Source organism: Bifidobacterium sp. LH_389 (assembly GCF_056357235.1).
In genome coordinates this window covers 287,635-402,083 of record NZ_JBKEVR010000001.1, presented here as the reverse complement: position 1 = coordinate 402,083, position 114,449 = coordinate 287,635, and the positions used below count along the sequence as shown (strand labels likewise).

General features: G+C 66.2%; 102 protein-coding genes, 6 tRNA genes, 3 pseudogenes and 1 riboswitch (2 of these 112 only partly in view). Of the genes and pseudogenes, 36 read left to right on the top strand and 75 right to left on the bottom strand.

The genetic code is table 11. The features are described 5' to 3' along the window. The 3 genes from der to AC1AZA_RS01740 form a co-directional block, all read left to right on the top strand. Positions 1 to 700: the 3' portion of a bifunctional cytidylate kinase/GTPase Der gene (der, locus tag AC1AZA_RS01750; protein ID WP_476513019.1), read on the top strand. It extends 1,439 nt beyond the left edge of the window; 700 of the gene's 2,139 nt are visible here — the last part of the coding sequence; the start codon falls outside the window, past its left edge; the stop codon is at positions 698 to 700. Positions 701 to 908: 208 nt separating this feature from the next. After that, positions 909 to 1,961, top strand: coding sequence for an inorganic phosphate transporter (locus AC1AZA_RS01745; RefSeq protein ID WP_476513018.1), 1,053 nt, complete (start codon positions 909 to 911; stop codon positions 1,959 to 1,961). A 50-nt stretch (positions 1,962 to 2,011) separates the two neighbouring features. Beyond that, positions 2,012 to 2,635, top strand: a complete 624-nt coding sequence (locus AC1AZA_RS01740) for a DUF47 domain-containing protein (protein ID WP_476513017.1) — start codon at positions 2,012 to 2,014, stop codon at positions 2,633 to 2,635. Here AC1AZA_RS01740 and AC1AZA_RS01735 read toward each other — a convergent pair whose 3' ends face one another. Both AC1AZA_RS01735 and AC1AZA_RS01730 read right to left on the bottom strand, forming a co-directional pair. Next, positions 2,636 to 3,274: a response regulator gene (locus AC1AZA_RS01735; RefSeq protein ID WP_476513016.1), complete on the bottom strand. Its 639-nt coding sequence runs from the start codon at positions 3,272 to 3,274 to the stop codon at positions 2,636 to 2,638. A 24-nt stretch (positions 3,275 to 3,298) separates the two neighbouring features. Beyond that, a complete protein-coding gene (locus tag AC1AZA_RS01730) occupies positions 3,299 to 4,699 on the bottom strand; it encodes a sensor histidine kinase (protein ID WP_476513015.1) in 1,401 nt (466 codons plus the stop codon). A gap of 653 nt (positions 4,700 to 5,352) precedes the next feature. On the opposite strand from AC1AZA_RS01730, the gene AC1AZA_RS01725 reads away from it, so the two are divergent. The 7 genes and pseudogenes from AC1AZA_RS01725 (at position 5,353) to AC1AZA_RS01695 (ending at position 13,803) form a co-directional block, all read left to right on the top strand. Next, a complete protein-coding gene (locus tag AC1AZA_RS01725) occupies positions 5,353 to 6,408 on the top strand; it encodes an ABC transporter ATP-binding protein (protein WP_476513014.1) in 1,056 nt (351 codons plus the stop codon). Between the two features lie 13 nt (positions 6,409 to 6,421). Beyond that, positions 6,422 to 7,654: an ABC transporter permease gene (locus AC1AZA_RS01720; RefSeq protein WP_476513013.1), complete on the top strand. Its 1,233-nt coding sequence runs from the start codon at positions 6,422 to 6,424 to the stop codon at positions 7,652 to 7,654. Further along, the gene (locus AC1AZA_RS01715; RefSeq protein WP_476513012.1) at positions 7,641 to 9,134 is read left to right on the top strand and encodes an ABC transporter permease; all 1,494 of its coding nucleotides are present in this window, start codon (positions 7,641 to 7,643) and stop codon (positions 9,132 to 9,134) included. Before AC1AZA_RS01720 ends, AC1AZA_RS01715 begins: the two co-directional genes overlap by 14 nt. A gap of 87 nt (positions 9,135 to 9,221) precedes the next feature. After that, positions 9,222 to 9,773 (top strand): Panacea domain-containing protein, encoded by a 552-nt coding sequence (locus tag AC1AZA_RS01710; protein WP_476513011.1) that lies wholly within the window; start codon positions 9,222 to 9,224, stop codon positions 9,771 to 9,773. Then, a complete protein-coding gene (locus tag AC1AZA_RS01705) occupies positions 9,766 to 10,095 on the top strand; it encodes a hypothetical protein (RefSeq protein ID WP_476513010.1) in 330 nt (109 codons plus the stop codon). The genes AC1AZA_RS01710 and AC1AZA_RS01705 overlap by 8 nt, the downstream gene beginning before the upstream one ends. Positions 10,096 to 10,161: 66 nt before the next feature. Next, positions 10,162 to 10,590, top strand: a pseudogene (locus AC1AZA_RS01700) ((deoxy)nucleoside triphosphate pyrophosphohydrolase). Positions 10,591 to 10,698: 108 nt separating this feature from the next. Continuing rightward, complete coding sequence (locus tag AC1AZA_RS01695) at positions 10,699 to 13,803, top strand: DUF3427 domain-containing protein (protein ID WP_476513158.1); 3,105 nt, start codon at positions 10,699 to 10,701, stop codon at positions 13,801 to 13,803. Between the two features lie 13 nt (positions 13,804 to 13,816). On the opposite strand, the gene AC1AZA_RS01690 is transcribed toward AC1AZA_RS01695, so the two are convergent. From AC1AZA_RS01690 to AC1AZA_RS01680, 3 genes are all read right to left on the bottom strand, one after another. Beyond that, the gene (locus AC1AZA_RS01690) at positions 13,817 to 14,134 is read right to left on the bottom strand and encodes a hypothetical protein (protein WP_476513009.1); all 318 of its coding nucleotides are present in this window, start codon (positions 14,132 to 14,134) and stop codon (positions 13,817 to 13,819) included. Between the two features lie 187 nt (positions 14,135 to 14,321). Beyond that, positions 14,322 to 14,660, bottom strand: a complete 339-nt coding sequence (locus tag AC1AZA_RS01685; RefSeq protein WP_476513008.1) for a DMT family transporter — start codon at positions 14,658 to 14,660, stop codon at positions 14,322 to 14,324. 170 nt (positions 14,661 to 14,830) lie between these two features. Next, positions 14,831 to 17,737, bottom strand: coding sequence for a CAP domain-containing protein (locus AC1AZA_RS01680; protein WP_476513007.1), 2,907 nt, complete (start codon positions 17,735 to 17,737; stop codon positions 14,831 to 14,833). 258 nt (positions 17,738 to 17,995) lie between these two features. Here AC1AZA_RS01680 and AC1AZA_RS01675 point away from each other — a divergent pair. The 3 genes from AC1AZA_RS01675 to AC1AZA_RS01665 all read left to right on the top strand — a co-directional run bounded on the left by AC1AZA_RS01675 (position 17,996) and on the right by AC1AZA_RS01665 (position 18,747). Further along, positions 17,996 to 18,069 (top strand) — tRNA-Pro (locus AC1AZA_RS01675). Between the two features lie 144 nt (positions 18,070 to 18,213). After that, the gene (locus AC1AZA_RS01670) at positions 18,214 to 18,483 is read left to right on the top strand and encodes a type II toxin-antitoxin system RelB/DinJ family antitoxin (RefSeq protein ID WP_476513006.1); all 270 of its coding nucleotides are present in this window, start codon (positions 18,214 to 18,216) and stop codon (positions 18,481 to 18,483) included. A gap of 3 nt (positions 18,484 to 18,486) precedes the next feature. Beyond that, positions 18,487 to 18,747 (top strand): type II toxin-antitoxin system RelE/ParE family toxin, encoded by a 261-nt coding sequence (locus AC1AZA_RS01665; protein ID WP_476513005.1) that lies wholly within the window; start codon positions 18,487 to 18,489, stop codon positions 18,745 to 18,747. A 427-nt stretch (positions 18,748 to 19,174) separates the two neighbouring features. Here the strand turns inward: AC1AZA_RS01665 and AC1AZA_RS01660 are convergent, their stop codons facing one another. Then, positions 19,175 to 19,735, bottom strand: coding sequence for a PIN domain-containing protein (locus AC1AZA_RS01660; RefSeq protein WP_476513004.1), 561 nt, complete (start codon positions 19,733 to 19,735; stop codon positions 19,175 to 19,177). Positions 19,736 to 19,749: 14 nt separating this feature from the next. Beyond that, positions 19,750 to 20,166, bottom strand: coding sequence for a helix-turn-helix domain-containing protein (locus AC1AZA_RS01655; RefSeq protein ID WP_476513003.1), 417 nt, complete (start codon positions 20,164 to 20,166; stop codon positions 19,750 to 19,752). 408 nt (positions 20,167 to 20,574) lie between these two features. Then, positions 20,575 to 20,634: riboswitch (guanidine-III (ykkC-III) riboswitch) on the top strand. 21 nt (positions 20,635 to 20,655) lie between these two features. Here AC1AZA_RS01655 and AC1AZA_RS01650 point away from each other — a divergent pair. After that, positions 20,656 to 20,970, top strand: coding sequence for a DMT family transporter (locus AC1AZA_RS01650; RefSeq protein WP_476513002.1), 315 nt, complete (start codon positions 20,656 to 20,658; stop codon positions 20,968 to 20,970). Positions 20,971 to 21,041: 71 nt separating this feature from the next. On the opposite strand, the gene AC1AZA_RS01645 is transcribed toward AC1AZA_RS01650, so the two are convergent. Continuing rightward, the gene (locus tag AC1AZA_RS01645; protein ID WP_476513001.1) at positions 21,042 to 21,326 is read right to left on the bottom strand and encodes a helix-turn-helix transcriptional regulator; all 285 of its coding nucleotides are present in this window, start codon (positions 21,324 to 21,326) and stop codon (positions 21,042 to 21,044) included. A 174-nt stretch (positions 21,327 to 21,500) separates the two neighbouring features. On the opposite strand from AC1AZA_RS01645, the gene AC1AZA_RS01640 reads away from it, so the two are divergent. From AC1AZA_RS01640 to AC1AZA_RS01595, 10 genes and pseudogenes are all read left to right on the top strand, one after another. After that, positions 21,501 to 23,018, top strand: a complete 1,518-nt coding sequence (locus AC1AZA_RS01640) for an amino acid permease (RefSeq protein ID WP_476513157.1) — start codon at positions 21,501 to 21,503, stop codon at positions 23,016 to 23,018. Positions 23,019 to 23,231: 213 nt separating this feature from the next. Next, the gene (locus AC1AZA_RS01635) at positions 23,232 to 24,668 is read left to right on the top strand and encodes a UTP--glucose-1-phosphate uridylyltransferase (protein WP_476513000.1); all 1,437 of its coding nucleotides are present in this window, start codon (positions 23,232 to 23,234) and stop codon (positions 24,666 to 24,668) included. A gap of 170 nt (positions 24,669 to 24,838) precedes the next feature. Further along, a pseudogene (locus AC1AZA_RS01630) lies at positions 24,839 to 26,293 on the top strand (WYL domain-containing transcriptional factor); the annotation flags it as partial. A 60-nt stretch (positions 26,294 to 26,353) separates the two neighbouring features. Then, positions 26,354 to 26,716, top strand: a pseudogene (locus AC1AZA_RS01625) (WYL domain-containing protein); the annotation flags it as partial. Between the two features lie 9 nt (positions 26,717 to 26,725). Then, positions 26,726 to 27,037: a hypothetical protein gene (locus AC1AZA_RS01620; protein WP_476512999.1), complete on the top strand. Its 312-nt coding sequence runs from the start codon at positions 26,726 to 26,728 to the stop codon at positions 27,035 to 27,037. Positions 27,038 to 27,045: 8 nt separating this feature from the next. Continuing rightward, positions 27,046 to 29,649 carry a DEAD/DEAH box helicase gene (locus tag AC1AZA_RS01615; RefSeq protein ID WP_476512998.1) on the top strand — a complete coding sequence of 868 codons (2,604 nt, stop codon included), beginning with the start codon at positions 27,046 to 27,048 and terminating at the stop codon, positions 29,647 to 29,649. 90 nt (positions 29,650 to 29,739) lie between these two features. Beyond that, positions 29,740 to 30,087 carry an RNA polymerase-binding protein RbpA gene (locus AC1AZA_RS01610; RefSeq protein ID WP_476512997.1) on the top strand — a complete coding sequence of 116 codons (348 nt, stop codon included), beginning with the start codon at positions 29,740 to 29,742 and terminating at the stop codon, positions 30,085 to 30,087. 123 nt (positions 30,088 to 30,210) lie between these two features. After that, positions 30,211 to 30,927, top strand: coding sequence for an HAD hydrolase-like protein (locus AC1AZA_RS01605; RefSeq protein WP_476512996.1), 717 nt, complete (start codon positions 30,211 to 30,213; stop codon positions 30,925 to 30,927). A gap of 108 nt (positions 30,928 to 31,035) precedes the next feature. Beyond that, positions 31,036 to 31,485 carry a DUF3592 domain-containing protein gene (locus AC1AZA_RS01600; protein ID WP_476512995.1) on the top strand — a complete coding sequence of 150 codons (450 nt, stop codon included), beginning with the start codon at positions 31,036 to 31,038 and terminating at the stop codon, positions 31,483 to 31,485. After that, positions 31,482 to 31,670, top strand: a complete 189-nt coding sequence (locus AC1AZA_RS01595) for a hypothetical protein (RefSeq protein ID WP_476512994.1) — start codon at positions 31,482 to 31,484, stop codon at positions 31,668 to 31,670. The genes AC1AZA_RS01600 and AC1AZA_RS01595 overlap by 4 nt, the downstream gene beginning before the upstream one ends. A 62-nt stretch (positions 31,671 to 31,732) precedes the next feature. Here AC1AZA_RS01595 and AC1AZA_RS01590 read toward each other — a convergent pair whose 3' ends face one another. The 25 genes from AC1AZA_RS01590 to AC1AZA_RS01470 form a co-directional block, all read right to left on the bottom strand. After that, a complete protein-coding gene (locus AC1AZA_RS01590; RefSeq protein WP_476512993.1) occupies positions 31,733 to 32,362 on the bottom strand; it encodes a MerR family transcriptional regulator in 630 nt (209 codons plus the stop codon). Between the two features lie 31 nt (positions 32,363 to 32,393). After that, entirely contained in the window at positions 32,394 to 32,843 is a 450-nt protein-coding gene (locus AC1AZA_RS01585) for an FHA domain-containing protein (RefSeq protein ID WP_476512992.1), read from the bottom strand. A 5-nt stretch (positions 32,844 to 32,848) separates the two neighbouring features. Then, positions 32,849 to 33,676 carry a DUF881 domain-containing protein gene (locus tag AC1AZA_RS01580; RefSeq protein ID WP_476513156.1) on the bottom strand — a complete coding sequence of 276 codons (828 nt, stop codon included), beginning with the start codon at positions 33,674 to 33,676 and terminating at the stop codon, positions 32,849 to 32,851. A 15-nt stretch (positions 33,677 to 33,691) separates the two neighbouring features. Next, positions 33,692 to 34,024 carry a small basic family protein gene (locus tag AC1AZA_RS01575; protein ID WP_152349406.1) on the bottom strand — a complete coding sequence of 111 codons (333 nt, stop codon included), beginning with the start codon at positions 34,022 to 34,024 and terminating at the stop codon, positions 33,692 to 33,694. Then, positions 34,025 to 34,975: a DUF881 domain-containing protein gene (locus tag AC1AZA_RS01570; protein WP_476512991.1), complete on the bottom strand. Its 951-nt coding sequence runs from the start codon at positions 34,973 to 34,975 to the stop codon at positions 34,025 to 34,027. Beyond that, the gene (locus AC1AZA_RS01565; RefSeq protein WP_476513155.1) at positions 34,972 to 35,580 is read right to left on the bottom strand and encodes a CDP-alcohol phosphatidyltransferase family protein; all 609 of its coding nucleotides are present in this window, start codon (positions 35,578 to 35,580) and stop codon (positions 34,972 to 34,974) included. Before AC1AZA_RS01565 ends, AC1AZA_RS01570 begins: the two co-directional genes overlap by 4 nt. A 64-nt stretch (positions 35,581 to 35,644) precedes the next feature. Then, a complete protein-coding gene (gene hisG, locus AC1AZA_RS01560) occupies positions 35,645 to 36,496 on the bottom strand; it encodes an ATP phosphoribosyltransferase (protein WP_476512990.1) in 852 nt (283 codons plus the stop codon). 28 nt (positions 36,497 to 36,524) lie between these two features. Continuing rightward, complete coding sequence (locus AC1AZA_RS01555; RefSeq protein WP_476512989.1) at positions 36,525 to 36,788, bottom strand: phosphoribosyl-ATP diphosphatase; 264 nt, start codon at positions 36,786 to 36,788, stop codon at positions 36,525 to 36,527. 54 nt (positions 36,789 to 36,842) lie between these two features. Then, positions 36,843 to 37,508: a ribulose-phosphate 3-epimerase gene (gene rpe / locus AC1AZA_RS01550; RefSeq protein WP_476512988.1), complete on the bottom strand. Its 666-nt coding sequence runs from the start codon at positions 37,506 to 37,508 to the stop codon at positions 36,843 to 36,845. Between the two features lie 96 nt (positions 37,509 to 37,604). Beyond that, positions 37,605 to 38,552, bottom strand: coding sequence for a prolipoprotein diacylglyceryl transferase (lgt, locus tag AC1AZA_RS01545; RefSeq protein WP_476512987.1), 948 nt, complete (start codon positions 38,550 to 38,552; stop codon positions 37,605 to 37,607). Positions 38,553 to 38,562: 10 nt separating this feature from the next. Then, positions 38,563 to 39,447, bottom strand: a complete 885-nt coding sequence (trpA, locus tag AC1AZA_RS01540) for a tryptophan synthase subunit alpha (RefSeq protein WP_476512986.1) — start codon at positions 39,445 to 39,447, stop codon at positions 38,563 to 38,565. A gap of 79 nt (positions 39,448 to 39,526) precedes the next feature. Then, entirely contained in the window at positions 39,527 to 41,614 is a 2,088-nt protein-coding gene (locus AC1AZA_RS01535) for a bifunctional indole-3-glycerol phosphate synthase/tryptophan synthase subunit beta (protein WP_476512985.1), read from the bottom strand. Positions 41,615 to 41,763: 149 nt separating this feature from the next. Continuing rightward, the gene (locus AC1AZA_RS01530) at positions 41,764 to 43,335 is read right to left on the bottom strand and encodes an anthranilate synthase component I (RefSeq protein WP_476512984.1); all 1,572 of its coding nucleotides are present in this window, start codon (positions 43,333 to 43,335) and stop codon (positions 41,764 to 41,766) included. Then, positions 43,332 to 43,781 carry a phosphoribosyl-AMP cyclohydrolase gene (gene hisI / locus AC1AZA_RS01525; protein WP_476512983.1) on the bottom strand — a complete coding sequence of 150 codons (450 nt, stop codon included), beginning with the start codon at positions 43,779 to 43,781 and terminating at the stop codon, positions 43,332 to 43,334. The genes AC1AZA_RS01530 and hisI overlap by 4 nt, the downstream gene beginning before the upstream one ends. Before the next feature lie 78 nt (positions 43,782 to 43,859). After that, a complete protein-coding gene (gene hisF / locus AC1AZA_RS01520; protein ID WP_476512982.1) occupies positions 43,860 to 44,630 on the bottom strand; it encodes an imidazole glycerol phosphate synthase subunit HisF in 771 nt (256 codons plus the stop codon). A 104-nt stretch (positions 44,631 to 44,734) separates the two neighbouring features. Next, on the bottom strand, positions 44,735 to 45,946 hold the full coding sequence (rlmN, locus tag AC1AZA_RS01515; RefSeq protein WP_476512981.1) for a dual-specificity RNA methyltransferase RlmN: 1,212 nt from the start codon (positions 45,944 to 45,946) through the stop codon (positions 44,735 to 44,737). Between the two features lie 91 nt (positions 45,947 to 46,037). Then, a complete protein-coding gene (locus tag AC1AZA_RS01510; protein WP_476512980.1) occupies positions 46,038 to 47,000 on the bottom strand; it encodes a phosphatidate cytidylyltransferase in 963 nt (320 codons plus the stop codon). 39 nt (positions 47,001 to 47,039) lie between these two features. After that, complete coding sequence (frr, locus tag AC1AZA_RS01505) at positions 47,040 to 47,594, bottom strand: ribosome recycling factor (RefSeq protein ID WP_476512979.1); 555 nt, start codon at positions 47,592 to 47,594, stop codon at positions 47,040 to 47,042. A 69-nt stretch (positions 47,595 to 47,663) separates the two neighbouring features. Further along, positions 47,664 to 48,401, bottom strand: coding sequence for a UMP kinase (gene pyrH / locus AC1AZA_RS01500; RefSeq protein ID WP_476512978.1), 738 nt, complete (start codon positions 48,399 to 48,401; stop codon positions 47,664 to 47,666). A 233-nt stretch (positions 48,402 to 48,634) separates the two neighbouring features. Next, on the bottom strand, positions 48,635 to 49,492 hold the full coding sequence (gene tsf, locus AC1AZA_RS01495; RefSeq protein ID WP_476512977.1) for a translation elongation factor Ts: 858 nt from the start codon (positions 49,490 to 49,492) through the stop codon (positions 48,635 to 48,637). 103 nt (positions 49,493 to 49,595) lie between these two features. After that, positions 49,596 to 50,432, bottom strand: a complete 837-nt coding sequence (gene rpsB / locus AC1AZA_RS01490) for a 30S ribosomal protein S2 (RefSeq protein ID WP_476512976.1) — start codon at positions 50,430 to 50,432, stop codon at positions 49,596 to 49,598. 215 nt (positions 50,433 to 50,647) lie between these two features. Continuing rightward, positions 50,648 to 51,133 (bottom strand): peptide deformylase, encoded by a 486-nt coding sequence (locus AC1AZA_RS01485; protein ID WP_476512975.1) that lies wholly within the window; start codon positions 51,131 to 51,133, stop codon positions 50,648 to 50,650. Between the two features lie 7 nt (positions 51,134 to 51,140). After that, entirely contained in the window at positions 51,141 to 53,261 is a 2,121-nt protein-coding gene (locus AC1AZA_RS01480; protein ID WP_476512974.1) for an AMP-dependent synthetase/ligase, read from the bottom strand. A gap of 15 nt (positions 53,262 to 53,276) precedes the next feature. Further along, entirely contained in the window at positions 53,277 to 53,735 is a 459-nt protein-coding gene (locus AC1AZA_RS01475) for a hypothetical protein (protein ID WP_476512973.1), read from the bottom strand. Positions 53,736 to 53,896: 161 nt separating this feature from the next. After that, positions 53,897 to 55,021, bottom strand: a complete 1,125-nt coding sequence (locus AC1AZA_RS01470; RefSeq protein WP_476512972.1) for a GuaB3 family IMP dehydrogenase-related protein — start codon at positions 55,019 to 55,021, stop codon at positions 53,897 to 53,899. Between the two features lie 117 nt (positions 55,022 to 55,138). On the opposite strand from AC1AZA_RS01470, the gene AC1AZA_RS01465 reads away from it, so the two are divergent. From AC1AZA_RS01465 to AC1AZA_RS01455, 3 genes are all read left to right on the top strand, one after another. Then, a complete protein-coding gene (locus AC1AZA_RS01465) occupies positions 55,139 to 56,359 on the top strand; it encodes an NADP-dependent isocitrate dehydrogenase (protein WP_476512971.1) in 1,221 nt (406 codons plus the stop codon). 235 nt (positions 56,360 to 56,594) lie between these two features. Next, positions 56,595 to 58,217, top strand: a complete 1,623-nt coding sequence (locus AC1AZA_RS01460; RefSeq protein ID WP_476512970.1) for a type 1 periplasmic-binding domain-containing protein — start codon at positions 56,595 to 56,597, stop codon at positions 58,215 to 58,217. Between the two features lie 346 nt (positions 58,218 to 58,563). After that, positions 58,564 to 59,490 carry a MerR family transcriptional regulator gene (locus AC1AZA_RS01455; RefSeq protein WP_476512969.1) on the top strand — a complete coding sequence of 309 codons (927 nt, stop codon included), beginning with the start codon at positions 58,564 to 58,566 and terminating at the stop codon, positions 59,488 to 59,490. 71 nt (positions 59,491 to 59,561) lie between these two features. Here AC1AZA_RS01455 and AC1AZA_RS01450 read toward each other — a convergent pair. After that, positions 59,562 to 59,634, bottom strand: a tRNA-Asn gene (locus tag AC1AZA_RS01450). A gap of 37 nt (positions 59,635 to 59,671) precedes the next feature. Beyond that, positions 59,672 to 59,744: transfer RNA gene (locus AC1AZA_RS01445), tRNA-Asn, on the bottom strand. Between AC1AZA_RS01445 and AC1AZA_RS01440 the strand changes: the two genes are divergently transcribed. The 4 genes from AC1AZA_RS01440 (at position 59,745) to AC1AZA_RS01425 (ending at position 65,708) form a co-directional block, all read left to right on the top strand. Beyond that, positions 59,745 to 59,933, top strand: coding sequence for a hypothetical protein (locus AC1AZA_RS01440; protein ID WP_476512968.1), 189 nt, complete (start codon positions 59,745 to 59,747; stop codon positions 59,931 to 59,933). A gap of 312 nt (positions 59,934 to 60,245) precedes the next feature. Beyond that, positions 60,246 to 60,830 carry a M23 family metallopeptidase gene (locus tag AC1AZA_RS01435; protein WP_476512967.1) on the top strand — a complete coding sequence of 195 codons (585 nt, stop codon included), beginning with the start codon at positions 60,246 to 60,248 and terminating at the stop codon, positions 60,828 to 60,830. A 38-nt stretch (positions 60,831 to 60,868) separates the two neighbouring features. Then, entirely contained in the window at positions 60,869 to 62,680 is a 1,812-nt protein-coding gene (locus tag AC1AZA_RS01430) for an AMP-dependent synthetase/ligase (RefSeq protein ID WP_476512966.1), read from the top strand. A gap of 838 nt (positions 62,681 to 63,518) precedes the next feature. Continuing rightward, positions 63,519 to 65,708 carry a KUP/HAK/KT family potassium transporter gene (locus AC1AZA_RS01425; protein WP_476512965.1) on the top strand — a complete coding sequence of 730 codons (2,190 nt, stop codon included), beginning with the start codon at positions 63,519 to 63,521 and terminating at the stop codon, positions 65,706 to 65,708. Positions 65,709 to 65,765: 57 nt separating this feature from the next. Here the strand turns inward: AC1AZA_RS01425 and AC1AZA_RS01420 are convergent, their stop codons facing one another. Then, entirely contained in the window at positions 65,766 to 66,776 is a 1,011-nt protein-coding gene (locus AC1AZA_RS01420) for an aldo/keto reductase (RefSeq protein ID WP_476512964.1), read from the bottom strand. Positions 66,777 to 66,891: 115 nt separating this feature from the next. Here AC1AZA_RS01420 and AC1AZA_RS01415 point away from each other — a divergent pair, with 115 nt between their 5' ends. Beyond that, positions 66,892 to 67,359 (top strand): MerR family transcriptional regulator, encoded by a 468-nt coding sequence (locus tag AC1AZA_RS01415; RefSeq protein ID WP_476512963.1) that lies wholly within the window; start codon positions 66,892 to 66,894, stop codon positions 67,357 to 67,359. Between the two features lie 24 nt (positions 67,360 to 67,383). Here AC1AZA_RS01415 and AC1AZA_RS01410 read toward each other — a convergent pair whose 3' ends face one another. The 17 genes from AC1AZA_RS01410 to AC1AZA_RS01330 all read right to left on the bottom strand — a co-directional run bounded on the left by AC1AZA_RS01410 (position 67,384) and on the right by AC1AZA_RS01330 (position 88,207). After that, positions 67,384 to 68,418, bottom strand: coding sequence for a uroporphyrinogen decarboxylase family protein (locus AC1AZA_RS01410; protein WP_476512962.1), 1,035 nt, complete (start codon positions 68,416 to 68,418; stop codon positions 67,384 to 67,386). A 124-nt stretch (positions 68,419 to 68,542) separates the two neighbouring features. Beyond that, positions 68,543 to 69,850, bottom strand: coding sequence for a MalY/PatB family protein (locus AC1AZA_RS01405; protein WP_476512961.1), 1,308 nt, complete (start codon positions 69,848 to 69,850; stop codon positions 68,543 to 68,545). 459 nt (positions 69,851 to 70,309) lie between these two features. Next, on the bottom strand, positions 70,310 to 71,239 hold the full coding sequence (locus tag AC1AZA_RS01400) for a LysR family transcriptional regulator (RefSeq protein ID WP_476512960.1): 930 nt from the start codon (positions 71,237 to 71,239) through the stop codon (positions 70,310 to 70,312). Between the two features lie 111 nt (positions 71,240 to 71,350). Beyond that, positions 71,351 to 72,394: a tRNA (adenosine(37)-N6)-threonylcarbamoyltransferase complex transferase subunit TsaD gene (tsaD, locus tag AC1AZA_RS01395; RefSeq protein WP_476512959.1), complete on the bottom strand. Its 1,044-nt coding sequence runs from the start codon at positions 72,392 to 72,394 to the stop codon at positions 71,351 to 71,353. Continuing rightward, positions 72,391 to 72,987 (bottom strand): ribosomal protein S18-alanine N-acetyltransferase, encoded by a 597-nt coding sequence (gene rimI / locus AC1AZA_RS01390; protein ID WP_476512958.1) that lies wholly within the window; start codon positions 72,985 to 72,987, stop codon positions 72,391 to 72,393. The genes tsaD and rimI overlap by 4 nt, the downstream gene beginning before the upstream one ends. A 3-nt stretch (positions 72,988 to 72,990) precedes the next feature. After that, complete coding sequence (gene tsaB / locus AC1AZA_RS01385) at positions 72,991 to 73,827, bottom strand: tRNA (adenosine(37)-N6)-threonylcarbamoyltransferase complex dimerization subunit type 1 TsaB (protein WP_476512957.1); 837 nt, start codon at positions 73,825 to 73,827, stop codon at positions 72,991 to 72,993. A gap of 41 nt (positions 73,828 to 73,868) precedes the next feature. Beyond that, a complete protein-coding gene (tsaE, locus tag AC1AZA_RS01380) occupies positions 73,869 to 74,465 on the bottom strand; it encodes a tRNA (adenosine(37)-N6)-threonylcarbamoyltransferase complex ATPase subunit type 1 TsaE (protein WP_476512956.1) in 597 nt (198 codons plus the stop codon). Next, positions 74,462 to 75,454: a DNA polymerase III subunit delta gene (gene holA, locus AC1AZA_RS01375; protein WP_476512955.1), complete on the bottom strand. Its 993-nt coding sequence runs from the start codon at positions 75,452 to 75,454 to the stop codon at positions 74,462 to 74,464. Before holA ends, tsaE begins: the two co-directional genes overlap by 4 nt. A 75-nt stretch (positions 75,455 to 75,529) precedes the next feature. Then, positions 75,530 to 77,326 (bottom strand): ComEC/Rec2 family competence protein, encoded by a 1,797-nt coding sequence (locus tag AC1AZA_RS01370; protein WP_476512954.1) that lies wholly within the window; start codon positions 77,324 to 77,326, stop codon positions 75,530 to 75,532. 80 nt (positions 77,327 to 77,406) lie between these two features. Next, positions 77,407 to 77,922 carry a ComEA family DNA-binding protein gene (locus tag AC1AZA_RS01365; RefSeq protein ID WP_476512953.1) on the bottom strand — a complete coding sequence of 172 codons (516 nt, stop codon included), beginning with the start codon at positions 77,920 to 77,922 and terminating at the stop codon, positions 77,407 to 77,409. A gap of 316 nt (positions 77,923 to 78,238) precedes the next feature. Further along, entirely contained in the window at positions 78,239 to 81,205 is a 2,967-nt protein-coding gene (gene leuS / locus AC1AZA_RS01360) for a leucine--tRNA ligase (RefSeq protein ID WP_476512952.1), read from the bottom strand. Positions 81,206 to 81,383: 178 nt separating this feature from the next. Next, entirely contained in the window at positions 81,384 to 82,442 is a 1,059-nt protein-coding gene (locus AC1AZA_RS01355) for an amino acid ABC transporter permease (protein WP_476512951.1), read from the bottom strand. A 13-nt stretch (positions 82,443 to 82,455) separates the two neighbouring features. Further along, positions 82,456 to 83,133 carry an amino acid ABC transporter permease gene (locus tag AC1AZA_RS01350; RefSeq protein ID WP_476512950.1) on the bottom strand — a complete coding sequence of 226 codons (678 nt, stop codon included), beginning with the start codon at positions 83,131 to 83,133 and terminating at the stop codon, positions 82,456 to 82,458. A gap of 116 nt (positions 83,134 to 83,249) precedes the next feature. Beyond that, entirely contained in the window at positions 83,250 to 84,095 is an 846-nt protein-coding gene (locus AC1AZA_RS01345) for a glutamate ABC transporter substrate-binding protein (protein WP_476512949.1), read from the bottom strand. A gap of 168 nt (positions 84,096 to 84,263) precedes the next feature. Further along, positions 84,264 to 85,049: an amino acid ABC transporter ATP-binding protein gene (locus AC1AZA_RS01340; RefSeq protein ID WP_476512948.1), complete on the bottom strand. Its 786-nt coding sequence runs from the start codon at positions 85,047 to 85,049 to the stop codon at positions 84,264 to 84,266. Positions 85,050 to 85,187: 138 nt separating this feature from the next. Further along, positions 85,188 to 86,138 (bottom strand): magnesium transporter CorA family protein, encoded by a 951-nt coding sequence (locus AC1AZA_RS01335; protein WP_476512947.1) that lies wholly within the window; start codon positions 86,136 to 86,138, stop codon positions 85,188 to 85,190. A 128-nt stretch (positions 86,139 to 86,266) separates the two neighbouring features. Further along, positions 86,267 to 88,207 (bottom strand): DUF5696 domain-containing protein, encoded by a 1,941-nt coding sequence (locus tag AC1AZA_RS01330; protein ID WP_476512946.1) that lies wholly within the window; start codon positions 88,205 to 88,207, stop codon positions 86,267 to 86,269. A gap of 58 nt (positions 88,208 to 88,265) precedes the next feature. Between AC1AZA_RS01330 and AC1AZA_RS01325 the strand changes: the two genes are divergently transcribed. Next, positions 88,266 to 89,618, top strand: a complete 1,353-nt coding sequence (locus AC1AZA_RS01325) for a THUMP-like domain-containing protein (protein WP_476512945.1) — start codon at positions 88,266 to 88,268, stop codon at positions 89,616 to 89,618. Positions 89,619 to 89,656: 38 nt separating this feature from the next. On the opposite strand, the gene AC1AZA_RS01320 is transcribed toward AC1AZA_RS01325, so the two are convergent. Beyond that, positions 89,657 to 91,237 (bottom strand): S10 family peptidase, encoded by a 1,581-nt coding sequence (locus AC1AZA_RS01320; protein ID WP_476512944.1) that lies wholly within the window; start codon positions 91,235 to 91,237, stop codon positions 89,657 to 89,659. Between the two features lie 134 nt (positions 91,238 to 91,371). Continuing rightward, a complete protein-coding gene (locus AC1AZA_RS01315) occupies positions 91,372 to 91,776 on the bottom strand; it encodes a pyridoxamine 5'-phosphate oxidase family protein (RefSeq protein ID WP_476512943.1) in 405 nt (134 codons plus the stop codon). 228 nt (positions 91,777 to 92,004) lie between these two features. On the opposite strand from AC1AZA_RS01315, the gene AC1AZA_RS01310 reads away from it, so the two are divergent. Further along, on the top strand, positions 92,005 to 92,925 hold the full coding sequence (locus AC1AZA_RS01310) for a DMT family transporter (protein ID WP_476512942.1): 921 nt from the start codon (positions 92,005 to 92,007) through the stop codon (positions 92,923 to 92,925). 35 nt (positions 92,926 to 92,960) lie between these two features. Here the strand turns inward: AC1AZA_RS01310 and AC1AZA_RS01305 are convergent, their stop codons facing one another. From AC1AZA_RS01305 to AC1AZA_RS01245, 13 genes are all read right to left on the bottom strand, one after another. Next, entirely contained in the window at positions 92,961 to 93,830 is an 870-nt protein-coding gene (locus AC1AZA_RS01305; RefSeq protein WP_476512941.1) for a DUF1287 domain-containing protein, read from the bottom strand. 965 nt (positions 93,831 to 94,795) lie between these two features. Continuing rightward, positions 94,796 to 94,868 (bottom strand) — tRNA-Ala (locus AC1AZA_RS01300). A gap of 98 nt (positions 94,869 to 94,966) precedes the next feature. Next, positions 94,967 to 95,039, bottom strand: a tRNA-Ala gene (locus tag AC1AZA_RS01295). A gap of 120 nt (positions 95,040 to 95,159) precedes the next feature. Next, positions 95,160 to 95,876: a nitroreductase family protein gene (locus AC1AZA_RS01290; protein WP_476512940.1), complete on the bottom strand. Its 717-nt coding sequence runs from the start codon at positions 95,874 to 95,876 to the stop codon at positions 95,160 to 95,162. A 70-nt stretch (positions 95,877 to 95,946) separates the two neighbouring features. Further along, positions 95,947 to 97,230, bottom strand: coding sequence for a hypothetical protein (locus tag AC1AZA_RS01285; protein WP_476512939.1), 1,284 nt, complete (start codon positions 97,228 to 97,230; stop codon positions 95,947 to 95,949). 210 nt (positions 97,231 to 97,440) lie between these two features. Then, the gene (locus AC1AZA_RS01280) at positions 97,441 to 98,178 is read right to left on the bottom strand and encodes a histidine phosphatase family protein (RefSeq protein ID WP_476512938.1); all 738 of its coding nucleotides are present in this window, start codon (positions 98,176 to 98,178) and stop codon (positions 97,441 to 97,443) included. 57 nt (positions 98,179 to 98,235) lie between these two features. Then, positions 98,236 to 98,670, bottom strand: coding sequence for a ribosome silencing factor (gene rsfS, locus AC1AZA_RS01275; RefSeq protein ID WP_476512937.1), 435 nt, complete (start codon positions 98,668 to 98,670; stop codon positions 98,236 to 98,238). A 4-nt stretch (positions 98,671 to 98,674) separates the two neighbouring features. Then, positions 98,675 to 100,069 carry a bifunctional UDP-N-acetylglucosamine diphosphorylase/glucosamine-1-phosphate N-acetyltransferase GlmU gene (glmU, locus tag AC1AZA_RS01270; RefSeq protein ID WP_476512936.1) on the bottom strand — a complete coding sequence of 465 codons (1,395 nt, stop codon included), beginning with the start codon at positions 100,067 to 100,069 and terminating at the stop codon, positions 98,675 to 98,677. Between the two features lie 76 nt (positions 100,070 to 100,145). Next, positions 100,146 to 100,216: transfer RNA gene (locus AC1AZA_RS01265), tRNA-Gln, on the bottom strand. A gap of 107 nt (positions 100,217 to 100,323) precedes the next feature. Continuing rightward, on the bottom strand, positions 100,324 to 101,346 hold the full coding sequence (locus AC1AZA_RS01260) for a ribose-phosphate diphosphokinase (RefSeq protein WP_476512935.1): 1,023 nt from the start codon (positions 101,344 to 101,346) through the stop codon (positions 100,324 to 100,326). A 150-nt stretch (positions 101,347 to 101,496) separates the two neighbouring features. Next, positions 101,497 to 102,219: a nicotinate-nucleotide adenylyltransferase gene (nadD, locus tag AC1AZA_RS01255; protein ID WP_476512934.1), complete on the bottom strand. Its 723-nt coding sequence runs from the start codon at positions 102,217 to 102,219 to the stop codon at positions 101,497 to 101,499. Next, positions 102,216 to 102,779, bottom strand: a complete 564-nt coding sequence (locus tag AC1AZA_RS01250; RefSeq protein WP_476512933.1) for a phosphoribosylglycinamide synthetase — start codon at positions 102,777 to 102,779, stop codon at positions 102,216 to 102,218. The genes nadD and AC1AZA_RS01250 overlap by 4 nt, the downstream gene beginning before the upstream one ends. Further along, positions 102,776 to 104,080 (bottom strand): glutamate-5-semialdehyde dehydrogenase, encoded by a 1,305-nt coding sequence (locus AC1AZA_RS01245; RefSeq protein ID WP_476512932.1) that lies wholly within the window; start codon positions 104,078 to 104,080, stop codon positions 102,776 to 102,778. The genes AC1AZA_RS01250 and AC1AZA_RS01245 overlap by 4 nt, the downstream gene beginning before the upstream one ends. 193 nt (positions 104,081 to 104,273) lie before the next feature. Here AC1AZA_RS01245 and AC1AZA_RS01240 point away from each other — a divergent pair, with 193 nt between their 5' ends. Further along, the gene (locus AC1AZA_RS01240) at positions 104,274 to 105,140 is read left to right on the top strand and encodes a formate/nitrite transporter family protein (protein WP_476512931.1); all 867 of its coding nucleotides are present in this window, start codon (positions 104,274 to 104,276) and stop codon (positions 105,138 to 105,140) included. A 189-nt stretch (positions 105,141 to 105,329) separates the two neighbouring features. Then, complete coding sequence (thrC, locus tag AC1AZA_RS01235; RefSeq protein ID WP_476512930.1) at positions 105,330 to 106,817, top strand: threonine synthase; 1,488 nt, start codon at positions 105,330 to 105,332, stop codon at positions 106,815 to 106,817. A gap of 204 nt (positions 106,818 to 107,021) precedes the next feature. Here thrC and AC1AZA_RS01230 read toward each other — a convergent pair whose 3' ends face one another. The 7 genes from AC1AZA_RS01230 to recN all read right to left on the bottom strand — a co-directional run. Further along, positions 107,022 to 108,017: a D-isomer specific 2-hydroxyacid dehydrogenase family protein gene (locus tag AC1AZA_RS01230; RefSeq protein WP_476512929.1), complete on the bottom strand. Its 996-nt coding sequence runs from the start codon at positions 108,015 to 108,017 to the stop codon at positions 107,022 to 107,024. Positions 108,018 to 108,055: 38 nt separating this feature from the next. After that, positions 108,056 to 108,763, bottom strand: coding sequence for a hypothetical protein (locus AC1AZA_RS01225; protein WP_476512928.1), 708 nt, complete (start codon positions 108,761 to 108,763; stop codon positions 108,056 to 108,058). A gap of 8 nt (positions 108,764 to 108,771) precedes the next feature. Continuing rightward, positions 108,772 to 109,701 (bottom strand): ABC transporter ATP-binding protein, encoded by a 930-nt coding sequence (locus AC1AZA_RS01220; RefSeq protein WP_476512927.1) that lies wholly within the window; start codon positions 109,699 to 109,701, stop codon positions 108,772 to 108,774. Further along, the gene (locus AC1AZA_RS01215) at positions 109,698 to 110,093 is read right to left on the bottom strand and encodes a GntR family transcriptional regulator (protein WP_476512926.1); all 396 of its coding nucleotides are present in this window, start codon (positions 110,091 to 110,093) and stop codon (positions 109,698 to 109,700) included. Before AC1AZA_RS01215 ends, AC1AZA_RS01220 begins: the two co-directional genes overlap by 4 nt. A 253-nt stretch (positions 110,094 to 110,346) precedes the next feature. After that, a complete protein-coding gene (locus tag AC1AZA_RS01210; RefSeq protein WP_476512925.1) occupies positions 110,347 to 112,422 on the bottom strand; it encodes a cation:proton antiporter in 2,076 nt (691 codons plus the stop codon). 207 nt (positions 112,423 to 112,629) lie between these two features. Next, on the bottom strand, positions 112,630 to 113,307 hold the full coding sequence (locus AC1AZA_RS01205) for an HAD family hydrolase (protein ID WP_476512924.1): 678 nt from the start codon (positions 113,305 to 113,307) through the stop codon (positions 112,630 to 112,632). Between the two features lie 11 nt (positions 113,308 to 113,318). Beyond that, positions 113,319 to 114,449, bottom strand: partial view of a DNA repair protein RecN gene (gene recN / locus AC1AZA_RS01200; RefSeq protein ID WP_476512923.1) — the 3' portion only. It continues 693 nt past the right edge of the window; only the last 1,131 of its 1,824 coding nucleotides appear in the window; its start codon lies off the right edge, out of view; the stop codon is at positions 113,319 to 113,321.

The following is a 114,449-nucleotide window of genomic DNA, read 5'->3' as shown; positions in this document are numbered from 1 at the left end:
TCTGGCCGGCACCACGCGCGACCCGGTGGACGAGATCGTTGAGATTGACGGCGAGGACTGGCTGTTCATCGACACGGCCGGCATCAAGCGCCGCCTGCACAAGCTGTCCGGTGCGGAATACTATTCGTCGCTGCGCACCACCGCGGCGATCGAGCGTGCCGAGCTGGCCCTTGTGCTCTTCGATGCCTCGCAGCCCATTTCCGATCAGGACCTTAAGGTCATGAGTCAGGCCGTGGACGCGGGCCGTGCCATCGTGCTGGTGTTCAACAAGTGGGACGCCATGGACGAGTTCGACAAGCAGCGCCTCGAGCGCCTGTGGAAGACCGAATTCGACCGGGTCACCTGGGCGCAGCGCGTGAACCTGTCCGCCAAGACTGGCTGGCACACCAATCGTCTGGCCTCCGCCATGCGTCAGGCACTTGACTCGTGGGACAAGCGCATTCCCACGGGCAAGCTCAACGCGTTCCTGGGTCGCATTCAGGGCGAGCACCCGCACCCGTTGAGGGGCGGCAAGCAGCCGCGCATCCTGTTCGCCACACAGGCTTCGAGCCGGCCGCCGCGCTTCGTGATCTTCGCCACCGGCTTCCTTGAGCACGGTTACCGCCGCTTCCTGGAACGCTCGCTGCGCGAGGAGTTCGGATTCGAGGGTTCGCCCATCCAGATCTCCGTGAACGTGCGCGAGAAGAAGAAGCGCAAGTAGCGTAAGCAACGTAATCAACGCGATTCGCGGCGTCATCGGACCCTTCCGACGACGCCGCGATTTCATTTTTGGCGTGACGCCACGACACACCATAGCACGCAGCGCATCGTCAATCGATAAAACTACGTAGTTACATGGGCTACAATCATCCTGACGGTTTCCTAACAACATAAGCGAAACCCCCTCAACGAAGAAGGAGAGCAGCCCCGTGGACGTGACGTTTCAGTATTTCCTCCAACAGGTGCTCTCGAACCCCGCATTGGCGGTAACCACGCTGCTCACGCTGGGCGTCATCTTCGTCAACGGCTGGACCGACGCGCCGAACGCCATCGCCACCTGCGTGACCACCCGGTGCATGCGCGTGCGATCGGCGGTCATCATGGCCGCGGTGTTCAACTTCCTCGGCGTGCTGCTCATGACCCATTTCAATGCCTCCGTGGCATCCACGATCAGCAACATGGTCGACTTCGGCACGGACACGCACGCGGCGCTCATCGCCCTGTGCGCTGCGCTGTTCTCCATCGTGGTCTATTCCGTGGGCGCCTCGATGCTGGGCATCCCCACTTCGGAGAGCCACAGCCTCATCGCCGGCCTGTCCGGCGCGGCCATCGCCATTCAGGGCGGCATGAGCGGCATCAACATGGGCGAGTGGGCCAAGGTGCTCTACGGTCTTGCCGCAAGCCTCGTCATCGGCTTCGGCATGGGATGGATCGTGTGCAAGGCCGTCACGCTGGCGTGCGCCGGAATGGACCGCCGCCGCACCAACGGGTTCTTCACCTACGCGCAGATCGTGGGGGCCGCGGCCATGAGCTTCATGCACGGCGCGCAGGACGGCCAGAAGTTCATCGGCGTCCTGTTCCTCGGCATGGCGTTCTGCAGCGGCCAGCCGAGCGTGGCCGGCGTGGTCATCCCCGTGTGGCTCATGCTCCTGTGCAGCGTCATCATGGGCGTCGGCACGTCCGTGGGCGGCGAACGCATCATCAAGTCCGTCGGTCAGGACATGGTCAGGCTGGAGAAATACCAAGGCTTTTCCGCGGATCTGTCCAGTGCGCTGTGTCTGCTCGGCATGACGCTCCTCGGCATTCCCGTGTCCACCACGCACACCAAGACGAGCGCCATCATGGGCGTCGGCTCGGTGCGTCGACTGTCGGCCATCAACCTGCGCGTGGTGCGGGACATGATGCTCACCTGGGTGTTCACGTTCCCCGGCTGCGGCATCATCAGCTACGCGGTGGCCCGCCTGTTCATGGTGGTGTTCTAGGCCGCACCCACCGAGTTTTCGTGATTTCTCAACGGAAAGGAGCCAGACGCATGGCAAGAAAAAACGATTCCTTCTACTTCGACGGCTTCCGCGACAGCGCCGGGCACGCCCTGTCCGCCGCGCGCCTGCTCGCCGAGGTAATGCACGACTACGATCCGACGCGCCTGCATGAGCGGATGGATGAAATGCACCGCATCGAGCAGGCGGCGGACGAGATCCGCCACGGCATGATGGACGAGCTGGTGACGGCGTTCATCACCCCGTTCGAACGCGAGGACATCGCCGGCCTGTCCAGCGCGCTCGACGATGTGACCGACCGCATCGAGGGCGTGCTGCTGCGCCTGTACTACGACAACGTGACCTCCATGCGTCCTGACGGCCTGCAACTGGTGGACATGATGGTCCGCTCCTGCGAGGCCATGGTGCAGCTCATCGAGGAGCTGCCGAAGTTCAAGCGCTCCAAGACATTGCGCGAGCATGTGTTCGCCATCAATCAGGTGGAGGAGGGCGCCGACCGCGTGTTCGTCGAGGCGATGCGCGCGCTGCACACGTCCGACAGCGATCCGCTGCAGGTCTTCGCCTGGCATGAGATCTACGCGCATCTGGAGCGCTGCACGGACGACTGCGAGCATGTGGCGGACGTGGTCGACGGCGTCGTGATGAAGAACAGCTGATCACCGCCTCTTGAGCCAGCGGACGGCGAGCTGCGTGCGGTTCGCCAGACCCGTCCGCTCGAGGATCGCGCTGATGCGGTTGCGCACGGTTCCCTCGCTGAGGAACGAGCGCGCGGCGATCTGGCGGTTGTCGAGCCCCTCGGCCACCAATGCGACGATTTCGCGGTCGCGGTCGTTGAGATCCGCGAAGTCGTCGCCGGCATCCTCCGCGCCTCCGCTCTCGCCGCCGGCTCCGGAGAGCTTGCCGGCCACGTCGGACCCCAGCACCACCTGCCCGGCCATCACCGCCTGCAACGCGGGAGCCACCGCAGCCACGTCCTGCTTGATGAGGTATCCCTTGGCGCCGAGTTCCATGGCCTGCGCAATGTACGAGAGGTCCGCGAACGTGGTGAGAAACAGGACCCGGGCGGCCGGATCGCGTCGCAGGATCTCGCGCGCGGCGCTGATGCCGTCACGCGCCGGCATCTGGATGTCGATGAGCAGGACGTCCGGCCGGGTCGCCGGCTCACGGAAATAGGAGGACAGCGCCGCATCCCCGTCGTTGGCGGTCCACAGCACGTCGGCCGCACCGGTGGCCGTGAGGATGGTGTCCAGCGACTGGCAGACGATCGGATCGTCGTCCACGATGGCGATTCTCATGGCAAAGCTCCCTTCCTCATCCCATTATCGTCCGGCGGGAGAAGACTGGACTTCCGACCGCCGCTCCTTGGACTCCGACCACCGCTCCTTGGGCACGGAAACGAACACGCGCCAGCCGCCTGCGTATGGACCGCACACCGCGGTGCCGCCGAGCGAACGCACGCGCGCCTCGATGTCCGCCAAGCCCATGCCGCGCGGCAGCCCGTCTGCCGTCGTGCCCGTGCCCGTTCCCGCCGCATTCATTCCCGCCGCGGTCTCCCCGGTCTTTCCAGTCTCCTCGGCCTTCGCCGGCCCGTCGTCGCGGATCACGAGCTGCCAGAACGCCGGGAAGTCGCGCAACGTCACGCTTGCTCCGGGCGCATCGCTGTGATGCACCACGTTGGACAACGCCTCGCGGATGACCGTGGCGAAGCAGCGTGCCACGGGCGCGGGCGCGGCGGTCACGTCGTTGGCGAGCATCACCGTGAATCCGGGGGAGACGCCGTCGAACGAACGGGCCGCGTCGCAGATGCGTCCCGCGAAATCGGTGCCTTCGTCCTCAAGATCGTGCACGGACCGACGCACCATGGTCATCGCGTCGTCGAGCGTGGCCGCCACGTCCGTGAATCCCCGGGCCGCCACGGCGTCTCCGGTCGCGTCCGCCACCGCCTTTCCCGCCCCGGTCTGCATGATCGCGCGCGTGAGCAGATGGCCTACGTTGTCGTGGATCTCCCGGGCGATGCGCGTGCGTTCGGCGAGCGTGGCCGTGCGCGCGGACCGGTCGCGCTCCTCGGTCAGATCGGCGAGGCGGACCCGGCTCGAGCGCACGGATGCACGCACGCGGTCCTCGAAGGCGCGCAGTTCCCCGCGCACACGGCTTGCCGCGGCGGCACGGGTGCCGAATGCGAAGCCGACGCAGACCGCGATCGCCGCCACCAGATTCAGCGCAGTCAAGCCGCCCGGTCTCGCCAGCACAGCGCAAACCGGAACGGCCCATGCCCACGCCGGCAGACCGGAGAGCATGCGACGCACGATGGAGCCAGCCGACGGCGTTGCAGACGGAGCTCCCGGCTGCATTGCCGAAGCCGCCGCCGGCGTTCCCGTCGTCACCGGCGTGCGGGCGCGGGCCGCATCGTAGGCGACGGACGGCAGGAACACGGTCCATACGGGTACGATCAGCGCGGCAGCCGCGTACAGGACGGAGGGAATCCATCCGCGGCGCGATCCCATGAGCCATTCGCCGAGCCCCGCCACGCACACGGCCGCCAGCAGACCGGCGAGAAGCAGCGCGTCCGTCGGAGTGATCCACGGACCGCCCTCCGCAGCGACGCCACCGCCCGCTGCGAGGCCTGCCATCGCAAGACCGCCCGCACCGAATCCGCGCATCGCCGCAGCCAGCATCGCCCCAAGTGCGATCAGCAGTGCCTTGTCGATCATCGTGCGCATGTCCGCTCCCGTTTCGTCCTTTCGTCCAGCCTAGTCCATGCGGCGTCTCATCCCCACGTGTCAGGCGTAAGCGTCAATCGGTCCAGACTGCGTCCAAGATTGTCTCCCAGCTGCGCGACCCCGCGTCGTATCTGAATAGTGTGCAGCAGATTCCGACGGTTGCGAACGTCTATCTGCGTTCTGTGCAGCAGTCACCGGAGCGAAGACGGCCGAAAATGCCTCCCAAACCCGCCTGTAAGTCTCCTTTGGGCCGGAAAATACCGCCGTGACCGGGAAAGGAGTGCTGCACAGAACGCAGATAGACCTCTGCACGGTGGCGAATCTGCTGCACACTCCGCAGATAGACGGCAGATAGTCGGTCCGGAGGTGTGCCCGGCATCCGGCCCGGCGTCCAGACCGACAAACTTTGCGGGGTATTTCCCGCGCGAAGGTTGGAATTCCAACCTTCCGACAGATAATATGCCCGAAAGTTTGTCAAGATAAATGAGTGACAAATGTCATGGGCCTGCGGGCACGTCGTGACATTTGCCGGTGGCGCCAGCGGCCATGAGGGAAGCATGATGGAGTCATCGGACATTCCGCCGGAGCATCGCCGCAACGCAAAAGGCAGCCGGCGGACGCACGGGATACCGCAACGAAAGGAAGGAGCGGTCATGACGGACGAAGCAACACGCAACGCGCCGCGCCAAGGCACGCCGCAACCGCAGCACAGCGCGCCGGATAGCGCAACGCAACCGCCGGCTGCACAGTCCCCGGCCACGCAATCGGCACCGCAGGAGGCCGTCAAGGTCAGCGGACTCGTCAAGCGCTACGGCGACATGGTGGCGCTGGACTACTTCGACCTCGACGTCCGCGAGGGCGAGATCTTCGGTCTGCTCGGCCCCAACGGCTCGGGCAAGACCACGGCGATCAACTGCATTCTCGCACTGCTCACCTATGATGCGGGCACGATCCGCGTGTTCGGCGAGCCCATGACGCCCACGAGCTACGATCTCAAGCGGCGTATCGGCATCGTGCCGCAGAACGTGGCCGTGTTCAACGAGCTGACCGTCACGGAGAACATCGACTACTTCTGCTCGCTGTACGTGCCGCGCAAGGCCGATCGCGAGCCGCTCGTGAACGAGGCGATCGACTTCGCGGGACTGGGCGAGTTCCGCGGCTACCTGCCCGGCAAGCTGTCCGGCGGTCTGCTGCGGCGGCTCAACATCGCCTGCGGCATTGCGCACAAGCCGGACCTGATCTTCTTCGACGAGCCTACGGTGGCCGTGGACCCGCAGAGCCGCAACGCGATTCTGGAGGGCATCCAGCGGCTCAACGAGAACGGCGCCACGGTAATCTACACGAGCCACTACATGGAGGAGGTCGAGCAGATCTGCGACCGGATCCTCATCATGGACCACGGCCGGCATCTGGCGCTCGGCACGGCGGACGAGCTCAAGAACATGATCGACGCGGGGGAGCAGATCAGCGCCGAGACGCTGGACCTGACCGACGGGACGCTGGAGCGCCTGCGCGCGCTGCCGTTCGTCATCGAGGCCTCGTACGACGGCCGCGAGCTGGACGTGCGTTGCCGGCGCGGCGAGCACAACCTCATGGACCTGCTCGCCGTGCTGCGCGAGGGGCACGTCAACGTGGGGCATCTGACGAGCCGCCCGCCCACCCTCAACGACGTGTTCCTCGAGCTCACCGGCAAGGCTCTCAGGGACTGATCGGGGGAGTGCCATGTGGACTACATTCCTGACCGTGCTCAAGGTCAATCTGCGCAACAAGGCCGCGCTGTTCTGGATGGTGCTGTTCCCGATCGTGCTGGCCACCCTGTTCACCGGCGTGTTCGGCAACCTCGAGAAGGGCTACTCCGTCACGCCGGTGCCCATGGCCGTGGTGCAGGATGCGAACTGGAAAAAGGCGGCCGCGACGCAGATGTTCGTCGACGCGCTGGCGGGCAACAGTAGCGCAGCCAACGCGGACGATGACGGCACCGCCCGCGTGCAGCTCCTGACCGTCACCGCCACGGATTCCGTGGACGGCGCGAAGCGACTGCTCGCGGACGGCACCGCGAAGGGCTACCTGACCGCGGACAACGCCGGTCGCATCGGGATCACGCTGGGCCGCGACACCGCCTTCTCGGCCGGGGATTCCGTCAACGGCTCGGCCCTGAGCATCACGCTGGCCGCACTGGACACGGTGATCGACCGGTACAACCGCACCGACGCCGTCACCCGCCAGACCCTCGTGAACAACCCGCAAGCCCTGATGAGCCAGACGTTCTGGAACGCCGTCGGGTCCGGCTCCATGACCCGCGAGGTGACGCTCACGAACTTCAAGCCGGATGCGATGGCAAGGTACTACTACGCGCTGCTGGGCATGGCCTGCCTGAATGCCCTGGGCTACGCGGCCGACTCGGTGAACATGGCGCAGGCGAACCTGTCCGCGCTGGGCATCCGCCGTTCGGTTTCGCCGCTGCACCGCTCGAGCCAGCTGCTGGCGGGCTTCCTGGCCTGCTGGCTGTGCTCGTTCGTCGCGCTGGCCGTCGCGCTGGCCTACACCCGCTACGTGTGCGGCGTGGAGATAGGCGGGCGCGAACCGGCGGCCGTGCTCGCCGTCGCGGTGGCCTCGTTCATGGCGAGTTCGGCCGGCAGCCTGCTCGGCGCCATCCCGGGGCTCTCCGCTTCCGTGAAGTCCGGACTCGTGAGTGCGATCAGCTGCTCGCTCTCCCTGTTCACCGGTCTGTACGGCGGGTTCGCGATGGAGCTGAGCGACTGGATCGCCCGTCACGCGCCCGTGCTCGCCGCCATCAATCCCGCACAGCAGGTCGTGAACCTGTTCTACTCGCTCATGTACTACGACGGTTACGGTCCCTTCCTTCGCACCTGCGGCACGCTGCTCGCCATGAGCGCGGTCTTCCTCGCCGCCGGGACCGTTATGCTGAGGAGGCAACGCTATGAACACCTGTAAGGCCACCCTGCGCATTCTGGCCGCGCACAAGCTGTATCTCATCATCTATCTGGTGCTGATGAGCGTCATGATGTTCTCGCTGAGTTGGTCCTTGCTGTCCTCCAACGCTTCGTCCGCGAGCGCCGACGCCGACCCGACCTACGAGCCGGGCAGGCCGGTGGTGGCCGTGGTGGACCGCGACTCCAACCGCGGCGGCATCGCGCAGGGCTTGCGTGCCTACCTGTCCGAGTCCAGCACGCTCACGGATCTGCCGGACGATCCCGAATCGCTGCAGCAGGCGGTCGCCTCGCATTGGGCGGATCTCATCGTGATCATCCCCGACGGGTTCGCACAGGGGCTGCTTGATTCGGCGGCTGCGGGGGAGCAGACGGGCGAACAGGCGCGTGTGGAGACGGTGACGAGCTACACGTCCGGCGCAGGTTCCATGGCCGGCATGAGCGTCGACGGATTCCTTTCGCTCACGCGCACCGCGCTGGTCGGCTCGCTCGTTCAGGTGGATGTGCCCGAGTCCGTGCTCGATGGGATCCGCGCCGGTCTGGAGGCCCAGCAAAACGGTTCCGGCACCACGGGCAGCACGGGAACCACGGAACCCGGCATGCCGTCGGGCGGTACGCCGGCCACCATGCCCGAAGATTCGCTGCGCACGCCCACGCTCGACGACCTTTCCAAGGCCACGGACCGCGCGGTCGCCTCCTCGCGCGACGGCGACGTGAACCGTCCGATCGCCGTCACGGACGTGACTGCCGCCGCCGGCACCGACGGAAATGGCGAGCGCACGGCGACCGCTGCCGAGGCCGCGGCGAGTGGGTTCGGCAACACCATGAAGACCGCCCTGTACCCGCTGTTCCTGGCCATGAGCGTGTGCTCGTCGGTCATTCTGGGCGCGTTCACCGCCGGCGAGGTGCGCAGGCGCCTGATCGCCTCGCCCGGGCGCATGTCGGCCATGGCCCTGCAGCGCACCGCCGCCCTGTGCGGGTTCGCGCTCGTGGTGTGCGCGGGCTATCTGGCCGTCACGTTCGCGCTCATGCTGGCGGCCGGGCTCGCTCCCTCCGCGCTGTCCGCGGGAGGCGTGGCGATGACGTTCTGCGCCACCTGCGTGTTCGCGCTCATGACCGTGGCCTGCGGGTTCATGCTCAGCGAGTGCGGCGCCTCCGAGGTGGCGGCCAACGGGTTCGCGAACATCTTCGGCCTGGCCGTCATGTTCACCTCGGGCATCGCCATTCCGCTGGACATGGCCCCCGCGGCCATGCTCACACTCGCCAAGCTGCTGCCCGGCTGGTGGTACTGCGAGGCGATCAACAACGCACTCGGCATCGGCTCCGCCTCCGGGACCGGCACGTCCGTGGGCGGATGGCTGATCGGGCTCGCGCTGGTCGCCCTGTACGCCGCCGCGTTCGTGTGCATCGGCCTCGCCGCCGGCCGCATCCGCCGCACACGCCCCGTACACGCGGCCGTTTCGACCCCGGAGGCGGGACGGTAGACGATCCCCCCGTTTGTCCCTATGCCATGGATAGAATCCCTTTCCCAAGTACAATCCAAGTACAATCGAACCGTAAGGAGGTGCGCAATGGACGCAATGGACGTGGCCGATTTCTTCATAGCAACGGCCAACGAGGGAAATCCGGAGGAGGACGACGGCATGACCAACATGAAGCTCAACAAGCTCATGTTCTTCGCCCAGGCCGCGTGCCTCCAACGATTCGGCCGGCCGCTGTTCGACGCCCCCATAGAGGCATGGGACTATGGTCCCGTCGTCAAGGACGTGTACCGCACGTTCAAGGGATATCAACGTGACGCGATCAGCAAGGTCGCACAGCCGTTCGACTGGAAGACCATCAACCCGGACACGTTGGAACTCCTGTGCGACGTGTACCGGACGTACGCGCGCGACTATTCCGCCATCGGTCTCATGCGCATGACTCATAAGCCCGGCACCCCATGGTCGCTAACCTACGAAAAAGGACGCAGCAACGTCATTACCCAGCAGACCATCAGACAATGGGTGGAAGCCAACCCTCTGCCCATCGACGAAGCGAAACTGCCGGCCGCCAGCGTTCCCGACGTACGGCTCACCGAGGACGGCAACATGATACTGCCCGAAGGGTGGGAGGATGACTGACCCCGTCCGCCCATGGCAGGTACGCCGCGTATGGTTTGTCTACGCGGAGGACCATACGCAAGGCAAGTCGCGGCGCGTTATCGTCAAGGAAGTGGACGATGCCGGATGCGCCGTCATCTACGTGACCAGCAAGGTGGACAAGTACGCGGACCGCAGTGACTTCTATGTACTTCGCAACTGGGAGGACGAGGGCTTCGACCGGGCGTCGATAGTCGGATGGAAACGCGTCATTCGCGTCCCCGTCGAACAGTTGGGGGAGTGCCTGGGTGAGCTGTCCCCGTACGACCGTCTTGAATTGCAGATGCGCTACCAGCTGCACTGACGGCGATCGGAGTCGCCTCCATTCCGTTGTATCCTGGTGCAAGTGCGTGAGGAAAGGCGGAGAGGCATGCAGGAGATGCATCGGATCATCAACGTGGTGGGGGCGGCGATCGTGCGCGACGGCAAGGTGCTGTGCGCGCGCCGCGGACCGGGCAAGGCTCTCGCGGGGTTCTGGGAGTTCCCCGGCGGCAAGATCGAGCCGCACGAGACGGCCCGCGAGGCCCTTCACCGGGAGATCGAGGAGGAGCTGATCTGCGAGGTCGAGGTGGCCGATCAGGTGTGCACCAGCCAGTACGACTACCCGTTCGGCACCGTCCGCCTCACCACGTTCATCTGCCATCTGACGGGCGGGCTCCCGCGCCTGACCGAGCACACGGAGATCTGCTGACTGCTCCCTGCGGACATGCCGTCCCTCGAATGGGCGCCCGTGGACCGCGAGGCCGTGCGGCTGCTTTCCGCCATGCATTTCGCCCCGGCTTCCGCGGCGGCCAAGTGAAAAGCGAGTGAGAAACGAGTGAGAAGGCGGGACGGCGGCGTGCGGGGAAGTGAAGCCGATACGGGGGAACGCGCGGGCGGAGTAGTAGCGGGCGAAGACGCGCAATCGGTGCTCGATGACGTCATCGCGGGTCTGATCGGGCCGAAGCCGGAATCGTCCGGCATGTACCGGCCCATGCTGATCGTCAACCGTCCGGAGGGCCTGACGATGGGGGAGGCGCTCAGCGAGGAGATCGCCTCCTGCGATGCGTTCGACATGTCCGTGGCGTTCGTCTCGGCCGGCGCAGTGCTGACCCTGTTCGAGGATTTCCGTTCGCACGGCAGACGGACCTCGTCGGAGCACGGCACGGGCGCGCCAAGCCGCCTGATTACGTCGACGAAGAACTTCTTCAACGATCCGAAGGCGTTCTGGGAGCTGCTGCATCTGCGCGACGTGGCCGGCGTGGACGTGCGTGTGTGGAACGGCGGTGCCTCGGAAGGCGCCGACGCCGACGAATCGATCCGCGAACAGCCGTTCCATCCGAAGGGGTATGTCTTCGCCCGCCGGATGCGCGACGGAAGACCGTACTACAACCTCTACGTGGGCAGTTCCAACCTCACCTCCACGGCGCTGGGCGTGCAGCGGGAATGGAACCTGCGCGTCTCCTCGCTGGACGAAGGCGATCTCGTGGAGCAGTTCCGCGAGGAGCTGGATTCCCAGCTTTCCGATTCCGAGCCGCTGACCGAGGAATGGATCCGGCGGTACGAGGAGGATTTCAGGCACTATGCGCCGCCTCGCCGGGAGCTTCTGCGCGAGCGGGAATCCCGCACGATCGAACCCAACGCCATGCAGCGCGAGGCCTTGCGCAGCCTTGCGGATCTGCGGCGGCAGGGCGAACACCGGGCGATCATCATCTCGGCCACGGGCACCGGCAAGACGTATCTGTCGGCCTTCGACGTGAGGGCGGCGAAACCCCGGCGAATGCTGTACATCGCACAGCAGCAGCAGATCCTCACCAAGGCCATGGAATCCTTCCGCAGGGTGCTCGGCTGCGACGAATCCGAGACCGGACTGTTTTCCGGCAACAGCAAGCAGCATGACCGCCGCTACGTGTTCGCCACCGTGCAGACGATGCGCAACCCGGAAGTGCTCGCACAGTTCGCGTCGGACGAGTTCGACTACGTACTGATCGACGAGGCCCACCATGCCGGCGCCGAAGGCTACCGGAAGGTGATCGACCATTTCCGTGACGCGGACTTCATGCTCGGCATGACCGCCACCCCGGAACGAACCGACGGATTCAACGTCTTCGAACTGTTCGGGCACAACGTCGCATACGAGATCCGGCTGCAGAAGGCGCTGGACGAGGGCATGCTCTGTCCGTTCCATTACTACGGCGTGGCGGAATACATCGGCTCCGAGGACGGCGGTACGATCGGCGTCGCATCGGGCCCATCGGCCGAGGAGAGGCATCAGCTCACATACGAGATCAGCCAGCTCGCCACCCCTGAGCGCGTGCGCTACATCATCGACAAGCTGCAGGAATACGGCCAGTTCGGACTGCCCGTCACCGGACTGGTGTTCTGCAGCCGGCAGGAGGAGGCCCGGGAACTGTCCCGCCTGTTCAACATGCAGATGAACCAGCAGGCTGAACGTCCGTACCGTACCGCCGCGGTGACCAGCACCGACGAGAACGGCCGCCCGGTCACGCCCGAACGACGAGACGAATACGTGGAACGGCTGGAAAACGGGGAGCTGGACTATCTGTTCACCGTCGATCTGTTCAACGAGGGCGTGGACATCCCCTCGCTCAATCAGATCGTCATGCTGCGCAGCACCGAATCAAGCATCGTGTTCACCCAGCAGCTGGGCCGTGGCCTGCGCAAGTTCCCGCACAAGGACAGCGTGGTGGTGATCGATTTCATTGGCAACTACGCCAACAACTTCCTGATTCCGGTGGCCCTGTACGGCAACACCGGCGACCGTGACATCGCGCGGCGGAACATGCAACGCAAGTCGATCGGACTGTCATCCATCAGCTTCGACCCGATAGCCCGCGAACGCGTCCTCAGATCGCTGGACTCTGCGGACTGGTCCGACATGAAACGTCTGACCGACCAGTACCGCATCCTGCGCTTCGAGCTCGGGCGCATTCCGATGCTGGAGGACGTGTACCGCCACGACCCGTCCCTGCCGATGACGATGGCCTCGAAGGGCAGCAACTACCTCGATTTCGTCCGGTCGCGCGAGAAGAGCATCGGACGGGGCAAGCAGCGGGACGGACGGCGGAACGCGACGTTCCTCGACCTGCTGGAACCGGTTTCCCCGACCGCCGACGCCGTGCTGAAGATGGCGACGGAACTGCTGTTGCCGGGACTGCGTCCGCACGAGCTGGTCATCCTCGACAGGCTCATTAACGCATGCGACGCAAACAGCGCAGCCGGCTCCCTGGACCGGCATGACCTGGCGGCCGCGATCCGCGCCGAATTCCCCACGGCGGATCCGGCGGACGACCAGTTCGACTCCGCCATCCGAGTGCTGGACTACTCCTATTTCACCGATCCGAACCGCAAGCGATTCGGCAATACGCCGCTCATCGAGGCGGCGGGGGACACCTACCGCGCCAGCGCGTGGCTCGCGGACGAGCTGTCCTCCAACCGCACGTTCCGCGATTTCCTTGCCGACACGATCCGCGTGGGCATGCTCAACTGCCGCGATCTGCTCTCCGTGCCGGACGGCCGCCGGCGCGCCTTCGACCGTGCGTTCCGGTACGGGCGCAAGTATTCGCTGGCGGACGTGATGCGCCTGTGCGGATGGAGGAAGGAGAACACCCCTCAGAACGTGGGCGGCTACTATCTGGACAAGGAGACCGGGACCATGCCGATCTTCGTCAAGTACGCGGCCAGCCAGTACGAGGACGAATTCCTCAACGCGCAGGAGATGCGTTACTTCAGCAAGAACGGCCGTACGCCGAGTTCGCCGGAATTCCAATGGGTCCGCGAGGGCGAGGGGCCGGATTGGGACGCAACCCACTTCGTGCCTCTGTTCGTGATGCGCAAGGCGGAGGCGAAGGACGGCAAATACTATTACGTCGGCCGTGTGAAGGCGTTCGACCATCCCACGCTGACCTCCAAGCCCAATGCGGACGGGCAAGGGCACGTCAAGGTCACGCTGTCCACGCTGAGGCTTGCCGAGCCGATCGATCCGGTGCTGTACCGGCATCTGATCGGGTGACAGGCGTCCTGAATCACGGATAGTCCGGCTTGTCGCCCGCCGCATGCGGCCAGATGAGCGCGAACATCCTATCGCACGCGTCCATGGCCGCCTCCACGGGGGTGTCACCCTCGCCCAGTCTGGCAAGGCGCTCCAGTCTGTCCGGTTTCGTCCACGCCATGTCCTTCAGCCAGTCCTCGTACCGCTCGGCCATGTATGAGCAGGCCATGTCACGGGCCGTGCAACCGGCATGATGCATCGCGTGGTACGGATGCCCTTCCGCGGCATCCTGCCAGTAGCCGACGATGTACCCGGTGACCTCGTGCATGAGCTCCTTGGCGGCATCGTCCATGGGGACATCACCTTTCGTGCAGGCGATTCGCCCCTTGCGAACCGCGTAGTCCCTGGAGTAGCAGAGAGAAACGACAGGACTCGCGTACGTACGCGCAAATGAGTCGTGGATCTATGGCGAGCGTGTGGCGGGCATCCTCAGAGGCACGCGGGGACAACGGCGAACACGCCTTCCTCAAGGCTTGAAATCACTGGACGGCCGTGTGGCTTCCCCACTGCAGCACGACGATGCCGGCGATCATGATCGCCATGCCCAGCCACATGCGCCAGTTCAAAGGGTCACGGAAGGCGAAGTGGGCAATGATCGCGGTGGCGATGATGCCGACGCACGACCACACGCCGTAGGCCAGTGCGGTCGGCATGCCGCGGTCCAGCACCTTTGCGAGCAGGAAGAAGCAGACACCGTAGCCCAGCACCACCGGCACCGCCCACGCGAGTCTGCTGAACCCCTCCGAGGCGCGCAGCGACAACGTGGCCGCCACCTCGCAGAAAATGGCCCCGAATAGCATCAGCCACGTCCACGCCATGCCCGTCTCCTCCCTGCGATACGGCTGCAAAACAGCCACAACATAGCAGACCGCGCCGGACATGGGCCCGGCAAAGCGGCGGGGTCTGTTGTCGAGTCACTTGCTGCAATGCGCTCGAAGACAGACCCCGCCATGGCGTTCGGACCGGTTGACGATCCACCCCTCGACGGCTAATCGTTGCGGCGGCGTGCCAGTGCGCTGGTGCACAGGCCGGCTGCCAGGGTGCAGGCGAGCAGGGTCAGGGGCAGTGCGGTGCTCGCGCCCGTGGAGGCGAGCTTCTTCGCGGCCCCGTCGGACTGTACCGTGCCGGACTGCCTGTCGAGGGCCTGGTCCACGAGCTGCTGGGCCTGGTCGGCCTTGGCCTGCGCGTCCTGCAGCGACTTGAGCCTGGCCTCGGCGTCCGACTGGGCCTTGACGGCCTGGTCGTACGCGGTCTGCTTCGCGGCCGTGTCGGCGGTGGCGGCGTCGAGTTCGGCCTTGGCCTTGTCGTACGCCTGCTGGGCCTTGTCGACCGCGGGCTGCGTGTCCTTCACGGTCTGCTGGTAGACGGCGTTGAGCGTGGCAACGTTCTCCTTCGCGTCCGTGACCGCGTCCTGGGCGGTCTTCGCGTCGCGTTCGAGCTGGGCGAGCTTGTTCCTCGCGTCCGTGAGGGCCTTGGCCTTGGTCTCGGCGTCCTGCTTCGCCGCGGCGGCGTCGCGTTCGGCCTTCGCCTGGATGGCCTTCGCGTCCGTCAGGGCGTTGAGGTCCTTCTGCGCGGCGTCGTACGCGCTCTTGGCCTGCTCGTACGCGCCGCGCGCGGTCTCGGCGGCCTTGTGCTTCGCGTCGTAGTCCGCGGCAGCATTGTCGGCGGCGGCCTTCGCCTCGTCGTACGCCTTGGCGGCGTTCTGCTGGATGGTCTGCGCGTTGGCGAGGTCCCTGACGTGCTGCGCGGTGTCCGCCTTCGTCCTGTCGGCGGCGGCCTGGTCGGCCTTCGCCGCGGCGAGACGCTGGTCGGCGGCGGTCTTCGCGGTGCGGGCCTGGGTCTCGGCGTTCCGCTTGGCGGCCAGGTCCTTCGCGGCGGTCGCGTACGCGGCCGCGGTCCGCTCGGCGGTCTGCCGGGCGGCCTGGACCTTCTCGCCGGCGGGCTTGACGGCGTTCTGCGCGGCGGTCAGGTTGCGCTGCGCGGCCTGCTGCGCGGCCAGGGCGCTCTGCTGTGCGGCCTGCTTCGCCTCGTACGCCTGCTGGCTGGACGCGGCGGCCTGCTTCGCCTTCTCGAGGGCCTGTCGGGCGGACTCGATCTGCTTGTTCAGGCTCGCGATCTGGTTGGACGCGTTGTCCAGCTTCGCCTTGTACGCCTTCACCTTGCCGATGACGGAGTCCACGTCCTGCTGGTTCTTGCTCACGTCGATGTTGCCGGCGAGCTCGCCGGCGTAGGATCCGAAGTCCTGGGTGGCCCAGCCTTCGGCCCAGCCGAATCCCGTGTACTTGAAGTCCTTGTTCAGGATGTTCAGGTAGTGGCCGACCTCGCCGTAGTGCTGCTCCTCGATCTGCTGCGGGGTCAGGCCCTGCTTGATGTACCGGTCGTACACGGCCTTCTCCTGGTCGTACCAGCCCTTGAACGGGTCCGGGTAGCCGACCGCGATGTTCTCGCCGAAGGGCCACACATGGTTGAGGCTTCCGTTCGCCTTGTTGTAGTCGGTGATGGTCATGGCCAGTGCGGTCAGGGAGTCGGTGACCTTGAGCTCCGGCAGGCCGTTGTCGCGGCGCAGCTGGTTGCATTCCTTGATGAACTCGAGGGCCTTGAGCATGTTGTCCAGGCTGGTCGCGTCGTTCGCGTCGCCGAGGTTGACGTACTTGACCAGTTCGTTCGCGGTCCTGTCGGTCAGGATACGGTACGCGTCGGTGGCGTTCACGGTCTTGAAGTAGCCGGCCGCGCCCGTGCTCTTCTGGCTCGCGAGGGTCTTCGCGTCGTTGAGCTGGCGGGTCAGCTCGTCGAGCCTGGCCTGCGCGTCCTTCTGGGCCTTCGCCTTCGCGGCCGCGTCCGCCTTGGCGGCCTTCGCGTCGCGTTCGGCCTGCGCGGCCTTGCCGGAGGCGGTGTTCAGCTCGGTCTGCGCCTTGGCGACGGCCTGATCCTTCGCGGCCTTGTCCGCCTGCGCGGCCTTGAGCGCGGCCTGGGCCCTGTCGTTGTCCGCCTTGGCCGCGTCCGCGGCCTTGCGGCTCTGGTCGGTCGCCTTCGCGGCCTGCTCGGCCTTCGCCTGCGCGTCCTTCGCGTCCGCGCCGGCCTTCTCGGCCTTCGCCTGCGCGTCCTTCGCGGCCTGTTCGGCCTTCGCGGCGGCGTCCTTGGCGGCCTGGACCTTGGCGGGATCCTTCGAGTCGGCGAGCAGCCGGTCGGCGTCCGCCTTCGCCTGCTTGGCGTCCTCTTCCGTCTTCGCGGTCGCGTCCTTCTTCGCGGCGGCGTCCGCCTCCGTCTTCTCCGCGGCCGTCTTGCCGTCGGTCGCGTCCTTGAGGTCCCTGTCGAGCCGGTCGTAGTCGTTGCGGTCGGACTTCTCCTGCTTGGCGGCGGTGTCCTTGGCGGCCTGCTCGGCCTTCTGCTGGGCGTCGGCGGCCGTCTTGTCTGCCTTGGCCTTGTCCGTCTCGGCGTTCTTCACGGTCTGCTTCTGGCCGGTGACCGCGTCGTTGGCGTCCTTGAGGGCCTGTTCGGCCTTGTCGAGGTTGTCCTGCGCCTTGTCCAGGTTGGTCTTCGCGTCCTGCGCGGGCTTCTTCGCCGCGTCGAGGTCCTTGCCGGCCTTGTCGGCCGCGGCCTGCTTGTCGGTCTGGGTCTTCCTGGCCGCCTCGACCGCTGCCTTCGCCGCGTCCGCTGCCTTCTTCGCCTCGTCGACCTTGGCCTTGGCCTCGGCCTGCGCTGCCGGGGTGGCCCCGTCCGCCTTCTCGACCGCGGTCTGGACCTCCAAGTCAGCCTTCGCGTTGGCACTCAAGTTGTCAGCAGCCATCGCGCCCGTGCCGCCGCCCATCAGGGTCGCGGCCGCAACCGTAGCGGCGACGGCGACCGGTGCCATACGCCGTGATTCACGCTTCGCTGCGTGCCTACCTTTGGTCATGGTGATTCTCCTCTCCAGAGATGCATTGGACGCGTCGCTACATCAACGTGGCGGCGCAATCTTCACGGATTTGACATTATTCGGAAGGGGGGACTCTAGACATCCCCTCCGCAATGCCGTATTTCACGATATGGATACCCCGCAAGGCCGTGGAACAACCCGGCAACCGGCGAAACACTGCGACACGCTGGGATTATGCGATCAGGCCGCCCTATGCTAAATTATCTCCTCGTTGCCTCCGAGTGATCAGGCAACGATCGGGCCATAGCGCAGCTTGGTAGCGCACTTGACTGGGGGTCAAGGGGTCGCGGGTTCAAATCCCGCTGGCCCGACGGATAACCCGCGGAATTTCAACGATTCCGCGGGTTTTTGTATTCTGTGGCTCCATGTTCGGGACAATTCGCATCGGCACGAGTATTGACTATCGACTTACAAACACATACTGTTGTCTTACGTAAGGCTTAAGGAGGTATGTGATGAGCATGTCATCGGTCACCGTCCGAGTGGATGAGGACACCAAACAGAAGGCCTCATCCATCGCCGAGGATTTCGGCCTGGACCTGTCGTCGGTCACCAGGGCGTTCTACAGACAGATCGTGCGCGAGAAGCGCATTCCGCTCAACCTTTCCTACACGACCATACCGGCCGAGACCATGCAGGCGCTCAACGAGGCGAAGAACCGGCTCGCCGGCGGCAAACCGCGGTTCGACGACGCCGACGGGATGTTCGACTCCCTGGGAATCTGACGCATGCTCAAACCGGACTACACCGCGGCATTCCAGCGAGACATCCCGCTCAAGGAGGTCATACGGCTGGTGCTTGAGGATACCGTGCAATCCAAGGAAACCCTGCGGCGCCGGCATCGAGCCCACATACTCACCGGTGAGCTGTCCGGAGTGTTGGAATGTCACATCGGCAATGCCGGCGATTGGCTGCTCCTATGGATACGCGACGACGGCACCGCCGTGTTCATGCGTACCGGCAGCCGTGACGAGTTGCTAGGCAAATAATCGCTCTCAATAGGGTGGGCATCACGAACAGTCGGCGGTTCGACGCTGGTTGCATGATCGGTCCAACCTGCGGGCCCGGATTCGCAGGTTGGACCGATCATGCGATTTTCGGGCCCGAAAACGGCCGTTTTTTCGCACAATCGGTCCAACCTGCATCACAGGCGTCATAGGTTGGACCGATCGAACAACATCGCACGCCCGACAGGCCCCGCGGCAGTCGAATACGCGTTCGGCCACGGATAACACCGGACGGGCATCGATGACTGTCCGCCCCGCCCACTGCAGTGAGACGGCCACCATCAAAAACACCGCAGCGGTTCTGGTAGACGCAAGACGCGCAGTCGAGGCGCGAGCTCAGGTGACTGTCTGTGCATGGCAGCCTCCAACACGGCTCGTCGCCTGGGATGATCACGTATGGCTATAGCACTTATTGCATCGCCTGTTCTAAGCCTTCGACGAATCTGTCGAGACGCAGTTTGCGGAGATGCTCCAACTCCTCTTTCATGGTTCGCGGCGGATTATCCTTGCTGGCGACAACGCCTTTCATAGCGTCCACAACACCTTCCTGATCATATGTCAACGCCAAGCTCAGGAACTCGTCAGGGTGAACAGCTTTCACCGCATATCGTTCAAGGCCTGCTTCCGGGAAGTCCCTAAGATTGTACGTAACGATGTAATCGGCATCAGCCACCAAAGCAGCGGCAAGAACATGCCGGTCATCAGGATCCGGCAGTTCAAGCGTCGACTCAAGCCGACTCCAGCCATACACGCAATGGGTGGGATTCATCGGCGTGATGAACGACAGCAAACGATCCGCCTGTTCTGGCGTGCGCCCACGACGTTCGACGAGCGCATGCCGGGCCTCCTTCAGGATGCGCTCGGACCACACGGCATCGATCACTTGCCTCTCGTCCAGCGTGAGCATGATGTCAAGCAGCCACACCGCCGGGAAAATGTTCGCATCAAGCAAAACGACGGGTTTCGCCATATCAAAGCCTCTTGTCAATCAAAATCGGCAACGTAGGCCGCATCATCCTCGTCGTACAGCCCCATCTCAGCGGCCGCGCGGCGCATGGACGACAGCGACCGCTCCATCCGCTCGCGTTCACGCCCCTGATAGTCCATCACGTCGGCCACATCCACCATGCGGCGGCCTGTGGCACCGTTGCGGGAGAACGGGAGCTGCCCGGAATCGAGGATTCGAGCCACAGTGCGAGCCGAGCAGTTCAGCAGTTTCGCAGCCTCACCGGTCGTGATCATGCGACGACGCCCCATCACGCCGAGCGCAGCGTTCAACGCCGCCTCATACGCTTCGGCGCTCAGCTCCACCACGCCACCATCGGCATCGACAAGCGCTCTATCGCCATGCAGAACCATTGTTCCCCTGGATTGAGGCATCTCAAGTACGGCAGTCATCATTCCTCCTTGCACTTACACCATTCTAACAATTCCTGACAAAACTGACAATAGTCCAGAATGACTGCAAAACTGATTGCTGCGCTGAATCAACGAAAGCGCGCCGAAGACGGCCGGCGGTTCGCCGCTGGTTGCATGATCGGTCCAACCTGCGGGCCCGGATTCGCAGGTTGGACCGATCATGCGATTTTCGGGCCCGAAAACGGCCGTTTTTTCGCACAATCGGTCCAACCTGCATCACAGGCGGCATAGGTTGGACCGATCGAACAACATCGCACGCCCGACAGGCCCCGCGGCAGTCGAATGCGCGTTCGGCCACGGATGGCACCGGCAATCACGGTTCGCACACAAACTGCATGCCCGTGCCGCTGCCCGATCCCAAACACCGGCCATGATGTGCTACCCTATCCGGCAGAGCCGCAACGACTCCCGGACGATGGACAAGTACCCGGATTGACAAGACTTGCCATGCACATGAGGAGCGTGATGGCCATGGCTTGGCTCGTTCTCATTCTTTCCGGTCTATGCGAATCCGTGTGGGCGATCGCCCTGGACCGTTCCGAGGGATTCTCCAAAATCGTTCCCACCGTAGTGTTCGCGGCCGGCCTCGTCGCCAGCATGGGTGGCCTGGCATACGCGATGAAGCACATCCCCATCGGCACGTCATACGCCATCTGGGTCGGCATCGGCGCGTCGATCACCGCGGCCTACGGCATGGTCAGCGGCGAGGAAGCCCCGTCGCCGCTGCGCATCCTGCTTATCTGCGGACTGATCGCCTGCATCGCAGGTTTGAAGATCGTCGACTGACGGCGGGGAAGGGGTGCCCGACTTGGGCGCGGGACCCGGCGTCCGAAAAACATGGCCCCGGTACGGCGGCCTCAGTCCTTCCCGTCGAAGCTGACGGTGAGCGTGCGGCCCATGCCGTGCGCGAGCGCCTCCAGCGTCTTGAACGACGGGTTGATGTGCGCCTGCTCGATGCGCTGGATGGTGATGCGCGAAACGCCGGTCGCATCCGCCAGCTGCTGCTGCGTCATCCCGCACTCCCGCCGCGCCCTGAGCAGCGCCGCACCGACCTCGGGGTAGACGCGCGGCCTGTCCGGCCGGGCGTCCGGCTTCGTTCCGGGCGTTACCCCGGGGTTCTCGGGTGCACTTGCGTCGGTCATGTCCGCATTCCTTTCAGGCCGGCCGTGAGGCTGCTTCACGAGACGCATCGTACAGCAAACCGCGCCGGACGGATTGCCTCGCACGGCTGGCGTGGCGTAATATACGCCGTCTATGGTTGAGCAGGACCAATCCGCAGGAGCCGCAACGCAGAGACAGGAGGGCAGCGAATGTCCATGCACATATTCCGCACCAAATCGGTCGAACAGACCATAGCCGAAACGGGGGAGGAGGGCCGTTCGCTCAAACGTAACCTCACCTGGTGGGATCTGTCCATCATGGGCGTGGCCGTGGCCGTGGGCGCGGGCATCTTCTCGGTGGGCGCGCAGGCGGCGGCCTACCATGCGGGTCCTGCGGTGATCATCAGCTTCCTCATCGCCGGAGTGGTGTGCGGCGCCGCGGTGATGTGCTACGCCGAGTTCGCCTCCATGATCCCGGTGGCCGGCTCCGCGTACACGTTCACGTACACCACGGTGGGCGAGATCATGGCGTGGATCATCGGCTGGGACCTCATCCTGGAAATGCTCATGGCCGGCTCCGTCATCTCCAAGTACTGGGGCGTGTACCTCAACGACTTCATGCGGCTCATGGGCTGGAATGCCAACACGAACCTCTCGCTCGGCGGCTTCCATGTGGACATTGCGCCGATCATCATCGTGGCGTTCTTCACCACGCTGCTCGTGTTCGGCACCAAGATCGGCGCCCGCGTGGACGGCGCCATGACGGTCCTCAAGATCGCCATCGTGTTCTTCGTGGTGATCGTGGGCTTCTTCTACGTGAAGGCCTCCAACTACACGCCGTTCGTGCCGCCGAGCGAGCCCGCGTCCGCGGTGAACGGCACGGTGTCCGCCGTCACGGACGAGATGACGCAGCCGTTGTGGCAATTCGTCACCGGCATGACGCCCACCATCTACGGCGTGCCTGGCATCCTGTCCGGCGCGGCGCTCGTGTTCTTCGCGTTCATCGGCTTCGACGTGGTGGCCACCGCCTCCGAGGAGACCGTCAACCCCAAGCGCAACGTGCCACTGGGCATCGGCGTGGGCATGGCGCTGATCATCGTGATGTACATGCTCGTGGCCATCGTGACCACCGGCATGGTCTCCTACAAGGATCTGGCCGCGCAGGACAGCCCCTCGCTGGCCACCGCGTTCGAGCTGGTGGGCGCGAACTGGGCGGCGAAGATCATCAGCTTCGGCATCGTGCTCGGCCTGGCCACCGTGGTGATGGTGCTGCTGCTGGGACTCACGCGCGTGGTGTTCGCCATGAGCCGCGACGGTCTGCTGCCGCGCGGGCTGTCGAAGACCGGACGCCACGGCACGCCTGCCATGCTGCAGATCGCGGTGGGCGTGGTAGTGGCCCTCGTGGCCGCGTTCTTCGATATCGGCGTGCTGTCCGACATGGTGAACATCGGCACGCTGTCCGCGTTCACGCTGGTGGCCCTGTCCGTGCCGATCATGCGCGCCAAGCGCCCGGAGCTGCCACGCGCATTCAAGATGCCCGGCAACCCGTGGGTGCCGATCCTCATCGCGGCCGCCAACCTGTGGCTCATGCTCAACCTGAGCGTGCTCACATGGGTCCGCTTCGTGGTGTGGCTCGTGGTGGGCTTCGCCGTGTACTTCGGCTACGGCTACCGCCACGCGCGACTCGGCACCGGAGAGCTCGACACGCCGGCGGCCGGCGCCGTGGAACACTGACGATCACCGATCGCACCGAAACGAACATCCGGGATGATCGATTCGGTGCATCTCGGTGCCGTTCTGTGACATTTCGCCCCCGAACGGGTCTTCCCGCCCGTCTGGGGGCGTTCTTTACCTCGCGTTCACGAATTCTTCCCGGGGTTTCAAGGGGGTGCGCCGGTACGCGAGTACACTGGGGACCATTGCCGAACACCAATCGAAAGGGGCCCAATGACCACCGCCGATCCGTTCGCATCGTGCGCGCAGAAGATGCGCGACCACAACATGAGCGAACTGTCCATCGCACAATTCGAACACCTGTACCGCGTCTGGCAGAACGAGGAGGCCTCGAGCTGGATCCGCGAAGCGGACGTCGAGCCGCTCACCAACGTGCCCAGCTTCCACGACGTGTACAAGACCATCGACCACGACAAGGCCGTGGAGGCGTTCGCCAAGACCGCATTCCTCAAGCTCAACGGCGGCCTGGGTACCTCCATGGGACTGCACTGCGCCAAGTCGCTGCTGCCCGTGCGCCGCCACAAGGCCAAGCCGATGCGCTTCCTGGACATCATCCTCGGTCAGGTGATCACCGCCCGCACGCGTCTGGGCGTGGACCTGCCGCTGACGCTCATGAACTCCTTCCGCACCTCGGAGGACTCCATGAAGGTGGTCAAGCACAACCGCAAGTTCCATCAGGAGGGCATCCCGCTGGAGATCATCCAGCACGCCGAGCCGAAGATCGACGCGGCGACCGGCAAGCCGGCGTCCTTCCCCGCCAACCCCGACCTCGAATGGTGCCCGCCGGGACACGGCGACCTGTACTCCACCATCTGGGAGTCCGGCCTGCTCGACAGGCTCGAGGAACGCGGCTACAAGTACCTGTTCATCTCCAACTCGGACAATCTGGGCGCACGCCCCTCGCGCACCCTGGCCCAGTACTTCGAGGACACCGGCGCCCCGTTCATGGCGGAGGTGGCCGTGCGCACCGAGGCCGATCGCAAGGGCGGGCACATCGTGCGCGACCGCAAGACCGGCAACCTCATGCTGCGCGAGATGAGCCAGGTGCACGACGACGACAAGGCCGACGCCCAGAACATCGCCAAGCACCCGTACTTCAACACCAACTCCATCTGGATCCGCGTGGACGCCCTCAAGGCCAAGCTCGCCGAGTGCAACGGCGTGCTGCCGCTGCCGGTGATCCGCAACAAGAAGACCGTGGACCCCACGGATTCCTCCACCGAAAAGGTGATCCAGCTGGAGACCGCCATGGGCGCGGCGATCGGCCTGTTCGAAGGCGCCACCTGCGTGCAGGTGGACCGCATGCGCTTCCTGCCGGTCAAGACCACGAACGACCTGTTCCTCATGCGCTCCGACCGCTTCCACCTGACGGACTCCTACGAGATGGAGGACGGCAACTACATCTTCCCGAACGTGGATCTGGACCCGCGCTACTACAAGAACATCAACGACTTCAACGAGCGCTTCCCGTACAACGTGCCGTCCCTGGCCGCCGCCAAGTCGGTCACCATCCGCGGCGACTGGACCTTCGGCCAGAACGTGAAGATGTTCTCCGACGCGGTTCTGGAAGACAGCGACGAGCCGTCCTACGTGCCGAACGGCGAGTTCGTGGGTCCGCAGGGCGTGGAGCCGGACGACTGGGTGGTCTGACCCGATGACCGTGCGCAACATGCCGGGGATTTCGCCAACGACGGAAACCCCCGGCATGTTGCGCACGTATTTTGACGAAAAGCGCGATGTTCACGCAAAAAGCCCTTACAATGGGGTGAAGTGTGCGGCAACGCACGGTTGAACGACATACTAACGAGACGTGAGGACCGATGGCAGAAGGTACGAATGGCAGGCGGCGTTTCTCCGACAAGTGGGGAAAGCACGAATTGGATGTGCTGGCCGTACTGTCATCGGCATTCCCGCAATGGCTCACGTCCCGGCAGATAGCACAGCGCGTGAAGGCCTACGCCGATTCGTATGGCGAGCTGGCCGACCAGGCCGCCAAGGCCGCGTTCGCCAAGCAATTCCAGCGTGACCGCGCCAAGCTGGCCGCCATGGGCATCGCCATCGAATCGCGCCAGCCCGAATACTCCTCGAAGTCCGAGGGGCAGGACTTCGCTTCCTACCGCCTCCAGCTCGGCGACGAACCGCGCGTGCGCCTGCACTTCGAGCAGGAGGACCTGCCGGTGCTCGCCGCCGCGAACTATCTGGCACGCTCCATCTCCATGTCCCAGTCCTCCGAGGAGGAGCAGCACCAGCAGACCTCCCGCACGGCCCCGCGCGTGCCGCAGACCCCCATTCCGGGCCTAGGCCTCGATTCCATCGCGCCGGGACTGGGCACGCAGACCATTCCCGCCCAGCTCATGAAGGTCGTGGACTCGCGCCGCTTCGCCGCCACCGTGGACGTGGACGGCGAACACATCAACGTGGCCTACCGGGACACGGACGATCTGGCCATGTACGTGCTCGAGCATCCGGGTGCCTCGATCATCAGCCCCAAGGAGGCCGTCGAGGCCTTCCACCGCAGGCTCAACGCGGCGGTGGACTTCCGTGAGCTCACGGACACCGCCAAGGGAGAGTCGGCCGCCACCGTGGTGTCCCCGCCGCTGGTCAAGCAGGACCCTGCTGCGGAGGAGCACGCCAAGCCGCACAAGAAGTCCGGCTCGTTCCAGACCGGTTCCGAAGTGGACCGCCGCCTGCGCCTCATGCTGTTCCTGTCCGCCCATCTGGGCGAGGAGTACTCGCTGGCCGAGCTGGCGGAACGGTTCATCGGCCGACCGCGCACCGAGGATGAGCTCAAGAAGTCCGTCGCGGTGATCCACAAGGACATCAACACGCTCACCACCGTCTCCGACGACGGCGAAATGGCCGGCAGCCAGTTCTTCGACATCGACTGGTCGCTGCTGGACGCGGAGGGCATCGTCTCCGCCACGAATTCACTGGGGCTGGAACGCCTGGCGGGCATCTCCCCGCAGTACCTGAGCCTGCTGACCGCATCGGTGAGCTACCTCGCCCATTCGCCGTTGCTGCCCGAACAGTCGCGCGATCAGGCCCAGTCGCTCTACCAGCGGCTGCGTCCGCACGTCAAGGCGGGCGAAACCCCGTGGCTGTCCCTGACCGGCTACGAACTCGAACCGAACAGCTTCGCCGTGGTGCGTCGCGCCATCAACGACGGCGACCTGATCGACATGGAATACACGGACGGCGCCGGCCGCACCCGCAGCAAGCTCGTGGCACCCGCGAAGATCTTCGTGGACGAGGGCCTGTACTACGTGGCCGTATGGACCGCCGTGGACGCCAAGAAACGAATCGCGAAGGCACAGGACGGCAGCGACTGCACGCACTGGCAGGTGCTGCGCCTGTCACGCGTGGAGCATGCGGACATCGTCAAGCCGGAGCAGCCGGTGGACGTGCCGGACGTGCCGGTGGGCGAACTGCGCAAGTGGAGCTTCGACAACGGCACCGCGGCAGCGTTCATCACCGACCAGCCGGACCTGCCGTTCATCAAGAACCTGCCCGGCGCCAGCGTGGAACCGTACGGCACCGGCGAAAAGGTGAGCGTGACCGTCTCCTCCGACTCGTGGTTCGTGGCGTTCTGCATCGCCCACGCCCGTCACATCGTCGCCGTGGCACCCGCCACGCTGCGCTCCATGATCGTGACCCGTGCCGAGCGCGAACGCTCCCTGGGCGCGAAGGCCGAGGCGTAGGAGGCTGCTATGCCGTGGTGGATTTGGCTCCTGCTCGCCCTGTTCATGCTCGCCATGCTCATTGCGGGCATCGCGTATGCGATCCTGCGGGCCATCGCCGCACTGCGCACGCTGGGGGACGTGGGGGAGAAGGTCTCCGGACCGTTGTCCGCCTTGGGCGAGCTGCACGCGGATGGGAACGAGGACGCACAGACGCCGTCGTTCGCCGAGCCGCTGCGGGGGCCGCTCGAACGCTACATAGCCGCGCACGCCGCACTGCTGAGCCGCAAAGCCAGAAAGGAAGACCGCCACGCCGACGTCTGGAGGCGCTGGGCGGAATAGGGATCCCCATGCCAGCACATCACCATCGCAACCGCAACACCGAGCAATCCGCTGCCGCGCCCGCGTCCGCGGCGGCACGCTATGCGGCGTTCAAGACCCGCCAGCGCCGTGCCTCCACCGCGGCGGCACGGTTTGAGCGCACGCTGAGCTTCCCGCTGGACGACTTTCAGCGCGAGGCCATCGACGCGCTCGAGGGCGGCGACAACGTTCTCGTGGCGGCCCCTACCGGAGCGGGCAAGACCGTCGTGGCCGACTTCGCGATGTTCCTCGCCAGCGAACGCAACGTCAAGGCGTTCTACACCACGCCCATCAAGGCACTGAGCAACCAGAAGTACCACGATCTGGCCGCCGTGTACGGCGAGGATCGCGTGGGCCTGCTCACCGGGGACAACTCCATCAACTCCGAGGCGGACATTGTGGTGATGACCACCGAGGTGCTGCGCAACATGCTCTACGAGCGCTCCTCCACGCTCACCGCGCTGCGCTACGTGATCCTCGACGAGGTGCACTACCTGGCCGACCGGTTCCGCGGGCCGGTATGGGAGGAGGTCATCATCCACCTGCCGCAGTCGGTCAAGGTGGTCGGCCTGTCCGCCACGGTCTCCAACGTGGAGGACTTCTCCGCATGGATCTCCTCGGTCAGGGGCGGCACCAAACTGGTCGTCTCCGAACGCCGCCCGGTGCCGCTCGAGCAGCATGTGCTCGTGCAGGCGGACGACCGCAGCGAGCCGGAGGTCATCGACCTGTACCGGCGGGGCTCGGATGGCGAACAGACCACGCAGCTCAATCAGGAGCTCGTGCTGCGTCTCAGCCAGCTCGACCGGCAGGCCGCACGCCGCGCCGGGGCGGGCAAACATGCCCACGGCACCAAGAAGGTGGGCCGCGAACGCGTGGCCGGCCGCGACGGCAAGCCCATGCGTCACACGCCGCGTCGCTGGGCCGTGGTGGACGAGCTCAACTACCTCGGCATGCTGCCGGGCATCTACTTCATCTTCTCGCGCAACGGGTGCGACCAGGCCGTGGACCAGTGCATCAACGCTGGGCTTGAACTGACCAGCGACGAGGAGGCCAGACGCATCCGGCGCATCGTGGACGAGATGATCGAAGGCCAGCTTTCCGCCGCGGACCTCAAGACCCTGCGTTTCAGCCAGTTCCGGTTCGCGCTCGAGGAGGGTTTCGCCGCGCACCACGCCGGCATGGTCGCCCTGTTCCGGCAAATCGTCGAACGCTTGTTCGAGGAGGGTCTCGTCAAGATGGTGTTCGCCACGGAAACGCTGGCACTCGGCATCAACATGCCGGCGCGCTGCGTGGTGGTGGAGAAGCTGGAGAAGTTCGACGGCACCGGGCACGTGAGCCTGACGCCGGGGGAGTTCACCCAGCTGACGGGACGCGCGGGGCGCCGCGGCATCGACCCGATCGGGCACGCCATAGTGGTGGACCACGCCGGATTCCTGCCGCAGACCGCCGCGGCGCTGTCCAGCAAGCGCGTCTACCCGCTGCACTCGAGCTTCCGCCCCACGTTCAACATGGCCGTCAACCTGCTCAACGCCAGCGACTACGCCACCGCGCGCATCACGCTCGACCACTCGTTCGCCCAGTGGGAGGCCAACGAATCCGCCACGCAGCTCGAGGAACAGATGGACATGCTCAAGCGGGCGCTCGACGGCTATGAGAAGGCCTTCGTCTGCCAGCACGGCGACTTCCGCGAATTCATGACCATCCGCATGCGGCTGTCCGACCTGCAGAAGGGGGAGCGGCGCAAGCTCAAGCACGCCGTGTTCTCCTCCGAGGCCGCGCGCAAGGCCGCATGGAAGGGGCTCGACGAGCGCATAGCGGACCTCAAGCGGCGCGAGCAGGAGCATCCGTGCCGCGACTGCCCGGACCTGGCCCAGCACCTCAAGTGGGGACACCGGTGGGCGCGCGAGATGCACGAGCTCGAACGCGTGCGCAACCGCTACGATTCGCGCACCGGCTCCGTGGCACGGCAGTTCGACCGCATCTGCGAACTGCTCAGCCAGCTCGGCTATCTGGAACGCCACGACACGACGGACCCGTACGGCGGCACACGCACCGACTACCGGCTCACCGAACGCGGCCAGCTCCTGCGACGCATCTACAGCGAGCAGGATCTGGTGCTCGCCGAGGCACTGGAGGCCGGCGTGCTCGACGACCTCAGTCCCGAAGCCTTGGCATCCGTGCTCTCCGGCATCGTGTATGAGGCGCGCAGGGGCATGGGCGGCGAACCCAGACACTACCCCGGCGGCGCGAAGGGCGCGGTCCTCAACGCGGCCCGGGAGCTGGGCGTGCTGCGTTCGCGGATCACCGCCCTGTGCGAGGACAACGGTCTGGACGACCCACCCAAGTTGGACTTCGGCATCTGCGACGTGATCTACGCGTGGGCCGGCGACCGGGACCTGTCCGACGTGCTGCGCGACTCGGATCTGACCGGCGGCGACTTCGTGCGCAACGCCAAACGGCTTGCGGACGTGCTGCAGCAGGTGGCGCAGACCGGCACGTTCCTGGGGGAGCGCGGCAAGAGACTCGCCCATACGGCCAGACAGGCGTACGAGGCCATCAACCGCGGCATCGTGGCGTACTCGGGCATCGACTGAGGACGGGCCGGCACGTGCGGCGAGCGGCGGGAATAATCCCGTCGTCCCCGTGGTTGGGTAAACTGGAAAGGCTGTTTTGAAGGAGGCAACATGGCGGAACGCTCCCTGAGGGGAATGAGCATCGGCGCGAAGTCGCTGGAATCCGACGACAACGTGGATTTTGCTGCAAGGACGGACGTGGCGTACGTGTGCCCGAAGGGTCACCGTACCATCCTGCCGTTCGCCGAGGGCGCCGAGATCCCGGACGAGTGGGAGTGCCGCTGTGGCGCGATCGCGCACCGCGAGGGCGACGAGGACGCCGAAGCCAACGAGATCGCCAAGCCCACCCGCACGCATTGGGACATGCTGCTCGAGCGCCGCAGCATTGACGAGCTCAAGGCCCTGCTCGACAAGCGTCTGCAGATGCACCGCGACGGCTGGATTCCCGACTACGAGTGACGAAAGCGACACGCGCGCGGCATATGCCCGCGTTCCCCATGCCCGGTCGTTGTGACCGGGCATAATAATATCCGGAACTCGCCACCTTGGCGTTGCAACCCTGGCATTGGAGAGAGAAGCACAATGGCCCATCCCATGAAGGTTGTCCTGCTTGATCTGGACGGCACGTTGACCAAATCCGACGGCGGCATCATCCAAAGCGTCGTCAAGACCTTCGAGGAGCTCGGCATGCCCGTGCCGGACGACGCCGAACTGCACCGGTTCATCGGTCCGGCCATCAGCGAATCGCTGGCTCGCAACCATGTGCCGGCGGACCGCATGGACCATGCCATCGCCATCTACCGCAGCTACTACAACGAGCGTCCCGCGTTCGACGATCCCAACGAGCCTGGCGCCAAGGTTCCCGGCCAGCTCGTCAACGTGGTGTTCCCGGGCATTCCCGAGCAGCTTGAACGCCTGCGCGCGGACGGCTACTATCTGGCGTTGGCCAGCTGCAAGCCGGAGTTCCAGTGCGTGCCGATCTGCGAGCACTTCCACCTGACCGGCATGCTCGACGGCATCTACGGCGCCAGCACGGACAATTCGCGCCTCAACAAGGATCAGGTGATCCGGTACTGCTTCGAGCACATCGGATTCGACCCGGCGGCGGGGGACAGGGCCCTCATGGTCGGCGACCGGTACACGGACATCGACGGGGCGCGCGCCTGCGGACTTGACACCATCGGATGCCGCTGGGGCTACGCACCCGCCGGCGAGATGGAGGAACACGGCGCCTACGAGATCATCGAGCGCGTGGACCAGATCGAGGACGCCGTCAACCGGTACTTCGCCTCGCACTGAGGCTTGCCCCCGCGTCCCCGTTCCCGCCGACGCTTCCATTGCCATACCTTGCCATGCGCATGTGCGACAATGGGAGGGTAGGACGACGCACGGGGCAAGGGGGACCGCATGCCGCAATTCGATATCAATTTTTTCATGTTCGGCCTGCCGTTCGCGCTCGTCGGCGCCATCTTTGCCGCGATCGGGATTTTCGGCATGCGCCACGAACGGCTGATGGACGAGCGATGCACCTCATCCGCGGAAGGCATCGTGAGCGAACGGGTCATCACGTCGGACGACGATGACAGCGATTCAACGAGCCATTCCTGGTATTTCGAGGTCACGTACGAGGTCGACGGCGAAACATTCACCGTGAACACGAAGACAACGGGGGACAAGGACCGGTTCCACATGGGTGACCGCCTGACCGTCGAATACGATCCGATGAAGCCTGACCGCTCGCGGCTCACCGTCGACACCGATCATGACACTTCCGGCCTGACAAGCATAGCCGCGATCGGCGTGGTCTGCTTTGCGATAGGCGCCGCTTCGATGACCGCGGCATTCATGGCAGCGTGACCGCACTGAACTCGTTCGAAATACGGGCTGAATATCTCGAAATCTGCAATTCTAAGCGTCAAATGATCGCTGGGGCGATAGATTCGCGCTTAGAACAGCAGAAAGCGTTACGTTCAGCCCGTATTTTCGATCGGGCATGCACCAAAGAGGAGAGCCAGGCGGCAACTGCGACAGTGGCGGAGTAGCGACAGTGGCAGCTATAAGCTGGCTGGGCTCAACCTCCCCATCCAATCTGACATAACGTACATTATCGGATTTCCGCCTCGCGGGCGCGCTCGGCCTTGCGTGCCTCGAGCTTCATGCGCAGGCGCGCGGCGGTAAGATCGTCGATCGGCCGGCCCAGACCCTTGGAACCACCGGCGGATATGGCGGTCAGGTCCACGTAGTCCTCGTGCTCCAGCGCCTCGTCGATCTGATGCCACAGCGAGCCGACCGACACACCGAACACGGCCTTGCCGCTACGCACCAGGGCGATGACCTGTTCGTTCGTGGTGCATTCGTGCACCTTGTCGCCGTCGCACATGATGGTGATGTTCTCCAGCTGTGCACTGGTGCGCTGCGTGAGAAACCCGATGGCCGCGGTGACGTTCTGCAGATTGACGCCGGCATCCAGCAGACGCTTGGAGACGGCGAGGATCACCACGTCCTTGAACGAGTACAGGCGGCGCGAGCCGGACCCGTGCGAGGATTTGATGGATGGCTCGACGATCTGCTTGCGCGCCCAGTAGTCGAGCTGACGGTAGGTGATGCCGGCCACCTTGGAGGCGACTGTCCCCCGATAGCCCCGGGTGAATTCCTCCTCGTCCGCGGTGGCGAACAGCTCACCCTGCACCATGCCGCCATCGGCGGGCCTTCGGCGCAACGTGAGCTCGGTCATCACTCCCCCGTCCCGGTCGTTTCCGACCCGCTCAGGCCCGCGGTTCGCGGATCACGGCCGACTTGGTGAAGAACACGAGACGGAACTTGCCGATCTGAATCTCGTCGCCGTTGTGCAGTTCGGCGTCGTCGCGGCGCTGGCGGTTCACGTACGTGCCGTTGAGGCTGCCCGCGTCCACCACGTGCCACGCGCCGTTGATACGGCGGAACACGGCGTGCGCACGGGACACGGTCGAATCGTCGAGCAGGATGTCCGCGCTCGGGTCGCGGCCCACGCTCACCTCGTCCTCGTCGAGCAGGTAGCGCGAACCGGTCACCGCACCGCGCGTCGAGATGAGCAGCGCCGTGCCGTCGGCCAGCCGGGCGATCGTGTCGAGATCCTCCTGGGTGAGCGGACGGTCCGCGGTGGTGGTAATCGGAATGGTGATGGCAGGCAGACCGATGATGGTGGTTTCGCCTGCGGTAGGGATCGGATCAGTCATAATTGCTATTCTACAGTCTTTGCGTACTTATTGGCTTGAGCTTGTCGCACCGTTTCGATGGTTATCTTGTCGGCCTGCTGCACGTTGACCGAGGCGCCGAAGTCGAGCTTGAGATCGGAGCCCACTCCCCCGGCGATGTCCACCGCCCCCTGCAGCGTGGACGGGTCGCCGATGGCCTTGACGACGTACGGGCTGGTGAGTACGGTGCCGTCGCACACCAGATTGCCGTTCACGCGCTGGATGGCCGTGGACGTGACCACGCGCACGCCGTCGAATTCGATGACCTCCGCCCCGGCGTTCCTCAGTTCCTCGATGAGGTGGAACATGGTGGCCGCGTCGATCGGATGCGCGGCCCGCTCGGAGATGGTGATCGTGATGCCCTTGCCCTGGGCGGGCAGACGGCCGGAAAGGATGCCGCTGGTCTGCTCGTTCTGCTCGGCGATGAGCCGCGCCTGCTCCTGCTTGTCCGCGGCGGCCTTGATGGAGTTGAGCTGCTGGGTGAGCTGGGTCTTGCGGTCCTCGAGCTTGCTGACCTGCGAGCTGGTTTCGGTGAACAGGCGGCGCAGCTCGTCCTCGGTCATGGACTCGTAGGACGACTGCGTGTTGTGCACCTGCACCATGTAGCCGTAGCCCAGCAGGGCGCACAGCACCATCACGAGCGCGCTGGTGAGGATGCGGTTGCGCGTGGCGTTGCGGTCCAGATTGCGCTTGGCCGGCTTGCGGCGCACCACCGGGAAGGATCCGGTGGCGATCTCGTCGTTCGCCCGGTCCCGGCGATGCTGGCGGTGCAGCGTGGTCTGCGGATCCTTGCCGCTGCGCCCGGCGTGTTCCATGCGTGCCATGAGCCGTCAGCCCCTGAAGATGAAGCGACGGATGGCGGACACGTTGGAGAAGATGCGGATGCCCATGACCACGATGACGGCGGTGGTCAGCTGCGAGCCGACGCCGAGCTGGTTGCCGAGGAACACGAGCAGCGTGGCGGTGATCACGTTGGAGAAGAACGAGATGACGAACACCTTGTCGGAGAAGCTGCGCTCGAAGTAGGCGCGCGCCGCGCCGAGCAGCGCGTCAAGGGCGGCCACGACCATGATCGGCAGGTACGGCTGCAGCACGATCGGAATGTCCGGCTGCAGGAAGATGCCGGTCACCACGCCGATGATGAGTCCCAGGACCGCTGCCATTTATTCGACGCTCCTTGCATACGAGAGGTTCTTCGATTCCGCCGCTTCCAGTCTAATGGTCTTCTGCGCGGAAACCTGCGGATGGATGCCCGCGTTTCCCAGCTGCTCGTTGACCGCGCCCGCGCCGGACGGGCTGACGGCCGCCTTGAGCTTGGACGAGTCCCCGATCGCCTGAATCACGTAGGGACTCTGGATCTTCGTCAGATCCACGAGAATGGTCTGGCCGGCCTTGCGGATGGAGGTCTGCACGCCGAGACGGCAGCCGTTGACGGCGATGGCCTCCGCCCCGGCGGCCCACAGCTGGGAGACGTACCACTGCAGGTCGCTGTCGGTCACGACGCGGATCTGCGCGGTCGCGCCCCCGTTGGAGGAGGCGGCGAGCGGGTCGGTGAGCGTGATCTGCACACCCGGCCCTTCGACGGCCGTACCTCCGATGACCATCTCGTCTTGCGAGAGCTGGTCGTCCGCGGCGTCGGCGCCCACCTGATCGCTCAGCGTGGTGATCTGCCCGCGCAGGTCGTTGAGTTCGCGGGTGAGCTGGTCGGACCGGCCGGATGCCTCCTCGATGCGGCTGACGTACCAGTCGCGCTGCTGCTTGCGCGGGTCGGCGTGCAGTCGCTGGACCACCACCGAGCCGCTGACGCCCACGGCCACGCAGATGAGGAACACCACCACGCGCGTGGACCAGACGGACAGGGCGGAACGCCGGCGCTGGTCGAGCAGGGAATCGGCATACAGGGAGTCCATGGGCCGGTTGGTCAGGTCGTCGATGAGCCGCAGCGACTCGTCCGCAAGCCTGCGCCGGCGGGTGGCGTTCTGCGCGCGGATGCCAAGCGGTCCTTCGGCATGGCGGATGCGCAGCTGCAGGGCGCCTTGGGAGAAGACCGACCGCCGCCGCACCGGCACGGCATCCGGCGGTACCGGCACGGAGACCGGCAAGGTCTCGCTCACCGCGGTTCACGCTCCCCGTGGATGAGCTCATAGCCCTGCCTGAGGTACAGCAGCCCGGCCATCCAGTAGAGCACCACGCCCCAGATCATGCCGGCCATGCAGATGAGGTGCAGGCCCAAGGTCAACGGCCCGGTCCACATCTCCGCGATGATGAACGCGGGGATGGTCATCATGAGCATGGCCGTGCCCGCCTTGCCCACGAAGTGCACCGGCAGCGGGCCGTAGCCGTGCTGGGCAAGCAGCAGGATTTCGATGGCCATGACGAGGTCTCGCGCGCCGACGATGATGAGCACCCACCAGGGAATGACGCCGGCCACGCCGAGCGCCACCACTGAGCAGAAGATGAGCAGACGGTCGGCTACCGGGTCGAGGATCTGGCCGAGCTTGCTTACCTGATTGAACTTGCGGGCGAGCGTACCGTCCAGCCCGTCCGACAGGGCGCTGATGGCAAGGACCACGAGCGCCCACGCCATCTGCCTATGGCCGACCAGCACGGCGAACACGGGAATGGAGACGATGCGCAGCAGGCTGATCGCGTTCGGCACGGTCCAGATGAGGTCACGCGCCTCGGGGCTGTACGCCGTATCCGTCCGATGTGCCGTCACACCCATCTGGCCTCCTTCGCCGTCCCGATTGCCGATCGATTCCTTCAGCGCCTGCCTGACGCCCTCAGATGCGCGACGCCTGCAGCGCCGTGACGATGATGCCGCGCGCACCGACTTCATACAGGTCGTCCATGAGCTGGTTGACCTTCTTCTTGGGCACCATGACGCGCACGGCGTTCCACTGCTTGTCGTGCAACGGAGAGATGGTGGGGCTTTCGAAGCCGGGGGTGACGGCCACGGCGGCCGAGACCTTGTCCACCGGAATGTCGTAGTCCATGAGCACGTACTGATGGGCCGTGAGCACGCCCTGCAGGCGGCGGGACAGCACCACGAGACGGGGATCGTCGGCGGCCACGCGCGGCGAGCGGATGAGGCACGCCTCAGAATGCATGAGCGGATCGGCGAAGATGCGCAGACCCGCGTTGCGCAGCGTGGTGCCGGTGGAGACCACATCGGCGATGAGGTCGGCCACGCCCAGCTGCACGGAGGATTCCACGGCGCCGTCCAGATGGATGGTTTCGGCGTGGATGCCATGTTCGGCGAGGTAGTCCTGGACGAGCTTGTCAAACGTGGTGGCCACGCGCTTGCCCTCAATGTCCTCGAGGCGGCTGATGGGCGAATCGTTCGGCGCGGCGAAGCGGAACGTGGAGGCCCCGAAGCCGAGCGGCAGGTGTTCGAGCGCCGGCGTGCCGGAATTCCTCAGCAGATCCTCGCCGGTGATGCCCACGTCGATCGTGCCGGTGCCGACGTACACGGCGATGTCCAGCGGGCGCAGGTAGAACAGCTCGATGTCGTTGTCCGGATCCTGCACCACGAGCTGGCGCGGATTGGTCCTCAGACGGTACCCCGCTTCGGACAGCATGTTCCATGCGGGTTCGGACAGCATGCCCTTGTTGGGCACTGCGATGCGAAGCATGTGGATTCCCCCTTGTGTTGTGCGTGGGTTACAGGTACTTGTACACGTCCTCGAGCGAGATGCCGTGCTTGACCATCATGACCTGCACGTGGTAGAGCAGCTGGCTCATCTCCTCGGCCATGCGCTCGTTGCCCTCGTATTCGGAGGCGATCCAGGTCTCCCCCGCCTCCTCGACGATCTTCTTGCCGATGAAATGCGTGCCCTTGTCCAGCTCCTCCACCGTCAGGGAACCCTCGGGACGGGTCTTGGCCTTTTCGCTCAGTTCGGCATACAGCGATTCAAACGTCTTCATGGGTGTGTTGTTCTGCTTTCTTGTTCGAAATTGTGGTGCCACTCTGGTTCCGGTTCAGGCGCGGAACGCGGCCTCGGCCTGCTCGCGGATGCTGTCGATGGCCTCGGCGGGGTTCTCGGCCCCATACACGGCCGAACCGGCCACGAGCACGTCCGCGCCGGCCTCGGCCACGATGTGCGCGGTCTTGGGGCTCACGCCGCCATCCACCTGAATGTGGGTGGCAAGCCCGCGGCGGGTGATCTCGTCACGCAGGCGGCGCACCTTGTTCATCTGGTTGCCGAGGAACTTCTGTCCGCCGAAGCCGGGCTCCACGGTCATGACGAGGACCATGTCGAACTCGTCGAGAATGTCGAAGAGCGGTTCGACCGGCTCGGCGGGGCGCACGGCGAAACAGGCCTTCACGCCCATGTCGCGCAGCTGACGGGCCAGACGCACCGGAGCGTGGGTGGCGCCCATGTGGAAGGTGACGGAGCTGGCGCCGCACTTGGCGAACTCGGGGGCCCAGCGGTCCGGATCCTCGATCATGAGGTGGACGTCCACCGGAAGGTCCGTGACCTCGCAGATGCGCTTGACGATCGGCTCGCCGAGCGTGAGGTTCGGCACGAAGTGATGGTCCATCACGTCAACGTGCACCAGATCGGCGTTGGCGATGGCCTTGAGGTCGCGTTCGAGGTTGCAGAAGTCAGCGGACAGGATGCTGGGTGCGATTTGAATGCTCATGGCTCCTCATTCTATGGTCGGGTAGGTACGTTGAAATGGTGGATGGCGATCCTGCGGACCGCTGCGGGCCATCGGGACGGCGAACGGATCAAACGGCTAACCGCGCGCGGCCTGACCGACCTCGCCGGCACCGGCCTCGCCGTCCTTGTCCTCCTCGCCGTAGGTCTCGAGCTCGGTGACGCCCCTGAGCTTCTCCGCAAGCAGGTCCGTGGCCTTGCCCCGCTGCATGATGAGCACCAGCGCGACGGCACCGCACACGAACACGGCCATGGACACCCACACGTTGATGCGCACGCCCAGGAACGTGTGCGCGTAGTCGATGCGCAGCGCTTCGATCCACGTACGTCCGGCGGTGTACCACATCACGTAGATGGCGAACAAGGAGCCGGCCTTGAGCGCCTTGATGGCCTTGGAGCCGATCCAGACGATCAGCACGGCACCGATGAGGTTCCAGATCATCTCGTACAGGAACGTGGGGTGGAACAGCGTGCCGGTGGGGCAGGTGGTGCCGTCGTAGCACTGTTCGCTGGAACCGATGGCCGTGCCGGCCGTGTTGAGCTTCAATCCCCAGGGCAGCGTGGTGGGGGCGCCGTACAGCTCCTGGTTGAACCAGTTGCCGAGGCGACCGATGGCCTGCGCGACGAGCAGGGCCGGCGCGATGGCGTCCGCGAGCAGCGCCATGGGATAGTGCTTGTCCCGGCACCACGCCCATGCGCCGAGCGCACCGAGGGCGATGCCGCCCCAGATGCCGAGTCCCCCGTTCCAGATCTTGAACATCTCCACCCAGTTGCCGGTGGCCCCGAAGAACCGTTCCGGCGTGGTGATGATGTGGTACAGGCGTGCGCCCACGATGCCGCAGGGCACGGCCACGAGGGTGATGTCGAAGATCTGGTCGAACGTACCGCCATAGCGCTTCCAGCGCACGGTGGAGATCCACACGGCCGCCGCGATGCCCGCGAGGATGCACAGGGCGTAGATGTGGATCGTCACCGGACCGATCTGGAACTGCGAGACGGTGGGCGAGGGAATGTATGCGAGATTCATGGTCCTCATCCTAGCGGGCGGAGGCCACGCCGGCGGCCAGTTCGTCCGCCTTGGCGGCCAGACGGGCCAGTCCCTCGGCCTCGTCGAGGGCCTTGCGGTCGGAATCGTCGAGCAATTGGTGCACGAGCGCGGAGCCGACGATCACGCCGTCGGCGTAAGCGCCCACCTTGGCGGCCTGCTCCGCCGTGGACACGCCGATGCCCACGCACACGCGTTCGGCGCCGGCGCTGCGGGTGCGTTCCACGAGGGCCTCCGGGGAGTCGGAGATGGTCTTGCGCTCGCCGGTCACACCCATGCGGGAGGCGGCGTACACGAAGCCCCGGGAGGCGCGGGAGACCACCGCAAGCCGTTCTGCGGCGGAATCCGGGGAGACCAGGAAGATGCGGTCCAGCCCGTGGCGGTCGGACGCCTCGATCCACTCCCCCGCCTCGTCCGGAATGAGGTCCGGGGTGATGAGTCCGGCGCCGCCAGCGTTCTCGAAATCGCGGGCGAAGCGTTCCACGCCGTAATGGTAGATGAGGTTCCAGTAGCTCATGATCAGCGGCACGCCGCCGGCGTTGGCCACGGTCTCCACGGCACGGAACACGCCGTGGATGCTTTCCCCGTTGTTCAGCGCGATCTGGCTGGCCGCCTGGATGACCGGGCCGTCCATGACCGGGTCGGAGTACGGCAAGCCGATCTCCACGGCGTTGACGCCATGCTCCACGAGGGTCTTCAGCGCCTTCAGGGAGATGTCCGGGTTCGGGAAGCCGTAGGGCAGGTAGCCGATGAAGGCCGGTTTGCGCTCCCCGTCGAGCCGCTCGAACATGGCGGCGGTGGGGCTGGGCCTGTGGCTGATGCCTAGCGGCTGGCCGGACGGCGTTCCCGCCTGCGGCGTGGTTGCGGTGTTGCTCATGATGTGTCCTCTTGTCCTGATGTAGCGAAAGTGCCGAATGTGCCTAGTGTGCCGAGCCGTTGCGCGTGCGCCGGTTCGCTCAGGCGACGGTGTCCCCGTGCGCGCCGGTGACGTCGAGCGCCTTGGACTGCTCGTCGGTCAGGTAGCCGAACCACTTGCCGGCGGTGGCCATGTCCTTGTCGCCGCGGCCGGAGATGTTGACGATCATGACCGGATGCTCGTAGCCCTTGGCCTTGAGGTCCGCGGCGGCCTTGTAGGCGCCCGCCACGGCGTGCGAGGATTCGATGGCGGGGATGATGCCCTCGCTGCGGCTCAGATCGCGGAAGGCGTTCATGGCCTCCTCGTCGGTGGCCCACGAGTAGTTCACGCGGCCTATGTCCTTGAGCCAGGCGTGCTCGGGGCCCACGGAGGCGTAGTCGAGGCCGGCGGAGATGGAGTACGTGTCCAGCGTCTGGCCTTCATCGGTCTCCAGCAGGTAGCTCTTGGCGCCCTGGAACATGCCAAGCTGGCCGGTGCCGGGGGCGAAACGGATGGCGTGGCGACCGGATTCGGGGCCGTTGCCGCCGGCCTCGTAGCCGTAGAGGTTCACGCGCTCGTCGTCCAGGAAGGCGTTCATGACGCCGATGGCGTTGGAGCCGCCGCCCACGCAGGCGCACACCGCGTCCGGATGGTCGATGCCGTACCAGTCCTTGAGCTGCTGCTTGGCCTCCTCGCCGATGATCTTCTGGAAGTCGCGGACCATCTCCGGGAACGGGTGCGGGCCGGCCACCGTGCCGAGCAGGTAGTGGGTGTCCTTCACGTTGGTGACCCAGTCGCGAAGGGCCTCGTTGATGGCGTCCTTGAGGATCCGGTCTCCCAGGGTGACCTCCACCACCTCGGCGCCGAGCATGCGCATGCGGGCCACGTTGAGGGCCTGACGGCGGGCGTCGATCTGGCCCATGTAGATGCGGCACTTGAGACCGAGCATGGCGCACACGGTGGCGGTGGCCACGCCGTGCTGGCCGGCGCCGGTCTCCGCGATCACGCGCGTCTTGCCCATACGCTTGACGAGCAGGGCCTGACCGAGCGCGTTGTTGATCTTGTGCGCACCGGTGTGGTTGAGGTCCTCGCGCTTGAGGAACACGCGCGGTTCGATGCCCACCTTCTCGGCGATGAGCCTGGCAAAGCGCGGCGCCTCGGTCAGCGGGCTCGGGCGGCCCACGTAGCGCTGGTTCAGGGTGACGAGCTCCCGGGTGAACTCCGGGTCGGCCTTGGCCTCGTCGTACACGCGCTGCAGCTCGTCAAGCGCGGTGATGAGCGCCTCGGGCACGTAGCGGCCGCCGAACTGGCCCCAGTACGGGCCGTGGTGTTCGCTCAGCGGGGTGGTTTCGGATGCTTTCACTCGGTTGCCTGCCTTTACTAGTCGTTCCACTGCAAGTTCATGGTCGTCGGCGGTGGCCACGCCCTCGCCCACCAGTACGGCGTCCGCGCCGGCCCGGCCGTAGTCCTCCACCTCCACGGCACCGAACACGCCGGATTCCGCGACCTTGACCACGTCCTCGGGCAGATCCGCCGCCAGTTCGCGGTATTTGTTCACTTCCACCTTCAGGTCCTTGAGGTTGCGGGCGTTGATGCCGATCACGCGGGCGCCGGCCTTGCGGGCGCGGTCGATCTCCTCGCGCGTGTGGGTTTCCACGAGCACGGTCATGCCGAGGTCGTGCGCGAGGTCCAGCAGGTGCTTGAGCTTCGCGTCGTCCAGCGCGGCCACGATGAGCAGCACCAGATCGGCGCCGTGCGCGCGCGCCTCCCACACCTGATAGTCGGTGACGATGAAGTCCTTGCGCAGCAGCGGGATGCGCACGGCCTCGCGCACCTTGTCGAAGTCGCCGAGGCTGCCCAGAAAGCGGCGTCCCTCGGTGAGTACGGAGATGGCGCTGGCGCCGCCGCGCTCGTAGTCGCGTGCCAGCGCAGCCGGGTCGGGGATGTCCGAGAGACGGCCCTTGGACGGCGATGCGCGCTTGATCTCCGCGATGACCGGAATGCCGTCGGTCTTCCTCAGCCGCGGAATCGCATCGATCGGAGCGGGGGCGGCCACGGCGGCCTCCTTGAGCTCCTCGAGCGGTGTGACCCTCTCGCGCGCGGCGGCGTCCTCGACGGCTCCCGCCACCAAATCATCCAAAACCGACATGATGCTCCCTCTTGATGCTTGCGACGCACTCCCGCGCCCGGACAAGGCATGTACGAATCATGCGCCACTGTAGGCCCCGGAACGCGTGATCGCCCGCGACGTTCCACGTTCCGGGCAACGGGACGCCGCGGGAATGCTCCCTGAGCGGTTCAGGCGCCGACCAGCTGCGCGGCGATCTGCACGGATTCCACGCTCGCCTCCGCCTTGTTGCGGGTCTCCTGCCACTCGTTGGCCGGCACCGAGTCGAGCACGATGCCCGCCCCGGCCTGCACGCTGGCCTCGTGATCGCGGATGAACGCGGTGCGGATGGCGATGGCCATGTCCATGTTGCCGGAGAAGTCGAAGTAGCCGATCGTGCCGCCGTAGATGCCGCGGTCGGCGGGCTCAAGCTCGTCGATGATCTCCACCGCGCGCGGCTTGGGCGCTCCGGACAGCGTGCCGGCGGGGAACGCGGAGGTGAACACGTCGAACGCGGTCAGGTCGCCCCTCACGTGGCCGGTCACGGTGGAGCAGATGTGCATGATGTGACTGAAGCGCTTGATGTCCATGAGGGAGACCACCTCGACGCTGTCCGGGTCGCATACGCGGCTCAGGTCGTTGCGGCTCAGGTCCACGAGCATGATGTGCTCGCTACGCTCCTTCGGGTCCGCCAGCAGCTCCTTGGCGAGCCGCTCGTCCTCCTCCGGGGTGGCACCGCGCGGACGGGAGCCGGCAATCGGAAACGTCATGGCGTGCCCGTCGTCCACCTTGATGAGCGTCTCCGGGCTGGAGCCGATCACGCTGAAGTCGCGGCCCTGCGCGTCGGTGAGGGCCATGAAGTACATGTAAGGGCTGGGGTTCAGGGTGCGCAGCACGCGGTACACGTCGAACGGGTCAGCCGGCGAATCGATGTCGAGCCGCTGGGAGATGACCACCTGGAACACGTCGCCGTCCACGATGTGCCGCTTGGCGTCCTCGACGGCATGCTCGTACTCGGCCTTGGCGGACCGGAAGCGCAGTTCGGGCTGCGGCACGGACGGGTCGAGCACGCTCACGCGGTTCTCATGCGGCTGCGGGGTGGCGGCGGCGCGCTGCATGCGGTCCAGACGTGCGACCGCGTCGTCATAGGCGAAGTCGGCGCGCGTGGGACGGTCGTCGAAGTTCACCGCGTTGGCGATGATCCACACCGAGCCGTTGACGTGGTCCACGACGGCGATGTCCGTGGCGAGGGCGAGTACGGTCTCCGGCTGGCCGGTCTCGTCCGGTGCCTCGCCGCGCAGGGTGGGCTCCCAGTGGCGGATGGCGTCCCAGCCGACCGTGCCCACGAGGCCGCCCGTGAGGTTCGGCAGGCCCTTGACGTCCGGGGCCTTGAGCGCGGCCAGCGCGGCGCGGGCCACGTCCACCACGTCGCCTTCGACCGGCACGCCGGCCGGCACCTTGCCGAGCCAGTCGGCCTTGCCGTCACGGGAGCGCAGCTGGGCCACCGAGTTGACCCCGATGAACGAGTATCGGCTCCATGAACCGCCGTATTCCGCCGATTCGAGGATGAACGTGCCGCTGCGTCCGCCGGCGAGCCGCTCGTAGAAGCCGACCGGCGTGAGCGAGTCGGCGAGGAGCCTGCGCACGATGGGGATCACGCGGTAGCCCTGATCGGCCAGTGCGTGGAATTCCTCGCGGCTCGGCCACGTGCCGCCCCATGCCAGATGTTCGACGTTGCAAGACGTGTTCGTGCCCGTGCTCATCGTGCGTTCTCCTCCCCTTCGCGTTCGCTTTCCTGTTCCTGCGTGCGGTGCCCGACGACGACCGGCAGCGGCCCGCCCTCGAGGAAGCAGGAGCGTTTGCCGGTGTGGCAGGCGGCCCCCACCTGATCCACCTCCACGAGCAGCGCGTCGCCGTCGCAGTCGAGCGAGACGGCCTTGACGTACTGCACATGGCCGGACGTGTCCCCCTTGCGCCAGTATTCCTGACGGGAGCGCGACCAGAAGGTCACGCGGCCGCTCGTCAGTGTGCGGCGCAGCGCCTCGTCGTTCATGTAGCCCACCATGAGCACCTCATGGGTGTCGTACTGCTGGATCACCGCGGCCACGAGCCCCTTGGCATCGCGCTTGAGCCGCGCGGCGATCCTCGGGTCCAGCGCCGTGGCGTTGTCGTATTCGACCGTCGTGTCCGATCCTGTCATGTCCGTCATCCTAATCGCCCCGTCAATGTTCGTGAGTTTGCGTTGTTCGTGGTTTGCGCCCCGCCGTGCCGTGCGCGTCCCGCCCGTTCAGCGGACGGTGTAGCCGTGCCGCTTCAGTTCTGCCTTCACGTCGCCGATGGTCATCTTGCCGTAGTGGAACACCGATGCGGCGAGCACCGCGTCGGCCCCGGCCTCGATGGCGGGCGGGAAGTCCTCCACCTTGCCCGCGCCTCCGGAGGCGATGATCGGGATCTTCACCTCGCGGCGCACCGCGCGGATCATCTCAAGGTCGAAGCCCTCCTGCGTGCCGTCAGCGTCCATCGAGTTGAGCAGGATCTCCCCCGCGCCCAGCTCCTCGGCGCGCTTGACCCACCAGATCGCGTCGATGCCGGTGGACTTGCGGCCGCCCATGGTGGTCACCTCGAAACCCGACTGCGTGTGCTGCTCGCCCTTCTCGCGGCGAGCGTCCACGGACAGTACGAGCACCTGATTGCCGAACCGGTCGGCCACGCGGCTGATGAGCGTCGGGTCGTTGATCGCGGCCGTGTTCACGCCCACCTTGTCGGCGCCGCAGCGCAACAGGGAATCCACGTCCTCTGGGGTGCGCACACCACCGCCCACCGTCAGCGGGATGAAGATCTGCTCGGCGGTGCGCGAGACCACGTCGATCATGGTCTGGCGGTGCGAGCTCGAAGCGGTCACGTCGAGGAACGTGAGTTCGTCCGCGCCCTGGCGGTAATACTCGCGGGCCAGTTCCACCGGGTCGCCGGCGTCGCGCAGATTTTCGAAATGCACGCCCTTGACGACGCGCCCGGCGTCAACGTCCAGGCATGGGATCACTCGAACCGCAAGCGACATGGCCACACTCCTGTTCCATCGCTGTTCCATCGTTTCCGTACAACCGTTCAGCGTAGCTTCCGCCCGTTACATCGGTCCGCATGATGGACGCCCGTCGGCACCCGCTACTCGGCCGCGGCCGCTCCGACGGGCACGTCGACCCGCTCCTTGGCGGCGAGCTGTCCGCAGGCGCCGTCGATGTCCTGGCCGCGGGTGTCGCGCAGCGTGGCGGTGATGCCCGCCGCGTGCAGGATCTCCAGGAAGCGCTGCTCGTCCTCGGGCTTGGAGGCCGTCCACCGGGAGCCTTCGATGGGGTTGAGAGGGATGGGGTTCACGTGGGCCCAGTTGTCGCCGTAGTGGTTGATGCGCTTGGCGAGCAGGCGGGCGTGCTCGGCCTGGTCGTTGATGCCGCGCATGAGCGCGTATTCGATGCTCACGCGGCGCTTGGAGGCGAGGAAGTAGTCATGCGCCGCATCCAGCACGGCGGTGGTGTCGAAACGGCGGTTCATGGGCACCAGCTCGTTGCGCAGCTCGTCGCTCGGCGCGTGCAGGGAGACGGCCAGACGCACGGGCAGGCCCTCCTTGGCGAGCTTCCTGATGCCCGGCACCACGCCCACGGTGGACACGGTGATGTTGCGCGCGGAGATGCCGAAGCCCTCCGGCGGTGCGGCGCTGATCTGACGAACGGCGGACAGGACCGACCGGTAGTTGCCCATCGGCTCGCCCATGCCCATGAACACCACGTTGCTCAGGCGTCCCGGCCCGCCGGCCACGTCGCCGTCACGCATCATCCTGGCGGCCACACGCACCTGCTCGACGATCTCCCCGGCGGACATGTTGCGCGTCAAGCCCATCTTGCCGGTGGCGCAGAACGGGCAGCCCATGCCGCAGCCGACCTGCGAGGAGATGCACAGCGTGGTGCGCGAGGGATAGCGCATGAGCACGGATTCGATGAGCGAGCCGTCGAACAGGCGCCACAGGGTCTTGACGGTCATGCCCTCGTCCGCCACCTGACGGGTGACCTCGTGGATGAGCTCGGGGAAGAAGGTTCTGGCGGCCTCCTCGCGCTTGGCGGCGGGAAAGTCGGTGAATTCGGCGGCGTTCACGTCGAAGTTGCCGTAGTAGTGTTTGGCGAGCTGGTTGACGCGGAATTTGGGCAGGCCGAGCTCGGCGGCCGCAGCGATGCGCTCCTCGCCCGTCATGTCCGCGAAGTGCACGGGCGGCTTGCCGCGGCGCGCATGGTCGCGGCTCAATACGTCGCGGAACGCTCCCTCGGTGCCGCCTTCGGTGATGCCGGTCTCCGGTTCGGTTCCCTCGTGGTGCTGCTCGTTGGTCATGCCTGACCCTTCCCTTCGCTGAAGTACCATGCTATGATACGCCGACGCCCCGCCGGCGGCCACGCGGGGACAGCCGGGATGCCCGGAACCGTTACAGCCCGGTGGCGAACAGCAGGAGGGCGAGGACGGGTGCGCACATGAGGATCGAATCGACGCGGTCCAGCACGCCGCCGTGCCCCTTGAGCAGATGGCCCATGTCCTTGATGCCCAGATCGCGCTTGATCATGGAGGCGCACAGGTCACCGTACGTGCCCACGATGCCCACGAGCACGCCGGCGACGATCGGCACCCACCAATGGGTGGCCCAGTGCTGGGCGTCGTAGGTGACGGCGAAGATGGCGAACGCGCCGGCCATGGCGAAGAGCATGGAGCCGGCCAGTCCCTCGTAGGACTTCTTGGGGCTGATGCGCGGCGAGAGCTTGTGCTTGCCGAACGCGGCGCCGAAGAACAGGCCTCCCGTGTCCGACAGGGCCGGCAGGAACACGCTCATGCAGGCGTGGGCCACCGGATGGCCACCGAAGGTGAGCGGAAAGATGAGGTAGCAGGCCAGCACCTCGATGTACAGGATGGTGAGCATGGTGACGCCCACGTTGGCGAGCCGACTCGCCTTGGGGGCCTGCCGTTCGGGATTGAATGAGGAGGCGCGGCGGATGGCGGCGTCCGATGCGGACAGCTTGCGCGCCACGGCCATGGGCACGCGGGTGCCGAAGCTCAGACGCGCGGTGGATGCTGGCAGGGTGACGACGATCGTGGCCATAACCCCCAGCGACATGGCCGCGAAATGCCAGGGCGCATAGTAGGTGGCGAACATGGTGCCCGCCGAGCACAGGGCCAGCGCCACGAAGGGGATGTGCAGGCCCACGGTGGCGAAGTCGATGCGCAGCTCCCACAGGCCCAGCGTCATGAACAGCACGATCAGGGCGACGTACACGTCGATCCTGACGGCGAGGGCCGCCAGAATGATGGCGACGAGCAACGCGCCGGTGGCTATGGCCTGCGGCATGTTACGGCCGGTGCGTTTGTTGATGGCGTCGATCTGATCGTGCTGGTCCATGATGGATGTTCCGGTTGGGATGCGAAGGCAGGCTCGGGGTCAGACCTCGAGGATTTCCTTCTGCTTGGTGTCGAGCAGGGCGTCGATCTCGTCGGTGGTGGACTTGGTGACCTTGTCCAGCTCCTTGAGCAGACGATCGCCTTCGTCCTCGCCCATGTCGCCGTCCTTGACGGCCTTGTCGATGGATTCCTTGGTCTTGCGGCGGATGTTGCGCACCGCGACCTTGCCGTCCTCGGCCTTGCCCTTGGCGATCTTGACGTACTCCTTGCGGCGCTCCTCGGTGAGCTCCGGCATGGTGACGCGGATCACGTTGCCGTCGCGGTTCGGGCTCACGCCGAGATCGGAGTCACGGATGGCGCGTTCCACGGCCGCGGCCTGAGACTTGTCGAACGGGGTGACGGCGAGGGTGCGCGGCTCCGGCACGCCGATGGAAGCCACGGACTTGATGGGCGTGGGGGAACCGTAGTAGTCCACCACGATGCCGTTGAGCAGCGCCGGGTTGGCGCGGCCGGTGCGGATGCCTGCGAAGTTCTCCTTGGTGTTCTCGATGCTCTTGGCCATCTGTTCCTTGGCCTGATCGACGACGGTTGCCATGTTTGCTCCTTTGGTTGCGTTTTGTCGTTCTTGGGGTTGTCTCCCATGCCCGCACTGCGGCGGGGCTCGTCACTGAGCGAGGGTGGATTCCGCGGAGGAGACGAAGGTGCCGATCTCCTCGCCCACCAGGGCGCGCGTCACGTTGCCCGGCTCCTCGAGGCCGAACACGCGGATGCACTGGCGGTTGTCGCGGGCCATGGACAGTGCGGCGGCGTCCATGACGGCCAGATTGTCCACGAGGGCGCGCTTGTAGCTCAGCGTGGCGAAGCGCTTGGCGGCCGGGTCCTTGCGCGGGTCGGCGGTGTAGACGCCATCCACGCCGTTCTTGCCCATGAGCACCTCGTCGCAGTGGATCTCCAGGGACCGCTGGATGGAGACGGTGTCCGTGGAGAAGTACGGCATGCCGGCGCCCGCACCGAAGATGACCACGCGGCCCTTCTCGAGATGACGGATGGCCTTGAGGGGGATGTACGGCTCGGCGACCTGCCCCATGGTGATGGCGGTCTGCACGCGGGTGGCCTGGCCCTCCTGCTCGAGGAAGTCCTGCAGCGCAAGGCAGTTCATGACCGTGCCGAGCATGCCCATGTAGTCGCCGCGCGAACGGTCGATGCCGGCCTGCTGCAACTCGGCGCCGCGGAAGAAGTTGCCGCCGCCCACCACTATGGCGACCTGCACACCCTGACGGACCGCCGGGACGATCTCCTCGGCGATGCGACGGATGACGGTGGTGTCGATGCCCACCTTACCGCCGCCGAAGGCCTCTCCGGAAAGCTTGAGCAGTACCCTGCGGGATCTGTCTGCAGTCATATGCGCCCTTTCTTCGGTTCGGTCACGCGGCGAATCGATGCCGCGAAACCGCGAAATCTACCGTTTCTCAGCCTATCCGCAAACGACGACACCGGCCGGCAGCGACGCGCGGGAAACAGGGAGAAACGGCAGACGGCGACGACCCGTGCACTCGGCACGACTCGTCGCCGTCTGAACAAGTTCGCCGTCCGGTTCGTTCACCGAACGAACGGTTCACCTATTGGGAGGGAGTCTCACTCCTCTTCCTCGCCCTTGCCGACCTCGATGCGGGCGAAGGCCAGGGCCTTGCCGCCCACCTCCTCGAACAGCTTGCCGACGGTCTTGGACGGATCCTTGACGAACGGCTGCTCGAGGAGGACGACCTCCTTGTAGAAGGCGTTGAGACGGCCCTCGACGATCTTGGGGACGATCTTCTCCGGCTTGCCCTCGGCCAGGGACTTCTCGGTGGCCACACGACGCTCGGACTCGACCACGTCGGCCGGAACGTCCTCGCGGGTGAGCCACTTGGCGCCCATGGCGGAGATCTGCAGGGCGGCCTCGTGGGCCACCTTGGCGCCGGCCTCGTCGGTGGCGATCATGGCCACGATGCTCGGCGGCATCTCGGCGGACTTCTTGTGCGCGTAGATCTCGACGTGCGGGCCGGAGACCTTGGCGAACTGGCCGAGCTTGACGTGCTCGCCGAACAGGGCGGCGGCCTCCTCGACGGCCACCTTCACGGACTCGGCGTCGCCGGCCTTGGCGGCGAGCAGCTCGTCCACGGAGTTGGCGTCGGCGGCGACGGCGTAGTCCACGACGGTGTCGGTGAACTCGACGAACTTCGGGGTCTTGGCCACGAAGTCGGTCTCGGAGTTGACCTCGACGGCGTAGCCGGTCTCACCGGCGTCGGTCTTGACGACCTTGGAGCCGATGGTGCCCTCCTGGGCCTTGCGGCCCTCGCGCTTGCCGGCGGCCTGAATGCCCTTCGCGCGGATGATCTCCTTGGCGCGGGCCACGTCGCCTTCGGCTTCGGTGAGCGCCTTCTTGACGTCCATCATGCCGGCGCCGGTGTCCTCACGGACCTGCTTGATCAGAGCGGCGGTAATTGCTGCCATGAAATTCTCCCTTGAGATGAAACTCGATTGTTATCCTTCGCTAAAAAGGAGGTGCAACCGTGATTGCACCTCCCATCCTAGCGAGTGGCGAACCCTAACGGATTCACTCGGCCTTGGCTTCGCCTTCGGCGGACTCGGCCGGGGCGGCTTCGGCGGCGGCCGGAGCCTCGGTGCCCTGCTGCAGCAGGTCCTTCTCCCAGGCGGCCATCGGCTGCTCGGCGGCTTCGCCCTCGGCCTTGGCGACCTGGCCGGAACGCTCGAGCAGACCGTCGGCGACGGCGTCGGCGAACAGGGTGGTCAGCAGCTCGATGCCGCGGATGGCGTCATCGTTGGCCGGGATCGGGTAGTCCACGGACTCCGGATCGGTGTTGGTGTCCACCAGGGCCACGACCGGGATGCCGAGCTTGTGGGCTTCCTCGACGGCCAGCGCCTCCTTGTTGATGTCCACGACGAACATCGCGGAGGGGGTGCGGTTCATGTTGCGGATGCCGCCCAGCTGCTTGGCCAGCTTGTCCTTCTCGCGCTCGAGGAGCAACAGCTCCTTCTTGGTCAGGCCGGAGCCGTGCACGTCGGAGAAGTCCATCTCCTCGAGCTCCTTGAGGCGGGAGACGCGCTTGGAGACGGTCTGGAAGTTGGTGAGCATGCCACCGAGCCAGCGCTCGGAAACGTAGGGCATGTTCACGCGGGTGGCCTGCGTGGAGATGGCTTCCTGGGCCTGCTTCTTGGTGCCGACGAACAGCACGGTGCCGTTGTGCGCGACGGTGGCCTTGATGAAGTCGTAGGCCTTGTCGATCAGCTCAAGGGACTTGAACAGGTTGATGATGTGGATGCCGTTGCGCTCCATGAGGATGTACTGCTTCATCTTCGGGTTCCAGCGGCGGGTCTGGTGTCCGAAGTGAACGCCGGCCTTGAGCATTTCGCTCATCGTGATCTGTGCCATAGCACTGCCTTTCTTGTCGGTTCTTGCCTGGCCATGCGCACCCGTATGCAACCCTCCCCTCGCGGGGCGGGCCGACCGACACGGGCCGTCGCGGACATGACGCGAATTTGGCGTGTGCCGCTAGACGATAATGGGTGGTCCGGGACGCCTGCGACTGCGTCCCTCGCCGGGTTGGCACACAAACTGTCAGAATAGCACGGCGGCGGGACCGGCCGCTACTTGGCGTGGGCGCGCATGTAGCGCATCGCCTCGCGGCGCTCCTCCTTCTCCAGACGGTCCAGATAGACGTGACCGTCGAGATGGTCGGTCTCGTGCTGGAGCATGCGGCCCATGAGCCCGTGCCCTTCGAGCACGACGGTCCGCCCGTCCAGATCGATGCCGCGCACGCGCGCGTAGTCGGCGCGGCGGGTCTTGTACCACAGGCCGGGCACCGACAGGCATCCCTCGTCGCCGTACTGCTCGCCGCTGGTCTCCTCGAGCACCGGGTTGAGCACGTAGCCAACCTTGCCTTCGATGTTATAGGAGAAGGCCCTCAGGCTCACGCCGATCTGGTTGGCGGACAGGCCCGCGCGTCCCGGGTCGTCAACGGTGTCGAGCAGGTCCTGCACGAGCCTCCTGACTGCCGGGGTGATGGTGGTGATCTCGTCGCACGGCGTGCGCAGCACCGGGTCGGGAACGACCCTGATTTCTCGAATGGCCACTGGTCGGTTACTCCTCGTGGATGTCGTTGCGGTCGGCGGCGTCGCCACGTTCGGCGTTGTCGCCGCGGCCCTCGCCCTCGCCGTCCGGCGCGCCGGTCTCGCCGGTCTCGCCGTCCTGGGCCTTGGGTCGCTTCATCTTCCCCTGCACGCTAGCAATGGAATCCGACACGTTGACGCGCGCCTGATCAAGCGCCTGACGGACCACGGGGCTCACCGATTCGGAGGCCTGACGAACGGATTCGGAGACCTGCTGCACGGTTTCCGCCGTACGGTCGATGATCTTCACCGAAGCCGGCGTGGGGCGCGCGGACCCCTTGGGCGCGTAGATCTCCCCGTCGATCACATCCGCGTAGCGCTGGAGCACCTTGGGACGTACCACCTTCAGGCTCGGGGTGAGCGTGCCGGTCTCCTGGCTGAACTCCTCGGTGAGGATGGCGAACTTACGCACCGATTCGGCACGCGACACGCCGGCGTTCGCCTTGTCCACGTACTGCTGGATGAACGCACGCACGGCGTCGTTGCCCTTGGCCTCGGCGAGCGTCATGCCACCGTCGAGCCCCTGCCCCTCGAGCCACGAGCGCAGCATGTCCGGTTCGAGCTCGATGAGCGCGGAGACGAACGGGCGGCCGTCGCCGACCACCACCGCATGCTGGACGATCGGGCACGTGTCGATGATGTCCTCCATGGGCGCCGGGCTGATGTTCTTGCCGCCGGCGGTGATGATGATGTCCTTCTTGCGGCCGGTGATGAACACGAAGCCCTTGTCGTCGATCATGCCCAGATCCCCGGTCCTGAGCCACGTGTCGCCGTCCATGGCCTCGGCGGTCATCTGCGGGTTGCGGTAGTAGCCCAGAAATACGTTGGGACCGCACACCTCCAGTTCGCCGTCGTCCGCCACGCGCACACCCATGCCCGGTCCGGGCCGGCCCACGGAGCCGACCTCGTTGGCGTCCTCCCAATTGACGAGCATCGGGGCGGCGGTCTCCGTCATGCCGTAGCCCTGGATGAACGTGATGCCGTCCATGCCGTTGAAGAAATGAGCCAGATCGTTGTTGATCGGCGCGCCGCCGCAGGCCAGAAACTTCAGGTTCGGGCCGAGCGCGGAACGTACCGACGAGCCGACGGAAAACATGAAGAACGCGCGTTCGATCCGCTGCACGATCGAGTGCCCGGTGCCATCCTGCTCGGCTTCACTCCACGCGACGAAGTGGCGGAACGCCCTGGCGAACACCCGGCCCTTGAGCCCGGCGCCGGCCTTCTGCGAGGCGGCGTTGTAGACCTTCTCGAACACGCGCGGCACTCCGAGCAGGTACGTGGGCTTGAAGCTCCTCAGATCCGCAAGCAGGTGCTTGGCACCCGGAATGTAGCCGATTACGCCGTGGCCGCCGATGGCCACATACTGGATGTAGCGGGCGAAGCAGTGCGCCAGGGGCAGGAACAGCAGCAGACGGTTGTCGTTGTACAGCATGTTGGGCAGAATCTCGTAGCCGTTGAGCACGATGTGCGTGTAGTTGCGGTTCGACAGCATCGCGCCCTTCGGCTTGCCGGTGGATCCGGACGTGTAGACGATGGTGAGCAGATCGTCCGCCTTGACGCGCCCGATGGCGGCATCCAGATCGGCGTCGGAGACGGAACGGCCGAAGTCGGCGAGGGCATCGAGCCCATCGGCCTTGAAGTTGAACACATATTTCAGGGAGCCGTTGCCGTCATTGCGGATCTGCTCGAGGGACTGAGCGTGGTCGAAGTCGCCGGCGAAGGCCACCACGGGCTCCACCTCCTCGATGATCCCCGCCGACTGCTTGATCGAGTCGGTCTCGTAGATCGGCACGAGCACGGCGCCCACGGCCGCGCACGCGAAGTCCACCACACCCCACTCGTAGCAGGTGGGCGAATAGACGATCACGCGTTCGCCCTTGACCGCGCCCACGGCGAGCAGACCCTTGGCCACCTCGCGCACGCGCGCCAGCATGTCCTTCGCGGTCACGTCGTGCCAATGGCGAGTCTCGTCGTCCTGCCATTGGGCGATCACGCCCTCCGGATCCCCGGCCGCCCGCCGGGCCAGCAGCGAAAAGACGGTGTCCTCGTCCGTCGTGGTGTACTTGATCGGTTCGATGTTCTCCTTGCGCATGCTCCTAACTATAATTCAGCCCAGGTCGAGCGTGGTGCACAGCCATCGACCGCCCATGTAGTCGAAGACGACGGTGGACCAGTAGTCGGTGCGCCCCACGCACAGGTGGACCCACGCCTCCACGTGGTCGGCGCTGCGCACCACGGCGTCGATGCCCTTGGCTTCGACCGGCAGCCGCAGGGCGTGCCGGCCCAGCTCCGGGTGGCGCTGCAGATGCGAACGGTACAGCAGCGCCATGGTGGCCAGCTTGCGCACGGTGCGCGTGGTGGCCGCGCGTACGAGCTTGCCGGCGTCGAGCCGTCCACGCACGATCTCCATGGCCCGGCAGGCCAGCTGCGCCGCCGCGGCCGCAAGTCCGATGCCATCCTGCCGGGTCATGTCCCGGCTCACGTAACGGCAGATGCGCAGGGGAATCGCATCGCCCTCCCCCGTCAGCTGCACGTCAACCTGAAACGAATCTGAAACGCTGTCCATGATGCTTCCTTGCCCTTCTCTCGGAAAGTCTCCGTGGCTCTCCTACCCTGAGCTGTACATCATGGCAGGGCCCCGGTCAAATCGCGACCGGGGCCCTGTGGATAAGTGGATGGCCGACGCCGCTGTGGACGAACGTGGCCCATCCCCTGCAACGCGTTGGCCTAGCGCGCGGCGTTCGGGGTGACGACCATGCCGCAGCGCTGGAAATTCTTCACGTCCACGTAACCCGTGGACGCCATGGCGCGGCGCAGCGCACCGATGAAGTTCACGCGGCCGTCGGCCTGATGGCTCGGTCCGAACAGGATCTGCTCGAGCGGCGCCACGGTGCCCACGTTCGCACGGTAGCCGCGCGGCAGGGTCTGGTGGCGGGCCTCGGCGCCCCAGTGCATGCCCTTGCCGGGGGCTTCGGTGGCGCGGGCCAGCGGGGCGCCCAGCATGACGGCGTCCGCGCCGAGCGCGAAGGCCTTGACGAAGTTGCCGGAATCTCCCATGCCGCCGTCGGCGATCACCTGCACGTAGCGGCCACCGGACTCGTCCATGTAGTCGCGGCGCGCCTCGGCCACGTCGGCGATGGCGGTGGCCATCGGGGCATGCACGCCGATCGTGGTGCGCGTGGCGGACACGGCGCCGCCGCCGAAGCCCACGAGCACGCCCGCCGCACCCGTGCGCATGAGGTGCAGGGCCGCCGTGTAGTTGGCCGCGCCGCCCACGATCACCGGTACGTCGAGATCGTAGATGAACTTCTTGAGGTTGAGCGGCTCGTGGGTCTGCGAGACGTGCTCGGCGGAGACGGCGGTGCCGCGGATCACGAACAGGTCCACGCCGGCGTCCACCACGGTCGAATAAAACTGCTGGGTGCGCTGCGGGGACAGGGCGCCGGCCACGGTCACGCCCGCGTCGCGGATCTCGTGCAGACGCTGCGTGATGAGCTCGGACTTGACCGGCTCCGCGTAGATCTGCTGGATGCGCGCGATCGCCTTGTCGCCGTCGAGCGCGGCGATCTCGTCGAGCAGCGGCTGCGGATCCTCGTAGCGGGTCCACAGGCCCTCGAGGTCCAGCACACCCAGACCGCCGAGGCGGCCCATCGCGATGGCGGTGGCGGGGCTGGTCACGGAGTCCATGGGGGCGGCGATGACCGGAATGTCGAATTCGTAGGCATCCACCTGCCACGATGTGGACACGTCCTGCGGATCGCGCGTCCTGCGGGAGGGGACGATGGCGACATCGTCCAGAGAGTAGGCGAGACGGGCCTTCTTGCCGAGACCGATTTCAATTTCCTGAGACATGGCTACTAGGCTAATGCCGCCTTGCGACCGGCGTGTTCCAACGCCGTAACCATTTGGAGACATTCGGTCTGGTATTGCTGTGGATGAATACGCCCCACGAAAGACGAGGAGGATCGCATGGGCAAGATCAAGGTCGAAGGAACCGTCGTCGAGCTTGACGGCGACGAGATGACGCGCGTGATCTGGAAGGACATCAAGGACAAGCTCATCCTGCCCTACCTCGACGTGAACCTCGACTACTACGATCTGGGCATCGAGAACCGCGACGCCACGGACGACCAGGTGACCATCGACTCCGCCAGGGCCATCCAGAAGTACCACGTGGGCGTCAAGTGCGCCACCATCACGCCGGACGAGGCCCGCGTCAAGGAGTTCGGCCTCAAGAAGATGTGGAAGTCCCCCAACGGCACCATCCGCAACATCCTGGGCGGCACCATCTTCCGCGAGCCGATCGTCATCTCCAACATCCCGCGTCTGGTGCCCGGCTGGACCAAGCCGATCGTGGTGGCCCGCCACGCCTTCGGCGACCAGTACAAGGCCACCGACTTCAAGGTGCCGGGGGCCGGTCGCCTGACCGTCACCTTCACCCCGTCCGACGGCTCCGCGCCGATCGAGCATGTGGTCTACGACTACGGCGAGGACGGCGGCGTGGCTCAGGTGCAGTACAACGCCAACGACTCCATCCGCGGATTCGCACGCGCCTGCTTCAACTACGGGCTCATGCGCCACTACCCGGTGTACCTGTCCACCAAGAACACCATCCTCAAGGCGTACGACGGCCAGTTCAAGGACATCTTCGCCGAGGTGTTCGAGACCGAGTACAAGGACCGCTACGAAGAGGCCGGGCTGACCTACGAGCACCGCCTGATCGACGACATGGTCGCCAGCTCCCTCAAGTGGCATGGCGGCTACATCTGGGCATGCAAGAACTACGACGGCGACGTCCAGTCCGACTCCGTGGCGCAGGGCTTCGGCTCGCTGGGCCTCATGACCTCCGTGCTCATGACCCCCGACGGGCAGACCGTGGAGGCCGAGGCCGCACACGGCACCGTGACCCGCCACTACCGCCGCTGGCTCAAGGGCGAGAAGACGTCCACCAACCCCATCGCATCCATCTTCGCGTGGACCGGCGGCCTCAAGCACCGCGCGGATCTGGACGGCACCCCCGAGGTCCGTCACTTCGCCGAAACGCTGGAGAAGGTGATCGTGAAGACTGTCGAAGGCGGCCAGATGACCAAGGACCTCGCCATGCTCGTGGGTCCCGACCAGCCGTGGCTGGACACCGAAGGCTTCATGAACGCCCTCGACGAGAACCTCGCCAAGGCGCTCGCCGAGTGAGTCTTTCTCGGTGACGCCTTCTCGGTGACGCCTTCCCGGTGATGCAATCCAATCGAGCCCTGTGCCGCAGACTCACGGCACAGGGCTTGTTGTTGTTCCGCGGACATTGTGCCCGCGCTGTGCCCCGGCGTGACCCCGGCGTGACCGTAGTAAGGTGGAACCGTATTGTCCGTTGACCCGGGTGCCGAGGTCCCGCAGACCGTGCGGTCCCGCAGATTGTGGTGAGGTGCGATTCGTGAAAGCGTCGAAGGCGATGAGACGACTGGGAGCACGACTGGCCTGCGCGCTGTCCGTCCTCGCCGTATCGCTTTCCATGGCCGCATGCGCCTTCGCCCGGCCCAATCCCTCCCCATCCACCACGGCTCCCTCCGACGGCGCGTCCGCAAGCGTTTCCGCAAGTGCATCCGCTTCGTCCCCCACCGGTTCCGTGGCCATCTTCGTGCCGTCCGACGGACTCACGCTCAGCCAGAACACGCCGACCAACAAGTGGGCGGCCCTGTCCAAGGACATCCAGCAGGCGGTCTCTTCGCAGAACGCGGCTGCGACCGTGAAGGCGACTGCGTCAAACGACCTCAACGCGCAAAGCCAGGCGGTGCAGGACTACGTCGTCAACACCCTCAACGGCGGCGACCAGGATGCGGTCAAATCCACCACGCTCATCGTCGCGCCCGTCACCGCGTCCGACGCCGTCACCCGCCAATACGGCGATTATGTGCGTCAGGACGTGACGTGGAGCGAGGCAACCGACGGGCTGACCGACGCCGAACGCACGCAGCGCGCCGCAGGGCAGCGGCTGACGAATGCGCTCACCCTCGCGAAGGAATCCGGCATGCACGTGGTGCTGGTGTCCAACCAGCTGCAGGGCTTCACGCCGGACCTGTTCGTGGCGTTCGCCACCGCACGGGACATCGGCCGCATTCAGGCGCAACAGCTGGTGAGCAAGCTGGAACTGGACCGTACCAGTGCGGACAATCCCAAGAACATCGAAGTACTGCTCCCCTACATCGCCACGCGCAAGGACGGCACGCCAGTGAGCACGACGTTCGTCTCCGAGGCTTTCGCCGGCATCTGGGAGGTGCTCGGCCCGTACTTCCGCGACGGCAGGGCCGTAAGCCCCTCGCGGCTTCTGGGCTCCTCCTCCACCGAGGACAGCTGGTCGCAGCTCACGTTCGATCCCAGCGGAACGGACGGCGTCAACAGCGAGATCATCGAACGGCTCGGCATGCGCGATGCATCAAAGCACCGGCGCATCGACGGCATTCTCGCCATGAACGACTACATCGCCTCCCAGACGGTCTCCACGCTCACCGATCTGGGCTACACCGGCTCGGCGGCGGACATCAATCCGGAGATCAGCATCTCGGACATCGTGGGCAGCTTTGCCGGCAAGGTGGACCTGCAGCGCGGCAGCGTTCCCGACCCGCGCAAAGCGCCCACCAACGCGCCGACCGCCAGCCCGTCCACAGGATCCGGCATCACGCTGCCGTTTGCCGACGCGCTCAACGGCGCTGCCACGGACAAGGACGCCGACGACGACCCCGACTGGCCCATCATCACCGGCTACGGCGCCTACGTGGACACCATCCCCCAGATCGTCAACGGCAAGCAATGGATGACCGCGCTCGGCAACCGCAAGGACACCGCCACGGCGATCGCACAGACCGTGGCCACGTTCAACGGCGGCGGAGACATAGCCTCAGTGGAGGGCGTGTCCGTGCACGACTATGGCAGCGACGAGACCGGCAACAAGGCCAGTGTGCCCACCATCGCCAAGGACCAGCTGCCCGTCGCCGCATCGAACCTCAAGGCTATGCTCATCGACCCGGGCTACGTGACGCCCGCCGACGCCGGGTTGTGATGCCGCCCAGACCGGCATTTCGCGCGATCGGTCCAACCTGTGCGCCCTGCGATGCAGATTGGACCGATCATGCGATTTTCGGGCCCCAAAACGGCCGTTTTTTCGTCCGATCGGTCCAAACTGCGAAAACGGGCGCACAGGTTGGACCGATTGCGCCGATCGGCCGAACGCGCGAAAGCACATATCCGCCGTTGGGTCACTTCAGGCGGGGATTCATAGCGACGCGAGATGCTCGGCGGGTCCGACTTGCGGTTGACGCTGCGTAAGGGGCCACACTGGTTGCAGCGACGCAGACCGTGCGTCGCGGACAGGAACGGAAAACACTGCTTTCATAAGGAGATGTGTCATGAGCGAGCACGGAACCATGGCGGGCAACGGGACCCGCATCAATGCCGGCATGTTCGACGTGGAGGGCGATCTGCTGGACGCGAACCAGCTGTGGCCGATCAATCAGGCCGCTCAGGTCAGCGGCGTGACGACGCGCACGCTACGGTATTACGACGAGACCGGCTTGGTCAGGCCCACCGAGACCTCCGCCGGCGGCGAACGATGGTATGACTGGCCGACCCTGGTCCGGATCCAGTTCGTGATACTGCTGCGCGATGCCGGACTGTCTGTTGCGGACATCGCCGCGATAGCGCAGCCGGGGGCACACAGCATCCGACAGGCCATCGATGCCAAGACGGAGGATCTGCACCGTGAAATCGCAGCGATACGGCACAGGTTGCAAGTGCTGCACAACCTGTCCGACCTGTGCGACGATAACGGAGACATTCCCCAGATGCGCCGGACCGCATCCAATCCGGCATTGGCCCGATACGGAATCGCCGCAGCGCAACGGTGGGGCGAACTCTCCGACGAGCAACGCAGGCGAATCGAACGGACGCGGGACGATGCCGAACGCCATGCACGTGAGGCGATGCTCGCCGACGCCAGGCAATGGAAGCAGCTGTTCGACTCCGGCGTCTCCCCGGATTCTCCGGAGGCGCAGCAGCTGGCCGAACGCATCTTGCACCGGAACATCCAAGCGGCGGCGGCGAACGCCACGATGTCCGATGCCGACTCGCCGTCGCCGGCCATACCGCTGTCGGCCACGCTTGACGCGATTCGCACCGCGCTGACCGGCGATCCGCGTTTCGCCGACCCCTGCGGTGCGGCGCTTTACGGCAGCAAGGCCTGCGCGGACTTCGCCAACGAGGCCATCCGCATCCATGCGCAGCATGTTGCCGAACGCTTTGCGAATGATGTGCGGCCGGACAGCGTGCACAAGTAGATGTGGAGTAAGAATGTGATCTCACGGATCCAAGCAAAAAGCCCCGGACAAAAACCGGGGCTTTGCAGAAGCTCCTGCGGCTGGGCTTGAACCAGCGACCGTCCGATTAACAGTCGGATGCTCTGCCAACTGAGCTACGCAGGAATGTTCAATTATTCGAGTCGGCCTGAGCCGAACCGAGCTCCTGCGGCTGGGCTTGAACCAGCGACCGTCCGATTAACAGTCGGATGCTCTGCCAACTGAGCTACGCAGGAATGGCTTTCGTGCAGTGGATTTCTCCAGCGCACAAGACAGATACTTTACAACAGCATTGCGAAAATGCAAATCAGCGTGTCTTACGGCATGTCTTCGGCGTGCCGGATGCCGCATCGGCCAGCGTTTTCCGCGGTATTGCAACGCTTTCCCCGATCATCGCTTGCAATGCGACGGGAAAAGCAGTCTGAAACCGGAAGGAAGGGGTGAAAGCTCAAGAAAGACGACACGCCGAAGCGCCGCGACGGAAGCCCGTATATCAGACGCCCGTAGGTCTTACCCACATTCGACCACAGGCGTCCGCCGATTGGACCCACGTGTGCGCCTCGGCCAGACTCGTCCGTACTGCGGCTGTCGGCCTCATCGGCGGGCCATGCCGCAGGATTCCAAGCCAGAAATGAAAGGACGCAGCCATGGCGATGACGAGACGCGGCCATGCCGCCGAAATGCGACGCCGCACAGCCAAGGCACGCCGGTACGCCGAAGAGTGCCTCCGCAAACGGATGCGCGCGATCGCCTTTGCCATGCTGACCGCTCTGGCGACGGCCCTGTGCGCCACCATGGTCACTGCCACGCCCCGGGCGCTTGCCGATGCCGGAGAACGACCCTCCGGCTGCCTTGCGACCATGGACTGGCCGCTGCGCACGGTTTCAGGTGAACCGCCCGCATTGCTCGAGCCGTTTCAGGAACCGCCGGAGCCGTGGCTCGCCGGGCATCGCGGCGTGGATCTGCAAGCTGTGGCCGGAGACATGATTCGCGCACCGGCGGACGGAATGATTGCGTTTTCCGGACGGGTGGGAGGCAAGGACGTGGTCAGCGTGCGGCATGGCATGTTCGCCTCCACATTCGAGCCGGCGGTCAGCGATCTGGCGGTCGGCGCGACAGTGGCACGGGGAAGCCCGTTCGCCACGGTTTCCGGTCACAGCGACCACTGCGACGGCAAATGCCTGCACTGGGGCATCAGATGGGGCGTCGAAACCGGGAAACGCATATACCGCGACCCGGCCGAAATGGCGGGCAGGCACCGCATTGTGATCAAATCGGCCGAATCGCCGCGCATCCGCCGATCGGACCGGCATGCACGGTAGAATCCGTACGTAGATTGACACGAGGAGACGAGGGCACCATGCAAAAGGAATACACGCGTCCGCAGCCGGAACCGATCGACTACGACAGGAACATCTTCGAGATCCTCGCCGAGCGAGCCAACCGCGCCCCACAGGATTCGCTCGTCGAATACAAGGACGGAACCGGAACGTGGCGTTCGTTCACGGCGGTGGAGTTCCGCGACAAGGTGATCGCGCTGGCCAAGGGACTGATCGCGCGCGGCATCCGGCCGGGGGACGCGGTGGCGGTCGTCTCGCACACCCGTTGGGAGTGGACGGCGCTCGACATGGCCATCATGTCCATCGGCGCGCTGACCGTGCCCGTGTACGAGACCAACTCTGCGGCGCAGGTGCGCATGATCTTCAACGATTCCAACGTGAAGATGGCGTTCGCGGAGAACGACATGCAGCGCGACAAGATCGAGTCCGTGCGCGATCAGGTGACCGATCTGGGTGACGTGTACGTGATCGAGCTCGGCGCGCTGGATACCCTCGAGACCTTCGGCAGGGACGTGAAGGACGCGGAATTCTACGAGCGCGAGAAGGCCGTGCGCGGCTCCGATCTGGCCACGATCGTCTACACGTCCGGCTCGACCGGCACACCCAAGGGCGTGGAGCTGTCCCACGGCAGCTTCGTGTTCATCACGTACTCGGGCATCCGTTCCATGCCGGACATCGCCATGAAGCCGAACCGCCGCCTGCTGCTCTTCCTGCCGCTGGCGCACGTGTTCGCACGTTACATGCAGTACTTCTGCTTCGCCGGCAACGTCACGCTCGGCCTGTCCAGCAACCTCAAGACCATTCTTGCGGACTTCGGCGCCTTCAAGCCCACGTTCGTGCTGGCCGTGCCGCGCATCTTCGAAAAGATCTACAACGCCGCCTCGCAGAAGGCCGGCACCGGTCTCAAGGGCCGTCTGTTCGCGGACGCGGCGAAGACCGCACGCGAATGGTCCCGCGCCCAGCAGTCCGACGACGGCATCCCGTTCGGCCTGGCCGTGAAGCATGCCGTGTACAACAAGATCGTGTACTCGACCATCATGGGCGTGTTCGGCGGGCACGTGGAGTACGCGGTCTCCGGCGGCGCTCCGCTCGACTCGTCCATCGCCCACTTCTTCAACGGCGTGGGCCTGCCGCTGCTGGAGGGCTACGGCATGACGGAAACCTGCGCCCCGGCCAGCGTGAACCCCACGACCGGCTACAAGATCGGCACGATCGGCCTGCCCATGCAGGGCGTCACGTTCGGCGTGGCGGACGACGGCGAGCTGTGCATCAAGAGCCCCAGCGTGTGCGCCGGCTACCACAACCATCCGGAGATCACCACGCAGCAGCTCGTGGACGGATGGCTGCACACCGGCGATCTGGGAGACATCGACGCCGACGGGTTCGTATCCGTCACGGGCCGTAAGAAGGACCTCATCATCACCGCCGGCGGCAAGAACGTGTCCCCCGCCGAGCTGGAGGTGGCGGTCATGACTTCGCCGGTGGTCAACCAGTGCGTGGTCATCGGCGACCGCAAGCCGTTCGTGGCCGCGCTCGTGGCCCTCGACCTTGCCGAGACGAACGCGTGGCTCAAGTTCAAGGGCGCACCGGAGGTCAAGGACCTGGCCGAGGCCGCCGCCAATCCGATCGTCCGCTCCGAGGTGGAGCGTGCGGTGGATGCCGCCAACGATCAGGTCTCCCGCGCCGAGTCGATCCGCAAGTTCGAGATCCTCACCGACGACCTCAACGAGGCGAACGGCATGGTCACGCCCAGCCTCAAGGCACGCCGCGAAGCCATCACCGCTCGGTACCGGGACATCATCGAGAACGTGATCTACGCCGGCAAGCGGTAGGCCGCGGGGCGACGGATAAACAGATAAACCGTCCGGCAGGCAGCCTCCTATAGCGGGGCAAGCCGCTTTGCGAGGGAGATCAATCGATCGACGAGTCAACCTCATCGGCGCAAGACAGCCCCGTTCGCACGCATGAGGACTCGACTCCCCCGGGATGCATTTTCATCCGTTGGGTCCAACCTGCACGGCTCAATTCGCAGGTTGGACCGATCGTGCGAAAAAACAGCCCTTTTTGAGGCCGAAAATTGCATGATCGGTCCAAGCTGCGTCGCAGGGCACACAGGTTGGACCGAACGAGCAAATCGGATCGAACGGGAGCATGACGTTGACCATCGGCTGCCAGCACGAGCCCGCTAGAGGCATCTTTTGTAACGGAATTACAAAAACGATCTCCAAGGCGCTGTAGGAGGCCATTGTTGTAATTCCGTTACAAAACTGATTTCTAAGCCGCGGTCAGAGACCAATTTTGTAATTCCGTTACAGCATCGGTCTCCGAGGCGCGTTTCAAGACCGATGTTGTAACACAGTTACAAAGCGGGCGTTGGGCTTGTCGGAGCAAACTCGTCGGACCATACCGTGAGACAGACAACAGACGGATGCAGACCGTACCGAAGGACAGGCCACACCGAAGGGGCGGATCATGCCGCAGAACTGCGCTGTAGCAGCAATGGCAAAAGTCGCTTCCTCATCCGATCCTCACGAAACGCGTACGGTCAGATGCCCCGCAGGCGGAGTGTTCCTTACGGTTTGCTCACGGTCGCCTTTGACGTTCCGCAATGCGCCTCCTAGAGTGAGAGCGGGAAGGCTCACGAGGACGAGATCGTCGGAAGGATCAAGGGTGACAGTCACAGGCGCGGACCACGACGAGGGGACGGACAGAGGGCCAAGCAAACCGAACCGCAGGCCGGGCAGGCTGACCCGCAGGCTGAGTCTGACCGTCGGACAGCGCAGAACGGGTAGGCCAAGCAAGCTCAGCAAGGCAAGCAAGCCCGGCAAGCCCACCGCCGCGGGCATGCTCGTCGCGGTGGGCATCGTGTACGGAGACCTGGCCACGAGCCCGATCTACGCGCCCAAGGCGCTCATGCTGGCCCAGGGCGGCATGCTGAACCGTTTTCAGACGCTGGGATCGCTCTCGTTGGTGTTCTGGTTCATGCTCATGGTGGTGACCGTCAAATACGTGTGCACGGCCATGCGCGCGGACAATCAGGGCGAGGGCGGCGTGTTCGCGCTGTTCGCGGCGGTGCGCCGGTTCTGGCCTCCGGCGGCGGCATTCGCGATGGTCGGTGCGGCCGCGTTTCTGGCGGACAGCGTGTTCACGCCGGCGGTGGGCATCACCTCCGCGGTGGAGGGTCTGGCGTCCATCCCGTGGATCGGGGACAGCGCGTACTGGTCGCAGGAATTGTCGGTGATGATCGCCATCGCGATCATTCTGGCCCTGTTTCTGGCGCAGCATGCGGGCACGCACCGGCTGGGTTCGCTGTTCGGACCCATCATGGTGGTCTGGCTGACGTTCCTCACCGTGACCGGCGTGATGGCCATGACCCGCGACTGGAGCGTGCTGGAGGCGCTGAACCCGGCGCTCGGCTTCGAATTCCTGTTCTCCGGGGAGAACAAGGCGGGCGTGGCGATCATGGGCAGCGTGTTCCTGGCACTCACGGGCGCGGAGGCCCTGTATTCGGACATGGGCCACGTGGGGCGCAGCAACATCTGGGCCACATGGCCGCTGGTCAACGTGGCGCTGATCTGCTCGTACTTCGGTCAGGGCGCATGGATGCTGCAGGGGCACGCCACCGCCGTGGAAGACGCCGCCCCGCTGTTCCAGATCATTCCGGATGCGGCGCGTCCCTTTGGCGTGGTGCTGGCGCTGATGGCCGGCGTGATCGCCTCGCAGGCCCTCATTTCCGGCGCATTCACGCTCACCGCCGCGGCCGACGGCCTGAGCTGGCTGCCCAGGCTCAACATGCGCTACCCGGGTGTGAGCCGCGGGCAGATCTACATTCCCAGCGTGTGCGGCGCACTGGCCGCGCTCACCGTGTTCGTGGTGCTCTACTTCCGGTCGTCGTCGGCCATGGAGGCGGCGTACGGGCTGGCGTTGACGGTCGCCATGCTCATGGACAGCGTGCTGCTGTCCGTCTACCTGTGGCACGTGAAACAGCGGAAGGTGGCGGCCGTGACCGCGGGAACGGTGTTTCTGGCGGTGGAACTGCTGTTCCTGTGCGCCGCGGTGAGCAAGTTCATCGAGGGCGGCTACGTGACGGTGGTCATCTGGGGTCTGGTGTTCGCCATGTTCCACGTCTGCTCGCGCGGCGTGCAGCTGGAGAGCGGCGACGTGGGGCACATTCACGCGGACGATCTGGCTCATATTCTGGCGGACAGCACGAAGGACGACAAGCGCGATCTGGTGGCGGACAACCTCGTCTACCTGACGCCGGACGCCGCCATGCGCGAAGTGGAGAAGGACGTGGCCGTGAGCATGATCCACCATCGCGCGCACGCCTACTGGGTGGTCAGCGTCATGCAGTCCGAACGTCCGTTCGACCGCGACTGGAAGGTCGTCTCCTACGGGCGCGGGCTGCACCGCGTGGTGATCAGCCTCGGATACAAGGTGCCGCAGTTCTACCTGCAGTCCTTCATGCGCACGATCATGGAGAACATGCTCGTCAACGGGGAGATCGACCGCATCGACCCGAAATGGCCGAAGCTGGCGAACAGGAGCGAGCGCCTCGGCATCGGCGACGTGCGCTACGTGCTCATGCACCGGGTGATCAGCCCCGAGTCGACCCTGCCCGACGCGGACCGCACGCTGCTGCGCGCCTACCAGTCGCTCAAGCGGGTCATGTCGAAGCCGGTCGAATGGTTCGGTCTGGAGACCAACGATCCGATCATCGACACGGTGCCCGCGTGGAGCGGCGAGGAGCGGCTGATGCCGATGCGCCGCACGGGCAGGGGCACGCGGTCCGCCGTGGACGCCGCCGGAACGGGACAGGCCATGGCGGGGCAGGTCGGACCGGTCGGCGGCGAAGCGTAGGCGACGCTACACGCCGACCGACCGCACGATAGTCCGCTGACTCGCCGCGGGGCCGTCCTACCGCGCGGCGATCTCGTCGATGCGGGCGAGCTCGTCGTCGCTGAACGTGGTGTTCTTCAGGGCGCCGATGTTGTCGAGGATCTGCTGCGGCTTGGAGGCGCCGATGAGCACGCTGGTGACCTTGCCGTCGTGCAGGAGCCATGCGAGGGACATTTCGGCGAGCGTCTGACCGCGGTCGGCGGCGAGCGCGTTGAGGTCGCGGATCTGCTGCAGGCGCTCGGGGGTCAGCGCGTCGCGATGGAGGAAGCGGCCGTCTGCGGCGATGCGGCTGTCCGCCGGAACGCCGTTGAGATAGCGGTCGGTGAGCAGGCCCTGGGCGAGCGGGCAGAACGTGATGAGTCCCTTGCCGATGCGGTCGGCGGTTTCCTTGAGCCCGTTGCGCTCCACGGTGCGGTCGAAGATGTTGTACTTGTTCTGGTTGATGACGAACGGCACGTGCAGCTCACGCAGGATCGCGGCCGCCTTCTCCATGGTGGGGCCGTCGTAGTTGGACAGGCCCACGTACAGCGCCTTGCCGGAGGCGACGGCCTGGGCGAGCGCGCCCATGGTCTCCTCGAGCGGGGTGTCCGGGTCCGGACGGTGGTGGTAGAAGATGTCCACGTAGTCGAGGCCGAGGCGCTTGAGGCTCTGGTCGAGGCTGGCGAGCAGGTACTTGCGGCTGCCCATGTCCCCGTAGGGTCCGCTCCACATTTCGTAGCCGGCCTTGGTGCTGATGATCAGCTCGTCGCGGTGGGCGGCGAAGTATTGGCGGATGATGCGGCCTACGTTCTTTTCGGCGGCGCCCGGTTCGGGGCCGTAGTTGTTGGCGATATCGAAGTGGGTGATGCCGTTGTCGAACGCGGTGAAGAGCAGCTGCTTCATCTGCTCGTACGGATTGTGGTCGCCGAAGTTGTGCCAGGTGCCCAGACTCACGGCGGGCAGCTTGAGGCCGCTGGCGCCGCAGCGGTTGTAGGTCATGTCGCTGTAGCGCGTGACGGCGGGCTGGTAGGCGACGGTGGGTTCGAACATGCGTTCTCCTTTGATGTGTTCGTTGGCCGTATGACCGGCCGATGGTTCGATCATCGCACTTCAAGTACACTTGAAGGCAAATCGGGATGTCGACTGAGTTATCGGGAGGCGTGTCATGACGGACACAATGAATGCAACGAGCGGACCGGACGGAACGGAACGGTCGTACACCATCCGCGAGGTGGCGACGATGTTCCATATGCAGCCCTCCGCGCTGCGCTATTACGAGGAGCAGGGGCTGCTGACCGGGGTGGGCCGCACCGAGACCGGCCAGCGCGAGTACCGGCAGTGCCATGTCAACCGGTTGCGCTCGATCTGCTGCTTCAAGCATGCCGGCATGAGCATCGACGAACTCAAGCGGTTCTTCTCGTTCGAGTCGGACGAGGAGGGACACATCGACGAGATCATGACCCTCCTCGAGGCGCGCCGCACGGCGATCGAGGAGCAGGAGCGGCTCATCGCTGAGGCGCACGCGCACATCCTGCGCAAGCTGCACTACTATGGCGACATCCGCTCCGCCGCGGCGGTCGGCGGTCCGCGCCCCGACTGGGCGGACTACCGGCACGCCACGTTCAGGGAGTGAGCGGACGGCGAGCGCGCCCGGCAATCATAGGCTGCGGGCCGCCTCGACCACCCAGCGCATGCGCTCCCAGTCGAGCTTGGCGTCCACGGTACAGTCGCCGCCGAGGATGAGGCCGCGCTTGCCGTGGTCCAGAATTAGGTTGCGGGTGTACGCCTTCACCTCGTCTTCGGTGCCGTCGTAGATTACGCCTTGGTGGCCGTTGCCGTCCCAATGCGTCTCGAAGCCGCCCATGCAGGGTTTGCCGCCGAAGAAGCGCCGGCCTTCGATGAGGTCGAGCCCTTCCACGAACACGGCCCAGTTCATGACGCGCGCCGGATAGTCCTTCCACAGTTCGAGCCGGTTGCGGTCGCCGCCCCAGCCGCACATGTGCAGAATGTTGTTCTCGGAGAACCGGTTGGCGTGTTCGAGCACATACAGGTCGCTCGGCGCGATCCACGACCGGTACTCCTCCTCGGTGAACCGGTCGTATTCGCCGCCCTGCACGCAGTAGTACACGCCGTCGCACCCGGCCTCGCGGATGAGCAGTTCGGTCAGCAGCGCGTTCGACTGGGCAACCACGTCCAGGGCGCGCATCACGCCGATCGGATCCTCCTTGAGGTAGCGCGTGGCCTCCGGGGAGGACTGGCCGTACGGCTCGAGCGAGAAGCGGAAGGAGGAGAACGGCTGGAACACGTTGTAGAACACGCAGCGCTCCCCGCCGATCGCCTCCACGATCGCCTTCGCGCGGTCCACCTGCCCGCGGATCCATGGGTCGTCGGCCGTGAGCGGTTCGAGCTCACCCCACGCGCGGCGTTCGATCACGTCCCAGTCCACGGGGTAGGCGAAGAACCCGTCGCACATGATCTTGACGAAGTCCAGATCCGTCCGCCGGTAGAAGTCGAGATGCGCTTCGACGTTGGCCTCGCCTTCGCTGTGCTCATGGTCGAAATGGAACCAGAAGCCGACCGGCACGTGGTCCACCGGTTCGTTGTGCATGGCGTGCAGCATGCGTTCGCGTTTGGTCATGGGTTTCGGCGCGGGAGCGGGATTCGGTACTGCTGCGGGTGTGATGATGGCCATGGGCCTTGTTCTCCTTGCTGACTGCGTTGTCGTTGGTTGGTATTCTACGCGTAAGCCTCGGCCCTCTCGCGCAGGCGACGGCGCTCGTGCTGGATCTCCGCCCTTCGATCCGAAGGCCGCACGCTTATGCCCGCATGGCGAACGAACGCGCGGACGGCACGCCGGCACCTATCAGCCCGTCCTCCTCGAGGGCCGCATGCATCCGATCAAGACTGCGCTCCAGAAGCGGATAGGGCATGGCGAAGTTGAAGCGCGCACAGCCTACGCCGTTGGCGCCGCACTCGATGCCGGGGGTCATGGCCACCTGGGCACGCTCGCGGAAGTAGGCGGCGGGGTCGTTCAAGCCCAATGCGGTGAAGTCGAGCCAGGCAATGTAGGTGCCGACCGGCGGAACGTAGTGCACGCCGGGGAAGCGTTCGGTCATTTCGCGGTTCATGAGCTCGACGTTGCGACGCAGGTAGGCGAGCGCGTTGTCGAGCCATGCGGCGCCGCCTCGGTAAGCGGCATCGGCGCCGACCGCCCCGATGGTGGCCGTCTGGTGTTCGGACCATTCGGCGCGGCCCATCCAGATCTCCAGATCGGCGGGATTGGTGAGGATCACCTGCGCGCACTTGATGCCGGGAATGTTGAACGCCTTGGAAGCGGACGTGGCGGTCATGGACTGCATGGCCGCCGTGGGGCCGATCGTGGCGAACGGGACGTGCCGGCCCTCGAACACGAACGGCGCATGGATCTCGTCGTTGAAGATGCGCACGTCGTATTCGGCGGCGAGCGCGGAAATGGTCTGCATCTCGTCCACGGTGAGCACCTTGCCGATCGGATTGTGCGGATTGCACAGCACAAAGGCGCGGCAGCCATGCTCGAACGCGGTGCGGATCGCGGCGAAGTCGAACGACCAGCCGTCCACGCCATCGCTCCCCTCGGCACGCAGCATGGGGATCTCGATCACATTCACGCCGTAGAGACGCGGCACGCTGAGGAACGGCATGTAGGCCGGCGTGGGGACGACGATCGATCGCCCGGCTCCCACGAATTCGCGTAGGAACACCTCGAACGCCTCGAGCACATCCGGCACGGGGCGGATGCACGCGGGATCCACGTCCCATCCGTACCGTTCGCGCTGCCAGTCGGCGCAGGCCCGTGCCACGCGGCGCTTCCACGGGTCGGAGATGTAGCCGAGTTCACACTGGCGCACGGCGTCGATGAGCGCGTTCTGAATGCACGGGGCGAGACCCAGATCCATTTCCGCGATGAACGCACCGGTGCAACCGGGGTAGCGGGTCCATTTGTCGCTGCATGTGGCGGCAAGCTGCTCGGGAGTCTGAGCGTCGATGGCACGGGCGTCGAATCCGGCTGCGGCGGGATCTCCCTCGAGGAGACGATGCTCCGCGATGGGCGCGGGAACGGTTCGTGCGGGGCGATGCAGTGTCATGGTATCCATGGTTCGAGTCTGCCCGACGCGACGGCCGCGAGCCACCGCCCGGCGCAGCATGCCGCTTAGTCTCCCCCATGGTTTGCTTATATCAGTGGGTTGACCGGCAGGGTTGACCAGCAGGTTGACGGCAACGGCGAGACGGCCGCCGTCGCCAGACAGGGCCGACAATGCCGACGGTCGGTCCGCATGCATAGCTTCCCGATTGCCCGTCCGCTTCTGTCCGTCCGCTCCTCTCCCCACAATCGTTTTGTAAAAAAGTTACAAATCTGGTCTCGGGCGCGCGCTAAGCCATCATATTTGTAACGCCGTTACAATTCGGGTGTCCCAGCGCGGCTTAGCGGCGTATTTTGTAACGGATTTACAAAACGCGTCTCCAACGGCCTGTCAGCCATGCTTTTTGTAACAATGTTACAAATCCGATGCCGGTTGACGGCGCCTCTCGTGCAACCCGACCGCTCACACCATGAGGAACCGCTTGGCGGTCTGGCGGATGGCTTCCCGGAGCTGCTGCAGTTCGGGGCGTTCGTCGCCCTTGCGGGTCACCATCTCGATGGTGCGGTAGGCCCGGTCGTCCGCGATCGGGCAGGCTGTCAGATCACCCTGCAGCGCGTTGTGGATGGACAGTGCCGAGACGATCGAGACGCCCTGTCCCATTTCCACGAGGTTCTGCGTGACCCACGTGTCCTCGGTCGAGTGGGTGATGACCGGCACGAAACCGGCGGAACGGGCCATGCCCATGAGGTTGGCGCGGCACGTTTCACAACCGGCGATCCACCGTTGGTCGGCAAGCCGGGACAGGTCCACGGGCTCGCCGTCACGTTCGTGCCGCCGGCCGACCGCGGAGCTCCGCGGCACGAGCAGACGCAGCGGGTCGCGACCGCAGTATTCCACCGTGCAGTCGTCGTTGGCGAGCGGGGCGCGGGAAAGCGCATCGTATTGGAACACGAGCGCGCAGTCGCCACCACCGGCGGCAAGACTGCGCACGGCTTCCGGCGGTTCCATCTGCGTGAGGCGCACGGTGATGTCCGAAGTCTGCCCGATCCTGACGAGCGTACGCGCAAGGATGGTGGAGCAGATGGACGGCGGGGCGAGCACGTGCAGCCGGCGTTCGCTGCCGCGGCGGTATTCGGCCAGATCCTGTTCGGCCTGCAGCAGACGGTTGGCGATCATCTCGCCGTGCTTGGCGAGCAGCTGGCCGGCCGGCGTGAGCGTGACGCCGTGCGACGTGCGCTTGAGCAGCACGCATCCGCATTCATCCTGCAATTTGCGGATCTGCTGACTGACTGCCGGCTGCGACCAGCCGATCTCGCGCGCGGCGGCCGCAAGAGACCCGCACCGCGCCACGTTCCAGAGCGTCACCAACAGTTGCGGATTCACATGCCTCATGCCCGGCGATTGTAGTCCATGCGCATTGCCGCGCAACGGCTCGACGCGCCGGAACGCGGGCCACCACAGCGCCCCTTCACCGCACAGCCGCACGGCAGCACGGCAGCACGGTCACATGGAGATGCGGTCCATGGGCATGGCGGAATCGATGGCGAAGTCCGGAGCGCTGGGGGCCACGCCGGCCTCCACGAGGTTCACGCCGAGCATGGCGACCATGGCACCGTTGTCCGTGCACAGCTGGACGCGCGGAATGCGCACCTCCACGCCATGGCGCTCACCGTATTCGAGGAGCTTGGCGCGCAGCTGTGAGTTGGCGGAGAAACCGCCGCCCACAATGAGCGTTTTGGAGCCGTACTGTTCGCAGCCGTGCATGGCCTTTCTGGCGAGCACGGTGGCCACCGAGTCCGCAAGGGAGGCGCACACGTCGTCCACGGGCACGTCGAGTCCGGCGGCTTGCCGTCCCTCCACCCAGCGGGCCACGGCGGTCTTGACGCCGGAGAAGCTGAAGTCATACGGGTGTCGGGCGCCGGCCTGACCCTGCGTGAGCCCCTGCGGCACCTTGATGGCGTGCGGATCGCCGCTTTGCGCATGACGGTCGATGTGCGGGCCTCCCGGGTAGGGGAAGCCGAGCAGACGGGCCACCTTGTCGAAGCACTCCCCCGCCGCATCGTCCAGCGTGGTGCCCACCACGTCCACGTGGCGGGCCACGTCCTGCACGTGCAGCAGGGACGTGTGGCCGCCGGAGACGATGAGGGCCAGCGTGTCCGGCGGGAACGGGCCGAACTGCAGTTGGGTGACGGCGATGTGCCCGATCACGTGGTTGATGCCGTAGATCGGCTTGTTCGCGGCCCATGCGAGCGCCTTCGCGCCGGAAACGCCCACGGCGAGGCATCCGGCCAGTCCGGGACCGGCGGACACGGCGATGGCGTCCACGTCAGCAAGGTCCATGTTCGCGTCCGCGAGCGCCTTGGACACGCATGGCACGAAGGCCTCCGCGTGCGCGCGGGACGCGATTTCGGGAATGACGCCGCCGTAGCGGGCGTGCTCCTCCATGGAGGAGGCGACCACGTTGGACAGCAGTTCACGGCCGCGCACGATGGCGGCGGCGGTTTCGTCGCATGTCGATTCGATGCCAAGCACCACGGGTTCGCTCATTGCGCGGTTCCTTCCTTGCGAGTGGTCGAGATGGGATTGACGGGACTGATTGGGCTGACCGTATCTGACGGGCCGGCGGGAGCGAATCCCACGGGCCGGGGGTTGAGGTCCAGTGCCATGACGTGCGCGTCGATGCCTTCGGGCTGGTAGTAACGCTTTCTCAGTCCTATGGGCTCGAAGCCGAACCGCCGGTAGAGAGCGATGGCCGGGTTGTTGTTGACGGCAACTTCGAGGAGCACTCGGCGAGCGCCCCGGCCGCGGGCGGAGTCGATGAGCCGGGCAAGCAACCGGGAAGCGACGCCGCGGCGCTGGAAGGCCTTGGCGACGCCGACGTCCATGATCTCCGCGTCGTCGCCGTCGTACCAGTAGCCGGCGAATCCACGCACGGTGCCGACCGTGCCGACCGTGCCGACCGTGTCACCGTCGTTGCACGCGTCGCTGTCCACATCGAACAGGTAGGTGCGGGCGGGCGCGGCGAGCTCCTGACGCACCGCGTTCTCGCTCCACGCGTGGGGGCCGAACAGCTCGACCTCCAGTGCGCGTACGGCGGCCACGGAACGTTCGAAGCCCAGTTCGTTCATGTCCACGATCATGGTTCAGGCGTCCTTGCGGGTGCCGCCGTGGCCCAGCACGTGCTTCAACGGGTTGGGCACCTCGGCGTCCGGTCGGCGCAGATAGAGCGGCTCCACGGGCGCGTCCGGGTTGGCCTGATGGGCCAGCAGGGCATCGCATGCGAAGATGCCGAGCCCTTGTTTACCCTGGTCGAGCACGGAGGCGTCGACGACATCACCGAGATGCTCGATGCCGGCGAGCGCGTCGGCGTATTTGGCGGCGCCGTGGCCGATCACATCCACGGTCACGTCAGCCGCATCCAGGCCGGGACGGGCGGCAGCATAAGCGTTCACGGCGTCGTTCACACGGCTGGCGATGTTCGCCGGGTAGTCGATGTCCATGGCGATCAGGGGTTCCGACGGCACGGGGTGTGCGGCGGTCCCGTCGTCCTCGGTGTGCGGGTCATACGGCTGGTCGCACAGTTCGAAGTACAGCTGCCGGCGCCGGGCGTCGTTCACGGCAAGCGTGAGCACGCGCTTGGCTCCGGGGTTCGCGGCGTGCCCGTCGCCGCCGCGCCGGATGGGGTTCCATTGCGCCTGCGGTTCGAGCACGTTGCGCCCGATGAGTTCGGCCCCGGTGGCGAAGGCGAGCGCCTTGGCGGTGACGATCCCGGCCCGCAGCCCGGTGAAGGGGGCGGGGCCAAGACCGACGATGATGCGGTCGATGTCGCCGGGTTTGAGTCCGGCGTCCTGCACGGCGCGGGCGATGTTGACCTGCAGCCGCTCCACGTGGGTGCGCGAATCGGTCTCCACGATCGGTTCGTGCCCGACGATCCCCACGGTGGACCCGTACGAGGTGTCGATCACCAGCGTTGCCGCCATGCGTGCCTTCCTTTCAGCGTTGTCCGGCGTATATCCGGCCGTTATGCAAGCGTTGCGATGCGGTCGGCCCACTTGCCGCCGACCGGCACCAAGGTGACGATTCTAGTCCCATCGCTGGTCGGCTCCCCGATCGGATCGTCGCCTGCCGCCCCGACGGCCATGGCCGGCCGGTCGATGTGGATCTCGAGCCGTTCGTCGATCAGCGCCGCGGCCATCTGCTCGCCCCATTCCATGAGCACGACCGTGTCGTCGCGGGGGTCCTCGAGCTCCTCGTCCAGTCCGAGGGATTCGAGTTCGTCCAGCAGGGCGTCGCGCGCGTCCTGACCGGGTGCGTAGCCGGAGCCGCCGAGCCGATAGGCGTCCACGTGCACCAGATGGGCGGGCGTGCCGTCCGCGAACCGGCCGTCGAGCTCGCGGGCGATGGTGAACGTGGGCGAGACGATGGGTCCCGTGATAGCCAGTCCCGTGCCGATGCCCTGCGCGAACGTGGTCTTGCCTGCGCCGAGCGGTCCGGACAGGAGCAGCACGTCGCCGCCGCGGAGCATGGATGCGATGCGCTCGCCGAGGGTGCGCATAGCCGTGTCCGTGGGCACGTCGATGCCGATGGATGCGGTGGGGTTGCCGTGTGTGGCGGTCATGGCTCGTTCCGGCCTTTCCTGCTGATGAGTTCGATGCTGGTTTCCAGCGCATAGAGGGGGTCTCCCCCGTTGGTCTTGCTTTGTTCGTCGGCCCAGGCGAGGGTCTGGATGCACCGGGAGAGTCCGCCGCTCGTCCATCCGCCCAATTGCCGGGTGGCGTTGCGCAGCACCCACGGGTTGGTTTTCGCTTCCGCGGCGCTGATGGTGCCGGCCTTGACGGCGGAGGCCTTGGCGAGGGTGCGCAGCTTGCTGGCGAGCGCGCCGATCAGGGCGATCGGATCGGTGCCCTGCATCACGGCGGAGCGCATGGCGATGATCGCTTCCGCGGTGCGGCCTTCCACGGCGCGGTCGGCGACGGTGAAGCCGGTGACCTGCGGGTTGGCGGTAAGGTACTGGTTGACGCGGGCGAGCGGCATGGGGTCGTCGTCGAAGTCGAAGGCGAGCTGGTGGCACATGGCGGCGAGTTCGCCGGTCCGCTCCCCCAGTACGCTCACGAGCTGCTGGGCGGCGATCGGATCCACGCGCCGGCCGTCGCGCTCGAAGCACTGGTAGACGAAGTTGAGTTTGGCTTCCGGCTTCTTCAGGTCCGGCACGTCCTCCTTCACGGCTCCCGCGCGTATGAGCTGGTCCACGATGCGCTTGCCCTTGTTGCCGCCTTCGTGCCGGCAGATGACAATGCTGGAATTCGCCGGGTCTGCCACGCACTGCTTGGCGTAGGCGGCCATGGCGTTGCCGAGACGCTCGTCCGCCGATTGCAGATTGGCCACGCGCACGATGGCCACGTCGCTGAGCAGCGAGGGGCTGACGGCTTCGTCGAACGCATAGGAGTCTGCGGTCGCGGCGTCCAGATCGATGATCTCGGCGTCCGGTCGGGCTTCCATGGCCCGGTGGCATAGGTCGCGGGCCATGCGGTCGTTGAGGTACGCGTCCCCGCCGAAGACGATACGGAAAGGCGGTTTACCGTCCTGTGCGCGTGCCGTTCGTACCATGGTCCGCCGCTCCTTCCCGTGTGATCGTACACAGTGTATCCCGGGTGCCGGCCATGCGGCGGGCCGCATGGCCGACTATCTCGTGCGCGTTGACCATGTGCCGGCGCGCAGCATGGCCCGGGTGTCATCCAGCCATCTGCCGAGCCGGGCGACGGCATGCGGCCGGTACGGCGACGCGTGTCCGGGCGGCTGTGCGCCATCGGTTTTCGGGATGCCGCCGCGACCCGCCCACCGCACGGCAAACGCCACGGCGATTCCCAAGACGAGCAGCAGCAGAGCACCTGCGGCTCCCTCGGCCCACGGCAGCACGACGATCGGGCTGTCCGCGCACCACAGGGCCGTGACCTCCATGAGCCGCGTACCGCAGGAGGCGATCCATGCGCACGCGTAGCCGGCCGCAGGAGACAGCCAGCTGACGGCCAATCCCAGCAGCCCCGCCACGGTGGCGAAGGCGACGACCGGGGCGACCAGCAGGTTCGCGAGCACGCCGAGCAGCGGCAGCTGCGGTTCCATGAGCGTCTGCAGCGGCAGGGCGAGCGCCTGCGCGGCCACGGTCACGCCCACGGCTTCGGCCACGGGCTCCGGCACGAACGTGGCCAGCGCCTCGCCGATCGGCCGCGCCCACCAGACGATGCCCGCCACCGCGGCGCAGGACAGGGCGAATCCCATGCTGCGCGCCAGAGCGGGGCTGAGAATGATCGACGCAGCCACGGTGACGCACAGCAAGCTTATGCCCTGCGCCCGTCTGCCGCGCAGGAGCGCGTACGCGCCGATGCCGCCCATGACAAGGGCCCGCAGCACCGAGTCGGCGGGCATCATGCACCCGGCGAGCCCGGCGTAGGCGCCCATGACAAGCGCCGGCATGGCGGGGCGCCCTATGTGCAGCAGTCCGCACAGACGGCGGGCGAGTACGCCGATCAGTGCGAAATGCCCGCCGGAGACCGCCATGAGGTGCATGATGCCCGAGACGCGGAAGGCGTCCTCCACTCGCGTGGCGTACACCGGGTTGACGGTGGGAATCGATGCATCGCGCATGGAGGGGTCCGCGATGTCGCTGCCGAGCATGCCGAGGGTCAGTCCCGGTACGAGCAGCTGGCCCTGTTCGCTGAGCCGTTGCGTGACGCGCACGAATGCCGATTGCGCGGTATGGACGGCCCGGCGCAGCGTGGACGGCGGGTGCAGCTCCTGCACGGCATCGTTCCCGCCGACAGTGCCGTCTGCGGAGATCCATGCCGGGGCGGTGCCGAATTCGGGACGTTCCAGCGTGCCGCGCATCCAGTAGGTGCCGCCCTGCCGCAGCGCGCAGTCGCCCGCCGCGGCATAGACACGCACGGACGCGCGTTCGCCAGTCAGCACGCCGTCCCGCAGCAGGGCGGTCACCGTGCCGTCGCACCGACAGTCGTAGCCGCGCCGATCGGAGGAGACGGGCGGCTCGTCGGCACGGAACGTCACGGCGACCGGCACGCCACGCTCCCGCATGGATGCGCGCACCGGTCCGCGCGACTCTACCCACGCGTGCCCTGCCGCGGACAGTCCGGCCACGAGCATGCCCGCGCACATCACGGTCAGATGCGGCAGCGCGAACCGCAGGAGGCGCCGCATAACGGAGACACCGCGCCGATCGGCGGATACAATCCGTCGGGAGACGGCCGCGGCCCGTCGATCGCCACGCGCCGCAAGGACCATGGCCGCCGCGCACACGACCGTCAGCACGGCGAGCGCCGCGAGCGCCGTCAGAGTCCCGCCGGAAACCGGACCGCCGCACAGCAGGGCCGACGTCCACACACCCGCGGCCGCGGGAATCAGCCGCCAGTCTCGGCTGCCCTGCTCATGAGCCGTGTCCGGAATCCGCCGCAACACCCGCCACGACATTGGTCGCCGCGATCGAGCATGCGCCTGCAGCCGCGCACGGCGGAGCCGCCGATGCGATGCGCCTCCACTGTCTGCCGCATTCATCGCACCACCAGCTGGTCGCGCATTTTAGCCAGGGTCTTGGGGCCGATGCCGGGCACGTCAAGCAGGTCGTCCACGCTGGAGAACGGCCCGTTGCGATTGCGATGGTCCACGATGCGCTGCGCGATGGCCGGGCCGATGCCCTTGACCGCGTCGAGCTGAGCGACCCCGGCCGTGTTGAGGTTCACGCGGCCGTCGTCCGGCGAAGGCGAGGACGAGGAAGAGCCTGAAGGCGAGGCCGTCACGCCGGAAGACGGGCCCGGCTCGGACTGCTGCGATTCCCCGGCGGCTGCGGCCGCAACCACATCACCGTCCACGCGCGCCGCGTTCATCGCCTGCCGTGCCAGCAGGGTCAGGCTTGCGGCCAGTGCACCCACGAGCAACAGCATGATGACGAGCGCATGCATGGGCGTGAGGGTGAGCCGCGGTCTGGTGCGGTTGCGCGCCGACTCGTCGAGTTCGCGTTCGCGCATCAGGTCATCGCTGCGATTCACCCCGGCCAAGCGACCCAGCATGCCTCGATCCGGCGCGGATTCCACTGTGGAGCCCGCCGAGGGGCCCGGAGCCCCGCCGACCGCAGTCGACGCAACCTGCGAGACCGCGGCAACGCCGGGCATCGGCGGAGGCGGCGGGCACAGCAGTGACGGCATCGTGCCGGGTCGTGCGAGGGCGGTCATGGGTTCCATGCCTCCACCGTGGACCGTGCCCGTGCGTGGGTCCAATCGGCGCACCCCTGTGGTCGAATGTGAACAAGCCCCGCAAATGCAAGGAACCCCACCCGCGTCATGCGGATGGGGTTCGCTCAGGGCGCAATCCGGAATCTGCCCCGGATCACTCGGCCGGCACGATCGACACGATCTTCGGCGCCTTGACGATCACCTTGCGCGGTTCCTTGCCGCCCAGACGGTCGGCCACGGCCTCGAGCGCCAGCTTCTCCAGCTCGTCCGGCGCGATGTCCGGGGAGACCTCCAGCTTGGCGCGCACCTTGCCCTTGATCTGCACCACGGCGGTCACCGTGTCCTGGCCCACGTAGCGCTCGTCGGCCACCGGCCACGGCTCGTAGGTGAGGGACTCGGCGTGGCCCAGCCGGTTCCACATCTCCTCGCAGATGTGCGGGGCGATGGGCGCGAGCATGAGGATCAGCGGCTCCACGGCGGCGCGCGGCACGGACTTCAGGGAGGTCAGGTGGTTGTTGAGCACGATGAGCTTGGCGATGGCCGTGTTCGGACGCATGCCCTCCATCTCCACGGTTACGTCCGCGATCGTGTTGTTGAGCAGCTTGAGGGTCTTGGCGTCCAGCGGATCGTCGGAGACGTGGGCCTCGCCGGTGGTCTCGTCGATCACGTTGCGCCACAGGCGCTGCAGGAAGCGCATGCCGCCCACCACGTTGCGCGTGTTCCACGGACGGGACTCGGCCAGCGGGCCCATGCTCATCTCGTACAGGCGGAACGTGTCCGCACCGTAGTTCTCGTACATGTAGTCCGGGGTGACGATGTTCTTCAGGCTCTTGCCCATCTTGCCGAACTCGCGGTTGGCGTGCTCGCCGTGCCACGTGAACGTCGGCTCGCCGTCCGGGCCGGCGGGGCCTTCCACCACCTCGTCGGCCGGCACGTACTGGCCGCGGTCGTCGGTGTAGGCGTACGCCTGGATCATGCCCTGATTGAACAGCTTGTGGAACGGCTCGGCCGAATCCACGTAGCCCAGATCGTAGAGCACCTTGTGCCAGAAGCGCGAGTAGAGCAGGTGCAGCACGGCGTGCTCCACGCCGCCCACGTACAGGTCCACGCCGCCTTCGCGGCCGGAGTACCTGTTGTGGTTCGGGCCCATCCAGTAGTCGAACTCATCCTTCTCCACCATGTGGGCGGTGTCGGACGGGTCGATGTAGCGCATGTAGTACCAGCAGGAGCCGGCCCAGTTCGGCATGGTGTTCGTGTCGCGGTAATACGTCTTCTCGCCGTCGCCCAGATCGAGCCTGACCTTGACCCACTCCTCGTTGCGGCTCAGCGGGGCCTCCGGGTTGGACTCGGCGTCCATCGGGTCGAAGGTGCGCGGGCTGTAGTCCGGCACGTCCGGCAGGTTGATGGGCAGCATCGAATCGGGCAACAGGTGCGGGGTGCCGTCCTCGCCGTAGACGATTGGGAACGGTTCGCCCCAGTAGCGCTGGCGGCTGAACAGCCAGTCGCGCAGGCGGTAGGACGTGGTGCCCTTGCCCACGCTGGCGGACTCGAGCCATGCGTTGACCTTGGCGATGGCCTCGTCCACCCTAAGTTCGTTGAGGCTCAGGGCGTCGCCCTTGGCCTTCGTGGCGTCCACCGCGGAGTTGATCACGATGCCGTCGTGGCTGACGAACGGGGCCTTGCCCTCGTAGTTCGCCAGATCGTCGCCGGATTCGGGCAGCGGCTGAACGGTGTAGATGACCGGCAGGCCGAACTTCACGGCGAAGTCGTAGTCACGCTGGTCGCCGCCGGGGACGGCCATGATGGCGCCGGTGCCGTAGTCCATGAGCACGTAGTCGGCGGTGAACAGCGGCAGCTTCGCGCCGGTGATCGGGTTGACGGCGTACAGGCCGGTGAACAGGCCGGTCTTCTCGCCGCCCTCGTCCACGCGGTCCTTGGCGGTCTTGGATTCCGCGGCGAGGCGGTAGGCCTTCACGCCCTCCGCCGGCGTCGCGTAGCCGCCCTTCCAAGCCTCGGGCGTCTCGGCGGGCCACTCGGCGGGCACGTCGGCCAGCAGGTCGTGCTCCGGGGAGACCACGGCGAACGTGGTGCCGAACAGCGTGTCCGGGCGGGTGGTGTAGATCTCCATGTCGCGTTCGCCGGCCGGGGTCTCAACCGCGAAGTGCACGGAGGCGCCGTGGGATTCGCCGATCCAGTTGCGCTGCATGAGCTTGACCTTGTCCGGCCAGTCGATGCCGTCGAGGTCGTGGATGAGCCGGTGGCCGTACGCGGTGATGCGCATGGACCACTGCTTGAGTTCGCGCTGGAAGACCGGGAAGTTGCCGCGTTCGGACTTGCCTTCCGCGGTGACCTCCTCGTTGGCGAGCACGGTGCCCAGTCCCGGGCACCAGTTCACCGGGGACTTGGAGATGTAGGCGATACGGAAGTCGTTAAGCACGTCGGCCTGCTCGGCCTCGCTCAGGTCGGCCCACGCCTTGCCCTCGTGTCCCGGAATGGTGCGCTTGCCGGATGCGAACTGCTCGACGAGCGTGGCGATCGGGCGCGCGCAGCCCTTGCCGCCGTCGCGGTTGGTGGCCTCGTCGTCGTACCAGGAGTCGTAGATGCGCGAGAAGATCCACTGGGTCCAGCGCACGTAGCCGGGGTCGATGGTGGCGAAGCTGCGGCGGTTGTCGAAGCTCAGGCCCATGCGGTGCAGCTGGCGGGACATGTTGGCGATGTTCGCCTCAGTGGTCACGCGCGGGTGCTGGCCGGTCTGCACGGCGTACTGCTCGGCGGGCAGACCGAAGGCGTCGTAGCCCATGGCGTGCAGCACGTTCTCGCCCTTCATGCGGTGGTAGCGGGAGACCACGTCGGTGGCGAGATAGCCGAGCGGATGGCCCACGTGCAGGCCCTTGCCGGACGGATAGGGGAACATGTCCATGGCGAAGAAGGCGGGACGTCCCTCGGCGTTGCGTCCCTCGGCGTCCTTGAGATCGCCGTGGACGTTCGCGGCCCAGAAGGTGCCCTTCTCGTCCCAGATCTGCTGCCACTTGGTTTCGATGTCCTGTGCGAGCGCCGCGTTGTAGCGGAACTTGGGCTCGTCGCCGGACGTGGTATCGGTGTGCTTCTCAGTGTCACTCATAGTGCTTGATTATTGACTTTCAGCTGGACACGGCTTGCCGGCGTATCACATGACGAAAGCGCGGACGCGCCGGCCGGGAATGCGAAGGGGCCCCGGCCTTCCGTGCGGGAAGTCGGGGCCCCTCATGCGGGCGTCCGTCCGAGCGGCGAACCGCCGGGCCGGACCGATCGTCAAGCCCTCACTGGAACAGCTTGGGCTTCATGTCCGGGTGCTTCGGATCGTGCCCGTGCTCGAGGTGCGAGGTGCGCCAGTCCTCGGTCACGGCGTTGGATCCGTGGTAGTGGTCCGGGTAGAGCGGCTCGGTGCCGCCCTGCGGCCGTTCGCGCTCCTGGGCGCGCTCCTGCGCCGGCACGTTGGACGGGTCCATGATGGCGATGGGCGCCTGCACGGGAGGCTTGGCGATGCCCATCGTGCGCCGCTGCATGCGCTCCGGCAGGCTTTCCGAAAGCTTGGAGAGCAGGTAGCTCAGGATGAAGTAGATCACGCCGGCCACCACGAGCGCCTGCAGCATGTTGAAGTACATGGAGCCGAGGCGGCGGGATTCCTGCAGCAGGTCGGTGTACATGATGATCGAGCCCAGAGCGGTGTCCTTGAGCACCACGACGAGCTGGGTGATCATGGCGGGCAGCATGGCGATGAGGGCCTGCGGCACCTCCACGCTCATCAGGGCGCGCACGGGACCCATGCCGAGCGCCACGGCGGCCTCGTGCTGGCCCTTGGGCAGGTTGCCCACGCCGGAGCGCACGAGCTCGGCCACCACGGAGCCGTTGTAGAGGATCAGGCCCCACACCACGGCCCAGAAGGAGGCGTTGTCGCTCATGCCCATAAAGGAGAAGCCACGCCACAGGAAGATCATGAACAGCAGGACGGGCACGGCGCGGCAGAACTCGACGACCACGGAGGCCACGAGCTTGACGGGCCAGAACTCGAGGAGCCTGCCGATGCCGAAGACCACGCCGAAGACCACGGCGCCGACGATGGCGATCACGGACGCCTCGAGGGTCTTCCACAGGCCGGGCAGGTAGAAGTCGACCCACGCCTCGCCGTTAAGCGCCGGCTCCCACAGCTCCCAGCTCAGCTGGTTCTGACCCTGGGGCGGGTTGGCGAGGCGGTAGAGCACGGCGGCGAGCAGGCCGAGGAGCAGGATGGCGCCGATGATGTTGGCGACGAAGATCTTGCGGCGTCCCTTGGGGCCCGGTTCGTCGAAGAGCACGGATGCGGATGTGCTGGTGGCCATGGTGCGCTCCCTTCTAGCGGCGGACCGCGAGCTTGTTGGACAGGTACGTGGTGAGCAGGCCGATCGGGATGATCATGATCACGTAGCCGAGGGCGAAGATGAGGAAGATCGTCACGATGAGGTTCGCGTTGTACTCGATCATGGTGCTCATGAGGCTGGAGGTCTCGGTGGCCACGGAGGCGGCGGCCGCGACGGTGGAGTTCTTGAGCAGGGCGATCAGCGTGTTGCCCAGCGGGGCGACGGAGCCGCGGAACGCCTGCGGCAGGATGATGATCGACGCCGACTGGAAGAAGCTCAGGCCCAGCGATCGGGCGGCCTCGGCCTGGCCGAGCGGAACGGTGTTGATGCCGCTTCGCAGCGACTCGCACACGAACGCGGACGTGTAGACGGACAGGCCGGTGACGGCCAGCCAGAAGAAGTTCGTGTCGAAGTTGTCGGAGAACTGGAACTTCAGCTGGCCGAACACGCCGAGCACCATGAACACCATGATGATGGTCAGCGGCATGTTCTTGAAGAACTCCACCCATCCGGCCGCGAAGCCGCGCAGGGAGGCGATCGGCGAGATTCGCATGGTGACGAGCACCACGCCCAGTATCAACGAAATCAACGCGCTCCACAGGGTCAGTTCGATGTTGACCAGGAACGCGGCCAGGATGTCATATTGGCTGAACAGATCGGCGAATCCCGACATCGCACCTCATTTCTCTCGTATGTACAACAATTTCGTGTTCCGACGTGGTTCCGGGCGGGAAGGGCTCGCCTCCCCGCCCGGAACCACGCGGTCGGTCTGGTCGTGACGACCGGATGTCAGGACAGCTGGCTCTCCAGCGCGTCCTTGGCGTTGAGCTTGGCGTCCGGGGTGTAGCCGGTGCCCTGCATGTTGGAGTCGATGGCCTTCTGCCACGAACCGTCCTCGATCATGTCCTTGATGGCGGCGTTGACCTTGCTCTTGAGCTCGGTGTCGCCCTTCTTGAGGCCCACGCCGTAGGGCTCCTCGGAGAACGTCTTGCCCACGACCTTGAGCTGGCCGTTGCCCTTGGCGGCGGCGAGGCCTGCGAGGATGATGTCGTCGGTGGTCACCGCGTCCACGGTGCCGGAGATCAGGGCGGTCACGCACTCGGCGTAGCCGGTCTGCTCCATGAGCTGGACCTCGTTGGCGAACTTGTCCTTCACGTTCTGCGCGGAGGTGGAGCCGGTCACGGAGCACAGCTTCTTGCCGTTGAGGGATTCGGGGCCGGTGATGCTGCCCGCGTCGGAGTTGCGGATCAGGAGATCCTGGCCGGCGACGAAGTACGGGCCGGCGAAGTCGACGACCTCCTTGCGCTTGTCGTTGATGGTGTAGGTGGCGAAGATGAGGTCAACGTCGCCGTTCTGGATCAGGGTCTCGCGCTGCTTGGAGGGGGCTTCCTTCCACACGATCTGGTCCTCGGAGTAGCCGAGCTTCTTGGCCACGTACTTGGCCACGTCCACGTCGAAGCCGGTGTATTCGCTGCCCTTCTTGAAGCCGAGGCCGGGCTGGTCGAACTTGATGCCGATGGTGATCTTCGGGCCGTCGGACTTGGCGGCGTCGTTGGACGAGCCGCAGGCGGCCATCGAACCCAGGCAGGCCACGGCGGCGACGGCGGCCAGAGCCTTCTTGAACATGTGCTTCATGGTGTTTTCCTCTCTTACGGTCGGCGCTCAGGGTGCCGAACTGCTCTCGATCGTAGGGGCGTCATATTTCGTGCGACATCATCCGTTTACGCGGAATTTACGTTTGCCCTCTTGACGCAGACGCGATGGGACGGTCCGGCCACGGACCCGGCCGGCGGCGCGGATGGCTCAGTGCTCGAGGATCTTGCTCAGGAAGTCGCGGGCGCGTTCGGTCTTCGGATGCGAGAAGAACTCGTCCGGCGTGCCCTGCTCGAGGATCTGCCCGTCGGCCATGAACACCACGCGGTCGGCCACCTGGCGGGCGAAGCCCATCTCGTGGGTGACCACGATCATGGTCATGTTCTCCTTGGCGAGGTCGACCATCACGTCGAGCACCTCGTTGATCATCTCCGGGTCGAGCGCGGAGGTCGGCTCGTCGAACAGCATCACCTTGGGGTGCATGGCCAGGGACCGGGCGATGGCCACGCGCTGCTGCTGGCCGCCGGACAGCTGTGCCGGCAGCTTGGACGCCTGGGAGTCCACGCCCACGCGGGCGAGCAGGTCCATGGCCTCCTTCTCCGCCTGCGCCTTGGGGATCTTGCGCACCTTGCGCGGGGCGAGGGTGACGTTGTCGAGGATGCTCTTGTGGGCGAACAGGTTGAACGACTGGAACACCATACCCACCTCGGCGCGCAGCTTGGTCAGCTCCTTGCCCTCCTGGGGCAGCGGCTTGCCGTCGATGCGGATGTCCCCCGAATCGATGGATTCGAGACGGTTGATGGTGCGGCACAGCGTGGACTTGCCGGAGCCGGACGGTCCGATGATGACGAGCACTTCGCCCTTGGCCACCTTGAGATTGATGTCCTTGAGCACGTGCAGATCGCCGAAGTGCTTCTCCACATGGCTCAGCTCCACCAGCGGATGGTCCGCGGATTCGGTGGCCGCCGCGGTCGCGGTCTCGGTGTTCTCGGTCATTGTGACACCCCTTTTTCTTGCGATAACAGGCGCGGGCTTCCCGCCTTTGCGCTAACGGAGGGTCAGGCTAACACGGATTTGTAACGGTGAGGTATAGTCGCAGGCAAGATTGCGCCCACGATTCCACCATGTGGACTCCTACTTGAACATGCGCGAGCGGGTGAGGAACCACGTGACCACCGCGGAGACGGCCAGCGAAATGACGATCACCAGCGCGAAGCCCCACGGCTTGTCCGTGAACGGCATGCCGAGCATGCCTTCCTGAAAGTTCATGCCGTACATGGAAAACACGAGCGTGGGAATGGACAGCGTAATGGAGATGATGGTGAAGATGCGCATCACGTTGTTGAGGTTGTTGGAGACGATCGAGGCGAACGCGTCGGTCATGTTCGCAAGAACGCCGCTGTAGATGTTCGCCATCTCGATGGCCTGCTTGTTCTCGGTGATGACGTCCGACAGCAGGTCCGCGTCCTCCGGGTACTGCTTGATGCGCGCCAGCGTGCCCAGCTTCTCGAGCACGATCTCGTTCGACTTGAGCGACGTGGCGAAGTAGACCAATGTCTTGCTCAGCTCGAGCAGCGAGAGGATCTCACGGTTCTGCATGGAGTGGCGCAGCTTGAGTTCGAGCTTGTCGCTCTCCCGGTCGATGATGCGCAGGTAGCGCAGGTACATGGTGGCGTTGCGGTACAGGATCTGCAGGATGAACCTGGACTTCATGAACGTGTTGAACCCGCGGATGGTGCCCTCCATGAACGGATGGAGCACCGGCGTGTCCTGCATGCACACGGTGATGATGAGCCCCTCGGTCACGATGATCGACAACGGGATGGTCTCGTACCAGTCGCGTCCGCCGCGCTCCTCCACGGTCGGGATGTCCACGATGACCATCGTGTAGCCGTCCTCGACGTCCACGCGCGAGCGTTCCTCGTCATCCAACGGGGCGCGCAGGTCGGCAAGGTCGATGCCGGTCTGGGAGGCGACCGTGGCGAGCTCCACGTCGGTCGGCTCGGACAGGCACAGCCACGAACCGTTCTCCGGTTTATTGATCTGCTCCACCTGGCCGTTGATGGTGCTGAAAATGCGCAACATGGTCTTCACCCGCCTCCCGTTTCCATTCGCCGGCGGCCCGCAATGCCCGGGGCCGCGCCGTTTACCTCGCTCTAGGATAGTCCCCTCCGGGACGAGTTCCCCGCGCGCCGGGCCGAAGCGGGGCGAATTCAGCCGGCGTTCACCTTCCACGTGCCGCTTGCGAAGTCCACGGTCACGCTCGTACCGTCGGCGAACTCGGTGCGCTGCACCTTCGGATCGCCTCCCACGAAGGTAAATCCGGTCATCTCCTCCATGGCGACCCGCTCATGCAGGGCCGCAACCTGACGGCACCGGGCCACGTCTTCGCGCAGTTCGCGCACGCCGTCGTCGTCCAGATCGCCGTCGAACCCGGCGTAGGCGGCGTCCCGGATCAGGTAGGGCGCCCCGCCGTTGAGCAGTGCGTAGAGCATGTAGTCCTCGCCGCCGGCCGGACGGTCCATCATCCACGGTTCGATCACGCAGTCGTGCCACACCAGGTTCTGCAGGGGCACGGGGATGCCGTCGCGCGGCTCGGATGGCCTGCGCATCTGGAAGTCGTAGGGCGCATAGTGGCAGAACACGAGGCTCGCCATGGCCCAGTCGGACACCTCCTCCGAACTGGTGAGGATGCCCTGTGCGAGCAGCCAGTCGAAGCATTCGGCACGCTTGGCCAGGCATTCGCGGCGGGTCATGCGGTGGGCGGGGTTCGCGCATTCGTCGCCCTCGTTGCAGGTGAACACGTCCAGATACGTGCCGTCGAGCCTCACCCCGTGGGCGGCGATCTCGCGGTAGTTGCGCCTCACGTAGTCCGGGGCGAGCTGTGCGCACAGGTAGTGCTGCCGGCCGCCGGCCCACAGCGCATGCTCCGGGTACGTGCCGTCCGGCAGCCGGACCGCGTTGGCGATGTCGTGGCTGGCGGCGGTGACGTAGTAGTCGCGGTACTGGTCGTGCAGGCCGAACCGGTAGCCGAGCTCATGCGCCGCGTCGGCGAGCGCCTTCAGGCCCTCCCAGCCGCCGGCCTCCTCGCAGGCGGGCAGGTAGTCCGGGTGCGCGTTGTCGTAGCCGGGCTGGCCCCAGCCGTCCAGATGCAGGTAGAGGCGGTTCACGCCGAAGTCGTCGTGCAGCCGGCGCAGCTGGGTCTCGCGCTGGGCGAAGGCGACCAGGCTGCGGTTGCGCTCCGGGTGCTCGGCGTTCCAGAAGCGCGAGTCGGGCTGCACCACGGTCTTGATGCCCACGTGCATCCACATCGCGCCGGCAAGGTCCTTCACGCCCGGGTTGGCGACGGCCTTCTGCCGCAGGGTGACGAGCCGCCCGTGCTCGGCGGCGTGGCGGCGGTATGCCTTGGCCGCGCCGGTGACGGTGGCCGCTTCGCCGGTGAGGATGCGGTAGCGCAGGATGCGTCGGTAGTCCATGCGCCCCAGGCTCGGCTCGAACCAGACGCCCGCGTGCGTGTACGGTCCGCCGGCCGGGTGGTCGATCTCGTAGCCGGCGTTCCATGGGGTTTCGCAGATGGCGAGCAGTCCGTCCTCATCGGGGGCGGGTTCGAGCGCCCCGCCGCGCAATTGGGCGAACCAGGGCATGTAGCCGCCTTCGGTGCCGAACCGGCCGTTGAAGGGTATGGGTGCGGTGGGGTTGGGCCAGTCGTTGGGGATGAGCGTGCCCTGGCAGTGGGTGATGAGCGTGCCCCAGTCGGCGCGCGGCTCGTCGAAGGCGAAGGGTGCGGGCCAGCGCACGGCGGCGATGGGCGCGGGGTAGGCTTTGCATTCGCCGGTGGGGATCCATTCGGCGACCACGTCCCCGCAGCCCTCCTCCACCCAGACGAACAGATCGAAGGCGAGTCCGGGCAGTCCGGGGATGCCTGCCACGTGCGTGACGACGCCCTCCCCGGTGCCGAAGGAGCGGATGTCGTGGCGGATCTCGGCCGCCGCGGTGAACGGAATGCGGGCGTGCGGCCCGTCTGTGAGCTCGATGGAGGGCTCGATGCCGGCGGCGGTGTGCCACACGTGCCCGTCGCGTTCGAACGTGAGCGCGAGCGTGGCGGTGTCCAGGGTGACGGCGGTGCCGGAGCGGCGGATGCTCAGATCGGTCATGGTCAGCACTGTAGCAGCGGCCCGATGCCGACGGGCGAGACGACGCTACAATGACGGCATGCCGAATCTGGAGAACATCACCGAACAGACCCGCGCGTTCATCGCCGCGCATCGGGACGCGGACGTGCGCGAACTGGCATTGCACCCGGGCAAGACTGACGGCGTGGATCTGCCGTTCGCGCTCGACCAGATCGCCGGTCGACGCCGCGCCGAGACCAAGCTGCCTTCCTGGGCCGCGTGCGAGGGCATCGTCTATCCGCCGCATCTGGCCATGGAACAGTGCTCCTCGCAGTTCACGGCCGATTACAAGGCGGACCTCGCCCGCGCTCTCATCGCGGCGGCGGCCAGCGGCGCGCGCGTGGCGCAGGGCGTAGCACAGGGCGAAACGACGCTCGTGGACCTGACTGGCGGCTTCGGTGTGGACTGCTCCGCCATGGCCCGCGCGTTCGACCGTGCCGTCTACGTGGAGCGGCAGGAGGCGCTGTGCGATCTGGCACGGCACAACATGGCCGTGCTGGGGCTGGGGCATGTGCGCATCGTCCACGGCGATGCGGTCGGCTACCTGAACGGGCTGCCGGCCGATGCGGCGACGATGGTGTACGCGGATCCGGCCCGTCGCGACGCGCACGGCTCGCGCACCTATGCGATCTCCGACTGCACGCCGGACGTGCTGGCCCTGAAGGACCGGCTGCTGGACGTGGCGCCGATCGTCATGGTCAAGCTCTCCCCCATGCTCGACTGGCGCAAGACGGTCGCGGACTTCGCCGGAGCCGTCGCCCAGGTGCATCTGGTCTCCACAGGCAACGAGTGCAAGGAGCTGCTCGTGGTGTTGCAGCGACAGATCGTTCCGGAAGACGAGGTGCAGGTCGTGTGCGTGAACGACGGCCAGCGTCTGGACTATGCGCTTGGCGAGGAAAGGGACGCGCAGCACAACGTACGATCGTACGCACAGTGGACCGTCTCCCCCGGTCGGCACCGAACCGCCGCCACGGCCGGCACCGGTACTGCAACCGACACCGCCGCCTGCCCGACCGATATGGACGTACGTACGTATCTCTATGAGCCAAATGCCTCAATCATGAAGGCCAGCTGCTTCGCGCTGCTGTCCCGCCTCTTCCCGGTCACGCCCGTCGCGCCGAACAGCCACCTGTTCGTGAATACCGGAAAGACCCCCGCAGCAGGCTTCCCCGGCCGCGTGTTCGTCATCGAGCGCATCTCAACCATGAACAAGCGGGAACTGAAGGCCGCGCTCGCCGGCGTCACCCAAGCGAACGTGGCCGTACGCAACTTCCCGCTCACCGTCGCGCAACTGCGCAAAAAGCTCGGTCTGCGCGACGGCGGCGACACCTACGTGTTCGCCACGACCGCGGACGACGGCACGCACCTGCTGGTCGTGACGCACAAGGCGTAGCGCCGCGCCCGGGCCGCCGGCCGCGGCGCACGGTTAGGTCAGAGCGCGATCGCCGGCTGCTCGGGCGCGGGGCGCTCGTCGATGGCCGCGAGACCGTCCACGTCCGCCGCGTAGAAGCGCGTGAGATCGGCCGTGAACTTGCGCAGGCTTTCCTCGCTCGAGTAGAGCATGTGCCCGGCCGGGTAGTACGTGAACGCCACGTTGCCGCGCAGCGCAGCGGGCAGCCCCATGTGGTCAATGTCGTACTCGGTCTGGAAGAACGGGGTGCACAGGTCGTACACACCGTTGCCGATGAGCACCTTGAGCGTGTGCTGGTGCGCGATCGCCGCGGCGAGGTCCGGCACCACGTTGGGGAACGGGATCTTGGATCCCCACGAGCTCTTGGTCATCTCCGGCTGCGTGTGCCACCACGTCCAGCCCTTGCCTGGCTCGGTGGCGTTCCAGTCGAAGTCCGCGAACCCGCGACGCTCCTCGGCGCCCTCCCATCCGAGCTCGTCGCGCAGGTAGGCGTTGGCAAGCGACGAGTAGGCCGGGTCGAGGAACGCGTCATCCACCACGAAGGTCTCCTCGTCGTTCATGCGGTCCAGATCGTAGCCGGCCACGCGGCCGTCGTAGCGGCCCACGATCCGATCCCGATCGCGCAGCAGCTGCTTGCGGAAGCGCATGTCCACCACGCGCAGGTCGGACTCGTAGACATACTGCGCGTCCAGACCGGTCAGTTCGGCGTATCGCTCGGCCACGCGGCGCTTGACGGCCGGGTCGAGCGAATCCCCCATGGCGAGGGCCATGCGCAGCGGGCCGTTGGCGAAGGCGCGGGCGGCCCTGAGATGTTCGCCCAGCTCGACGTCGGAGGCGGCGCGGCCGTGGTACTTGGCCACGGAGGCGAACGTGGGGAAATAGCCGATGTAGTACTGGTCGCCAGTGTCGAGCGTGAACGCGTAGTCGAGAATGTTGGAGATGAGCGTCAGGCCGTTCAGGGCCACGCCGTCGGACTGCAAACGGTAGGCGAGCGCCGCCCCGCGCGTGGTGCCGTACGACTCGCCGAGCATGTACTTCGGGGAGTTCCAGCGGTGGTTGACGCTCAGCCAGCGGCGGATGAACGCGGAGAAGCCCCTGACATCGCCGTCCACGCTCCACAGCTCGGCCTTGGCCTTCTCCGCGATCTGCGAGAAGCCGGCGCCGGCCGCGTCGATGAACACCAGATCGCTCACGGGCAGCAATGTGTACGCGTTGTCCACGAGCGCGTAGGGTGCGGCGGGCACGGGGGCCGCGTCCGGCACGCTGATGCGCTTGGGGGCGAGCGAGCCCATGAGCAGGAAGGTGGTGGACGAGCCGGGCCCTCCGTTGAAGACGAACGTGACCGGGCGTGTGCGGTCCGGTCCGTCGGTGGCCGGGTCCACGGCGGTGAACGCGGCATAGAAGATGCTGGCGGCCGGCTTGACCTTGCCGGCGTCGATGTCCAGCGTACCGATGGTCGCGTCGTACGTCCATGCGCGGCCGTCCACCGTGACGCTGTGACGCGTGGTGTGCGTGACGGGTTCCGGCAGGCCGTTGCGCTTGTCGGAGGCCCCTTCGTCCTTGGTTTCCTTGGCTTGCTTGGCGGTGTCCTGATCGGTCATCGTGGGTGGTATTCCTTTCTTGCGCGTGTCTGGCTGGCATGCGTCTCGCATACGGGTCCGCCCCTCCCGCGTAACCTGTGCGGCACACGGAAAGGGGCGGAAGCGGGCGGGCCGAACCAGGCGATTCGCCGGTCTCAGTCCTTCTCGATGGTCTTGCCGGCATTGGCGCCGGAGGAGAGGTCCTGGATCTCGGTGACCTCGAGCACGGGGATGACGGCGGGCTTCTTGGTGCCCTTCTCCTCGGCCACCTTCACCTGCGCGGCGTAGATGTCGTCGTCGACGTGCAGGACCACATTGCCGCGGAAGCGGTAGCCCTTCTTCTCGGCGAGGTTCGCGAAGGCGATGACGAGCGGGGAGCCGTCCTTGAGGTTCTGGTAGGCCTGACCGGCGGTACGCTCATGGTAGGCGATGTGGTGCTCGTCAAGCACGAACAGGCTCATCTTCGGGCCGAGGTCCAGCTCGCCGTCCTTGGACACGGTGGAGATCCAGCCCAGATTGTTCTCGACGAATTCCTTGATTTCCGGGGTGATGGTTGCCATGATGGCTCCTTTCGACGACGTTCTGCAGAGGTTCTACAGCGATGCTGACTCACTGTCTAGCGTACCGAATCGCAGGCGCGGGCGCACGCGATTCCGGCGCATTTCGGCGTTTTGTGGGCAACATCACGCGCGCCGCGCCGACGCCGCGCCGAGCGTGCCGATCAAGGCAGGCCGGCGGCTACTGTATGAGTGTTCGCAACGCAGCACGAACAAAGGAGTAGGCATCCCATGGCGGTCCGCAGTCGGTTCCAGCAATTGCGCAGCACGTGGTCGCGCTCGTTCCCGCCGAATCTGGCGCGGCTCATGCTGCTCACCTGCGCGGCGCTGTGGGGCGGCAGCTATCTGGTCGCCAAGTTCGCCATTGCGGCCATTCCCCCGCAGTGGCTCATGGGCATGCGCGTGCTCGGCGCCTGCACGGTCATGCTGGTCCTGTTCCACCGCAGCATCATTCCGGCGCTCAAACCACAGATCATCGTGCCGGCGCTCGTGGTGGGCGTCACCTACTGGGGCACCATGGTCACGCAGACCATCGGACTCAAGACCATCGATCCGGGTCGCAGCGCGTTCCTCACGGCCGCCTACTGCGTGCTCACCCCGTTCGCCTCATGGATCGTCACCAAATCCCGCCCGGGCACCATCAACCTCGTTGCCGCGGTGATCTGCCTGACCGGCGTGGGCTTCGTCTCGCTCAAGAACGGTGGCTCGTTCGCACTGGGCGCGGGCGACTGGCTGACCCTCGGCACCGCGGTGATCTTCGCATTCAATCTCACGTTCCTGGGCGTGTACGCCAAGCGGTTCCACCCGATCGCCGTCACGTGGGTTCAATTCTTCGTGGCCGGCGTGCTGTTCGTCGCGGGAGCCCTGTTCACCGAACCCGCGCCGAATGCCGGGTGGCTGGAGCCTGACGTGGTGGTCGCGTTCCTGTACCTGTTCCTGGGCGCCACCATGATCGCGCAGATCATGCAGAACATCGGGCTCGCGCACGTGCCACCCTCGCAGGCCTCGATCATCATGTGCACGGAAAGCCTGTTCGCCGTCACGTTCTCCATCCTGTTCTGGGGCGAAGCCGTCACGTGGAACTCGGTCGTGGGCTTCACGCTCATCTTCGCGGCCGTGCTCCTGTCGATCGTCACGAAGCGGAAAGAGTAATCGACAGGGCCGGCCGTTTCGCTCAGCCCTGTCGATCAACCCTTCCAGGCGCGCAGCACGTCGGCCGGCACCTTCGCTGCATCGAAACGGTAGTGACCGCTGACCGCCATGCGGTTCGGCGCATCGAGGTAGTCGTTGTCGCGACCGGGCACGCCCATGTTGTGCAGCAGGTACGGGGTGCCGGTCGCGCGGCTGGCCCTGTCGGAGACGACGGCGATGTGCTTCGTGGTTTCGAACGTCACGATGTCCCCGGGCTGCCACTGCGCATGGTCCGTCGGATCCGTGGTCAGCGACTGGCCGTAGCGTTTGAAGAACACGTCCAGCACGCCGGTGCGGCGGAAATCGATGTTCGGGTCCGGCGTGGAGGCCACCGCCCGGTAGACCTGCGGGTGGGCGGCCACGTCCGCGTCCACCATGGCCTTGAGATCGTAGCCGGCCTCGCGGAAGGCACGCCAGACCAGATCGGTGCAGGCGCCGCGGTCCGCCGGCGGATAACCGCCCGCATAGTAGCCGTCGTCGTACGCGGGTTCGGCCTGCGCATCCTTGCGGGCGCCGGCAACGATGTCCGTGGTGTCGTCGATGCCATTGGCGTTGTAGTCGGTGACGCTCTGCACGATCGTCAGGGGCACTGTGTCGGTCGGCGTCCCGGCGGTTCCCGGCGCCCCGATCGCCCCTGCCGCACCGGAACCCGCCCGCCCGGCCGCGGTTCCGATCAGCGAGGGGACCGCGGCGAGCCGATGCCACGCCACGGCCGCTCCGGTTCCCAGTGCAGACACCAGCACGACCGCGAGCAGCGCAGCCACCGTCTTACGCTTCCGGCGGACCGTAGAAACGCGCTCTCCATCGCGGTATTCCACCTCGTTCGCATGACGAACTCCGTCCCCGTGCGTGCGTCCTAATGTCATGGCAACTCCCTTACGCCGGATGATGTCAATCTGTGGCCATGATACGTGGCTTCCATGTGCCCGAGCCGTCCCTTGGCGGCAACATGTGCAGATCGGACAAATGCGGAGTGCATCGCCACAGGCACCTGAACTGCGCAGGCACCTGAACTACGTTTTTCGCCGTCAACAACGCGCCACTCTGCATGGAACGGCCATGCCCCGCATTGCTTTTGCCGATTTGTGCGGTCGAATTCCCTGCCCCGGTGCGGTATCGGTGCTGCAATATGGTTGAATTCCCAACGCTGCTATCGGAGCCGCCCCACACAATCAACCGCACAAATCGGAAAAGCAAACTACATCCGTCGATTTCAATGACTGCCCGGTCCCATCCGTGGCCAAACGCGCGCTCGACCGCCATGGAGGCTGTCCAAGGAACGCATGTGACGCTGCCACGGACGGGCCTTGCAGCACATACCTGCCTCGGACCCCGATTGAAGTGCAACGCCCCAATCGGCCCAACCCATGACGCTTCTCTGATGCAGGTTGGACCGATCGCACGATTCCACGGTTGCCGATGCCCGGCTGGTCAAGGCACAGGCCCGAGGTCGCACAGATGGCGTAAAACGTATCATCCGATACATAAACGTACGCTGACGGCGGCTAGATGGCGTGAATCATATCGTGTGATACGAAAACGTACACGAGGAGCGGCCAGACGGCGTAAATTGTATCGGCTGATACGAAAACGTACGCTGAGAAGAGGCGGAGAAGAGGCGGAGACGGGGACGGAGAAAGACCGAGAGGCGGGCGGATGCGTGAGTTTCCCCTCCGCGCCTCTGGCGTCTGTGAATTTGAGGGCACAGGTTGGACCGATCAAGCGGAAGCGGGCTGGATTCGCGGGATTCTCGTGGGATTGTTCGCAGACCAAATAAGAAGAGGGACCGGGGAATGGCGTCATTCCGCCAATCTCCGGCCCTTGTTGTCTGTGGAGCTAAGGGGATTCGAACCCCTGACCCTCTCCATGCCATGGAGATGCGCTACCAGCTGCGCCATAGCCCCGTATGAAGTTATCGGACTCCGCAAGCCCCGTACGGCCTGCCGCAAGCCCGGCGGCGAAACCCTCGGCAACATCCACCGATCGCGAAGGCTTCGCACCGTGGAGCTAAGGGGATTCGAACCCCTGACCCTCTCCATGCCATGGAGATGCGCTACCAGCTGCGCCATAGCCCCGTGCTCGTTCAAGCAACTTGCATCAATATACTCATCTTCCCACAGAATGCAACCCCTGCGTGTCGCGCAATGTCACCCGCAAGCGGCTTCACGCGACACGCAGCCGGTATCGCCGCGGCCTTACGCCCAGACGAAATTGCCTTCGCCGGCGCCAAGTTCAAAATGCAGCTTGGCCACGCCCAGACAGATCTCGGCCTGCACACCTTCCAGCGCCTCGCCGCGCACGGTACGACCGTCGGCCAGCAACGTGAAGTGCACCGGTTGCTTGCCCAACGCGCTCGGCGCCAGCTGCACGGCTTCAAGACCTTGGACGAACCATGCGGGAGCCCCGGCCAACGAATCCGGTTCGCCGGCGTTTGCCACGCCCTCCACGGCGCCCAACTCCTCGATGGACTTGCTGCGATGCGGCCGCCCGGGGCGGTTGCCGTAACCGACGGCGACGGCGGCGGGCATACGCTCCCCTTCGCCCATGGTCCATGCGCCGGCGTGCTCGGTCGACTCATGGAGCACGGCCCAGCCGGTATCAAGACCGAGAGATACTGCTTCGAGCGCCAGACGTTCGCCGCAGTATCCGGCGCGCTCATCCAGGCCGGCGGGATCGCCCCGGTCCGCACCGATCAGCGCAATGCAGTAGCGCACGCCCTTGAACCGGCCGTAGTGCGTGGGGCAGTCGCCGAATGCGTCACCGTCGTCATGGACCAGCTGGATGTTGAGATCGTAGCGATCGTTGAGTTGGCCGATCAGTTCGCGCATCGCATCCAGCGTGGCGTCTTCGATCGGCCGGTCGCTGAAATCGCGCACGGCATGGCGTTCGGACATGGCCTCGATGATGTTCATTCGTTCTCCTTGCTCGGTGACCACACTAGCGATGGCGAACGACCGGAACGGACGGGAGCGCCCTGCACGGTCAGTGTTCGGACGTGGTGACGCCCGATTGCTCGTCCGCGGCCGAATTGCTCTGCCCGGAGGTGCCGGACGACTGAGACCCGGAGCCGGATGAACTCGACCCGGACGAGGAACCGGACCCGCTGCCGGAGTGAGAGGAACCGGACGACGATCCGGAAGAGCCGGTGCCCGAAGAACCCGACCCGGACGAGGAACCGGACGATCCGGAGCTGGACGAACCCGTGCCCGTTCCGGATGGGGACCCGGAGCCGGAGCCGTTCGAGGAGCCGGACGAGCCCGTCCCGGACCCAGAGCCGCTGCCAGTGTTCGAGCCGCCGGAATTCGAGTTGTTCGAGCCATCGGACGTGCTGTCGGACTCTTCCGATCCAGCCGTGGCGGAGGCGCTCGACGAGGCGCTGGGAGATGCCGTGGCGGTCGATCCACCGGTCGCGGAGTCTTCCTTCGCGGAATCTCCCGTAGACTCGTCCTCCCCCTTGGCGCCCTTGTCGGTCGTAGCGGAGGAAGTCTGGGAGGATGTAGGCACGGGCGTGGGCGTCGTCTTGACACTGGTGGACGTGTTGACCAGATCTCGCACCACGGAGTCGGTGCCGTTGCCGTTCGTGACGAGCATGATCACCGCGGCGGATGCGGCGGCGGCCAGCAGCGCACTGGCGATGGTGACCACGATGGCGGTGCGCTTGCGACGTGCGGCGGCGCGGCTCTGTGCAAGCACGCTCTCCGCGCGCAGATGCTGCATGCGCGTGATCGAGGGCGGCAGCGCGGTGGACGCCTCGATGATGCGCGGAGACGCGCTGCGTTCCGTTCCCCCGGCGATCACGCGCGGCCCGTCCGCTCGCGCGGCCTCGGTCCGTCCGTCGACGTCTTCCCCATCCGGGCGATCCGCGGCCGTTGCATCGCCGTCCTTGCTGGACATGCCATCCGCGACGGCCGCATCGTCGCCGGCGCCGGGCAGAGTCTCATCGGCCGATGCGGCGGAGCCGGATCGGGCGGGTTCGGCAGACTCGGTCGTCCCGGCAGACCCGGTTGCCCCAGCCGTCTCGTCCGGTGAGGCATCCCCGTCGGCGTCGCTGGAGCCTGCGCCCACGGTCTGCTGGATTTTCTTCGTGGAGTCGCGCAGCACGTTCTGGTAGATCTGCGAGGAGATGGCGGTGACGATCGAGCTGACCGCCACGCCGATCACCGAACCGGCCAGACCGATGTGCGCGGACAGCAGGAACGAGGTGACCGCAGCCAGTGCGCCGGCCACGATCGGCACCCATGAGATGTTCCGGAAGAACCCTTTCAACCAACAACCTCCCCCGCTCCCGACGGTCGGTCGGGCGTACGGAACCTGAGAACAACAGTTATGCAATCAGGCAAGGTAGCACGTTCCGCGACGGAAACGCTGGGGATTGCGCCGAAGAGACGGGCGGCGGCACGTTATTTTTCAGAATCCTTACATATTCCTAACGCCGCTCGCATCCCGACCGATACCCGACCGGTACCGGCAGCGGAGCTACAGCGCCGGATTGTCCCACTGCTCGGTGTCCGCGGCTGCCGGACCGTGGTTGTAGTCCACGAGCCGCCAGCGTTCGGTGCCGTCCGCCGCATTCGTCAGCGACAGGCGCGCCCAGTGGGCGTTGCGCATGGAGACCACGCCGCAGTAGTTGGGATTGTCGGATTCGCGGCCGAATAGCGTGTAGACCACCTGCGAGATCCACGCGCCGTGGGAGAACACGAACAGTGTGGTGTCGTTGCCGGCGCGGTACGCCCAGTCGTTGAGCGCCGCCACGCCGCGTTTGCCCACCTCGCGCCGGGGTTCGGCCCCGTGCTTCAGCTCGCCGCCCTGCCATGTGGCGTAGGAGCGGTAGTCCTCGGGGAAGCGTTCGCGCAGCACGGTGCCGGCCTCGCCCTCCCAGTCACCGAAGCTGCGTTCGCGCACGCGCACGTCCGGATGCACCTCGAGGCCGAGCGGATCGGCGAAGGCATGTGCGGTGGCGGCGGCGCGGGACAGGTCGGAGCAGACCACGAGCTGCTTCGTGCCGGGGCGGCGGTCCACGTACAGGGACTTGAGCGCTTCGGCGGTGCGGTGCACCTGCCAGTCGCCCACCTCATCGAGCGGAATGTCCACCTGCCCCTGGAATCGCCCTTCGTGGTTGTAGGAGGTACGGCCGTGCCGTACCAGAATCACCGTGCCCACGTGCTTCGGGTGCTCGTGCTCCGTATCCCCGTACAGGTCCATGATGGATGCCATGGCGTCGTCCCCTTTCGTATGCGTCGCAATGCCGTTGCCGGACCGCCCGCGGATCGGTCAGTCGACCGGGCCCTCCCCGTCCGCAGCGTTCCCGTTCTGCGTCACGGTCTCGCGCTGTGCGGCGGGTTCGGCCGGCAGGTCGAGTTCGATGGCCGGGCAGTCCTTCCACAGCCGTTCGAGGCCGTAGAACTCCCTGGTTTCATCATGCATCACGTGAACGACGAAGTCCCCGTAGTCGAGCAATACCCACTGCGCCTCGGTCAGCCCCTCGCGCGTGCGGGCGTCGAGGCCGGCCTCCTCGTGCAGCTTGCGCTCGACCTCCTCGGCCACGGCGAGCACCTGACGCTCGTTCGAGGCGGAGACGATGAGGAACGCGTCGGTGATGCCGAGCGGCTGGGAGACGTCAAAGGCGACGATGTCGGTGGCCTTCATCTTATCCGCGGCGCGCGCGGCGATGCGGACGGCGTCGATGGAGCTTTGCAGTGCGGCCATCCGATCAGCGCTCCCAGACGGGCTTCCAGCCCTCGACCACGTGCTGCGTGTTCTCCGAGTACGCCATGGCGTCGTCCGGCACGGCGTGGCGGATCACGCTGCCGGCGCCGGTGGTCACCCCGTCGCCCACCTGAACGGGGGCGACGAACAGGTTGCCGGCGCCCACGTGCACGTTGGAGCCGATCTCGGTGCGGTTCTTGTGCACGCCATCGTAGTTGGCGGTGATGGTGCCGCCGCCGATGTTGGTGTGCGAACCCAGATGCGCGTCGCCGATGTAGCTCAGGTGCGGCACCTTGGTGCCTTCGTCGATGTGCGCCTTCTTCATCTCCACGAACGCGCCGGCCTTGGTGTCCGGGCCGAGGTCGTTGCCCTGGCGCATGTAGGTCCACGGGCCGATGTTCGCGCGCGCGCCGATGTGGCTTTCCTGCACACGGGAGCGCTCCACGTGCGCACCCTCGTCCACGGTCGCGTCGATGAGCGTGGTATACGGTCCGATCACCGCCTCGGGGGCGACGACGGTATGGCCCTGCAGGAAGGAGCCGGGCAGCACGGTCACGTCGCGGCCGAGCTCGACGTCGTCCTCGATCCACGTGGTATCCGGGTCGAGGACGGTGACGCCCTCGCGCATCCAGTGCTCGCAGACGCGGCGGTTGTGCGCCTTGGCGAGGGCGGCGAGCTGCACGCGGTCGTTGACGCCCTCCACGCTCAGCGCATCGGGAGCTGCGAACGCGCCCACGCTCAGGCCCAGTTCGCGCGCGGTCTCCAAGGCGTCCGTGAGGTAGAACTCGCCCTGCGCGTTGTTGGCGTCGAGCCCCGCGATGGCACGTTCGAGCACGTCGGCCTCAAACACGTAGACGGAGGTGTTCACCTCGTGCACGGCCAGTTCGCTTTCGTTGGCATCGCGCTGTTCCACGATGCGCAGCACGGAGCCGTCCTGATCGCGGATGATGCGCCCGTAGCCGGTGGGGTCGTTCAGCCTGGCGGTGAGCACGGTGGCGCCGTTGCGGTTGGCGGCATGGAACTCGATCAGGGACTCGAGGGTGGCGGTGTCGAGCAGCGGCATGTCGCTCGCGGCGATGAGCACCGGTCCGTGGAGTGCACCCTGAGGTGCGTCCGCCGCGAGCCGGGCCATGGCGCACTGCACGGCGCGCCCGGTGCCGGGGATCTCGTCCTGCTCGACGATCGTGACGTCCGGATCGTAAGAGCGCGCGGCCTCGGCCACGCGCTCGCCCTGATAGCGCACCACGACGGCGAGCGTGCCGACGTTGAGCGCGGAGACGGAATCCATCACCCGGTTGAGAAAGGTCTTGCCGGCGAAGGTGTGCAGCACCTTCGGCGTGGCGGAACGCATGCGGGTCCCCTCGCCCGCGGCCAGGATGATGGCGGCTGAAAGCTCCATGGAGTTGAGGTTCCTTTCCAGTATGCGAAAGGGCCGCCCGCCTCGAACGATCGAAGCGAACGACCCGTTTGGCGAGTTCCCCCACCTGGACTCGAACCAAGACAAAGGGTTCCAAAGACCCGTGTGCTGCCATTACACCATGGGGGAATGCGGCGGGCGGCAAAACCCGCCAAGTGTTCATTATGCCATACGTTCGGACCGGCGTGACACGCGCACCGCGCGGACCACCGGACGGACCGTCCGGGCCGCAGAACTCAGGCGAACAGGAAGCCCTGCCCGTGGTGCTCGGGGTACGTGTCGAACAGCTCGGCCACGGAACCGTCGTCGAACACCGCACGGATGGCGCTGCCCAGCAGCGGGGCGATGGACAGCACGGTCAGGCCGTCCCAGCGCTTCTCCTCCGGGATCGGGACCGTGTCCGTGACGACGACCTCGCGCGCCCCGCAGTTCTTCAGGCGCTCCACGGCCGGGCCGGAGAACACGCCGTGCGTGGCGACGACGGTCACCGAGTTGGCGCCGGCGTCCCTGAGGACGTTGCATGCACCCACGATGGTGCCGGCGGTGTCGATCAGATCGTCCACGAGCACGCAGTCCTTGCCCTTGACGTCGCCTACCACGCGGTTGGCGACGGCCTGGTTCGGGCGAGTGATGTCGCGCGTCTTGTGCACGAAGGCGAGCGGGCCGCCGCCGAGGCGCTGCGCCCACTGCTCGGCCACGCGGATGCGGCCGGCGTCCGGGGAGACCACGGCCACGTTGTCCAGCTGGCCGCGGAACCGGTCACGGATGTAGTCCACGAGCACCGGCATGGCGATGAGGTGGTCCACCGGGCCGTCGAAGAAGCCCTGGGACTGCGCGGCGTGCAGGTCCACGCTCATGATGCGGTCGGCGCCGGCGGTGGCCAGCAGGTCGAAGACCAGACGGCAGGAGATGGGCTCGCGGCCGCGGTGCTTCTTGTCCTGACGGGAGTAGCCCAACAGCGGGCAGACGGCGGTGATGGAGCGGGCCGAGGCGCGCTTCAGGGCGTCGATCATGATGATCTGCTCCATGATGGCCTTGTTGACCGGGTTGGAGTGCGTCTGGAGCACGAACACGTCCGCGCCGCGCACCGATTCGGTGTAGCGCACGTACATCTCGCCGTTGGCGAAATCGTAGGCCGTGGTCTCCAGCACTTCGATGCCGAGTTGATCGGCCACGTCCGATGCCAGCTTGGGATGGGCCCTGCCGGTCACCAGAATAAGGTTCTTGTCGGGCTTTCCTTCGAGGATTGCGCTCACCATGGTCTCCAAACGTCGACGTCGCGTAGTTGACGGTTTCACAGTGTAACGAGCGCCGCAGACCGCCGGCGACGGGAAGGTGTCGCCAAGGTGGCCGGCCGGTGAACGCCCCGTCACATGCCGGCCGCCGCACGCATGCCGCCCGGCGAGCCGTCAGCGCCGGTACAGTCCGTGCTTGCCGATGTACTGCACCACGCCGTCGGGCACGAGATACCACACCGGCTCCCCCGCCTGGCTGCGCCGGCGCACGTCCGTCGAGGAGATCGCCAGCGCGGGGATCTCCAGCAGGTCCACCTTGCCGTCCGGCAGGGCGTCGATGTTAAGTCCCTTGATGCTCGAGGAGTAGCCGGGGCGCGTGACGGCCACGAAATGGGCCAGATCCCACATGCGGTCCGCATCCTTCCAGCGCACGATCTCCGCCACCGCGTCCGCGCCGGTGATGAAGAACAGCTCCGCATCGGGCCTCAGGGCCCGGATGTCGCGCAGCGTGTCGATGGTGTAGGTGACGCCGGGACGGTCGATGTCCACGCGCGAGACGGTGAACTTGGGGTTCGACGCGGTGGCGATGACCGTCATGAGGTAGCGGTCCTCCGCGTTGGTGACGTGCTTGTCCAGCTTGAAGACCGGCCGGCCGGTGGGCACGAAGATCACCTCGTCGAGGTCGTACACCCAGGAGACCTCCGAGGCGGCCACCAGATGCCCGTTGTGGATGGGGTCGAACGTGCCGCCCATGATGCCCACGCGGGGCACGGCGTGCCGATTGCCGCGCGCGGAGGTGCGGCCTTCGGACAGGGCGGACAGGTCGGACATGCGGCGGGTGGCGGCAGGCGAGGGTTCGGCGTGCACGGAAGCCGGATCGTCCATGGGATCCGTCATGCCGCATGCTCCCGTTCCGCCGCCGCGGTCTGCTGCGCCTCGGTGTCCTCCGCGCGGGTCTCGCGCTCCATCTGCTCGGCGGTCGGGTCCGAGCTGCCCGGGTCGATGCGGTTCATCTCCTCGTCCCACTCGTCCTGCACCACGCGGCGGATCTCCGCGAACGTGGGCAGCGGGAAGTCGGGCTGGAACAGCCGGCGCACCTCCGCCACGCGCTCGGTGATGCGGATGAGCGTGTCCGTCATGCCGTCCACGTCACGCTCGCGCTCCATGGTGCGGAAGCGGCCCACGTACTGCTCCATCATGGCCATCTGCTCGCGCAGCACCCTGACCTGCGCCTCGTCCAGCGTGGCCACCTCCGGCGCGTCCTCGTTCGGCCAGCGGATGAGCACCGCGTCCGCGTACTCCAGCGACGCGCGCTGCTCCGCGGTGGCGATGCCGTCCTCGATCTGCACCAGGAATACGTAGCGGACCATGCTCAGCCGCTCGGAGGCGATCTTGAAGCCGAGCCGCTGGTCGGTCGTGTCCACGTCAAGCACTTTCATCAGTTCGTCCTCGTTCATGCGCGCACCTGCCCCGTTCCGTATGCGATCCACTTGGTCGTCGTCAGCTCCTCGAGCCCCATGGGCCCGCGGGCGTGCATCTTCTGCGTGGAGATGCCGAGCTCCGCGCCCAGTCCGAACATGCCGCCGTCGGTGAAGCGCGTGGAGGCGTTGACCATGACCACGGCCGAATCTATGCGGCGGGTGAAGCATTCGATCGCCGAGTAGTCCTCGGCGAGGATCGCCTCGGTGTGCCCGGTCGAATGCGCGTTGATGTGCGCGATCGCCTCGTCGAGCGAACCGACCACCTTGACGCCCATCCGCAGGGCCAGATACTCGGTGTCCCAGTCCTCCTCCACCGCGTGCACGAGGTCCAGCGGCTCGATTCCGGCCGCGTCGATGATGTCGAATGCCTCGCGGTCGGCCCGCAGCTGCACGTCCCGCTCGGCGAGCGCGCGGGCGGCGGAGGGCAGGAATGCGGCGGCCACGTCGCGGTGGACGAGCAGTTTCTCGGCGGCGTTGCATACGCCTACGCGCTGGGTCTTGGCGTTGAGGATGACGGGGATGGCCTTGGTGAGGTCGGCGGAGCGGTCCACGTAGATGTGGACGTTGCCGGCGCCGGTTTCGATGACGGGCACCTTGGAGTTGCGTACCACGGCCTGGATGAGGCCGGCGCCGCCGCGGGGCACGAGCAGGTCGATGTGGCCGCGGGCCTCCATCATGGCGGTGGCGCCCTGGCGGCCGAAGGGATCGACGGTGGCGATGAGGTCGGGGTTCAAGCCGTGGGCGTCGAGTACGCCTGCGAGGACCTTGAGTGTGGCTGCGTTGGTGCGTTCGGCGGCATGTCCGCCGCGCAGGAGGACGGCGTTGCCGGATTTGAGGCAGAGGGCGGCCACGTCGACGGTGACGTTGGGGCGGGCCTCGTAGATCATGCCGATGACGCCGATGGGTACGCGCACCTGGGTGAGGCGCATGCCGTTGGGCATGTGGCGGCCGCGGACCATTTCGCCCACGGGGTCGGGCAGGGCGGCCACGTCGCGCACGCCTTGCGCGGTGGCGGCGATGCGGGTGGCGTCGAAGCGGAGGCGGTCGAGTTTGCCGGCGTCCATGCCGGAGTCGAAGGCTTCGGCCATGTCGAGGTCGTTGGCGGCGGTGATGGCGTCCGCCTGGGCGTCGAGGGCGTCGGCCATGGCGAGCAGGAGTTCGTTCTTGGCTTCGGTATTGGCCTGGGCAAGCGTCGTCTGTGCGGCGGCGGCGCGGTCGGCGAGTGCGCATACCCGGTGCTGGATTTCCGGGTCGAGGGCGTCGGTGGGTGCGTTCATGCCGTGTGTTCCCCTTCCTGTGCGTCCCGTGTGGGTGAACTATGGGGCTTGATGATAGTCGCACCCCTGCCTTGGGCTGGTCGGGTGCCAACGGATGGCAACGGCGGGCGGGCGGGGGTGGTGGCGCGCTATGGTGTTGGCTGGCAGTGCAGCGGTCGGCCATGGTGGCCGGTGCAGAGAGAAACGAGGAAGTATGTCGCAGTCGCAGCCGTCGGTGAATGCCCTGACGCCGGGGCAGGTGGAGGAGGCCGTGGATGCGGCCGCGGAGAAGAAGGTGGGCACGCCGTTTGGGCGGCTGTTGGTGTCGGCCATGTTCGCGGGGGCGTTCATCGGGTTCGGTGCGTTGTTCTTCATTGTGGTGACGTCGGATTCGGCGCTGTCGTTCGCGGCGGGCAAACTGTTGGGTGGCTTGGCGTTCTGCCTGGGTCTGGTGCTGGTGCTGTGCTGCGGTTCGGAGCTGTTCACGGGCAATTCGCTGATGGTTTCGGGTGCGATGGAGCATCGGATCGGATGGGGGGCGATGCTGAGGAACTGGGCGATCGTATGGGTCGGCAACCTTCTGGGCGCGCTGGTGGCGGTGGGGCTGGTATCCGCCGCGGGGATTCTGGATCTCAACGGCGGGGCCGCGGGTACGACGGCGATCGCGGTGGCGGCGGCGAAGATCTCGCCGGATTGGTTCACGCTGTTCTTCCGCGGCATTCTGTGTAACATCTTCGTGTGCCTGGCGGTGCGCATCGGGTTCGCGGCGCGTTCGGTGGCGGACAAGGTGGTGGGGATCCTGCTGCCGATCAGCGCGTTTGTGGCGTGCGGGTTCGAGCACTGCGTGGCGAACATGTTCTTCCTGCCGGTGGGGCTTGCGGCGAAGCTGTCCGGCTATGCGCTGCCGGCTTCCGGGGCGAGTGCGGATGTGGTGAGCGTGGGCGGCATCCTCTACAATCTGTCCGCGGCCACGCTGGGCAACGTCGTGGGTGGTGCGGTCTTCGTGGGGCTGGCCTACTGGTTCGTGCAGGGGCACCATGCGGACCGGGGCATCTTCGCTCGCGGCGGTGAGGCCGACTGAGATCGGTCCGACGCGACCGGTCCGGCCGAACGGTCCGGGATGGGCGGGCGGGTGTCCGGCGCGGGAGAACGGCGCCGGGCACCCGCCCGTTTCCGTATGTGGACCGCGAGGGGTCGGCGGTATGGCGCGTCCGCTAGACTGTTGATGCCTGAAAAGTCAAGCCGTGAACCATCAGCAAAGGACGCATCCGTGACCACCTTCCACAGCACGCGCAGCACCACCGATTCCCTCACCGCCAAGCAGGCGATCCGCAAGGGCATCGCCGACGACGGCGGCCTGTTCGTCTCCGATTCGCTGGGCGAGGCCCGCGTGGATCTGGCCAACATCGCGGCCAAGAGCTATCAGGAGATCGCCCTCGATGTGCTCGGCGCGCTGCTGGGCGACTACACGGCCGAGGAGCTTGCCGAGTGCATCCGGGGCGCGTACGGCAGGCAGTGGGCGGATCCGGCCATCACGCCGCTCAGGCCGCTGGGCGACGACTACGTGCTCGAGCTGTTCAACGGCCCGACCTCCGCGTTCAAGGACGTGGCGTTGCAGATCCTGCCGCGGTTCATGGCCCGCACCGCGCCGGCCGGCGGCGACGCGGACGAGAAGGTCATGATCCTCACGGCCACCTCCGGCGACACCGGCAAGGCTGCGCTGGCCGGATTCGCGGACGTGCCCGGCACCGGCATCACCGTGTTCTATCCGGAGGGCAAGGTCAGTCAGGTCCAGGAGTTGCAGATGACCACGCAGACCGGCGCGAACGTGAAGGTGGCCGCGGTGAAGGGCAACTTCGACGACGCGCAGTCGGCCGTCAAGCGCATCTTCGCCGACCGCGACCTGGCCACGCGTCTCGCCGCCGACTCGCATGTGGCGCTCTCCTCCGCCAATTCGATCAACGTGGGCCGTCTGGTGCCGCAGGTCGTCTACTACTTCTCCGCCTACGCGCAGCTGCTGCGCCAGCAGGTCATCAACACCGGCGACGAGGTGGAGTTCGTGGTGCCCACCGGCAACTTCGGCGACGTGCTCGCCGGCTACTACGCCAAGCTGCTCGGCCTGCCGGTCAAGCACCTCGTGGTCGCCTCCGACCGCAACAACGTGCTGTTCGACTTCCTGCGCTCGGGCACGTACGACCGCAACCGTCCGTTCTTCCAGACGATCAGCCCGTCGATGGACATCCTCATCTCCTCGAACCTCGAGCGCATGCTCTACTACTTCTCCGAGGGGGACACGCGCCTGATCGCCATGCTCATGAACGATCTGGCCAAGTACGGCTGCTACGAGATCCCCGAGGACATGCTGGCCCGCATCCGCCGCGTGTTCGGCTGCGGCTGGGCGGACGAGGATCAGGTGCGCGAGGCGATCGCCGACTGCTGGAAGAAGAACCGCTACGTGATCGACCCGCACACCGCGTGCGGCTACTACGTGATGCGGCAGATGCCGGCCGACCCGCTCACCCCGCGCGTGCTGCTGGCCACCGCGAGCCCGTACAAGTTCCCGCGCGTGGTCAACGAGGCGCTCGGGTTCGACGCGACCGGCACCGACTTCGCGTGCATGGACGCGCTGGCGGCGGCGACCGGCACCACGGCCCCGGCGGCGCTGCGTGGACTGGAGACCGCACCCGTGCGGTTCACGGACGCGATCGACATCGCCGGCATGGAGGGCTTCGTGGCCGAGGCGGCCGCCGCGCTCTGACGCCTCCGACGCCTCTGACGCCTCCGACGCCTCCGACGCCTCCGACGCCTCCGACGCAACGCGACCGGCAACCTTGACGGGCCCCGCCCGTGTCTCGAATCGCCTCCGGATTCAACAACGGTGGCGATTCGAGACACTGCGGGGCCTTTTTCTGTCTCAGATCGCCACCGGTTTTCAGCCGGACGGCCGCCGTGATCCGGCGCCTCACACCAGCCGGGTGCGGTACTCCCCCGTCTCGGCCACGGCGCGGATGCCCTCCACGCTGTGGTCGACCATGGAACGCACGGCGGCGTCCGTGTAGAACGCCATGTGCTGGGTCATCACCACGTTGGGGAACTGCCTGAGGTAGGCGATGCCGCGGTTGGTGAGGATGTCCGTGCGCCGGTCGCGGTGGATGAGTTCCTCCTCGGTCTCCACGGTGTCCAGTCCCAGTCCGCCGATCTTCTTGGCCTCGATGTTGTCGATGAGCGCCTCGAGGTCCATGAGTTCGCCGCGCGCGCAGTTGATGAGCACCACGCCGTCCTTCATGCGGGCGATCGAGTCGCGGTTGATGATGTGCCGGTTGGCGTTCGGGCCGGTTTCGATGAGCGGCATGTGCAGCGTGATGAGGTCGCACTGCCGGTACAGCTCGTCCAATCCCACGTATTCGGCCGCCTCGGCGACCTCGGGGTTCGGGTGCGGATCGTAGGCGAGGATGCGGCAGCCGAAGCCCGTCAGGATGCGTACGACCGTACGCCCGATGCGTCCGGTGCCCATCACGCCCACGGTGAGGTTGCGCATCTCCCGGCCCTGCAGGCCTTCGAGGGAGAAGTCGTACACCTGCCCGCGCCACAGGGCCGGCTTGTAGTTGCGCAGCACGAGCAGCATGAACATCACGGTGTATTCCGCCACGCCGTTGGGCGCGTAATCGGCGTTGAGGACGGCCATGCCGAGCCGCCCCGCCGCCTCGAGGTCGATGTGGTTCACGCCGATGGTGCGCGTGGCGGCCACGGCCACGCCTTCGTCCCGGAGCGTCTCCAGTAGTCCTGCGTCGAGCTGGCTGTGGCCCAGCACGCTCACGCCGGCCGCTCCCCGGGCCAGCTCGGCGTTGGCGGCGGTCAGCGGCTCGGCGTGGAGCTCCACCTCGGTACCCGTGCGCTCGGCGGCCCGGGCGAAATCGGCGCGTTCGTCTTCCCTTACGTCAAATGCAGCGATCTTCATACGCTCATTGTAAGGGCGGCCCGCGGGCGCGGCAGCGCCTACAGGTCCTTCCGCCGGTACGCGCGCAGGGAGCTGGCGAGCGAACCGGCCACGGCGGCGGCCGCGACGGCCACGGCGAGCAGCGCCGTCAGCCACGGCGAGACGAACACGTGGGCGTCCAGCCAGCCGAGGATGGCCGTCAGCCGGTCCGGAAAGCGCAGCGCCGCCGCGAACAGCAGGATCGCCACCACCGATCCGCCCAGCGCGAGCGAATACATGATCGTCTGCGGCTTGAACCGGTATGTGGACGCCAGCGCCGCGGAGGCGAGCAGCACGTAGCCGAACGTCAGCGCGCCGATGCGCGGCCAGGGCACGCCGCCCATGGCGCCCAGCTGGCCGGCAACGGCGAACGCCAGCACGTAGGAGCACAGGGAGATGACGGCGAACACGCCCGCGAAGATCGCCAGATACGCATAGCGGCCCAGCACCTGATGGTCGCGCCCGGCCGGCATGATGCCGTTCATCCTCCCGTTGCCGCCCATGTCCTGATAGACGCCGGGGAAGGTCAGGAAACTCGCGAACGTGAGCATGGACAGGCCGGCAACGTAGTTGAACACGGCATTGATCAGGGACGGCATGTCCGCGTCCCCGCCGCCCATGGCTACGGTAAACAGCAGCAGCGTGACCGGTTCGGACAGCAGGTAGAAGGCCATCAGCCCCGCGCCGCAGCTCGTCATGCGAATCCAGTCCACGCGCATGGATGTCATGATCGCCTTCATTTCAGGGCCTCCCCGTCGTTCGTGCGCGCGGCGCCGGCCGTCGCGTTGGTCAGTCGGATGATCTCGTCGATGCTTGCGGGCTCCACGAGCAGCCGCGGACGGGTCCGATCCCCGCCCTGCGTTGCGGCTGCGACGTCCTCGGCATGCAGGAGCGCGTCGAAGCCGGTGCCGTACGTATGGATGCCCACGGCGCGGGCACGCACGGAGGCGTCGAGGTCCGCGAGCCCGCCCTTGACCACGCGGAAGGCGTCGAGCAGCTCGTCCTTGGGACCGGTGTAGTAGAGGCGGCCGCGGTTGACGTACGTGATGAAGTCCGCGTCGCTTTCCAGATCGGAGGTGATGTGGGTGCTGAACAGCACGCTGTGCTCGCCGTCCTCGATGTATTCGTGGAGGATGTCCATGAGCTCGTCGCGGGCGAGCACGTCCAGTCCGCTGGTGGGCTCGTCCAGAATGAGCAGGCGCGTCTCGTGGCTCAGTGCGGCGGCGAGCATGAGCTTCATCTGCATGCCGCGCGAGAGTTCCTTGACCTTCCTGCGCCGGTCGAGCCCGAATCGGTTGAGGTAGCCCTCGAACGCGCGGGCGTCCCACGTGGCGTACAGGGCGCGCATGGCACGTTCCACCCGGTTCACGGTCCACAGGTCCACGAAGTAGCTGGTGTCGAACACGACGCCGAGCTGCTCCTTGACGGTTTCCTCGGCGGCGATGTTGTCGCGCCCGAGCACTTCGATGCTGCCTGCATCGCGCTGGATCATGTTGAGGATGAGTTTCATGAGCGTGGACTTGCCGGCTCCGTTGGGGCCGATCAGCCCCATGATGTAGCCGGTCGGCAGGTCGAAGGTGATGTCCTCCAGCGTGAATCCTCCGGGGTAGCGCTTGCCCACGCCGCTGACGCGCAGCGCGAACCGTTCCCGTTGCATGGCTGTCACCGTGGTTCCTTTCCTGATGGGAAGGCGCCGTACCGGGCTTCGAGCATGCCGAGCAGGTCGATGAGCGGGATGCCCGCGGTGCGTGCGGCGGCGCAGGCTTCATCCAGCGAGGCGTTGACGCGCGCGACCAGCTGCTGGCGCATGCGTTCCCCGCCCCGTTCCATGACGAACGTGCCCTTGCCCTGCACGTTCTCCACGATGCCCTCGTCCGCCAGTTCGTTGTACGCCCTGGCGACGGTGAGTACGGAGATGCGCAGTTCCTTGGCGAGCCGGCGCAGGGAGGGCAACGCCTCCCCCGCCCCCAGCTCGCCGCTGAGGACGGCTTCGCGGATCTGATGCTTGATCTGCTCGTAGATCGGCTCTCCGGACGTCGATGAGATGATCAGTTTCATCGAGGCTCCCTTCCGATGCGACGCCCCATCCCGAGATGCGAATGGGTCGATGACGGCTGTCGCAGTACTGTTTTGCTGTCATACATAACAGTACAACAACATCGGGCAACTGTGCAACTGTGCTGCATAACAGTTGCACGGCCGGCGTGTCGGAACGGGCCGTCGAGGGCAGGCAACGAAACAAGACGCAACGCAGCGGACCCGGCCGGGGAAAACGGCGCAGCCCGCACCGGGCGCGCCCGCGGCCCGCCGCCTACATGAGCACGGTCTCGGCCTGCATCAGGTGCACGTTGGCGCGCATGAGCCGGGCGTCCTCGCGCGTGATCTCCTTGCTTTCCAGCATCTCGCGGATGGTGTCCAGCTCCATGCGCATGGCGTCGTTGCGCACGGCCTCCACGGCGGAGGGCTCGGCCATGTGCACGGCGGACATGGACGTGTCGAGGATCTGGTTGAGGCCGCGGCGGTACTCCACGAGCAGGCCTGCCACCAGCTCCGCATCGTAGGTGTGGCTCAGGAGCAGGTCCTGGAGCTTCTCCATCACGTCGTTGTACAGCGGCACCTGCACCGAGCGGATGGCCCTCGTGCGCTCCGCCTCGAGGCCGGGCGTGCGCCGGGCGATGCCCTCCCAGAAGCGGCGCATGATCGGCATGAACCGGCGGCGCAGCTTGGCCACGCGGAACGACAGGCCGCGCACGCCGCGCGGTACGGCACCCTCGCCGTCGCCCGGGTCCATGCGCTCGAGCACGCCTTCGATGTGCTCGAGCAGGTACCGTGCGCCGTTGAGCTGCAGGAGCGTCTCCGCATCCGGGTTCGCCACGCCCTCGCGCGCCTCGATGGCGTCGCGCAGCCAGTCGCGCTCCCACCTGAGCGTGCGCACGCGCAGCTCGTTGGCCTCGCGCGGGGAGGACGAGTAGCGGATGTTCGATTCCACGCGCGCAATGCGGTCGTTGTAGCTCTTGAGCACCTGCGTGACGGCCGCATGCGTCTCGGCGGTGTCCGCGTCCACGATCTTGGCAATGGTGCGCCGCAGCATCTCGATGTCCCGCCGCGACCATTCGTTGCTGGACGTGTCCTCCGGCTTGGGCGAGAGCAGCGGCAGCATGACGTTGGAGATCACGATCGACAGCACGATGTACCCGGAGACGAGGAACAGCAGGATGTTGCGCACCGGGACGGAGGCGCCGGAGTCGATCGAGTACGGCAGCGAGAACGCCATGGCCAGCGAGATGGCGCCCTTGGGGCCGCCGAAGGTCATCACCACGGCGGAATGCCAGCGTTCCGGGGTCATCTTGCGCCGCAGGCCGGTCACCGCGTCCTTGGCAAGGCGCAGGGTGCCCACGCACCAGACGAAACGCAGCAGCAGGGTGAGCACGGTGAGCAGGAGCACCAGGCCGATCATCGCCCACAGGTCCACGCGCGGATCCTCCCAGATGGCCCGCATGGCGATGGGCAGCTCGATGCCAAGCAGCACGAACACCGTGCCGTTGAGCGTGAAGTCCACGAAGTGCCACACCGAGTTGGACACCAGATTGACGCGGGCCACGTCCCCGCCCACGCCGGCGCGCGGGAATGTGATGACCACGCCGCACGCCACCACAGCCAGCAGGCCGGAGATGCCCACGTGCTCGGACAGCAGGTACACGCCGAACGGCAGGAACGACTCCATGAGCATGCGCGTGGTGACGTCCTCGAGGTTGTGCCGGCGCAGCAGGAGCACCAGCCGGTCGAACACCAGTCCCACCACCGCGCCGATGAGCGTGCCGAACACGAAGCTGGCGAGCACTTGCCCGCCGAAGCTCACCGGCGAGAACCTGCCGGTGGCCAGCGCCACGAGCATGGTCTGGAAGCCGACGAGGCTGACCGGGTCGTTGAGCAGGCTTTCGGACTGGAGCACGGACTGCTGGCGGGGCGTCAGCTCGACCACGCCGCCGAGCTGGGCCACGGAGACCGCGTCGGTGGGGCTGATCACGGCGCCCATGGCCACGGCGGCCATCATGGGGATGGCGGGCCAGATCTCGTGCAGGGCCACGCCGCTGAGGACCATGGTGACCAGCACCAGTCCCACGGCCAGCGACAGGGACAGGGAGATGTCCTTGCTCAGGGCCTTGCGGTCGATGTTGCGCGCCTCGAGGTAGAACAGCGGGACGATGAACAGCAGCATGAACATGTCCGGTTCGAACTGCACGTTCTGCAGCGTGGGGGTGAAGTACCAGACGATGCCGAAGGCGATCTGGATGAGCGGGGTGGAGATCTTGGGCAGGAACCGGCTGAGGAACGAGGAGATCAGGACGGCGAACAGAATTTCCGTAACGAGTATTGCGGTACCCATAGGCCCCTCTTCTCCTTATGCGGCGCGGCGTGCCGCAGAGCCCGTAACGAACGGTCCCATTGTATGGCGCGGGGTCAGGCGCCGGCGCGGGGGTTCCACGAGCCGGGCGAGACACGGCGTGTCGCGGCGCGTCATGGCGCAGCGCGCGGGGACGGCCGAAACGGTCCGCACTCCACGGTGCGCAATCCGCAGCCCGCCGTCACCTCGTCACAGGGTGCGCGGCGCCTCGGAGAAGTCGAAGAGCACGCCGTCGGCCTCCTCGCAGATGGCGGGCCAGTCGCGGTTCGAGGAATCGTCGTGCATGGCCCACACGCTCATGCCCACGGACTTCGCGGAACGCAGGCCCACGAGCAGATCCTCGAAGACGGTGCAGTCATGTGCCTCGACGCCGAGCCGGGAGGCGGCCAGCAGGTAGACGTCCGGGCGGTCCTTGCCCACGTCGTTCGCGTCATCCACGCTCACGATCACGTCAAACAGGTCGAGGATGCCCACGTGGCGCATGGCCGGCTCCCTCAGGGACGGGGGCAGCGAGGTCGCCACGGCAAGTCGGGCGCCCGTGGCCTTCAGGTACTCCAGATACTCCTTGGCGTACGGTTTGGCCTCCACCATGGTTCCGTAGGCCTCGCGGGCCATGTCGTCCCATTCGGCCATAAGCTGCTCGGGCGTGTCCGGCAGACCGAACCGGGCGATGGTGTACTCGGCGATCTGCCGGAACTGCATGGAGCCCACCTTGAGCACGTAGTCGTCCGGCACGGCGATGCCGCGTTTGGCGAGCGAGTCGATGTCGATCTGGTCCCACACGCCCATCGAGTCGAGCAGGGTGCCGTCGAGGTCGAAGATGGCGGCCTTGCCGGCGTTGGCGAGCGAATCAGTGGTGGCTGTCATGGCATTTCCCTTCAGTCGAGTCTGGATTGGGCGAGCAGTTCGCGGGCATGGTCGAGCGAGGTTTCGGATTCGCTGCCGGAGAGCATGCGGGCCACCTCGCGCACACGGTCCTCGCCCTCGGCACGCTGGACGGCGGTGGATACCGCACCGGCCGGGCCGGTCCCGCCGTCCGCGCCCGCCGCGGCCTTGCTCACCACGAACTGCGCGTCCGCCCAGGAGGCCACCTGCGCCAGATGGGTGACGACGATGACCTGCGCACTGCGGGCCAGCGTGGCCAGGCGCCTGCCCAGCTCCACGGCCGCCTTGCCGCCCACGCCGGCGTCCACCTCGTCGAAGATAAACGTCATGCCCGGGCGTGCCTCGCCGGCCGTTCCGGCGGTGCCGCGGCGTTCGGCGGCCGCGAGTTCGAGGGCGAGCATGAGTCGGCTCAGCTCGCCGCCGGACGCGCTCTTGCCCATCGGCAGCTGCGGGGAGCCGGGGAACGGGGTGAACAGGAACGCGATGTCGTCCCCGCCGTGCGCCTCGAGCGCGTCGGCCGCGCGAACGGTGCCCGCGCCCGCCGCAGGGGCATCCGCGCCCGCATTGCCGAGCCGCGAGGTGACGGTGATGGCCAGCCCGGCGCCGGACATGGCCAGATCGGCCAGTTCGTCGCTCACCCTGCGGCTCAGCTCGCCGGCCGCCCTGACGCGCGCTTGGTGGAGCCGTCCGGCCGCCTTGACGGCCTTTTCGGCCAGTGCGGCGCGGCGACGGGTCAGCTCGTCGATCTTCTCCGGCGAGGCGTCCAGATCCTCGAGTTCCAGACCGGCCTTCCGCCGCCAGTCGAGCACGTCCTCGAGCGTGGGGCCCCAGCGTTTGACGAGCTCGTCCAGATCGTGGATGCGTTCGTTGATGGCGTCCAGATCGGCCCCGTCCTCGTTCTCGTCCACCTCGCGGGTGAGCGAGAGCATCACGTCGGATACCTCGTCGCCGATCGCCTCGAGCCGGTCGGCGGCCTCGTCGAACACGCCGCCCAGCCGGATGCCGCGCAGCGACTGCACGGCCCGGTCCAGCAGCTGGGCCACGCCCTCGGCCCCGTCGTCGTAGTCCATCTGGGACGAGTCGAGCGCCGAGACCGCCCCGCCCACGCCCTGCGCGATGGCGGC

Coding starts and splice junctions, on each gene's coding strand:
- AC1AZA_RS01740 (WP_476513017.1), top strand. CDS start 2,012: ATGGCAAGAAAAAACGATTCCTTCTACTTCGACGGCTTCCGCGACAGC.
- AC1AZA_RS01735 (WP_476513016.1), bottom strand. CDS start 3,274: ATGAGAATCGCCATCGTGGACGACGATCCGATCGTCTGCCAGTCGCTG.
- AC1AZA_RS01730 (WP_476513015.1), bottom strand. CDS start 4,699: ATGCGCACGATGATCGACAAGGCACTGCTGATCGCACTTGGGGCGATG.
- AC1AZA_RS01725 (WP_476513014.1), top strand. CDS start 5,353: ATGACGGACGAAGCAACACGCAACGCGCCGCGCCAAGGCACGCCGCAA.
- AC1AZA_RS01720 (WP_476513013.1), top strand. CDS start 6,422: ATGTGGACTACATTCCTGACCGTGCTCAAGGTCAATCTGCGCAACAAG.
- AC1AZA_RS01715 (WP_476513012.1), top strand. CDS start 7,641: ATGAACACCTGTAAGGCCACCCTGCGCATTCTGGCCGCGCACAAGCTG.
- AC1AZA_RS01710 (WP_476513011.1), top strand. CDS start 9,222: ATGGACGCAATGGACGTGGCCGATTTCTTCATAGCAACGGCCAACGAG.
- AC1AZA_RS01705 (WP_476513010.1), top strand. CDS start 9,766: ATGACTGACCCCGTCCGCCCATGGCAGGTACGCCGCGTATGGTTTGTC.
- AC1AZA_RS01690 (WP_476513009.1), bottom strand. CDS start 14,134: ATGGACGATGCCGCCAAGGAGCTCATGCACGAGGTCACCGGGTACATC.
- AC1AZA_RS01685 (WP_476513008.1), bottom strand. CDS start 14,660: ATGGCGTGGACGTGGCTGATGCTATTCGGGGCCATTTTCTGCGAGGTG.
- AC1AZA_RS01680 (WP_476513007.1), bottom strand. CDS start 17,737: ATGACCAAAGGTAGGCACGCAGCGAAGCGTGAATCACGGCGTATGGCA.
- AC1AZA_RS01670 (WP_476513006.1), top strand. CDS start 18,214: ATGAGCATGTCATCGGTCACCGTCCGAGTGGATGAGGACACCAAACAG.
- AC1AZA_RS01665 (WP_476513005.1), top strand. CDS start 18,487: ATGCTCAAACCGGACTACACCGCGGCATTCCAGCGAGACATCCCGCTC.
- AC1AZA_RS01660 (WP_476513004.1), bottom strand. CDS start 19,735: ATGGCGAAACCCGTCGTTTTGCTTGATGCGAACATTTTCCCGGCGGTG.
- AC1AZA_RS01655 (WP_476513003.1), bottom strand. CDS start 20,166: ATGATGACTGCCGTACTTGAGATGCCTCAATCCAGGGGAACAATGGTT.
- AC1AZA_RS01650 (WP_476513002.1), top strand. CDS start 20,656: ATGGCTTGGCTCGTTCTCATTCTTTCCGGTCTATGCGAATCCGTGTGG.
- AC1AZA_RS01645 (WP_476513001.1), bottom strand. CDS start 21,326: ATGACCGACGCAAGTGCACCCGAGAACCCCGGGGTAACGCCCGGAACG.
- AC1AZA_RS01640 (WP_476513157.1), top strand. CDS start 21,501: ATGCACATATTCCGCACCAAATCGGTCGAACAGACCATAGCCGAAACG.
- AC1AZA_RS01635 (WP_476513000.1), top strand. CDS start 23,232: ATGACCACCGCCGATCCGTTCGCATCGTGCGCGCAGAAGATGCGCGAC.
- AC1AZA_RS01620 (WP_476512999.1), top strand. CDS start 26,726: ATGCCGTGGTGGATTTGGCTCCTGCTCGCCCTGTTCATGCTCGCCATG.
- AC1AZA_RS01615 (WP_476512998.1), top strand. CDS start 27,046: ATGCCAGCACATCACCATCGCAACCGCAACACCGAGCAATCCGCTGCC.
- AC1AZA_RS01610 (WP_476512997.1), top strand. CDS start 29,740: ATGGCGGAACGCTCCCTGAGGGGAATGAGCATCGGCGCGAAGTCGCTG.
- AC1AZA_RS01605 (WP_476512996.1), top strand. CDS start 30,211: ATGGCCCATCCCATGAAGGTTGTCCTGCTTGATCTGGACGGCACGTTG.
- AC1AZA_RS01600 (WP_476512995.1), top strand. CDS start 31,036: ATGCCGCAATTCGATATCAATTTTTTCATGTTCGGCCTGCCGTTCGCG.
- AC1AZA_RS01590 (WP_476512993.1), bottom strand. CDS start 32,362: ATGACCGAGCTCACGTTGCGCCGAAGGCCCGCCGATGGCGGCATGGTG.
- AC1AZA_RS01585 (WP_476512992.1), bottom strand. CDS start 32,843: ATGACTGATCCGATCCCTACCGCAGGCGAAACCACCATCATCGGTCTG.
- AC1AZA_RS01580 (WP_476513156.1), bottom strand. CDS start 33,676: ATGGAACACGCCGGGCGCAGCGGCAAGGATCCGCAGACCACGCTGCAC.
- AC1AZA_RS01575 (WP_152349406.1), bottom strand. CDS start 34,024: ATGGCAGCGGTCCTGGGACTCATCATCGGCGTGGTGACCGGCATCTTC.
- hisG (WP_476512990.1), bottom strand. CDS start 36,496: ATGCTTCGCATCGCAGTGCCCAACAAGGGCATGCTGTCCGAACCCGCA.
- AC1AZA_RS01555 (WP_476512989.1), bottom strand. CDS start 36,788: ATGAAGACGTTTGAATCGCTGTATGCCGAACTGAGCGAAAAGGCCAAG.
- rpe (WP_476512988.1), bottom strand. CDS start 37,508: ATGAGCATTCAAATCGCACCCAGCATCCTGTCCGCTGACTTCTGCAAC.
- lgt (WP_476512987.1), bottom strand. CDS start 38,552: ATGAATCTCGCATACATTCCCTCGCCCACCGTCTCGCAGTTCCAGATC.
- trpA (WP_476512986.1), bottom strand. CDS start 39,447: ATGAGCAACACCGCAACCACGCCGCAGGCGGGAACGCCGTCCGGCCAG.
- AC1AZA_RS01535 (WP_476512985.1), bottom strand. CDS start 41,614: ATGTCGGTTTTGGATGATTTGGTGGCGGGAGCCGTCGAGGACGCCGCC.
- AC1AZA_RS01530 (WP_476512984.1), bottom strand. CDS start 43,335: ATGAGCACGGGCACGAACACGTCTTGCAACGTCGAACATCTGGCATGG.
- hisI (WP_476512983.1), bottom strand. CDS start 43,781: ATGACGGACATGACAGGATCGGACACGACGGTCGAATACGACAACGCC.
- hisF (WP_476512982.1), bottom strand. CDS start 44,630: ATGTCGCTTGCGGTTCGAGTGATCCCATGCCTGGACGTTGACGCCGGG.
- rlmN (WP_476512981.1), bottom strand. CDS start 45,946: ATGACCAACGAGCAGCACCACGAGGGAACCGAACCGGAGACCGGCATC.
- AC1AZA_RS01510 (WP_476512980.1), bottom strand. CDS start 47,000: ATGGACCAGCACGATCAGATCGACGCCATCAACAAACGCACCGGCCGT.
- frr (WP_476512979.1), bottom strand. CDS start 47,594: ATGGCAACCGTCGTCGATCAGGCCAAGGAACAGATGGCCAAGAGCATC.
- pyrH (WP_476512978.1), bottom strand. CDS start 48,401: ATGACTGCAGACAGATCCCGCAGGGTACTGCTCAAGCTTTCCGGAGAG.
- tsf (WP_476512977.1), bottom strand. CDS start 49,492: ATGGCAGCAATTACCGCCGCTCTGATCAAGCAGGTCCGTGAGGACACC.
- rpsB (WP_476512976.1), bottom strand. CDS start 50,432: ATGGCACAGATCACGATGAGCGAAATGCTCAAGGCCGGCGTTCACTTC.
- AC1AZA_RS01480 (WP_476512974.1), bottom strand. CDS start 53,261: ATGCGCAAGGAGAACATCGAACCGATCAAGTACACCACGACGGACGAG.
- AC1AZA_RS01475 (WP_476512973.1), bottom strand. CDS start 53,735: ATGGACAGCGTTTCAGATTCGTTTCAGGTTGACGTGCAGCTGACGGGG.
- AC1AZA_RS01470 (WP_476512972.1), bottom strand. CDS start 55,021: ATGTCTCAGGAAATTGAAATCGGTCTCGGCAAGAAGGCCCGTCTCGCC.
- AC1AZA_RS01465 (WP_476512971.1), top strand. CDS start 55,139: ATGGGCAAGATCAAGGTCGAAGGAACCGTCGTCGAGCTTGACGGCGAC.
- AC1AZA_RS01455 (WP_476512969.1), top strand. CDS start 58,564: ATGAGCGAGCACGGAACCATGGCGGGCAACGGGACCCGCATCAATGCC.
- AC1AZA_RS01440 (WP_476512968.1), top strand. CDS start 59,745: ATGGCTTTCGTGCAGTGGATTTCTCCAGCGCACAAGACAGATACTTTA.
- AC1AZA_RS01435 (WP_476512967.1), top strand. CDS start 60,246: ATGCGCGCGATCGCCTTTGCCATGCTGACCGCTCTGGCGACGGCCCTG.
- AC1AZA_RS01430 (WP_476512966.1), top strand. CDS start 60,869: ATGCAAAAGGAATACACGCGTCCGCAGCCGGAACCGATCGACTACGAC.
- AC1AZA_RS01420 (WP_476512964.1), bottom strand. CDS start 66,776: ATGTTCGAACCCACCGTCGCCTACCAGCCCGCCGTCACGCGCTACAGC.
- AC1AZA_RS01415 (WP_476512963.1), top strand. CDS start 66,892: ATGACGGACACAATGAATGCAACGAGCGGACCGGACGGAACGGAACGG.
- AC1AZA_RS01410 (WP_476512962.1), bottom strand. CDS start 68,418: ATGGCCATCATCACACCCGCAGCAGTACCGAATCCCGCTCCCGCGCCG.
- AC1AZA_RS01405 (WP_476512961.1), bottom strand. CDS start 69,850: ATGACACTGCATCGCCCCGCACGAACCGTTCCCGCGCCCATCGCGGAG.
- AC1AZA_RS01400 (WP_476512960.1), bottom strand. CDS start 71,239: ATGAGGCATGTGAATCCGCAACTGTTGGTGACGCTCTGGAACGTGGCG.
- tsaD (WP_476512959.1), bottom strand. CDS start 72,394: ATGAGCGAACCCGTGGTGCTTGGCATCGAATCGACATGCGACGAAACC.
- rimI (WP_476512958.1), bottom strand. CDS start 72,987: ATGATCGTGGACATGAACGAACTGGGCTTCGAACGTTCCGTGGCCGCC.
- tsaB (WP_476512957.1), bottom strand. CDS start 73,827: ATGGCGGCAACGCTGGTGATCGACACCTCGTACGGGTCCACCGTGGGG.
- tsaE (WP_476512956.1), bottom strand. CDS start 74,465: ATGACCGCCACACACGGCAACCCCACCGCATCCATCGGCATCGACGTG.
- holA (WP_476512955.1), bottom strand. CDS start 75,454: ATGGTACGAACGGCACGCGCACAGGACGGTAAACCGCCTTTCCGTATC.
- AC1AZA_RS01370 (WP_476512954.1), bottom strand. CDS start 77,326: ATGTCGTGGCGGGTGTTGCGGCGGATTCCGGACACGGCTCATGAGCAG.
- AC1AZA_RS01365 (WP_476512953.1), bottom strand. CDS start 77,922: ATGCTGGGTCGCTTGGCCGGGGTGAATCGCAGCGATGACCTGATGCGC.
- leuS (WP_476512952.1), bottom strand. CDS start 81,205: ATGAGTGACACTGAGAAGCACACCGATACCACGTCCGGCGACGAGCCC.
- AC1AZA_RS01355 (WP_476512951.1), bottom strand. CDS start 82,442: ATGGCCACCAGCACATCCGCATCCGTGCTCTTCGACGAACCGGGCCCC.
- AC1AZA_RS01350 (WP_476512950.1), bottom strand. CDS start 83,133: ATGTCGGGATTCGCCGATCTGTTCAGCCAATATGACATCCTGGCCGCG.
- AC1AZA_RS01345 (WP_476512949.1), bottom strand. CDS start 84,095: ATGAAGCACATGTTCAAGAAGGCTCTGGCCGCCGTCGCCGCCGTGGCC.
- AC1AZA_RS01340 (WP_476512948.1), bottom strand. CDS start 85,049: ATGACCGAGAACACCGAGACCGCGACCGCGGCGGCCACCGAATCCGCG.
- AC1AZA_RS01335 (WP_476512947.1), bottom strand. CDS start 86,138: ATGTTGCGCATTTTCAGCACCATCAACGGCCAGGTGGAGCAGATCAAT.
- AC1AZA_RS01330 (WP_476512946.1), bottom strand. CDS start 88,207: ATGACCGATCTGAGCATCCGCCGCTCCGGCACCGCCGTCACCCTGGAC.
- AC1AZA_RS01325 (WP_476512945.1), top strand. CDS start 88,266: ATGCCGAATCTGGAGAACATCACCGAACAGACCCGCGCGTTCATCGCC.
- AC1AZA_RS01320 (WP_476512944.1), bottom strand. CDS start 91,237: ATGACCGATCAGGACACCGCCAAGCAAGCCAAGGAAACCAAGGACGAA.
- AC1AZA_RS01315 (WP_476512943.1), bottom strand. CDS start 91,776: ATGGCAACCATCACCCCGGAAATCAAGGAATTCGTCGAGAACAATCTG.
- AC1AZA_RS01310 (WP_476512942.1), top strand. CDS start 92,005: ATGGCGGTCCGCAGTCGGTTCCAGCAATTGCGCAGCACGTGGTCGCGC.
- AC1AZA_RS01305 (WP_476512941.1), bottom strand. CDS start 93,830: ATGACATTAGGACGCACGCACGGGGACGGAGTTCGTCATGCGAACGAG.
- AC1AZA_RS01290 (WP_476512940.1), bottom strand. CDS start 95,876: ATGAACATCATCGAGGCCATGTCCGAACGCCATGCCGTGCGCGATTTC.
- AC1AZA_RS01280 (WP_476512938.1), bottom strand. CDS start 98,178: ATGGCATCCATCATGGACCTGTACGGGGATACGGAGCACGAGCACCCG.
- rsfS (WP_476512937.1), bottom strand. CDS start 98,670: ATGGCCGCACTGCAAAGCTCCATCGACGCCGTCCGCATCGCCGCGCGC.
- glmU (WP_476512936.1), bottom strand. CDS start 100,069: ATGGAGCTTTCAGCCGCCATCATCCTGGCCGCGGGCGAGGGGACCCGC.
- AC1AZA_RS01260 (WP_476512935.1), bottom strand. CDS start 101,346: ATGGTGAGCGCAATCCTCGAAGGAAAGCCCGACAAGAACCTTATTCTG.
- nadD (WP_476512934.1), bottom strand. CDS start 102,219: ATGACGGATCCCATGGACGATCCGGCTTCCGTGCACGCCGAACCCTCG.
- AC1AZA_RS01250 (WP_476512933.1), bottom strand. CDS start 102,779: ATGAACGAGGACGAACTGATGAAAGTGCTTGACGTGGACACGACCGAC.
- AC1AZA_RS01245 (WP_476512932.1), bottom strand. CDS start 104,080: ATGAACGCACCCACCGACGCCCTCGACCCGGAAATCCAGCACCGGGTA.
- AC1AZA_RS01240 (WP_476512931.1), top strand. CDS start 104,274: ATGTCGCAGTCGCAGCCGTCGGTGAATGCCCTGACGCCGGGGCAGGTG.
- AC1AZA_RS01230 (WP_476512929.1), bottom strand. CDS start 108,017: ATGAAGATCGCTGCATTTGACGTAAGGGAAGACGAACGCGCCGATTTC.
- AC1AZA_RS01225 (WP_476512928.1), bottom strand. CDS start 108,763: ATGACATCCATGCGCGTGGACTGGATTCGCATGACGAGCTGCGGCGCG.
- AC1AZA_RS01215 (WP_476512926.1), bottom strand. CDS start 110,093: ATGAAACTGATCATCTCATCGACGTCCGGAGAGCCGATCTACGAGCAG.
- AC1AZA_RS01210 (WP_476512925.1), bottom strand. CDS start 112,422: ATGGGTACCGCAATACTCGTTACGGAAATTCTGTTCGCCGTCCTGATC.
- AC1AZA_RS01205 (WP_476512924.1), bottom strand. CDS start 113,307: ATGACAGCCACCACTGATTCGCTCGCCAACGCCGGCAAGGCCGCCATC.